The 110919-nt window shown below is 71.0% G+C and carries 111 protein-coding genes, 1 tRNA gene and 1 other RNA gene (2 of these 113 running past the window's edge); 49 read left to right on the plus strand and 64 right to left on the minus strand.

Annotated elements, in window-relative coordinates:
- The 3 genes from AOM00_RS02820 to AOM00_RS02830 all read right to left on the minus strand — a co-directional run.
- Nucleotides 1–576, minus strand: partial view of an MFS transporter gene (locus AOM00_RS02820; RefSeq protein ID WP_228373386.1) — the start only. It extends 687 nt beyond the left edge of the window; only the first 576 of its 1263 coding nucleotides appear in the window; it begins with the start codon at nucleotides 574–576; its stop codon lies beyond the left edge, outside the window.
- Nucleotides 577–624: 48 nt separating this feature from the next.
- Entirely contained in the window at nucleotides 625–2781 is a 2157-nt protein-coding gene (locus AOM00_RS02825; protein ID WP_062516363.1) for a DEAD/DEAH box helicase, read from the minus strand.
- A 249-nt stretch (nucleotides 2782–3030) separates the two neighbouring features.
- Nucleotides 3031–3486 carry an Lrp/AsnC family transcriptional regulator gene (locus tag AOM00_RS02830; RefSeq protein WP_062516364.1) on the minus strand — a complete coding sequence of 152 codons (456 nt, stop codon included), beginning with the start codon at nucleotides 3484–3486 and terminating at the stop codon, nucleotides 3031–3033.
- 154 nt (nucleotides 3487–3640) lie between these two features.
- Here AOM00_RS02830 and AOM00_RS02835 point away from each other — a divergent pair, with 154 nt between their 5' ends.
- Entirely contained in the window at nucleotides 3641–5056 is a 1416-nt protein-coding gene (locus AOM00_RS02835) for a DUF6421 family protein (RefSeq protein WP_062516365.1), read from the plus strand.
- A 2-nt stretch (nucleotides 5057–5058) separates the two neighbouring features.
- Nucleotides 5059–5736: an SDR family NAD(P)-dependent oxidoreductase gene (locus AOM00_RS02840; RefSeq protein ID WP_062516521.1), complete on the plus strand. Its 678-nt coding sequence runs from the start codon at nucleotides 5059–5061 to the stop codon at nucleotides 5734–5736.
- Nucleotides 5737–5751: 15 nt separating this feature from the next.
- On the opposite strand, the gene AOM00_RS02845 is transcribed toward AOM00_RS02840, so the two are convergent.
- The 5 genes from AOM00_RS02845 to AOM00_RS02865 all read right to left on the minus strand — a co-directional run bounded on the left by AOM00_RS02845 (nucleotide 5752) and on the right by AOM00_RS02865 (nucleotide 9035).
- The gene (locus tag AOM00_RS02845; RefSeq protein WP_062516366.1) at nucleotides 5752–6606 is read right to left on the minus strand and encodes an aldo/keto reductase; all 855 of its coding nucleotides are present in this window, start codon (nucleotides 6604–6606) and stop codon (nucleotides 5752–5754) included.
- A gap of 283 nt (nucleotides 6607–6889) precedes the next feature.
- Complete coding sequence (locus AOM00_RS02850) at nucleotides 6890–7174, minus strand: DUF2255 family protein (protein WP_228373387.1); 285 nt, start codon at nucleotides 7172–7174, stop codon at nucleotides 6890–6892.
- Nucleotides 7175–7199: 25 nt separating this feature from the next.
- Nucleotides 7200–8258: a zinc-binding dehydrogenase gene (locus AOM00_RS02855; RefSeq protein ID WP_062516367.1), complete on the minus strand. Its 1059-nt coding sequence runs from the start codon at nucleotides 8256–8258 to the stop codon at nucleotides 7200–7202.
- Nucleotides 8259–8311: 53 nt separating this feature from the next.
- Nucleotides 8312–8707 carry a cupin domain-containing protein gene (locus AOM00_RS02860; protein WP_062516368.1) on the minus strand — a complete coding sequence of 132 codons (396 nt, stop codon included), beginning with the start codon at nucleotides 8705–8707 and terminating at the stop codon, nucleotides 8312–8314.
- 1 nt (nucleotide 8708) lies between these two features.
- Nucleotides 8709–9035: a carboxymuconolactone decarboxylase family protein gene (locus AOM00_RS02865; protein ID WP_062516369.1), complete on the minus strand. Its 327-nt coding sequence runs from the start codon at nucleotides 9033–9035 to the stop codon at nucleotides 8709–8711.
- Nucleotides 9036–9186: 151 nt separating this feature from the next.
- On the opposite strand from AOM00_RS02865, the gene AOM00_RS02870 reads away from it, so the two are divergent.
- Nucleotides 9187–10071, plus strand: a complete 885-nt coding sequence (locus AOM00_RS02870) for a helix-turn-helix transcriptional regulator (protein WP_062516370.1) — start codon at nucleotides 9187–9189, stop codon at nucleotides 10069–10071.
- A 6-nt stretch (nucleotides 10072–10077) separates the two neighbouring features.
- Here the strand turns inward: AOM00_RS02870 and AOM00_RS02875 are convergent, their stop codons facing one another.
- Nucleotides 10078–10533, minus strand: a complete 456-nt coding sequence (locus tag AOM00_RS02875) for a MarR family winged helix-turn-helix transcriptional regulator (RefSeq protein ID WP_062516371.1) — start codon at nucleotides 10531–10533, stop codon at nucleotides 10078–10080.
- A 91-nt stretch (nucleotides 10534–10624) separates the two neighbouring features.
- On the opposite strand from AOM00_RS02875, the gene AOM00_RS02880 reads away from it, so the two are divergent.
- From AOM00_RS02880 to AOM00_RS02895, 4 genes are read left to right on the plus strand one after another with little or no spacing between them, the layout of a single operon-like run.
- On the plus strand, nucleotides 10625–11572 hold the full coding sequence (locus AOM00_RS02880; protein WP_062516372.1) for an SDR family oxidoreductase: 948 nt from the start codon (nucleotides 10625–10627) through the stop codon (nucleotides 11570–11572).
- Nucleotides 11573–11580: 8 nt separating this feature from the next.
- Complete coding sequence (locus tag AOM00_RS02885; protein ID WP_156159001.1) at nucleotides 11581–12465, plus strand: amidohydrolase family protein; 885 nt, start codon at nucleotides 11581–11583, stop codon at nucleotides 12463–12465.
- Nucleotides 12466–12520: 55 nt separating this feature from the next.
- Complete coding sequence (locus AOM00_RS02890; protein ID WP_062516373.1) at nucleotides 12521–12976, plus strand: MaoC family dehydratase; 456 nt, start codon at nucleotides 12521–12523, stop codon at nucleotides 12974–12976.
- Between the two features lie 44 nt (nucleotides 12977–13020).
- Entirely contained in the window at nucleotides 13021–14565 is a 1545-nt protein-coding gene (locus tag AOM00_RS02895) for an acyl-CoA synthetase (RefSeq protein ID WP_062516374.1), read from the plus strand.
- A gap of 109 nt (nucleotides 14566–14674) precedes the next feature.
- Here AOM00_RS02895 and fucO read toward each other — a convergent pair whose 3' ends face one another.
- The 8 genes from fucO to AOM00_RS02930 form a co-directional block, all read right to left on the minus strand.
- Nucleotides 14675–15841 carry a lactaldehyde reductase gene (fucO, locus tag AOM00_RS02900; RefSeq protein ID WP_062516375.1) on the minus strand — a complete coding sequence of 389 codons (1167 nt, stop codon included), beginning with the start codon at nucleotides 15839–15841 and terminating at the stop codon, nucleotides 14675–14677.
- A gap of 168 nt (nucleotides 15842–16009) precedes the next feature.
- A complete protein-coding gene (locus AOM00_RS02905) occupies nucleotides 16010–16468 on the minus strand; it encodes a DUF3237 domain-containing protein (RefSeq protein ID WP_062516376.1) in 459 nt (152 codons plus the stop codon).
- Between the two features lies 1 nt (nucleotide 16469).
- Nucleotides 16470–17900, minus strand: a complete 1431-nt coding sequence (locus tag AOM00_RS02910; protein WP_062516377.1) for an amidase — start codon at nucleotides 17898–17900, stop codon at nucleotides 16470–16472.
- Complete coding sequence (gene nikE / locus AOM00_RS02915) at nucleotides 17897–19552, minus strand: nickel ABC transporter ATP-binding protein NikE (protein ID WP_062516378.1); 1656 nt, start codon at nucleotides 19550–19552, stop codon at nucleotides 17897–17899. The genes AOM00_RS02910 and nikE overlap by 4 nt, the downstream gene beginning before the upstream one ends.
- Nucleotides 19549–20412 carry an ABC transporter permease gene (locus AOM00_RS02920; RefSeq protein WP_062516379.1) on the minus strand — a complete coding sequence of 288 codons (864 nt, stop codon included), beginning with the start codon at nucleotides 20410–20412 and terminating at the stop codon, nucleotides 19549–19551. The genes nikE and AOM00_RS02920 overlap by 4 nt, the downstream gene beginning before the upstream one ends.
- On the minus strand, nucleotides 20409–20579 hold the full coding sequence (locus AOM00_RS15745; protein WP_228373388.1) for a hypothetical protein: 171 nt from the start codon (nucleotides 20577–20579) through the stop codon (nucleotides 20409–20411). Before AOM00_RS15745 ends, AOM00_RS02920 begins: the two co-directional genes overlap by 4 nt.
- 12 nt (nucleotides 20580–20591) lie before the next feature.
- Nucleotides 20592–21368, minus strand: coding sequence for an ABC transporter permease (locus tag AOM00_RS02925; RefSeq protein WP_228373389.1), 777 nt, complete (start codon nucleotides 21366–21368; stop codon nucleotides 20592–20594).
- Nucleotides 21369–21399: 31 nt separating this feature from the next.
- A complete protein-coding gene (locus AOM00_RS02930; RefSeq protein ID WP_062516380.1) occupies nucleotides 21400–23070 on the minus strand; it encodes an ABC transporter substrate-binding protein in 1671 nt (556 codons plus the stop codon).
- Nucleotides 23071–23202: 132 nt separating this feature from the next.
- Here AOM00_RS02930 and AOM00_RS02935 point away from each other — a divergent pair, with 132 nt between their 5' ends.
- Nucleotides 23203–23775 (plus strand): TetR/AcrR family transcriptional regulator, encoded by a 573-nt coding sequence (locus AOM00_RS02935; protein ID WP_062516381.1) that lies wholly within the window; start codon nucleotides 23203–23205, stop codon nucleotides 23773–23775.
- Nucleotides 23776–23792: 17 nt separating this feature from the next.
- Here the strand turns inward: AOM00_RS02935 and AOM00_RS02940 are convergent, their stop codons facing one another.
- Together AOM00_RS02940 and AOM00_RS02945 are read right to left on the minus strand one after the other, a co-directional pair.
- The gene (locus tag AOM00_RS02940) at nucleotides 23793–24248 is read right to left on the minus strand and encodes a DUF3237 domain-containing protein (RefSeq protein WP_062516382.1); all 456 of its coding nucleotides are present in this window, start codon (nucleotides 24246–24248) and stop codon (nucleotides 23793–23795) included.
- On the minus strand, nucleotides 24245–25921 hold the full coding sequence (locus AOM00_RS02945) for a CocE/NonD family hydrolase (protein WP_062516383.1): 1677 nt from the start codon (nucleotides 25919–25921) through the stop codon (nucleotides 24245–24247). The genes AOM00_RS02940 and AOM00_RS02945 overlap by 4 nt, the downstream gene beginning before the upstream one ends.
- Before the next feature lie 120 nt (nucleotides 25922–26041).
- Here AOM00_RS02945 and AOM00_RS02950 point away from each other — a divergent pair, with 120 nt between their 5' ends.
- Nucleotides 26042–26620 (plus strand): TetR/AcrR family transcriptional regulator, encoded by a 579-nt coding sequence (locus AOM00_RS02950; RefSeq protein WP_062516384.1) that lies wholly within the window; start codon nucleotides 26042–26044, stop codon nucleotides 26618–26620.
- Nucleotides 26621–26630: 10 nt separating this feature from the next.
- On the opposite strand, the gene rnpB is transcribed toward AOM00_RS02950, so the two are convergent.
- The 3 genes from rnpB to AOM00_RS02965 form a co-directional block, all read right to left on the minus strand.
- Nucleotides 26631–27006: RNase P RNA component class A (gene rnpB / locus AOM00_RS02955), an RNA gene on the minus strand.
- Nucleotides 27007–27015: 9 nt separating this feature from the next.
- Nucleotides 27016–29748 (minus strand): HAD-IC family P-type ATPase, encoded by a 2733-nt coding sequence (locus AOM00_RS02960; protein WP_062516385.1) that lies wholly within the window; start codon nucleotides 29746–29748, stop codon nucleotides 27016–27018.
- Between the two features lie 24 nt (nucleotides 29749–29772).
- Nucleotides 29773–30423 (minus strand): universal stress protein, encoded by a 651-nt coding sequence (locus AOM00_RS02965; protein ID WP_062516386.1) that lies wholly within the window; start codon nucleotides 30421–30423, stop codon nucleotides 29773–29775.
- A gap of 111 nt (nucleotides 30424–30534) precedes the next feature.
- Here AOM00_RS02965 and AOM00_RS02970 point away from each other — a divergent pair, with 111 nt between their 5' ends.
- Complete coding sequence (locus AOM00_RS02970) at nucleotides 30535–31308, plus strand: YaaA family protein (protein ID WP_062516387.1); 774 nt, start codon at nucleotides 30535–30537, stop codon at nucleotides 31306–31308.
- Between the two features lie 25 nt (nucleotides 31309–31333).
- Complete coding sequence (locus AOM00_RS02975) at nucleotides 31334–32509, plus strand: aminotransferase class I/II-fold pyridoxal phosphate-dependent enzyme (protein ID WP_062516388.1); 1176 nt, start codon at nucleotides 31334–31336, stop codon at nucleotides 32507–32509.
- On the opposite strand, the gene AOM00_RS02980 is transcribed toward AOM00_RS02975, so the two are convergent.
- Nucleotides 32502–33287, minus strand: coding sequence for an SDR family NAD(P)-dependent oxidoreductase (locus tag AOM00_RS02980; protein ID WP_062516389.1), 786 nt, complete (start codon nucleotides 33285–33287; stop codon nucleotides 32502–32504). The genes AOM00_RS02975 and AOM00_RS02980 overlap by 8 nt on opposite strands.
- A gap of 125 nt (nucleotides 33288–33412) precedes the next feature.
- Between AOM00_RS02980 and AOM00_RS02985 the strand changes: the two genes are divergently transcribed.
- From AOM00_RS02985 to AOM00_RS03005, 5 genes are all read left to right on the plus strand, one after another.
- On the plus strand, nucleotides 33413–33994 hold the full coding sequence (locus AOM00_RS02985; RefSeq protein WP_062516390.1) for a TetR/AcrR family transcriptional regulator: 582 nt from the start codon (nucleotides 33413–33415) through the stop codon (nucleotides 33992–33994).
- Nucleotides 33991–35148 (plus strand): SGNH/GDSL hydrolase family protein, encoded by a 1158-nt coding sequence (locus tag AOM00_RS02990; protein ID WP_062516391.1) that lies wholly within the window; start codon nucleotides 33991–33993, stop codon nucleotides 35146–35148. The genes AOM00_RS02985 and AOM00_RS02990 overlap by 4 nt, the downstream gene beginning before the upstream one ends.
- Nucleotides 35149–35177: 29 nt before the next feature.
- A complete protein-coding gene (locus AOM00_RS02995) occupies nucleotides 35178–36029 on the plus strand; it encodes a formate/nitrite transporter family protein (RefSeq protein ID WP_062516392.1) in 852 nt (283 codons plus the stop codon).
- Nucleotides 36030–36167: 138 nt separating this feature from the next.
- The gene (locus AOM00_RS03000) at nucleotides 36168–37220 is read left to right on the plus strand and encodes an LLM class flavin-dependent oxidoreductase (RefSeq protein ID WP_062516393.1); all 1053 of its coding nucleotides are present in this window, start codon (nucleotides 36168–36170) and stop codon (nucleotides 37218–37220) included.
- Nucleotides 37217–37885, plus strand: a complete 669-nt coding sequence (locus tag AOM00_RS03005; RefSeq protein ID WP_062516394.1) for an NADPH-dependent F420 reductase — start codon at nucleotides 37217–37219, stop codon at nucleotides 37883–37885. The genes AOM00_RS03000 and AOM00_RS03005 overlap by 4 nt, the downstream gene beginning before the upstream one ends.
- 2 nt (nucleotides 37886–37887) lie before the next feature.
- On the opposite strand, the gene AOM00_RS03010 is transcribed toward AOM00_RS03005, so the two are convergent.
- The 6 genes from AOM00_RS03010 to AOM00_RS03035 all read right to left on the minus strand — a co-directional run bounded on the left by AOM00_RS03010 (nucleotide 37888) and on the right by AOM00_RS03035 (nucleotide 42414).
- The gene (locus AOM00_RS03010) at nucleotides 37888–38718 is read right to left on the minus strand and encodes a histidine phosphatase family protein (protein WP_062516395.1); all 831 of its coding nucleotides are present in this window, start codon (nucleotides 38716–38718) and stop codon (nucleotides 37888–37890) included.
- A complete protein-coding gene (locus AOM00_RS03015; protein ID WP_062516396.1) occupies nucleotides 38715–39452 on the minus strand; it encodes a zinc ribbon domain-containing protein in 738 nt (245 codons plus the stop codon). The genes AOM00_RS03010 and AOM00_RS03015 overlap by 4 nt, the downstream gene beginning before the upstream one ends.
- A gap of 16 nt (nucleotides 39453–39468) precedes the next feature.
- Entirely contained in the window at nucleotides 39469–40281 is an 813-nt protein-coding gene (locus tag AOM00_RS15335; RefSeq protein ID WP_062516397.1) for a Nif3-like dinuclear metal center hexameric protein, read from the minus strand.
- 10 nt (nucleotides 40282–40291) lie between these two features.
- Entirely contained in the window at nucleotides 40292–41143 is an 852-nt protein-coding gene (locus AOM00_RS03025; protein WP_062516398.1) for a potassium channel family protein, read from the minus strand.
- A 56-nt stretch (nucleotides 41144–41199) separates the two neighbouring features.
- The gene (locus tag AOM00_RS03030; RefSeq protein WP_062516399.1) at nucleotides 41200–41928 is read right to left on the minus strand and encodes a hypothetical protein; all 729 of its coding nucleotides are present in this window, start codon (nucleotides 41926–41928) and stop codon (nucleotides 41200–41202) included.
- 102 nt (nucleotides 41929–42030) lie between these two features.
- A complete protein-coding gene (locus AOM00_RS03035; protein ID WP_062516400.1) occupies nucleotides 42031–42414 on the minus strand; it encodes a TIR domain-containing protein in 384 nt (127 codons plus the stop codon).
- Between the two features lie 55 nt (nucleotides 42415–42469).
- Between AOM00_RS03035 and AOM00_RS03040 the strand changes: the two genes are divergently transcribed.
- Nucleotides 42470–43225 (plus strand): DeoR/GlpR family DNA-binding transcription regulator, encoded by a 756-nt coding sequence (locus AOM00_RS03040; protein WP_062516401.1) that lies wholly within the window; start codon nucleotides 42470–42472, stop codon nucleotides 43223–43225.
- A 14-nt stretch (nucleotides 43226–43239) separates the two neighbouring features.
- On the opposite strand, the gene AOM00_RS03045 is transcribed toward AOM00_RS03040, so the two are convergent.
- The 5 genes from AOM00_RS03045 to AOM00_RS03065 all read right to left on the minus strand — a co-directional run bounded on the left by AOM00_RS03045 (nucleotide 43240) and on the right by AOM00_RS03065 (nucleotide 45767).
- Nucleotides 43240–43316: transfer RNA gene (locus AOM00_RS03045), tRNA-Val, on the minus strand.
- Nucleotides 43317–43357: 41 nt separating this feature from the next.
- Entirely contained in the window at nucleotides 43358–44011 is a 654-nt protein-coding gene (locus AOM00_RS03050; RefSeq protein WP_062516402.1) for a hypothetical protein, read from the minus strand.
- On the minus strand, nucleotides 44008–44628 hold the full coding sequence (locus tag AOM00_RS03055; RefSeq protein ID WP_062516403.1) for a SatD family protein: 621 nt from the start codon (nucleotides 44626–44628) through the stop codon (nucleotides 44008–44010). Before AOM00_RS03055 ends, AOM00_RS03050 begins: the two co-directional genes overlap by 4 nt.
- A gap of 252 nt (nucleotides 44629–44880) precedes the next feature.
- A complete protein-coding gene (locus AOM00_RS03060; RefSeq protein ID WP_082096479.1) occupies nucleotides 44881–45345 on the minus strand; it encodes a redoxin domain-containing protein in 465 nt (154 codons plus the stop codon).
- Nucleotides 45342–45767 (minus strand): DUF3052 domain-containing protein, encoded by a 426-nt coding sequence (locus tag AOM00_RS03065; RefSeq protein WP_062516404.1) that lies wholly within the window; start codon nucleotides 45765–45767, stop codon nucleotides 45342–45344. The genes AOM00_RS03060 and AOM00_RS03065 overlap by 4 nt, the downstream gene beginning before the upstream one ends.
- A 243-nt stretch (nucleotides 45768–46010) precedes the next feature.
- On the opposite strand from AOM00_RS03065, the gene aceE reads away from it, so the two are divergent.
- A complete protein-coding gene (gene aceE / locus AOM00_RS03070; RefSeq protein WP_062516405.1) occupies nucleotides 46011–48725 on the plus strand; it encodes a pyruvate dehydrogenase (acetyl-transferring), homodimeric type in 2715 nt (904 codons plus the stop codon).
- Here aceE and AOM00_RS03075 read toward each other — a convergent pair.
- Nucleotides 48722–50140, minus strand: coding sequence for an ICP22 family protein (locus tag AOM00_RS03075; RefSeq protein ID WP_156159002.1), 1419 nt, complete (start codon nucleotides 50138–50140; stop codon nucleotides 48722–48724). The genes aceE and AOM00_RS03075 overlap by 4 nt on opposite strands.
- A gap of 171 nt (nucleotides 50141–50311) precedes the next feature.
- On the opposite strand from AOM00_RS03075, the gene AOM00_RS03080 reads away from it, so the two are divergent.
- The 6 genes from AOM00_RS03080 to AOM00_RS03105 all read left to right on the plus strand — a co-directional run bounded on the left by AOM00_RS03080 (nucleotide 50312) and on the right by AOM00_RS03105 (nucleotide 56515).
- The gene (locus AOM00_RS03080) at nucleotides 50312–51481 is read left to right on the plus strand and encodes a PucR family transcriptional regulator (protein ID WP_062516407.1); all 1170 of its coding nucleotides are present in this window, start codon (nucleotides 50312–50314) and stop codon (nucleotides 51479–51481) included.
- 78 nt (nucleotides 51482–51559) lie between these two features.
- On the plus strand, nucleotides 51560–52474 hold the full coding sequence (locus AOM00_RS03085; RefSeq protein ID WP_062516408.1) for an ACP S-malonyltransferase: 915 nt from the start codon (nucleotides 51560–51562) through the stop codon (nucleotides 52472–52474).
- Nucleotides 52471–53472: a beta-ketoacyl-ACP synthase III gene (locus tag AOM00_RS03090; RefSeq protein WP_062516409.1), complete on the plus strand. Its 1002-nt coding sequence runs from the start codon at nucleotides 52471–52473 to the stop codon at nucleotides 53470–53472. The genes AOM00_RS03085 and AOM00_RS03090 overlap by 4 nt, the downstream gene beginning before the upstream one ends.
- An 84-nt stretch (nucleotides 53473–53556) precedes the next feature.
- Nucleotides 53557–53799, plus strand: a complete 243-nt coding sequence (locus tag AOM00_RS03095; protein ID WP_062516410.1) for an acyl carrier protein — start codon at nucleotides 53557–53559, stop codon at nucleotides 53797–53799.
- Nucleotides 53800–53849: 50 nt separating this feature from the next.
- Nucleotides 53850–55085 carry a beta-ketoacyl-ACP synthase II gene (fabF, locus tag AOM00_RS03100; protein ID WP_062516411.1) on the plus strand — a complete coding sequence of 412 codons (1236 nt, stop codon included), beginning with the start codon at nucleotides 53850–53852 and terminating at the stop codon, nucleotides 55083–55085.
- A gap of 161 nt (nucleotides 55086–55246) precedes the next feature.
- Nucleotides 55247–56515: an aryl-sulfate sulfotransferase gene (locus AOM00_RS03105; protein ID WP_169746802.1), complete on the plus strand. Its 1269-nt coding sequence runs from the start codon at nucleotides 55247–55249 to the stop codon at nucleotides 56513–56515.
- Between the two features lie 30 nt (nucleotides 56516–56545).
- Here the strand turns inward: AOM00_RS03105 and AOM00_RS03110 are convergent, their stop codons facing one another.
- Genes AOM00_RS03110 through AOM00_RS03120 form a run of 3 tightly spaced genes read right to left on the minus strand, consistent with a single transcriptional unit; the run spans nucleotide 56546 to nucleotide 58022 of the window.
- The gene (locus AOM00_RS03110; protein WP_062516413.1) at nucleotides 56546–57127 is read right to left on the minus strand and encodes a TetR family transcriptional regulator; all 582 of its coding nucleotides are present in this window, start codon (nucleotides 57125–57127) and stop codon (nucleotides 56546–56548) included.
- A gap of 33 nt (nucleotides 57128–57160) precedes the next feature.
- Nucleotides 57161–57523 (minus strand): nuclear transport factor 2 family protein, encoded by a 363-nt coding sequence (locus tag AOM00_RS03115; RefSeq protein WP_062516414.1) that lies wholly within the window; start codon nucleotides 57521–57523, stop codon nucleotides 57161–57163.
- A gap of 1 nt (nucleotide 57524) precedes the next feature.
- Nucleotides 57525–58022, minus strand: coding sequence for a DUF3145 domain-containing protein (locus AOM00_RS03120; protein WP_062516415.1), 498 nt, complete (start codon nucleotides 58020–58022; stop codon nucleotides 57525–57527).
- A gap of 148 nt (nucleotides 58023–58170) precedes the next feature.
- On the opposite strand from AOM00_RS03120, the gene AOM00_RS03125 reads away from it, so the two are divergent.
- Nucleotides 58171–58848, plus strand: a complete 678-nt coding sequence (locus AOM00_RS03125; RefSeq protein WP_062516416.1) for an NAD(P)H-hydrate epimerase — start codon at nucleotides 58171–58173, stop codon at nucleotides 58846–58848.
- A 3-nt stretch (nucleotides 58849–58851) separates the two neighbouring features.
- Here AOM00_RS03125 and def read toward each other — a convergent pair whose 3' ends face one another.
- Nucleotides 58852–59352 (minus strand): peptide deformylase, encoded by a 501-nt coding sequence (gene def, locus AOM00_RS03130; RefSeq protein WP_062516417.1) that lies wholly within the window; start codon nucleotides 59350–59352, stop codon nucleotides 58852–58854.
- A 45-nt stretch (nucleotides 59353–59397) separates the two neighbouring features.
- Here def and AOM00_RS03135 point away from each other — a divergent pair, with 45 nt between their 5' ends.
- Entirely contained in the window at nucleotides 59398–59955 is a 558-nt protein-coding gene (locus AOM00_RS03135; RefSeq protein WP_062516418.1) for a GNAT family N-acetyltransferase, read from the plus strand.
- Between the two features lie 5 nt (nucleotides 59956–59960).
- On the plus strand, nucleotides 59961–60806 hold the full coding sequence (locus AOM00_RS03140) for an ADP-dependent NAD(P)H-hydrate dehydratase (protein ID WP_062516419.1): 846 nt from the start codon (nucleotides 59961–59963) through the stop codon (nucleotides 60804–60806).
- 3 nt (nucleotides 60807–60809) lie between these two features.
- Here the strand turns inward: AOM00_RS03140 and AOM00_RS03145 are convergent, their stop codons facing one another.
- From AOM00_RS03145 to AOM00_RS03155, 3 genes are read right to left on the minus strand one after another with little or no spacing between them, the layout of a single operon-like run.
- Nucleotides 60810–61382 (minus strand): hypothetical protein, encoded by a 573-nt coding sequence (locus AOM00_RS03145; protein WP_062516420.1) that lies wholly within the window; start codon nucleotides 61380–61382, stop codon nucleotides 60810–60812.
- A gap of 26 nt (nucleotides 61383–61408) precedes the next feature.
- On the minus strand, nucleotides 61409–61708 hold the full coding sequence (locus AOM00_RS03150; RefSeq protein WP_062516421.1) for a DUF1905 domain-containing protein: 300 nt from the start codon (nucleotides 61706–61708) through the stop codon (nucleotides 61409–61411).
- Nucleotides 61705–62190, minus strand: coding sequence for a gluconokinase (locus AOM00_RS03155; RefSeq protein WP_062516422.1), 486 nt, complete (start codon nucleotides 62188–62190; stop codon nucleotides 61705–61707). Before AOM00_RS03155 ends, AOM00_RS03150 begins: the two co-directional genes overlap by 4 nt.
- A gap of 153 nt (nucleotides 62191–62343) precedes the next feature.
- Here AOM00_RS03155 and AOM00_RS03160 point away from each other — a divergent pair, with 153 nt between their 5' ends.
- The 5 genes from AOM00_RS03160 (at nucleotide 62344) to AOM00_RS03180 (ending at nucleotide 68669) form a co-directional block, all read left to right on the plus strand.
- A complete protein-coding gene (locus tag AOM00_RS03160; RefSeq protein WP_062516423.1) occupies nucleotides 62344–64071 on the plus strand; it encodes a hypothetical protein in 1728 nt (575 codons plus the stop codon).
- Nucleotides 64072–64191: 120 nt separating this feature from the next.
- Nucleotides 64192–64806 carry a 2-oxoacid:acceptor oxidoreductase family protein gene (locus AOM00_RS03165; RefSeq protein ID WP_062516524.1) on the plus strand — a complete coding sequence of 205 codons (615 nt, stop codon included), beginning with the start codon at nucleotides 64192–64194 and terminating at the stop codon, nucleotides 64804–64806.
- Nucleotide 64807: 1 nt separating this feature from the next.
- Entirely contained in the window at nucleotides 64808–66037 is a 1230-nt protein-coding gene (locus AOM00_RS03170; RefSeq protein WP_062516424.1) for a transketolase C-terminal domain-containing protein, read from the plus strand.
- Nucleotides 66034–67029, plus strand: coding sequence for a thiamine pyrophosphate-dependent enzyme (locus tag AOM00_RS03175; RefSeq protein WP_062516425.1), 996 nt, complete (start codon nucleotides 66034–66036; stop codon nucleotides 67027–67029). Before AOM00_RS03170 ends, AOM00_RS03175 begins: the two co-directional genes overlap by 4 nt.
- On the plus strand, nucleotides 67026–68669 hold the full coding sequence (locus AOM00_RS03180) for an NAD(P)-binding protein (protein ID WP_062516426.1): 1644 nt from the start codon (nucleotides 67026–67028) through the stop codon (nucleotides 68667–68669). Before AOM00_RS03175 ends, AOM00_RS03180 begins: the two co-directional genes overlap by 4 nt.
- Before the next feature lie 61 nt (nucleotides 68670–68730).
- On the opposite strand, the gene AOM00_RS03185 is transcribed toward AOM00_RS03180, so the two are convergent.
- The 3 genes from AOM00_RS03185 to AOM00_RS03195 all read right to left on the minus strand — a co-directional run bounded on the left by AOM00_RS03185 (nucleotide 68731) and on the right by AOM00_RS03195 (nucleotide 71395).
- Nucleotides 68731–69840 (minus strand): acyltransferase family protein, encoded by a 1110-nt coding sequence (locus tag AOM00_RS03185; RefSeq protein ID WP_082096486.1) that lies wholly within the window; start codon nucleotides 69838–69840, stop codon nucleotides 68731–68733.
- A gap of 211 nt (nucleotides 69841–70051) precedes the next feature.
- The gene (locus AOM00_RS03190; RefSeq protein ID WP_062303802.1) at nucleotides 70052–70255 is read right to left on the minus strand and encodes a cold-shock protein; all 204 of its coding nucleotides are present in this window, start codon (nucleotides 70253–70255) and stop codon (nucleotides 70052–70054) included.
- Between the two features lie 303 nt (nucleotides 70256–70558).
- Complete coding sequence (locus tag AOM00_RS03195; protein ID WP_062516428.1) at nucleotides 70559–71395, minus strand: helix-turn-helix transcriptional regulator; 837 nt, start codon at nucleotides 71393–71395, stop codon at nucleotides 70559–70561.
- 122 nt (nucleotides 71396–71517) lie between these two features.
- Between AOM00_RS03195 and AOM00_RS03200 the strand changes: the two genes are divergently transcribed.
- Both AOM00_RS03200 and AOM00_RS03205 read left to right on the plus strand, forming a co-directional pair.
- A complete protein-coding gene (locus AOM00_RS03200; RefSeq protein WP_062516429.1) occupies nucleotides 71518–72300 on the plus strand; it encodes an SDR family NAD(P)-dependent oxidoreductase in 783 nt (260 codons plus the stop codon).
- A gap of 282 nt (nucleotides 72301–72582) precedes the next feature.
- Nucleotides 72583–73188, plus strand: coding sequence for a hypothetical protein (locus AOM00_RS03205; protein ID WP_062516430.1), 606 nt, complete (start codon nucleotides 72583–72585; stop codon nucleotides 73186–73188).
- A 345-nt stretch (nucleotides 73189–73533) separates the two neighbouring features.
- Here the strand turns inward: AOM00_RS03205 and dinB are convergent, their stop codons facing one another.
- Complete coding sequence (dinB, locus tag AOM00_RS03210; protein WP_062516431.1) at nucleotides 73534–74730, minus strand: DNA polymerase IV; 1197 nt, start codon at nucleotides 74728–74730, stop codon at nucleotides 73534–73536.
- Nucleotides 74731–75470: 740 nt separating this feature from the next.
- Here dinB and AOM00_RS03215 point away from each other — a divergent pair.
- On the plus strand, nucleotides 75471–76376 hold the full coding sequence (locus AOM00_RS03215; protein ID WP_156159007.1) for a hypothetical protein: 906 nt from the start codon (nucleotides 75471–75473) through the stop codon (nucleotides 76374–76376).
- A 106-nt stretch (nucleotides 76377–76482) separates the two neighbouring features.
- Here the strand turns inward: AOM00_RS03215 and AOM00_RS03220 are convergent, their stop codons facing one another.
- The 6 genes from AOM00_RS03220 to AOM00_RS03245 all read right to left on the minus strand — a co-directional run bounded on the left by AOM00_RS03220 (nucleotide 76483) and on the right by AOM00_RS03245 (nucleotide 83481).
- Nucleotides 76483–77916 carry a hypothetical protein gene (locus AOM00_RS03220; RefSeq protein ID WP_156159008.1) on the minus strand — a complete coding sequence of 478 codons (1434 nt, stop codon included), beginning with the start codon at nucleotides 77914–77916 and terminating at the stop codon, nucleotides 76483–76485.
- 277 nt (nucleotides 77917–78193) lie between these two features.
- A complete protein-coding gene (locus AOM00_RS03225; protein ID WP_062516433.1) occupies nucleotides 78194–79408 on the minus strand; it encodes a hypothetical protein in 1215 nt (404 codons plus the stop codon).
- Entirely contained in the window at nucleotides 79405–79944 is a 540-nt protein-coding gene (locus AOM00_RS03230; protein ID WP_082096489.1) for a DUF4365 domain-containing protein, read from the minus strand. The genes AOM00_RS03225 and AOM00_RS03230 overlap by 4 nt, the downstream gene beginning before the upstream one ends.
- 239 nt (nucleotides 79945–80183) lie before the next feature.
- A complete protein-coding gene (locus tag AOM00_RS03235) occupies nucleotides 80184–80840 on the minus strand; it encodes an AbiV family abortive infection protein (RefSeq protein WP_062516435.1) in 657 nt (218 codons plus the stop codon).
- Between the two features lie 60 nt (nucleotides 80841–80900).
- Nucleotides 80901–82310, minus strand: a complete 1410-nt coding sequence (locus AOM00_RS03240) for an SNIPE associated domain-containing protein (protein ID WP_228373390.1) — start codon at nucleotides 82308–82310, stop codon at nucleotides 80901–80903.
- A gap of 163 nt (nucleotides 82311–82473) precedes the next feature.
- The gene (locus AOM00_RS03245) at nucleotides 82474–83481 is read right to left on the minus strand and encodes a LacI family DNA-binding transcriptional regulator (protein ID WP_369345416.1); all 1008 of its coding nucleotides are present in this window, start codon (nucleotides 83479–83481) and stop codon (nucleotides 82474–82476) included.
- Between the two features lie 160 nt (nucleotides 83482–83641).
- Here AOM00_RS03245 and rhaI point away from each other — a divergent pair, with 160 nt between their 5' ends.
- From rhaI to AOM00_RS03265, 4 genes are all read left to right on the plus strand, one after another.
- The gene (rhaI, locus tag AOM00_RS03250) at nucleotides 83642–84808 is read left to right on the plus strand and encodes an L-rhamnose isomerase (RefSeq protein WP_062516436.1); all 1167 of its coding nucleotides are present in this window, start codon (nucleotides 83642–83644) and stop codon (nucleotides 84806–84808) included.
- A 100-nt stretch (nucleotides 84809–84908) separates the two neighbouring features.
- On the plus strand, nucleotides 84909–86954 hold the full coding sequence (locus AOM00_RS03255) for a bifunctional rhamnulose-1-phosphate aldolase/short-chain dehydrogenase (protein WP_062516437.1): 2046 nt from the start codon (nucleotides 84909–84911) through the stop codon (nucleotides 86952–86954).
- Nucleotides 86951–88372 (plus strand): rhamnulokinase, encoded by a 1422-nt coding sequence (locus tag AOM00_RS03260; protein ID WP_062516438.1) that lies wholly within the window; start codon nucleotides 86951–86953, stop codon nucleotides 88370–88372. The genes AOM00_RS03255 and AOM00_RS03260 overlap by 4 nt, the downstream gene beginning before the upstream one ends.
- Nucleotides 88373–88406: 34 nt before the next feature.
- Nucleotides 88407–89768 (plus strand): alpha-hydroxy acid oxidase, encoded by a 1362-nt coding sequence (locus tag AOM00_RS03265; protein ID WP_082096539.1) that lies wholly within the window; start codon nucleotides 88407–88409, stop codon nucleotides 89766–89768.
- 223 nt (nucleotides 89769–89991) lie between these two features.
- On the opposite strand, the gene AOM00_RS03270 is transcribed toward AOM00_RS03265, so the two are convergent.
- Both AOM00_RS03270 and AOM00_RS15890 read right to left on the minus strand, forming a co-directional pair.
- Nucleotides 89992–91233, minus strand: coding sequence for a multidrug effflux MFS transporter (locus tag AOM00_RS03270; protein WP_082096542.1), 1242 nt, complete (start codon nucleotides 91231–91233; stop codon nucleotides 89992–89994).
- Nucleotides 91227–91355 carry a hypothetical protein gene (locus AOM00_RS15890; protein WP_267127707.1) on the minus strand — a complete coding sequence of 43 codons (129 nt, stop codon included), beginning with the start codon at nucleotides 91353–91355 and terminating at the stop codon, nucleotides 91227–91229. The genes AOM00_RS03270 and AOM00_RS15890 overlap by 7 nt, the downstream gene beginning before the upstream one ends.
- A 100-nt stretch (nucleotides 91356–91455) precedes the next feature.
- Here AOM00_RS15890 and AOM00_RS03275 point away from each other — a divergent pair, with 100 nt between their 5' ends.
- Both AOM00_RS03275 and AOM00_RS03280 read left to right on the plus strand, forming a co-directional pair.
- Entirely contained in the window at nucleotides 91456–92325 is an 870-nt protein-coding gene (locus AOM00_RS03275) for a helix-turn-helix transcriptional regulator (protein ID WP_062316062.1), read from the plus strand.
- A 47-nt stretch (nucleotides 92326–92372) separates the two neighbouring features.
- The gene (locus AOM00_RS03280) at nucleotides 92373–93383 is read left to right on the plus strand and encodes a zinc-dependent alcohol dehydrogenase family protein (RefSeq protein WP_439644653.1); all 1011 of its coding nucleotides are present in this window, start codon (nucleotides 92373–92375) and stop codon (nucleotides 93381–93383) included.
- Between the two features lie 27 nt (nucleotides 93384–93410).
- Here AOM00_RS03280 and AOM00_RS03285 read toward each other — a convergent pair whose 3' ends face one another.
- Nucleotides 93411–94043, minus strand: a complete 633-nt coding sequence (locus AOM00_RS03285) for a TetR/AcrR family transcriptional regulator (protein ID WP_062316058.1) — start codon at nucleotides 94041–94043, stop codon at nucleotides 93411–93413.
- Between the two features lie 102 nt (nucleotides 94044–94145).
- On the opposite strand from AOM00_RS03285, the gene AOM00_RS03290 reads away from it, so the two are divergent.
- The 4 genes from AOM00_RS03290 to AOM00_RS03305 are packed head-to-tail and all read left to right on the plus strand — an operon-like array spanning nucleotide 94146 to nucleotide 97147.
- Nucleotides 94146–95078 (plus strand): NADP-dependent oxidoreductase, encoded by a 933-nt coding sequence (locus AOM00_RS03290; RefSeq protein ID WP_062516439.1) that lies wholly within the window; start codon nucleotides 94146–94148, stop codon nucleotides 95076–95078.
- A 3-nt stretch (nucleotides 95079–95081) separates the two neighbouring features.
- Nucleotides 95082–96101: an LLM class flavin-dependent oxidoreductase gene (locus AOM00_RS03295; protein WP_062516440.1), complete on the plus strand. Its 1020-nt coding sequence runs from the start codon at nucleotides 95082–95084 to the stop codon at nucleotides 96099–96101.
- Nucleotides 96098–96739 carry an NAD(P)-dependent oxidoreductase gene (locus AOM00_RS03300; RefSeq protein WP_062516441.1) on the plus strand — a complete coding sequence of 214 codons (642 nt, stop codon included), beginning with the start codon at nucleotides 96098–96100 and terminating at the stop codon, nucleotides 96737–96739. Before AOM00_RS03295 ends, AOM00_RS03300 begins: the two co-directional genes overlap by 4 nt.
- A gap of 42 nt (nucleotides 96740–96781) precedes the next feature.
- Nucleotides 96782–97147, plus strand: coding sequence for a DoxX family protein (locus AOM00_RS03305; RefSeq protein ID WP_062316050.1), 366 nt, complete (start codon nucleotides 96782–96784; stop codon nucleotides 97145–97147).
- Nucleotides 97148–97201: 54 nt separating this feature from the next.
- On the opposite strand, the gene AOM00_RS15750 is transcribed toward AOM00_RS03305, so the two are convergent.
- The 7 genes from AOM00_RS15750 to AOM00_RS03335 all read right to left on the minus strand — a co-directional run bounded on the left by AOM00_RS15750 (nucleotide 97202) and on the right by AOM00_RS03335 (nucleotide 101998).
- A complete protein-coding gene (locus AOM00_RS15750; RefSeq protein WP_228373391.1) occupies nucleotides 97202–97525 on the minus strand; it encodes an alpha/beta hydrolase family protein in 324 nt (107 codons plus the stop codon).
- Nucleotides 97491–98153: an alpha/beta hydrolase gene (locus tag AOM00_RS03310; protein WP_228373392.1), complete on the minus strand. Its 663-nt coding sequence runs from the start codon at nucleotides 98151–98153 to the stop codon at nucleotides 97491–97493. The genes AOM00_RS15750 and AOM00_RS03310 overlap by 35 nt, the downstream gene beginning before the upstream one ends.
- 94 nt (nucleotides 98154–98247) lie before the next feature.
- Entirely contained in the window at nucleotides 98248–98910 is a 663-nt protein-coding gene (locus AOM00_RS03315) for a TetR/AcrR family transcriptional regulator (RefSeq protein WP_062316048.1), read from the minus strand.
- Between the two features lie 71 nt (nucleotides 98911–98981).
- A complete protein-coding gene (locus AOM00_RS03320) occupies nucleotides 98982–99548 on the minus strand; it encodes a DapH/DapD/GlmU-related protein (protein WP_062516442.1) in 567 nt (188 codons plus the stop codon).
- 74 nt (nucleotides 99549–99622) lie between these two features.
- Nucleotides 99623–100510, minus strand: coding sequence for an aldo/keto reductase (locus tag AOM00_RS03325; protein WP_062516443.1), 888 nt, complete (start codon nucleotides 100508–100510; stop codon nucleotides 99623–99625).
- A gap of 43 nt (nucleotides 100511–100553) precedes the next feature.
- Nucleotides 100554–101411 (minus strand): aldo/keto reductase, encoded by an 858-nt coding sequence (locus AOM00_RS03330; RefSeq protein ID WP_062316041.1) that lies wholly within the window; start codon nucleotides 101409–101411, stop codon nucleotides 100554–100556.
- 143 nt (nucleotides 101412–101554) lie between these two features.
- Nucleotides 101555–101998, minus strand: coding sequence for a MerR family transcriptional regulator (locus tag AOM00_RS03335; protein ID WP_062316040.1), 444 nt, complete (start codon nucleotides 101996–101998; stop codon nucleotides 101555–101557).
- Nucleotides 101999–102222: 224 nt separating this feature from the next.
- Between AOM00_RS03335 and AOM00_RS03340 the strand changes: the two genes are divergently transcribed.
- Both AOM00_RS03340 and AOM00_RS03345 read left to right on the plus strand, forming a co-directional pair.
- Nucleotides 102223–103254, plus strand: coding sequence for a Gfo/Idh/MocA family protein (locus AOM00_RS03340; protein WP_062316039.1), 1032 nt, complete (start codon nucleotides 102223–102225; stop codon nucleotides 103252–103254).
- 44 nt (nucleotides 103255–103298) lie between these two features.
- The gene (locus tag AOM00_RS03345) at nucleotides 103299–104141 is read left to right on the plus strand and encodes a TolB family protein (protein WP_228373393.1); all 843 of its coding nucleotides are present in this window, start codon (nucleotides 103299–103301) and stop codon (nucleotides 104139–104141) included.
- Nucleotides 104142–104218: 77 nt separating this feature from the next.
- Here AOM00_RS03345 and AOM00_RS03350 read toward each other — a convergent pair whose 3' ends face one another.
- Entirely contained in the window at nucleotides 104219–106849 is a 2631-nt protein-coding gene (locus AOM00_RS03350) for an alpha-L-rhamnosidase (protein WP_062516445.1), read from the minus strand.
- 59 nt (nucleotides 106850–106908) lie between these two features.
- The gene (locus tag AOM00_RS03355; protein ID WP_082096498.1) at nucleotides 106909–108207 is read right to left on the minus strand and encodes an MFS transporter; all 1299 of its coding nucleotides are present in this window, start codon (nucleotides 108205–108207) and stop codon (nucleotides 106909–106911) included.
- A gap of 432 nt (nucleotides 108208–108639) precedes the next feature.
- Between AOM00_RS03355 and AOM00_RS03360 the strand changes: the two genes are divergently transcribed.
- Together AOM00_RS03360 and AOM00_RS03365 are read left to right on the plus strand one after the other, a co-directional pair.
- Entirely contained in the window at nucleotides 108640–109467 is an 828-nt protein-coding gene (locus tag AOM00_RS03360) for a class II aldolase/adducin family protein (protein ID WP_062516447.1), read from the plus strand.
- A 343-nt stretch (nucleotides 109468–109810) separates the two neighbouring features.
- Nucleotides 109811–110919, plus strand: the 5' portion of a protein-coding gene (locus AOM00_RS03365; protein WP_082096500.1) for a sugar ABC transporter ATP-binding protein. It continues 391 nt past the right edge of the window; 1109 of the gene's 1500 nt are visible here — the first part of the coding sequence; its start codon is at nucleotides 109811–109813; the stop codon falls past the right edge of the window.

A 110919-nucleotide genomic window follows, 5' to 3' on the forward strand; every position in this document is an offset into this window, starting at 1 on the left:
GGCGAGCGCGAGGCACACCGCGGCGATGAGGAAGGCGCTCGCGTAGACGGTGAGACCCGTCGCGTCGCTCACCACCTCTCCGGGCGCGCCCAGGTTGGGACCCAGGACCGAGCCCAAGGTGCCGATCCAGACGATGAGCGAGAGCGCACGGGCGCGATGGTGGGGCTCGGCGAGGTCGGTCGCCGCGAAGCGCGACTGCAGGCCCGCGGCCGAGCCCGCCCCGATGAGCAGGAGGCCGACGAACAGCGGCAGCACCGCGGAGAGCTGTGCCGCAGCGACCAGGATCGCGCTCCCGAGCGCCGCCGTCCACCAGCCGGCGGCGAGGGCGAAACGACGTCCGTGGCGGGCGGCGAGGATGCCGAGCGGGAGGCCCAGGAGCGCTGCGCCCAGCGTGCTCGCGGTCCGTGCGAGCCCGCCCCACGCCTCGCTGTTCGTGACGTCCCCGGCCAGGAGCACGCCGATGGACGGCGCCACGCCGACGCCGATCATGCCGACCACCTGTGTGACGGCGAGCACGCGCATGGTGCGTCGCTGCAGCGCGGCGGTGCCCGCCAGCTCGGTCCCCGTGTCAGCCACGGCCCGATCCTCTCGCGACTCGTCCACGGCGGCGCGGGACCTCTGGCGTCAGCCGATCCCCTCCGCCTCGAGCGCATCCAGGAGCAGCGCGATCAGCGCGTCGAGCTGGACGTCGGTCGACGTCGACCCCTCCTCGACGTCGACGCCGTCGAGCGCGGCGGCGGCAAGGCCCGCCTTCGAGTCGATGAGCTCGGCGATCTTCGCGTCGATGGTCTGCGCCGCGATGATGCGCCAGGCCGTCACTGGCTCGGACTGGCCGATGCGGTGGATGCGGTCGATCGCCTGCGTCTGCTCGGCATCGGTCCAGGACAGCTCCGCGAGAACCAGGTTGGACGCCACCTGGAGGTTGAGGCCCACGCCTGCGGCCATGAGCGAGCACACGACGACCTGCACGTCAGGGTCCTCGGTGAAGGCCTTGACGTTCTTGTCGCGCGCGGTGCGGGACTGGTCTCCACGGATCGAGGCGTACCGGATGCCGCGGTCGGCGAACAGCTGCTCGGCGGTGTCCATCACGTCGATGTGCTTGGCGAAGAAGACGACCTTGCCCACGTTCCGCGCGAGCTGCGCGGCGTAGTCGGCGGCGAGCGTCGCCTTCGCCTGGCCGATCCTCCGGACCATGGTGAAGACGTTCTCCCCGGTGGCCTTCTCATCGGAGTCCTTGAGCTCGGACGTCGCGATGCGCCGGGCGAGCTCGAGATCGATGCCCTCGACCGCATCGTCCCCACGCGCCGCGACGGCGCGGTGGTACTGCTCGACCATGCGGGCCGCGAGGGCGGCCTCCGCGGCACGGATGGAGCGGCCCACGGGGCCGTCGAGCTCGACCGGCAGATCCGCGACCCGGCGTGCGGGGATGTCCGCCGCGACATCGACCTTGCGCCGGCGCACGATGCCCCGCTCGATCACCGCGCCGCGCGCGGCGGCGCTGAAGCGACGGTCCGCCGGGGTCAGCCCGGTGTCCTCGAGCGCCTGCATGAGCGCGCCGATGGGGCGTTCGTCGTCGATCCAGCCGAGCAGCTCCCAGATCGCGCGGAAGTCCTCGATGTCGTTGATGAGCGGGGTGCCCGTGAGCGCCATGAGCAGCGGCCGTGCCTGACGCTCGCGGATGCGCTCCGACAGCGCGAGGACGTGCTGCGAGCGCTGCGAGCCCTTGTTCTTGATGAAGTGGGCCTCGTCGACCACCATGCCGCGGAAGCCCAGGTCCCCGAACCATCCCACGTGGCGGTCGAGGATCTCGTAGTTCACCACCACCACGTCGGCGAACGCGTCGACCTGGTCGCCGTCGCCGTGGACCACGGTCGCGCGACGATGCGGGATCCACAGGTCGACCTCGTGCGCCCAGTTGGTCTTGACCACGTTGGGCACCACCACGAGCAGCGGGAAGGCATCGGCGGCCTCCGCCGCGAGCAGCGCCTGCGCGGTCTTGCCCAGGCCCGGCTCGTCGGCGAGCAGGAAGGTCCGGTGCCCCTGCGCGGCGGCCGCGACCACCTGCGCCTGGTGCGGCATCAGGGTGCGACCGAGCGGCGGGCGCGCCCGCGACTGCGCGAGGGCGGCGGGCTCGGGCAGCTCCATGCACGCGCGCACCCCCGACGTGTCGTGCTCGAACGAGCGGAACAGCGGCTCGAGCAGCTCCCAGCCGGCCAGGCGACGCGGCTGCACGGCGCGCTCCTGCGCGGCCGCGAAGTCGGGCGCGAGGAAGGGGTTCGCAAGCTGGTAGGAGATCGCCGACTGCGGCACCACGCGCTTCTCCGCGCCCGGCGGCGGCGTGATGGGGGCCGGCGGCTCCGGCTCGTCGGGCACCTCGCGGCCCGCGGCCTTCAGCACGGTCGCCTTGTAGTTGCGTGCGGCGTCGGACACCCGCGCATCCTCGGCGAGCAGGGACAGCAGCGACGTGTCGCGGGCGGCGATCTTCGCGAGGATGGTCGCGAGGCCGTCGAGGCGCTTGAGCTCCTCCTCACGCTTCGAGGCCGACAGCGTGTCGTCGGTCTTGACGCTCGCACGCTCCTCGCGCACCAGCAGGGCGACCACCTGGTACTTGGTGCGGGTGGTGCCCTTGGTCGGCGGCTTCTGGACCGCGCGGTCCACCTCGCGCGCGATGCCCGCGAGGAGCGGGATCAGGCCCTTCTCGGTGGGCCGCGACGTGCGGCGTCGCTGGTTGGCCCCGGCGGTACGGGTGCGGCCGGTCCGGCGCTGCCCAGTTCCTGACACTACGGCTCCTACTCGACTCCGTGACGCGTACGCGGCACGCTCTCCCAGGCAGGGACGCCCGTCCTCTCGCGCGCCGGGACTCGATCTCTACGCGCGGCTGGCGGACGGTGCGCGCTCGATCGGCGGCTTCCCGGTCCATCCACGCGGACGGCGGCGTGCACCCGCGACGGCCCTGCGTGGTCGCGCGTGCGTGAGCATTCTACGGCGCGACGTCCCGGTTCGACGACAGCGACGCGGCCGCGTCGGACGCTACGACTCCTCCGCCGGGACCAGGGGCCTGTTCTCGTAGAAGGTCTGGAGCACCACCGTGGTGCGCGTGTTGACGGGCACCGCCTGCCGGATGTCACGGATGAGCGCCTCGAGGTCGGGCGGCGTGGGGACGCGGACGAACAGCATGTAGCTCGCATCCCCCGCGATCGAGTGGCAGGCCTCGACGGCGGTGAGGTGCTCGACCAGCTGCGGGACGTCGTCGGCCTGCGCGGGGTCGAGCGGAGTGATCTCGATGAACGCCGACAGCGGGCGGCCGAGCGCCTCGGGGCTCACCAGCGCGCGGTAGCCGGCGATGACGCCGCTCGCCTCGAGGCGCTTGAGGCGCGCCTGGACCGCGGAGGTCGACAGCCCCACGTGCGCCGCAAGCTGCGCCAGGGTGGCGCGCGCGTCGCGGGACACCTCTGCCACGAGCCTCGAGTCCACGGGATCCTGCATGACACGGAAGGTACCGCATCGGCGGCGCGCGCGCCTCGATGCGCGCGCGTGGCGACCGACGCATTCCTCGCGGATTTCAACTCTGGACGGAAGTTGTCCCGTCATGCATGCTCATCCTAGGAAGATTTCCTGCCCGACGATGAGGGAGGTCCCCATGCCCGTCTCCGTTGAAGCCCCTCGACCCGCGACCGCCACGGACGTCCGCACGGTCGAGCACAGCGCCGAGTGGCTGCGGCTCAAGGCCGCCGCGACCGCGCTGCAGGCGTTGCAGTCCAAGGACGGCTCCGTGCCGGATCCGGCCGACCACCCGGCCGCCGAGCGGCACGTCGAGAGCGTGGTCGAAGCGATCCGCGCGCTCGCACCGCTTTTCCCGCACGACGAGTCCTACCTCGCGGCGCTCCCGGCCGACTTCGCCCGCTGGGCCGCCGGCGGCTTCGGGCAGCCCGACTTCCTCGACTCGCTGGTGCAGTTCCAGCCGCAGCATCACCGGGTCGACGGGATCCGTCACCTCATCGTGTTCCCGATGTACACGCAGAACGGCTCCCCCGACCGCCACGTCGAGGCGCTGATCGCCGAGGCGATCTGGCCCGACTTCGTCGCGGGGCTCGAGGCCCATGACTTCGGCAACACGCTCTTCGTCTCGCTCCGCCTCATCGACTTCACCGCCGGCTACGACACGAACTCCGCGGTCCTCTTCCCGGAGACGATCGGCATGCGCGAGATCCCGCGCTTCACGTGGGGTGCGATCTTCCAGGACCGCGAGGCCGCGCGCTACCGCCGCGTCGTCGCCGCTGCGGCCGACACCACCCGGCTGACGATGCCCGACGAGGCAGCGGCCATGCTCGAGGACCAGGACCTGGCGGAGAAGACCTTCGTGATGTGGGACCTCATCCACGACCGCACCCACATGCGCGGGGACCTGCCGTTCGACCCGTTCATGATCAAGCAGAGGATGCCGTTCTTCCTCTACACGCTCGAGGAGCTGCGCTGCGACCTCACCGCCTTCCGTGAGGCGGTCGCGATCCAGCGTGCGCTCGACGCGCGCGTCGCCGCCGGTGAGGAGCTCGCCACCACGGAGGCGGACACGCTCAGGCATGCGGGGCTGGTCCAGTACGCGATCCTCTTCGACAGGATCTTCCGCTTCCCCATCACCGGGAGCCGCGTCAGGAACTACGACGGGTTGGGCGGGCAGCTCCTCTTCGCATGGCTGCACCGGAAGCATGTGATCGAGTGGCGCGACGTCGAGCTCAGCATCCGCTGGGAGCTGGTGGCCGATGCCGTGGTCGAGCTCGGCGACGCCATCAACGAGCTGTACTGGGAGTCCATCGACCGGCCCAAGACTGTGCACTGGCTCAAGGCGTACGAGCTCATCTCCTCCGTGCTCACACCCAACCCCGCCTCACGGTGGGCCGCGGGGCTCCCGCGCGAGGTGCTCGCGGGCCCACCCAAGGGGTACACCGACGCCGTGATGGACGACGAGTTCCCGCTGTCCATGTTCTTCGAGGCGCTCGACAGGAAGATGAGGCCGGTCATCGAGTCCACCGCGGGGATCCGGGCCACGGCCGCGTGACCGTGCCGGACCTGCACGGCCGGACGGTGCTGATCGCGGGGGCGACCAGCGCCGTGGGGCTCGCCGCGACGCGCGTGCTGGTGGGCGCTGGCGCCTCCGTGGTCGCCACGGGCCGCGACGCCGCTCGGCTCGGGCCGCTCGCGACGCTCGGAGCCCGGACCGAGGTAGTGGACCTCGGGGACGAGGCGACGGTGGCAGGTCTCGCGGCCCGGCTCCACGCGGGCGGGACGGCGGTCGACGGCGTGCTGCACCTGGTGGGCGGCTGGCGCGGCGGCGGTGGCCTCGCGGGCCAGACCGAGGAGGACTACCGGGCCCTCGAGGTCTCGTTCACGGCGCTGCGCCACGTCTCGCGGGCGTTCGAGGGGGATCTGCGCCGCTCCCCTGCCGGGCGCCTCGCCATCGTCTCCTCGACGTCGGTCGAGCGCCCCCTCGCGGGCGGCGCCAACTACGTGGCGGTCAAGGCCGCGAGCGAGGCCTGGGTGCGCGCGGCGGCCCAGGGATTCGCGAAGGCCGCGCGCGACGCCGGCGAGCCGCTGCGGGCCGCCGCCGTCATCCTCCGCGTCGCGAGCCTCGCCGGCCTCGAGGACGCCGTGGCGCAGGCGTACGTCGGGCTGTGGGAAGCGACAGCCGAGGACGCGAACGGCTCGGTCATCGAGATCCGTGACGACGGGGACCGATGACCGAGCCGGTGGCCGCTACTTCCCGGAGTAGACCGGGAAGAAGCTGACGTTGCCGTAGTCCTTGGCCTCGAGGTCGAGGAGCGCCTGCATGTCCTCCGCCGAGATCTCGAAGTCCACGTCCGCGTTCGCCTTCATGCGCGCCGGGTTCGCGGTCTTGGGCAGCGCGACGGTGCCCAGCTGGATGACGTAGCGGATCGCGAGCTGCGGGACGGAGACGCCGTACTTGGCGGCGAGGGCGCCGATGGTCTCGTTGCCGAGGATCTCGCCGTGACCCATAGGCGAGTAGCCCTGGACAACGATGCCGTGCTCGGCCGAGTAGGTGAGGATGTCCTGAGGTGTGTTGCCCGCATGCACCAGCACCTGGTTGACGTGGGGCACCACGGTCGCGCCGGCGACCAGAGCGTCGACGTCCTCGTTCTTGAAGTTCGAGACTCCGATCGCGCGGACCTTGCCCGCGGCGAGAGCCTCCTCCATCGCCTTCCACGCGGCACGGTTGCCGTCGGTGTAGTCGCCGCCGCGGAAGTCCGCCCACGGCTGCGGCGCGTGGATGAGGAACAGGTCGATGTAGTCCAGCCCCATCGTCTCGAGCGAGCCGTCGATGGCGGCCACAGCCTCGTCGTAGGTCTTGATCTCGGCGTGCAGCTTGGTGGAGACGAAGATCTCCTCGCGCGGGACGCTCGCGGTGCGCACGCCCTCGCCGACTCCGCGCTCGTTGCCGTAGGCCTGAGCGGTGTCGATGTTGCGGTAGCCGATCTCGATCGCGGCGCGCACGGCCTCGGCCGCGTCAGCGTCCTCGATGAACCAGGTGCCCAGGCCGAGCTTGGGGATCTCGACGCCGTTGGACAGCGTGTAGGTCTCGTTGAGGGTCATGGATGCTCCTTCTCGTGTGGGTCATCTCCCCGTCACGGCCAGGCCGGAGGGGATGCACCCACCACGTTCGGGCCAACCGGCGAGACGAGGAAGGTGCTGCGCAAGGGGGTTCCCGCAGGGCCTCCCACGCCTGCGCGGGAAGCCCTCGCGTCGGGGGCCGACGCGCATGAGGCGGGGCGACGACGCCTCCCGGTCAGCCCGCCGGGTCGATGCGGACGGTGGCCGCCTGCGGGCCCGCGTCCACCATGGGCGGCAGGTAGGGGCTGTCCGCGTACTTGGCGCGCTAGGCGGCGTCGATCGCCTCGTTCAACGACGGGTCCGCCGAGGCGAAGGTCACCTCGACCGTGTGGCCGCCGGCGGTGATCCGGCCGGCGCGCTGCGACATCGCGGACTGGTGCCAGCGTGAGCGCACGCCGTTCCAGGCGCGCACGTACAACGCATCGTCCACCACGACCGACCAGATCCAGGTCGGGGTGCCGTAGGTCACGCCGTCCGCGCGGAACGGCGAGATGTGCAGGTCGTCCGAGCCGGCGATGGCGGCGAGGGCTGCGGGGTCCCATGCGGTCACGGGGGTCTCCTTCCGAGGGAACGGTTCAGCGGGTCGGGTCGACCATCACCTTGAGCACGGACCGATCGTCCATGGCCTGGTATCCGGCCGGGACGTCGTCGAGACCGATGACGTGGTCGAAGACCTTGCCGGGGTTGATCTCGCCGTTCAGCACCTGCTGGATCGCGTCCTCGAGGTAGGCGCGCACCGGCGCGGGTCCGCCGGCGAGGCGTGCGTTCTTGCCGAACAGCGACATGAAGCCGATGGGCGCGTCCTCGTACTGGGGAACGCCCACGCGGGAGATGATCCCGCCGGGGCGGACCACACCCACCGCCTGCTCGTACGCCGGCATGTGCCCTACGGCCTCGAGCACGGCGTGCGAGCCGAGCCCACCGGTGAGCTCGAGGACCTTGGCGATGCCCTCCTGGCCACGCTCGGTCACCACCTCGGCGGCACCCCACTCACGGCCCAGGTCGGTACGCGCCTGGTGGCGGCCCATGAGGATGATCTGGCCCGCACCCATGCGCTTCGCCGCCAGCACCGCGGACAGGCCCACGGCCCCGTCGCCGATGACGGTGACGGACTGGCCGGGCTCGATCTCTGCCATGAAGGCCGCGTGATATCCGGTGAGGTAGACGTCGGACAGCGCGAGCAGCGAGGCGAGCAGCTCCTCCGACGCGGTCTCCGGGTCGATGTCCGGCACCACCACGAGCGAGCCGTCGGCCTGGGGGATCATCGCCCGCTCCGCCTGGAGGGCGCTGCGGTCGCCCGGGTTGCCGTAGAAGCCGCCGTGCGGGCACGCGGTCTGGAACCCGGCCTCGCAGATCTCGCACGTGTTGTCCGAGTAGGCGAACGGCACGATCACGAAGTCGCCCACCTTGATGCGGGAGACCTCGGACCCGATCTCCTCGACGACGCCGATGGCCTCGTGGCCCATCGGGTTGCCGCCCGGGATCTCGGGGAGTCCGTGGTACGGGTGCAGGTCCGATCCGCAGATGCAGACGCGCACGGTGCGGATGATCGCATCGGTGGGCTGCACGATGGTCGGCGCGGGGCGCTCCTCGACGCGGACGTCGCCGGCCTTGTACATGACGGTGGCACGCATGGGGGTGGTGATGCTCCTGATCTGTTCGGGGTGCGGTGGGGTCGAGCGCCTCGTCAGCGCCCGAGCTCCTCGTCGGTGACGTGCTCGCCCCAGACGGTGCTGGTCGCGGGGTCGGTGCCCTCGAGAAGGGCGAGGTGCTCCATGAAGAAGCCAGGCGCCGCGGCGTGCCAGTGCTCCTCTCCCGGGGGCGTGTAGACGGTCTGGCCGGCCTTGGCCTCGATGATGGTGCCGTCGCGGCTGCCGAACAGCGCGACGCCGTCGGTCACGTGGCAGTACTGGCCGTGCGCGTGGGAGTGCCATGCGGTGCGGGCGCCGGGGGCGAAGCGCACCTTGGCGAGGACGGCACGCTGCTCGGGGCCGTGCGGGATGGCGATCATGTCGACCCAGACGTCGCCGGCGAACTGCTCCGGCGGGTTCTTCATGGTCGGGATGGTGGGCTCGATGTTCATGTCATGCCTCCTTGGCGAAGAGCTTCTGGGCGAGCGTGAGGGCGGAGACCGCGGGCGGCCAGCCGGCGTAGAAGGCGACGTGGGTGATCGCCTCCTTGATCTCGTCCTCGGTGAGCCCGTTCGCGAGGCCCATGGGGATATGCGCGTTGAGCTGCTCGATGTTGCCCGCGGTGACGAGGCTCGCGATGGTGACGAGGCTGCGGTCACGGGGGGACAGCGCCTCCGTGCGCGCCCACACCTTCCCGAAGAGCACCTCGTCGGTGAGCTCGACGAACGTGGGTGCGAAGTCGCCCATCATCCGCTGCATCGGGGTCCGGTCGTCTGCCATGGGTGGTCCTCCTGGTTCTCGTTGGGCGCCGCAAGGTCCGCGCGCCGGGTCCTCTCCAGGAGAACCCCTCACGGGCGTCCGCGGGAGGTTCTGCGAGAGGTACCTCTGCCAGAACCTCTCTTGGACGTCCGGCCCCGCCTACCGTGGAGGCATGACCACACGTGACGAGGTACGCGAGTTCCTGGTCACCCGGCGCGCCCGGGTGACGCCCGAGATGGTGGGGCTCCCCCCGGGCGGAAGCCGACGCGTGCCGGGACTGCGCCGCGGCGAGGTCGCGATCCTCGCGGGCGTCAGCGTGGAGTACTACACGAAGCTCGAGCGCGGTGACCTGCGGGGCGTCTCCGACGAGGTGCTCGAGGCGATCGCCTCGGCGCTGCGCATGGACGAGGCCGAGCGCTCCCACCTCTTCGACCTCGCGCGCACGGCGAACGTCGGCACACGCCCGCGCCGTCGGCCTGCGCCCCGCGCCAGCGTGCGTCCCAGCCTGCTGCACCTGGTCGATGCGATCACCGAGGGCGCGGCGGTGCTCGGCAACCCGCGTGGCGACATCGTGGCGGCCAACGCTCTCGGGCGGGCGCTCTACGACCCCGTGTATCGATCGCAACCCGACGCGGTCGGCTACCCGCGCTTCATCTTCCTCGACCCGGCCTCCCGGGCCTTCTACCCCGACTGGGACGAGATCGCCGACTCCTCCGTCGCGAGCATGCGCACCGTCGCGGGCCGCAACCCGTTCGACAAGTCGATCACGGACCTGGTCGGCGAGCTCTCGACGCGCTCGGAGGAGTTCCGCACCCGCTGGGCACGGCATGATGTCCGCCTGCACATCGAGGGCATCAAGCGCGTCAACCACCCCGTGGTCGGGGTGCTCGAGCTCGAGTACAACGTGATGGCGCTCCCTGCGGACGAGGACCTCGGGCTCACGGTCTACACCGCGGCGCCGGATTCGGGCTCCGCCGAGAAGCTGGCCCTGCTCGCGAGCTGGTGGGCGTCGGAACGGGCCTCGCTCGCCCACGCCGAGACCGTCACCGAGCGCTGACGCGCCTCACCGCAGGTCCGCATACGCGAGCCTGCGCAGCAGGTCGCCCAGCGTCAGCTGCTCCTCCTCCGTGAGCGGCGCATGCGTCTCGCGCTGCGCCGCCGCGATGCCGTCGCGTGCCCGCGCGAACATCGCCCGGCCGTCGGGTGTGGCCACGACGATGCGGGCACGCCTGTCGGACGGATCGAGCCGGCGCTCCACCAGCCCGCGCTCCTCGAGCCCGTCGACCAGCGCGACCACCTGGCTGGGGTCGAGCCGCAGCCTCTCCGCCAGGTCGCGCTGCGACGGACCGACCTCCGCGGCGAGCGCGAGCACCGAGTAGGAGCGCACCTTCAGGCCGAGGCCGGCGAGCGCGCTGTTACCGGCCGCCGCCACGAGCGCGCTCGCCCGCGCGAGCAGGAAGCTCGTGTCCGCGTCGAGCGTCGGCGAGACGCGCGCACGCGCATCGTCATCGGAGGCCATGCCGCCATCCTGCCACGAGACATGAGAAATTCAATCATTGACATTCTCAATGACCGATGCTGTGCTGAGTCCTGAACAAAGGAGTTCTGCGATGTCCCCACAGCATGCCCCGCTCGCCGGCCGCGCCGCCATCGTCACCGGCTCCGGCCGCGGCCTCGGCCGCGCCTACGCCCTCGAGCTCGCCCGCCAGGGCGCATCGGTCGTGGTGAACGATGTGGATGACGCCGCCGCTCGCGACGCGGTCGCCGCGATCGAGGGCGCGGGAGGTGCCGCCGTCGCCGTGGTCGCACCCGTGGGGCCGACCTCCACGGCCGATGCCCTCGTCGCGGCGGCGCTCGACAGCTTCGGGCGCCTCGACATCCTGGTGACCAACGCGGGCGTGCTGCGCGACACCGTGCTGTGGAAGATGTCCGACGACGACTTCGACACGGTGATCTCCGTGCACCTCAGGGGCACGTTCACGTGCGTGCGCGCGGCCGCCACGTACTTCCGCGAGAACGGCGTGCCGGGACGCATCGTCTGCATCGGCTCCCCTACCGGCCAGCGAGGCAACTTCGGCCAGACCAACTACGCGGCCGCCAAGGCCGGGATCGTCGGCATGGTGCGCACGTGGGCGATGGAGCTGGGGCGCGCCGGCGTCTCCGTCAACGCGGTGATCCCGGTCGCCGCGACCGCGATGACCGCGACCGTGCCGTACTTCGCCGCCGCAGTCGAGGCCGATGCCGCGGGCGAGCCGATGCCGGAGTTCTTCCGTCACGATCTCGGCTTCGGCACGTCCGACGACGTCGCCGGGCTGGTCGCCTACCTGGCCTCGGACGCCGCCGCCGACATCACGGGACAGGCGCTCGGCATCGGCGGCGACCGGATCCAGGTGTGGTCGCACCCCGAACCCGTGGCGACCGCGTACCGCGACGGCGGGTGGAGCTTCGAGGCGCTCACCGCCGACGTCCCCGGGCTGCTCGACGGGAACCTCCAGTCGGTGGGCGAGCGCTTCCCCCCGCTGCCCGAGTCGCTGGTGCGGCCGGCGCCCACCGCCTGAGCGCCGCGATGACCCGCTACGAGCCAGCGATCGACCTCGATGCGATCGAGGCGATCGACGTCCACGTCCACATCGAGGTCGACGGTCACGGGCACACGTCCCTGCCGCCCGACCTGGTCGAGGCCGCCTCGCGGTACTTCCGCACCGACGGGCCACGTCCCGAGCTCGAGGCGATCGCGACGTACTACCGCGAGCGCCGCATGGCCGCCGTGATCTTCACCGTGGACGCCGAGACGCAGCTGGGCCACCCGACGCTCGACAGCGCCGTGATCGCGACGCAGGCCGCCGACCACGCGGACGTCCTCATCCCCTTCGGCTCGGTCGACCCGCATCGGCCCGACGCCGTGGACCGGGTCCGGAGCCTCATCGAGGACCACGGCGTGCGCGGCTTCAAGCTGCACCCGACCGTCCAGGGCTTCGACCCCTCGGACGAGCGCTGGTATCCGCTGTACGCGGCGATCGAGGACGCTCGCGTGCCTGCGCTGTTCCACACCGGGCAGACCGGGATCGGGGCCGGCCTTCCCGGGGGTCGCGGGCTGCGGCTCGGGCTCTCGAACCCGATGCTGCTCGACGGGGTCGCCGCGGACTTCCCCGACCTCGACATCGTGATGGCCCACCCGAGCGTGCCGTGGCAGGACGAGGCCCTCGCGGTCGCGACTCACAAGCACCGCACCTGGATCGACCTGTCCGGGTGGGGTCCGAAGTACTTCCCCGAGCAGCTGGTGCGCGCCGCCAACTCCTACCTCAAGGACCGGATCCTGTTCGGCACGGACTTCCCCCTGCTCACCCCCGACCGCTGGCTCGAGGACATCGGTCAGACGGCGCTCAAGCCCGAGCGCCTGCCCGCGATCCTCAAGGACAACGCCGCCCGACTGCTGAGGCTCGGCTCGTGACGCCGGCGGCCCGCCGCATCGTCCCCCTCCATCACACCCACGAAAGGCACCGCCCATGACCACCACCGTCCTCTACGCCGAGGTCCCTTCGCTTGTGGGCCGCGACCTCGGCTGGTCCGACTGGCTCGAGGTGACGCAGGAGCGCGTCAACGTGTTCGCCGACGCGGTCGACGACCACCAGTGGATCCACGTCGAGCCGGAGCGGGCGCGAGCAGAGAGCCCGTTCGGCGGCCCGATCGCGCACGGCTTCCTGTCGCTGTCGCTCACCACCAGGCTCTGGACCGAGCTGCTCGAGGTCGACGGCGTCACCACCAAGGTCAACTATGGGTTGGACAAGGTGCGCTTCATCTCCCCCGTGCAGGTGGGCGCGCGGGTCCGGATGAACGCCGTGATCGCGGAGGTGGCCGAGATCCCCGGCGGCTACCAGCTCACCGTCGACCAGACCATCGAGATCGAGGGCGGCACCAAGCCCGCGGTCGCGGCGCGGGGGCTCTATCGCTTCTACGCCTGAACGGAACGCACCACCCCACCCCCCACTGCATCAGCGAGGATGACATGAAGAACCAGGGGCTCGGCGACTGGATCGCGCGGCGGCGCATCAAGTCCGAAGGCGACACGGCGCTCATCTGGCCGGGCGGCAGCTACACCTACGACGAGTTCGCGGAGAGGGTGGCGCGGCTCACGCAGGCCCTCGCCGATCGCGGGCTCGCCAAGCGTGACCGGCTCGTGTACTTGGGCAACAACAATCCGGACTTCCTCACCACATTCTTCGCGTGCGGTGCGCTGGGCGCAGTCTTCGTGCCGCTCAACACCCGCCTCGCGCCGTGCGAGCTCGAGTACATGATCGAGGACTCGGGCGCGGTGTTCCTGGTGACGCACGAGTCGGTCCGCTCGCTCGCGCGGGCGGCCGCGTGGTCCAGCGGGATCCGCAAGCGCCTGGTGGTCGACGGGGAGGCCGACCTTCCGGCGGTGGAGAGCCTCGACGAGGTGGTCGCGGCGACGGAGCCCTGGACGCTCGACGTCGAGGTCACGCTCGACGACCCGGCGATGATCCTCTACACCTCCGGCACCACCGGACGCCCGAAGGGCGCGGTCCTCACCCACGGCAACCTCACGTGGAACGTCATCAACGCGATCGTCGACTACGACGTCACCCGGGACGAGGTCGCGATGATGATGTCGCCCATGTTCCACGTCGCGGCGCTCAGCATGGGCGCGCTGCCCACGCTGCTCAAGGGCGGCGCGGTGGTGCTCCACGAGCGCTTCGACGGCGGCGACGTGCTGCGCGCGGTCGCCGAGCACGGCATCACCAGCCTCTCGGGCGTCCCGACCACCTTCCAGTTCCTCTCGGAGCACCCCGACTGGGAGTCGACCGATCTGTCGAGCATCCGCAAGCTCACGTGCGGCGGCTCCGCGATGCCGTCGCGCGTGGTCGAGGCGTACGAGGCGCGCGGGCTCGCGTTCTCGAGCGGCTACGGGATGACCGAGGCCTCCCCCGGCGCGACGTCGCTGCCGGTGACCAAGACGCGGGACCACGTGGGCACGTCCGGCCTCGCGCACTTCTTCACCGACGTGCGCGTCGTCGGCCCCGAAGGCGACGTGCTGCCGCCCGGCGAGGCGGGCGAGATCCAGATCAGCGGCCCGAACGTGATCCGCGAGTACTGGCGTCGTCCCGAGGCGACCGCAGAGGCGCGCGACGGCGAGTGGCTGCGCACCGGCGACGTCGGCCGGCTCGACGAGGACGGCTACCTCACCGTCACCGACCGCCTCAAGGACATGATCATCTCGGGCGGCGAGAACGTGTACCCCGCGGAGATCGAGCAGCTGGTGATGGAGATGCCCGAGGTGCGCTCGGTGGCCGTCATCGGCGTGCCCGACGAGCGCTGGGGCGAGGTGCCGCTCGCGGTCGTGGCGCTCCACGAGGGCGCCGAGGTCACACCCGAGGACATCCTCGGGCACGTGCGCGGCCGGGTCGCGAAGTACAAGCTGCCGCGCGCGGCGATCCTGGTCGACGACCTCCCCCGCACCGCGAGCGGGAAGGTCCGCAAGGTCGAGCTGCGCGCGCAGTTCCCGGCGCTGCCGGACGACGCGCGGGCATGACATCGAGTCACGGCGAGCGCGAGGTGGACGCGGGCGCGGAGCCGGCGATGCCGTGACAAGCGGGAGCCCCGGGCCGCGCGGCCCGGGGCTCCGGTAGGAAGGCGCCTGCTCAGCCGACGGTCACGCCGAGCAGCGAGCGGTACAGCGTCTCGAACTGCGCGACGGAGGTCTCGCGCGGGTTTCCGCCCGCGCAGACGTCGTCGAACGCAGCCTGCGCGAGCGCGGGAATGTCCGCGTCCTTGGCGCCGATCTCGTCGATGGTGAGCGGGTTGCCCAGGTCCCGGGTGAGCTGCGCGACCGCGTCCACCGCGGCCTCGCGCGCCTCCTCCAGCGGCATCCCGTACGCGTTCTCGACACCGAAGGCCGCGGCGATGTCGCGGTACTTCTCCCCCGTCTCCGGGGCGTTGAACGCCATGACCGGGGCCAGCAGGATGCCGTTCGCGACGCCGTGCGGCGCGGAGTAGAACGCGCCCAGCGGGTGCGCCATCGCGTGCACGATGCCGAGGCCGACGTTCGAGTAGCCCATGCCGGCGATGTACTGCGCGAGCGCCATGCGCTCCATCGCCTCGCCGTCGCCGTCCGCGGCGGCCCGCAGCGACGCCGCGATCACCTGGATGGCCTTGAGGTGGAACAGGTCGGACAGCTCCCACGCGCCCTGCGTGGTGTAGCCCTCGATCGCGTGCGTGAGCGCGTCCAACCCCGTGGCGACCTTGAGCGAGCGAGGCGCGGTCGCCATCATGTCGGCGTCCACGACCGCGAGGATCGGGATGTCGTGGGGATCCACGCACACGAACTTGCGGTTCCGCTCGACGTCGGTGATGACGTAGTTGATGGTCGTCTCGGACGCGGTGCCGGCGGTGGTGGGCACCGCGATGATCGGGACCGACGGGTTCTTGGTCGGCGCGACGCCCTCGAGCGAGCGCACATCCGCGAACTCCGGGTTCGCGACGATGATGCCGATCGCCTTGCAGGTGTCCTGCGGCGAGCCGCCGCCCACCGCGATGAGCACGTCCGCGCCGGACTCCTGGAACGCCGCGACGCCCGCCTGCACGTTCTCGATGGGCGGGTTGGGCAGCACATCGCTGTAGACCTCGTACGGGAATCCGGCGGCATCCAGCAGACCGGTGACCTTGGCGGTCACGCCGGTCTCGATGAGGACGGCGTCGGAGACCACGAAAGCCTTCGCGAACCCTCGCGCCTCGAGCTCCCCCGGGATCACCTCGATCGACCCTGCGCCGAAGTACGCGGTCTGGTTCCAGACCATCCGATGTGCCACGTTGCACCTCCCGTGCGAGCCCGCGCGCGGCGCGTCACCGCTGTTGACGCGGACCTCTGCCTTGCACAGTTCCACCGCCGGGTCGCGCACACGTGGGGCCTTGGTCCCGGCGAGACGATGGCATCGCCGAGCGGGGCGTTCCTCTGGCGATGCCGGCGATCACCCGGCTCACGCGACGCGATGGACCCGGATGACCACATGTCCGGGCTCGGGCCTCGCGTACCCGACGAACTGCGCCTCGGTGAGCCAGCGGTGCGCCTCCGCGCCGGTCTGGAACTCGAAGGCCGTGCGGTAGTACAGCTGCTCCTCGGGCACGTCCTCCCCCGCGGCCAGACGTCGCTCGACGTCCACGTCCGCATGCCAGTACCCACGGTTGACCACATCGATCGCGGAGCCGTCCTCCGCCTCGACGACGTAGCGCGCATCGAGCTGCGTGGTCGCGCCGCGCGTGACCCACCAGTCCGCACCGACGCCGAGGACCCGCCCGCGCAGGCGCGGGCCCTCGACGGTGCCGCCGATGATCGGCGTGACGTTGAGGTCCTCGGAGTCGGTACGGCCCACGCGGATCGGCTCGTCCACCGCGACCCGCAGGTCGAAGACGTGCTCGAGCACCGCCACCATCGTCATGTCAGACCGCCGGCGCGGCCGCGACGGGCGGGACGCCGATCCCGCCGAGCACGGCCTCGACATCGCGGCCCGCCGCGAGCGCGACATGATCGCCGTTCCGCGGGCCGATCAGCTGGACGCCCGTCGGCAGCCCGTCCTCGTCGAGCCCTGCGGGGACCGCGACGGACGGGAGCCCCAGGAAGTTGACCGCGACGAGCAGCCGGTGCGCGCGCCACAGCTCGGTGGTCGCCGCAGGACCCGCGAGGTCGAAGCCGACCTCGGGCATCCTCCGGCAGGTCACGGGTCCCACCACGACCGGGTGCGCGACCTGGAACTCCTCCCACGCCGCGGCGATCGCGACCCGCCTCGCCCAGGCCAGGGCGTAGTCGTCGGCACCCGAGAAGGGCTCCGTCTCGGACGCGTTGTCGAGGAAGTACGTGGTGGAGCCCGCGCTCAGCGGCGCCGGAAGGCCGCCGGGCCGGAACGCGCCGACCATCTCCGCGACCGACAGCCGACGCCACAGCACGGCCGCCTCCTCGAGCAGCGGCGGCTCGACCTCGTCGACCTCCCACCCCTGCGCAACGAGCGCCTCGGCGGCGCGGTCGACCGCGTCGCCCACCTGGGTGTCGACGCCCCAGCCGAGGGGGTCGCGCACCACGGCGGCCCTCCGGGGGCCCTCGTAGGAGGCGGGATGCGGGTGCGTGCTCACCAGCGGATCGCGCCCGTCGGCGCCGTGCATGAGCGCGAACGCGGTGTCGAGATCGTCGACCGTGCGCGCGATGGGACCGTTGACGGCGAAGTGCTGGAGCGTGAGCGACACCGGCTCGGCGCTCTCCGCGGTGGGCGCCGGGATCCTTCCGGCCGAGGGCCGCAGCGCGCAGACTCCGGCGGCGTGGGCGGGCAGCCGCAGCGAGCCGCCGTAGTCGTTGCCGAGCCCGAGCGGGGTCATGCCCGTCGCGACCGCGACGGCGTCGCCTCCGCTGGAGCCGCCCGGCACCCGCGCGGCGTCCCACGGGTTGAGGGTGCGCCCGAACAGGTCGTTGTCGGTGTCCCAGCGCAGCCCGAAGTCGGGCATGTTGCCGCGGCCGATGGGGATCGCGCCCGCCGCGAGCAGCCGCGCCACCATGGTCGCGTCCTCGGCCGGCACGGCGTTCGCGAGGAAGGGCCAGCCGCTGGTCGAGGCGGACCACGTGAGGTCGATGTTCTCCTTGACCGTGAAGGGCACGCCGGCGAGCGAGCCCGCCTCGAGACCCGCCTCCAGGGCCGCGTCGACCTGATCGGCGAGCGCCCGAGCGCGGTCATGGAACACGACCGTGAGCGCGTTGACGGTCGGGTTGACGGCGTCGATCCGCGCGAGGTGCGCGTCGACGGCCTCGCGCGCGGTGATCCTGCGCTCGCGGATCGCCTGCGCGAGCTCGCGCATGGTCAGCTGCCAGGGTTGAGCGGTGGTCATCGGGTACCTCCTGAGGTGACGATGCGGGCCGGAAGCCGCCGCTGGGGCGTCCACCCGGGCCGGGGGATGGAGTCGAGAAGAGTGCGCGTGTAGTCCGAGCGTGGCGCATCGAGGACGTCGGCGATGGGGCCTTGCTCCACGATGCGCCCCGCCTGCATGACCGCGACGTGGTCGCACAGACGGCGGACGGTGGTGAGGTCGTGAGAGATCATCAGCAGCGCGACACCCGTCTCACGCCTGATGCTGTCGAGCAGCGTGAGGATCTCCACCTGCGTGGTGACGTCGAGCGCGGAGACCGCCTCGTCGAGCACCAGGATCTCCGGGTCGGCCGCGAGCGCTCGGGCGATGGCCACACGCTGCCGCTGTCCACCGGACAGCGCGCGGGGACGGGAGCCCGCCAGCGCGGGCGCGAGGCGGACCGCGTCGAGCAGCGCGTCGACACGCGCCGCGATCTCGGCACGCGAGGCGATGCGCCGGTGCACGGCGACGGCCTCCGCGAGGCAGCTGCGCACCGTCTGACGCGGGTCGAGCGACTGGTACGGGTCCTGGAAGACCATCTGGACCACCCTGGCACGTGCGCGCCGCGCGGGAGCGGACCTCGCGGGCGCGGTCCAGTCCTCATGCTTGACGGTGACCGTGCCGCCGTCGGCGGTCTCGAGGCCGCAGATCATCCGAGCGGTGGTCGACTTGCCCGAGCCGGACTCGCCGACGATCCCGAGGGCGCCTCCGGCCGCGAGCGCGAAGGAGACGTTGTCGACCGCGAGAAGCTCCTCGCGCCCGCGCCCGCGTCCGGCCGCCCGCACCTGGTACGCCTTGCGCAGGCCCGCGACCTCGAGCACCGTGTCGCTCCGCCGCGCCTGCCGGATGCCGGCCGCCTCGTCGGGAAGCGAGGCGGACAGCAGGCGGCGGGTGTACGGCTCGCGGGCGTCCTCGCGCATCGTCGCCGCGGCGAGCGTCTCGACGGTGCGGCCCGCCTGCATCACGGCGACACGGTCGCAGACGGCGCCCGCGAGCGCGAGGTCGTGGGTGATGAACAGCAGCGCAAGGTCGCGATGGCGCCGCAGGTCCGCGATGACCGCCATCACCTCCTCCTGGGTGGTGACGTCGAGCGCGGTGGTGATCTCGTCGGCGAGCAGCAGCGGTGGATCCATCGCGAGGGTCGCGGCGATCATCACGCGTTGGAGCAGCCCGCCCGAGAGCTCGCCCGGGCGCTGGCGCATGCGCCGGTCGGGGTCGCGGATGCCGACCTCCGCGAGCAGGTCCACCGCTCGGCGGTACGCCGCCTCGGGCGCCTCGCCCGCGAGCGCAACCAGCGCCTCGGTCATGAAGTCCCCGATGGTCCGGAGCGGGTTGAGGTGCGCGCGGGGCGTCTGGAACGCCATCCCCATGCGGGTCGCGCGGAGCTCGCGCAGCTCCGCGCCCGGCAGCGACGCGAGGTCGTGGCCGGCGAGCCGGATGGTGCCGCCGGTGGTGAAGCCCGCGGGCAGCAGCCCCGCGACCGCGCGGGTCGACAGGGTCTTGCCCGACCCGGACTCCCCGACGAGCCCCAGGGACTCGCCGGCGCTCACCGCGAGCGTGCAGTCGTGGACCAGCGTCCGGCCGTCGGGCGTCGCGACGGACAGGCCGTCGATCTCGAGCACGGTGGTGGTCATCGGTCCTTGGCCTCCGCCCAGGTGGTGGTGCGGGCGCCGACGATGTTGACGGCGAGCACGGTGAGCACGATCAGCGCCGCGGGGAACATCGACTGCTCCGGCGCACCCGTGAGCAGCGCGGGCTGCCCGCCCGCGATCATGACGCCCCAGTCGGAGGCCGGCGGCTGCGCGCCCAGGCCGAGGAAGGAGATCGCGGCGATGTCGAGCATCGCGTACCCGAAGCCAACCGTCGCCTGCGCGAGGATGGTGGGGAGCAGCGCGGGGAGAAGGTGGCGGAAGCAGATCGCGAGCGATCCGACGCCCTGGATCCGCAGCGCGGCGATGTAGGGCCGCCCCAGCTCGGCGCGTGCGCCCGCACGCACCAGCCGCACCACGATCGGCATGTAGGCGATCGACAGCGCGACCACCGGCGCGAGCAGCCCCTTGCCGAACATGGCGACGGCGAGCACGGCGAGCACCAGGCCCGGGATGGCGAAGATCACGTCGACGAGCCGGCTCGCGATGCCGTCGACCGCGCCGCCGAACCACGCCGATGCGACAGCGACGGCCACCCCGAGCATCGTCGACACGGCCACGACGATCACGGGCCCGGCGATGCTCGGACGTGCCCCCGCGAGCACCCGGGACAGGACGTCGCGACCGAGGTCGTCGGTGCCGAACGGATGCGCGAGGCTCGGCGGGGCCGACACCGCGCCGGCGTACAGCTGATCGGGGTCGTACGGTGAGCGCAGCGGGCCGAGCAGCGCGATCCCGATGACCGCCACGAGCACCAGGGCGGCGGCGATGAGGAGCGGATCGTGCGCCGCGGCGCGCCGCGCGGGTGCGGGCGTGCGTCCCCGTGCGAGCTGACCGATGCTCATGCGGACCTCCGGGACTTGACGGAATCGGGGTCGATGATCGCGATCACCACGTCGACCACGGCGTTGAGCACCACGAACACCGTGACCAGCAGCAGGGAGAGCACCTGCACCACCGGCAGGTCCTTCCGCGCGGCCGCCTCGGTAAGGAGGGAGCCGATGCCGCCCACCCCGAACGCCTGCTAGGCGACCGCGGAGACGGCGATGAGGCCCGCGATGGTCGCGCCGGAGACGGCGAGGATCTGGGGGGACGCGTTGAGCAGGACGTGCCTGCGGAAGATGCGCGATGGCGACAGCCCCCGCACCCGCGCGGTGTCGACGTGCTCCGCGTGCTGCTGGGCGACGATCGCTCCGCGGGTGATGCGGCTCATGTACGCGATGTAGAGGACCGCGAGCGAGATCGCGGGCAGCGTGAGGTGGTACAGGTTGTCGAGCAGGCCCTCGCCGGTGCCGTACACCGGGAACCAGCCGAGCACGCGCCCGAAGACCCAGATCAGCAGGATCGCCACCACGAACGTGGGCATCGCCACGCCGATCGACGTGCCGACGAGCACCGCGCGGTCTGCGCGCGGGCCGCGCACGGCCGCGAGGATCCCCGAGCCGATGCCGAACACCGTGATGAGGACCACCGCGTAGGCGACGAGCAGGAGGCTGATGCCGATCCGCGGCGCGATGAGCTCCGCGACCGGCGTCTTGTAGACGAAGGACGTGCCCAGGTCGCCCTGGAGCACCCCGCCGACCCAGCGCAGGTACTGCATCCACACCGGATCGTCGAGGTGGTGCTCGGCTCGGATCGCCTCGATCAGCTCCGGGGTGGGCCGCACCCCGCCCGCGAGCGCCGTGACCGGGTCGCCCGGGGTGAGCGCGACGGCGAAGAAGATCGCGATGCTGGCCAGGAGGAGGGTGAGGAGGAGCCCGCCGAGCTTCGCCGCCAGCTGGCGGATCGCGTTCGCGCTCATCTCACCCTCCCCCGGACCGGTGCCGCGTCGCTCACGCGCCGCCCAGGTGCTGCGCCCAGGGGCTCGCGTACGCCGCGACGGACGTGGTCGCACCGGTGAGATCCGAGCTGAGGAACGTGGTGTGGTACGCCCCGGCGAGGGTCACCTGGAGCATGTCGGGGGCGAAGATCTCCTGCGCCGCGACGTATGCCCCGGCGGCCTCCGTCGGGTCCGGGGTGGTCCGCGCCGCCTGCAACGCGCCGATCACGTCGGGATCCGCGTAGCCGCTCCAGTTGAAGATGCCGCCGAGCTCGGCGGGCAGCAGGAACAGCTGCGGGTAGGCCAGCACGCCGGGCGTCTCCGTGTAGCCGGTCGTGGCGACGAAGTCGATCGACTCGCGCGGTCCCGGGTCGGCGAGGAAGATCCCGGCGAAGTCGGCGGGCTGGCGCTCGTCGATCTCGATGGTGAGGCCGATCTGCCGTCCCGCGCTCTGGATGATCGCGGCGGTCTGCGACAGCTCCTTGCTGCCGGCGGGGATCGCGATGACGAGCGGAACCGACGTGTCCTCACCCGACTCCGCGACGAGCGCCTTGGCCGCCTCGAGGTCCACGGTCGGCTCGGCGAGCGCGTCGTAGCCGGCCTGGTAGACGTCCGCGGCCTCCATACTCGCGAAGGAGAACGGCGCCACGAAGGTCCGCTGAGGCTGGCCGAGCCCGTTGAGCACGGTCGCGATGTACTGATCACGGTCGATCGCCATGCTGAGCGCCTGGCGGACGAGCGGGTTGGCGCCGGCACCCGTGGCCTTGGTGGGACCGAAGGAGAACGATGCGGTGGACGGGCCCACGATGAGCCTTCCGGCCTCGGAGCCCTCGAAGACCGCACGGCTGGCCGGCGGCACGTTGAAGGCGCCGTCGATCTCACCCTCGACCAGGGCGTTGGTGAGCGTGGTGCCGTCCGCGATGAAGCGGTACGTGAGGGTCTTCACGTGCGGGGCGCCGCCCCAGTAGCCCTCGTTGGCAACGGTGACGATCTCCTTGCCGGGTGTCCACGACTCGAGCTCGAACGGGCCGGCGCAGAGCAGCCCGCCGCCGGAGGTGCCGAGCGCGTCGCCCGCCTCGTCGCCGTACGCCTTGCTCAGCACCGCGCCCGCGCCGCTGGCGAGAGCGTCGCGGAACGTCGAGTCCGGCGCGGTGAAGCGCACCGTCACCTGCTGGTCGCCTGTGGCCTCGATGGAGGCGACCAGGACGAAGGCGCCGAAGTACGCGGAGGTCACGTCCTGCCGGTGGCGCTCGAGGCTGTAGATCACATCGTCCGTGGTGACGGGTGTGCCGTCCCAGAAGGTCACGCCGTCGCGCAGGTCGATGACGAAGGTCACCGGATCGGCCCATTCCGCCGAGGCGGCGATGCCGGGCTCGATCGAGAAGTCGGGCTGGACCTGGAGGAGGCTGTCGCACAGGTTCGGCGCGACGAAGTTGTAGTCCGCGCCGGGGATCAGCGACCGCGGCTCACCCTCGACGAGCGCCCAGGTGACCTCGTCGACGTCCGCCGTCGCCGCGGGGAGCGCGGCGACCAGCGACGAGGCGTCGATGGGCGTGGCGCCCGCGCTCTCACCGCCGCTCGCTCCCTCGCTCGGCGATTCGACCGTGTCACGCGCCGTGCAGCCCGTCGCGAGGACGAGCATCGCGCCTGCCGCGACCGCGGCGCTGATGCCTGAGATTCTCATTGCTGTTCCTTCCTGGGGATTCGGGCCGTGCGCGTCCCGGCTTGCGCCGTGGACGATGGATCAGGTGTTACATAAAACAGTGTTGTACATCAATGTTGCACTAATGTTTCGGCGATGGCTAGGCTGTGCTGCATGCCTCGAGACGTCGATCCTCGCCAGCGCCTGGCGGACATCGCCGCCGCGACCATCCGCGTCGCACGCAGCGAGGGCACCCACGCGGTGACCATCCGCTCGGTCGCGCGCGAGCTCGGCGGCTCCACCACGCTGGTGACCAACTACCTGCCCTCGCGCGCGGCGCTGATCCTCAACGCCCTTGATCAGGGCCGCGACCGCTGGCAGCAGGAGCTCGCCGAGACGCTCGCGGACCTGGAGCCCTCCGCGCATCTGCGCGCGGTCACCGACTGGGCGCTCTCGTCGACCACGGACGACCCGGTGCTGCGGACGCTCATCCTCGAGATCGTGGCGAACGCCGCGATCGAGCCCGTGATGGCCGAGGCCCTGCGTCACGAGTCCACGGCCTTCGAGGCCCAGCTGCGCACCGCGGCCGCGGCCTCCGGCTTCGCCGACCCGGAGGCGGTGGCGGACCTCGCCTACCTCCTCATCCGCGGCGCGTACATCGCGAGCACCGAGGACCCCGAGCGCTGGAGCGACGCGCACGTGCGCGAGGTGATCCACTCCACCATCGCCGCGCAGCCGCGCGCGTGATCCCGGACGCGTGACGGTCATCGCACCACGAACACCCTGATGCGGACCTGACCGTCCTCGTCGCGGGCCAGTCCGAGGAACTGATGCTCGGCGAGCCATCGGTGCGCCGGTGCATCGGTCTGGAAAACCGGCGCGGTGCGGAAGTAGTACTCACCCTCCGCGACGGCCTCGCCCGCCGCGATCCGCTCCTCGACCTCGGCGCTCGCGCGGTAGTAGCCGCGATTGAGGATGTCGATGACGGCGCCGTCCTCGGCCCTCAGGAGGTAGCGCGCCTCGAGCTGGGCGGTCCCCGCGCGCTCCACGGCCCAGTCTCCCCCGCCCGCGAGCACCACGCCCGTGAGCAGCGGGCCGTCGACCGTGCCGCCGGCCACCGGGGTGAACGTGAGCTCCTCGTCCACGCCCCGACCGATCCTGAGGTACGGGTCGACGTCGACCCGGATCTCGAAGGCGTACTCGAGCCGAGGCTCGCTCATCGGGCGATCACCTCCCCGGCTCCGGCGGTGACGCTCACCGCGATCCGGAGCCCGTCGGCGCCTCCGACCACGAGCCGCTGACGATGCGCACGGAGCTCCACCGCGCCCCACGGCTCCTCCCCCGTCCCCGGCTGCACCAGGTACTCCGGGGAGTCGCTGCCGGTGACATGCACGCGAAGACGGTGGCCCTCACGGAGGCGGTAGCCGACCTGCCCGAGGTCCACCTCGACCGCGGCGCCCTCCTCGGCCCGCAGCACCTGCACCTGGCCCCGGGCGATCCTCAGCGCCGTCCCGTCCGGCGCGACGTCGAGCAGCCGGATGAACACGTCCGCGACCGGCCCGTCGGCCGCGACCCTCGCCGCAGCCGTGACCGGCCCGACCAGGTCGACGTCCGCCGCCATCGGCGTCGTCTCGAACGCCAGCACATCGGCGCGCGCCGACAGCGCCGACTCGTCCGGACGCTCGAGCAGGAACGCGAAGGCGTTCTCGGCGCTTGACGGGACCGGTGCAGCCGGATCGTGCACCCACTCGACGGTCTGCGCATCGTCCGGCCGGCGCGCCGAGAGCGAGCCGTCGGCTCCCGCGAAGAGGTCGCAGGTCTCTCCGCCCATAGGCGGCCACGAGTCGGCCGTCCGCATGCCGGCGGTGCCCGCGAGGTTCCAGCTCACCCGCGGGATGTCGGCGCCGGAGCCTTGCTCACGGACGAAGACCTCGAAGAACTCCAGCGCGGGGTCGAGCATGCGCGGCAGCTGTGCGCGGAGCTGCTCCTCGGTGCGCTCCTCGACCCTGTCGGCGTCAGGGTCATCGAGATAGTAGGACTCGTGGTCCATCGGCTCGATGCGCAGGAAGTGCTGGAGCGCCCACGCCGGTCGGCGCTGGATCTCGGCGACGTCGGCCCACGCGAGCGGGGCGCAGTTGTCCCACCAGCCGACGGTGTGGAGTGTCGGGACCGGTCGCGCGTCGAAGGGGCTCGCGCTCGGGAAGCGCGGGAGGTGCACGGCGCGCGGGTACCACTGGTCGTAGGACATCGAGCGGGAACCGAGCTGCGCCATCGCCTCCTCGGCCTGAGCGCTGAAGGGGCGCCGCTCGGAGTCGAGCTCCCAGTGGTACGCGTCCTGGGAATGGAACCACGTGAGGGGGTAGAGGTACGTGATGGCCCACTCGATGGGCCGCACGCGTTCGCCCGGGCGCACCGCCACCGGCTCGCCGAGACGGGTGCCGGTGACACGCGGCGCGATCGCCTTGAGGGCCGGATGCTGGGACGCCGCGGCGGCCCACTGGGTGTAGCCGTAGTAGCTGTCGCCCCACATCGCGACACGGCCGTTCGACCAGGCCTGATGGGTGATCCAGTCGATCGTGTCGTACCCGTCGTCCACCTCGTTGACGAACAGCAGCGCGGCACCCTCGGAGCGGAACTTGCCGCGGACGTCCTGCGCGACCACGCGGTATCCGCGCGCCATGAGGTACTCCGCGACGAGCGGGATGAACGTGTACGCACCGCTCTTGTCGTACGGCAGCCGGATCAGCACGGTGTCCCCCGGTTCGCGCTCACCGTGGGTCCCTGACGGGAGGTAGACGTCCGCCGCGAGCCGTGCCCCGTCCCTCATCCGCACGCGCTCCTCGAAGGCAAGAGGGCTCGTCGGCGCGGGCCCTTCGCGCAGGATCTCCACCACGTCCGCCTCCTCGGTCCTTCGATGAGGCGTCACGCTAGAGCCGATCTTGGTTTTTAGTCAAGTCCGACTAGACTAGAAAAGCGCGGCGGTTGCGCTATCGTGCTCGCGAGGAGGAACACCATGGCCCGCCCATCCGTCGCCGAGGAGCGCACCCGGCAGATCGTCGATGCCACCATCCGCACCATCGGCGAGCGAGGCATCACCGGCGCGAGCCTCGACCGCATCGCCGTGGCCGCCGGCATGACCCGCGGCCACGTGCGGCACTTCGCCGGCAACCGCGAGACGCTGCTGCGTGAGGCCGCGCGCCACTTCTACACCGACGGCTCGGAGCGCGGCTCGATCCTGCCCGCGGGCACGGCCACGGTCGCCGCCGCCCTCGATCACCTCTTCGGGGCGCCCTTCACCGACCCGGGCCAGGAGAACGCGGTGGTCCTGGGCTTCGTCGAGGCCGCGCGCACCGACCCCGAGCTCGCCGCCCTCCTGACCGGCGCCTACGCAAGCACGCACGCGGTGCTCGCAGACCTGCTTGCGGCGGAGCACCCGGACGCACCGCCGGACGCCTGCAACGAGGTCGCGTACGGCGTCGTGGGGATCGCCCTCCACCACGTGTTCCTGAACGACATCGCCTCGAGCAGCGAGGGCGCGGCACGCGCTCGACGCTCGGCGGAGCGCATGATCGTGGCCCTCGAAGTCGCCTGACGGCGCGGGACGGATGAGCTGGCCGATACGCCGGGTTCTGTCTCTCGCACCCGTTACCGGGGACGAGGGGCGGCCATCCATCTAGGCCCTGGATTGCTCCAGGGCTCAAGCAACCTACCCGCATGCTCGGGCGAGCAGCCCTCGAACGCATGCTGTCTGGTCTTGCTCCGGGTGGGGTTTACCTTGCCGCTCCTGTCACCAGTCGCGCGGTGAGCTCTTACCTCACCCTTTCACCCTTACCCCGCTCCCGAAGGAGCGAGGCGGTCTGCTCTCTGTGGCACTGTCCCGCGGGTCACCCCGGGTGGCCGTTAGCCATCACCCTGCTCTATGGAGCCCGGACGTTCCTCGGGACCCTTGTGGGGTCACGCGGCCGCCTGGCCAGCTCATCCGCGCTCCTAGGGTACCGGCGGCGCGGCCCGCCGCGCACGCGCCCTGATCCACTTCTCCGCGCCCACCACCAGGCTCGCGAGCGCCCCCACCGCGAGGATCCGGACCCACGCCTCCCCTCCGATCGGCACCGTCCCGAACACCCGGTTCATGACCGGAAGGTACGTGAACAGCGCCTGCGCGCACGCCTGAACCGCGATGCCGACCACCACCCACGGGTTCGACAGCAGGCCGATGCGCCACACGGACCCCTCAAGCGAGCGGCAGTTGAGCAGGTAGAAGGCCTCGACCGCGACGAACAGGTTGGCTGCCACGGTCCTCGCCTCCGCGAGGCTTGCACCGTTGGCCACCTCCCACTCGAACAGCCACCAGGAGCCGCCGACCAGGATGGCGGACACCAGGACGATGCGGGCCATCAGCGTGGGCGTGAGGAGCGCCTGGCGCGGGTCCCGCGGGGGACGCGTCATGATGCCGCGTTCCTTGGGCTCGAAGGCGAGCATGAGGCCGAGCGCGACGGCCGTGGTCATGTTGATCCAGAGGATCTGGGTGGGCTGGATCGGCAGCGCTGTCCCCAGCAGGATCGCGATGAGGATCACCAGCCCCTCGGCCAGGTTGGTGGGAAGCGTCCACGTGATGAACTTGGTGAGGTTGTCGAAGATCCCGCGCCCCTCCTCGACGGCCGCCTCGATGGTCGCGAAGTTGTCGTCCGTGAGGACCACGTCTGCGGCGTCCTTCGCGACCTCGGTGCCGATGCGCCCCATGGCGATGCCGATATCCGCATGGCGCAGGGCCGGCGCATCGTTGACGCCGTCGCCGGTCATCGCCACCACGTGTCCGCGGGCCTGGAGCGACTCGACCAGGCGCAGCTTCTGCTCCGGTGAGACGCGCGCGAGCACGGTGGCCCGCGCGACGGCGTCCCCGCGCGAGTCCGGGTCGAGCCGCGCGAGCTCCGGTCCGGTGAGCACGGCATCCCCGTCCTGCGCATCGTCCACCAGACCGACCCGCCTGGCGACCGCCCACGCGGTCTCCGCGTGGTCGCCCGTGATCATCTTGACGTCGATGCCGGCGGTACGGCACGCGCGCACGGCGTCGACCGCCGCGACGCGGGGCGGGTCCCACATGCCGTGCAGGCCGGTGAAGACCAGACTCCCCTCGAGCGCCTCCTCGCTGAAGCGCGAGGGCGCGACGTCCGTGAGCACCGCGGTGGCGAGCACGCGCAGGCCCCGCTGGCTGAGGCTCGCGACGGCCGCCTCGATCGCGTCGGTGTCCAGCGCGGCCAGCGTGCCGTCCGGCTCCAGCTGGGCTGCGCACAGCGAGACGATGCGCTCCGCGGCCCCCTTGGCGAGCACGACGTGACTCGCGTCGCGCTCCGCGGCCACGTGGAGGGTCGCCATGTACTGCCGGCGCGAGTCGAATGCGATGGTCGCCACCCGCGGATAGCGCTCCTTGACATGGCGCTGGTGAAGACCGGCCTTGGCCGCGACCACCAGCAGCGCGGCCTCCGTGGGGTCGCCCACCGCGCTCCACCGCCCCTCCTCCTCGTGGAGGCCGGCGTCGTTGCACGCGGCAGCCACCAGGATCGACCACCGCAGCGCGCCGTCCCTGCCCAGGTGCGCCTCGAGCCCTCCGGCGACCTCGATGGAGCCGCGGTCCGCGGCGTACCCCGCGCCGCTCACCGCGAGCTCTCCGATCTCCGGCACCCAGATCGCGTGGACCGTCATCTGGTTCTCGGTGAGGGTGCCCGTCTTGTCCGAGCAGATCACGGTGGTGCTGCCGAGCGTCTCCGCCGCGGGCAGCCGCCGGATGACCGCCCCGCGCCGGGCCATGCGCGTCACACCGATCGCCATGACGATGGTGATCGCCGCGGGCAGCCCTTCCGGGATGGCGCCGACCGCGAGCGCGACGGCCGCGGTGAAGGTGTCGCCCAGGTCCTGGCCATGCAGCCAACCCGCGCCGAACGTCGCGGCCGCGAGCGCGAGGATCACCACCGTGAGGTCGCGGCTGAAGCGGGCGAGCTTCCTGGTGAGCGGCGTCGCGAGCAGCTCGCCGGCGCCGACCAGCCGGTGGATCTCCCCCAGCTCGGTGTGCTCCCCGGTCGCGACCACCACGCCGGTGCCGGTGCCGGCGGTGACGAGCGTGCCCGCGAAGATCATGTTGCGGCGGTCCGCGACGATCGTCTCGACCGGCAGCGTGAGGTCCTCTTTCTGCGCGGGCACGGACTCGCCCGTCAACGCCGACTCGTCCATCGCGAGCTCGGCGCAGCGCACGATGCGCAGGTCCGCGGCCGCGCGATCCCCCGCCTCGAGCAGCACGAGGTCGCCGGGGACCACCTCCTCGGAGTCGATCAGCTCCGCAGCGCCGTCGCGCACCACCCGCGCGCGCGTGCGCACCATCGACCTGAGCCCCTGCAGCGCGGCCTCCGCCTTGCGCTCCTGCACGAACCCGACCGCCGCATTGACAAGCACCACCCCCATGATCACGGCGCAGTCGACGACCTCTCCCAGGAGCAGCGTGATCGCTGCGGCGGCCAGCAGCACGTAGACCAGCGGGTGGTGGAACTGCAGCAGGATGCGCATGACCACGCCGGGCCCGGGCGCGTCGGGCAGCGCGTTGCGTCCGAAGGCCCCGAGCCGACGCGCGGCCTCGTCCTCGCCGAGCCCGCGGTCGCGGTCCGCCTCGAGGAGCGCGAGCACGTCCTGCGCCGCGATCCCGTGGTGCGCCTCGCCCCACCCTGCCACCATGCCGGACCTCCGTGGGGACCCGGGCTACTGCTCGCGCGGCCCGGTTGCCGCGCGGCCCACGCCATGACGGGGCTCCACCACGAGCACCGGTGCGTCGCTGTGGTGCACCAGGTGATCGGAGACGGTCCCGAGCACGCGCCGGGAGAGCCCGTGCCCCCGCCGCCCGACCACCACCAGGTCGACGTCGTTGTCGGTCGCGCACCGCAGCAGCGCCTCGCCTGGCGGACCGGCGAGCACCTCCACGTTGACCGGGGCGCCCGGCGCGAGGCCCCGCGCGCGCTCGAGGTGCGCGGACGCCGTCTCCATCGCCTCGGGCTCCTCCGGTTCGGTGGCGTCGTATCCCACCACCTCGGCGAGGACCACCTGCCCGCATCGGTCGCCCATCACCGCCATCACGACCTCGAGGGCGCGCTCCGCCTCCGGGGATCCGTCGACGCCCACGAGCACCCGGAGCCCTGGGCTCGCATCGCGCGAGGCAGGCGGGCCGTCCGGTGACGCATCTGCGACGCGGGGCGTGCGCTCGACCCGCTCGAGCGCCATCGGCACGAACAGCGGCCCCAGCGCGATCGCGACGACGAACCAGCGTCGGTCGTGACCCCGGCGCACCATCCACGCACCGGTGATGAGCCCGGTGCCGACCCACACCGCGGCCGCGATCAGTGGCCATGCGTCCACCTCTCCACACTATGCCGATCCCTCCGACGCCGAGGGCCCGCGGCCGCCCGTACGCCCGACCCGCGACCTCCGTCGGGGGGACCGACGCCGCATACCCCCTACCCTTGTCCCGTGCTGATCCTGCTCCCGCCCTCCGAGGGCAAGACCGCTCCCCCGTCCGGTGCTCCCGTCGACCTGGACGCGCTCTCCCACCCGGGCCTCGCGGACCACCGCCGGCGCGTGGGCGACGCTCTCGCGAAGGTCAGCGGCCAGCGCAACGCGATGGACGTCCTCGGCGTGGGCGCGTCGCTCACCGCGGAGGTCGAGCGCAACCGCACCGTCTGGGACAACGCCAGCGCCCCCGCCGGCCAGGTGTACACCGGCGTCCTCTACGACGCCGCAGGCATGGCGGAGTGGGACGCCGCCACGCTCGACAAGGCCGCGGCCAGCGTGCGCATCGTCTCCGCGCTGTGGGGCGCCGTGTCCCCCGCCGACCGCATCCCTGCCTACCGCCTCAGCATGGGCACCACCCTGGGCCGCCTCGGCGGCCTCGCCACGTACTGGAAGAAGCACCTGCCCGCCGAGCTCGACGGCCTCGCCGACGGCGGGCTGGTGATCGACTGCCGCAGCGCGTCCTACGTCGCCGCGTACAAGCCCGCCGACGCCGCCTGGGTGAGCGTGAGCGTCCAGCGCGAGCTCGACGGCAGGCGTGCCGTGGTGAGCCATATGGCCAAGCACACGCGCGGCCTCCTCGCGGCCCACCTCGTGAGGGACGATGCGCGGCCCGGGTCCGCGCAGGACCTCGCCGACGCCGCGGCAGGGATGATCGGCGACGCGCTCGTCGACGTCGCCCTCACCCCCAAGACGAAGGGTCCGGACGAGGTCACGCTCGTGATCGCGGGCTAGCCTCGAACCCTGGAGAGGAGCCACCATGCAGCTCTCGCAGCGAGCCGAGGCCGTCGAGCCCTTCCACGCGATGGCGTTCGGCGACATCGCCGCCGGGCTCGAGCGGTCGGGCCATCGCGTGGTCCGCCTCAACCTCGGCGAGCCGGACTTCGGCGCTCCGGCGGCGGTGCGGCTTGCGATGGTCGACGCCATGGACGGGCGTCCGCTCCCCTACACGTCGGCGCTCGGCACACGGGCGCTGCGCGAGCGGCTGTCCTGGTTCTACCGGATGCGCCACGGGGTCGATGTCGATCCCGCGCGCATCGCGGTGACCATGGGCGGCTCCGCGGCGCTCGACCTCGCGGTCGCCGCGACCGTGGACCCCGGGACCGACGTGCTCATGGCCGACCCGTCCTACCCGTGCAACCGGCAGATCGTCACGACCTTCGGCGGCAACCCCGTCACCGTCCCGACGTCGCCGCAGACCCGGTTCCAGCTCACCGAGGACCTGGTGCGGGACGCCTGGACGCCGGGGACGCGCGCAGTGATGATCGCCTCGCCCTCGAACCCGACGGGGACGTCGCTGTCCGCGGAGACGCTCGCGGCCGTCTGCGCCGTCGCACGCGAGCGCGGCGCGTGGCGCATCGTCGACGAGATCTACCTGGACCTCGCGGACGTCGACAGGAAGGGCCGGCGGCCCCGCAGCGTGCTCGCGTGGGACCCCGACGCGATCGTGGTCAACTCGTTCTCCAAGTCCTTCGGCATGACGGGGTGGCGCCTGGGCTGGTGCGTGCTGCCCGAGGCGCTGGTCGACCCTGTCGAGCGGCTCGCGACGAACATGTTCCTCAGCCCGTCCGCTCCCGTGCAGCATGCCGCGCTCGCGTGCTTCACCCCGGGCTCGCTCGCCGAGGCCGAGGAGCGGCGCCTCGAGCTGCTCGAGCGGCGCACGCTCATGCTCGACGGCCTCGCGCGCATCGGCCTCCCCGTGGCTTGCCCTCCCGACGGCGCGTTCTACGCGTTCGCGGACGTCTCCTCGACGGGCCTCGACGCGTGGACCTTCGCGGACCGTGCCCTGCGCGAGGCCCGCGTCGCGATCACGCCGGGACGCGACTTCGGCGCGACTCATGCGGACACCCACGTGCGGCTGTCCTACGCCGTGTCGCGCGAGGCGATCATCGAGGGCATCGAGCGGCTCGGTCAGCTCATCGTGTCGCTCAGGTGAGCGAGTATCCGCCGTCCACCGCGATGGTCTGGCCCGTGATGAACGTGCTCGTCATGAGGAACAGGTAGGCGCGGGCGACCTCACGGATGTCCGCGGTGCGGCCCAGCGGGATGCGCGACTCCATCTCCGTGCGCATCGCGACCACGTCCGCGTCGGAGTGATGGCGCCACAACGGCGTCTGCGTCCACGTGGGCGCGACCGCGTTGACGCGCAGGCGCGGCGCGAGCAGCACCGCCTTCTCCCGCACCAGGTCCTCGATCTCCGCGTTGCCGGCCACCGCCGCGACACCGTCGTGCTCGCCGGGTCGCCGCGTCGACCCCGCCGTGAGCACGAACGACCCTCCGTCCCGGACGCTGTGCGACAGCACCTCCATGAGCAGGCGGTTCTCCTCGACCTTGCGCGCCGCCACCTGTCGGAACGCCTCGTCGTCGACCTCGGGGGTGTCATCGGCGAGCCTGCCGCCCAGGGTCGACACCACGTGGTCGACCATCCCGACGGCCTCGACCAGGGCGGTGCGGCCGCGCTCGTCACCGACGTCGATCGCCAACGCGCTCGCCTTGCCGTGCGCGAGCGCCCCGGCCTCCTGCGAGGTCGCATGCGCCTTGGCGCTGTCGCGACCGACCACGATGACGTCCGCACCGGAGATCGCCGCGTCGAGCGCCACCTGCCGGCCGAACCCCGAGGACCCGCCGACCACGAGCACGCGCTTCCCATCGAGCGAGTGGCGGGCCACGATGGGGTCCTCGTAGCTGGACGGCGGCTTGGGTGCGGCGGTCATCATCACTCCTCGTCTCAGGATCCTCCAGTGCAACGTCCGGCGCGACCCGCAGGCTTCCGCACCGCTGGCCCCTGCAACTTTTCTATAGGTCGTAGGTAAATGCGTATATGACGTAGACTGACACGATGCCACGCGCCCACCTGACCGCCGCCGCGGTGATCCATGAGGCCATGCTTCTCGCAGACCGCGAGTCGTACGACGCGGTCACCGTCTCCGCCGTCGCCCGATCTCTCGGCGTCCGCCCCGCCAGCCTGTACGCGCACGTGCGGGATCGGGACGCGCTCCTCGCGGGCGTGCACCAGAGCGCACTCGGCGAGCTCGGATCACGCCTCGCGACCGAGCTCGCCGGCCGGTCGGGGCGCGATGCGCTCGCGGCTCTCGCAGACACCCACCGCCGCTTTGCGACGGAGCACCCGGGCGCATGGACTGCACTGCAGCGCCCCTCCTCCGAGGCGACCGCTCGGTCGTCGGAGGCAGCGCTGGTCGCCGCGCTCATCTCGGGCGTGGTGCGCGGGTATCCGCTGCCGGCGAGCGCGGTGGTCGACGCCGTGCGCCTGGTGAGCGCGACCATCACCGGCTTCGTCGCGCTCACCGACGCGAAGGCCTTCGCGCATCGTCCCCAGGACGTCGGCTCCTCGTGGGCCGCTGCCATCGACGCGCTCGACCGCGCCCTCAGCACCTGGCCCCAGGAAGGACCATCCGCATGATCACCACCCCCCTGTCCGAGGCCATCGTCCGGGGCGTCGCCGAGCTCGAGCCGACGGACCGCGGCCTACGCCTGCACCGTCTCCCCGCATGGGCCAGGCGCCAGCTTCCCGATCCGCAGCTCCTGTCCATGGAGGCCCAGCCCGCGGGAGCGCGCGTCGTCTTCCGCACCTCGGCCACACGCGTCGAGCTCGAGACGCTCACCTCGCGCGCCGTCTACGTGGGCGCGGAGCGGCCGCGCGGACGCGTCGACGCCTACGTCGACGGCGTGCCGATCGCCAGCGACGCCCTCACCGAGGGCGATCGCGTCGAGGTCGACCTCGCCACAGGAGCCACCGCTGCATACGCAGGGCGGACCCACACCACCACCCTCACCGGACTGGCAGACGCCGACAAGCGGATCGAGCTCTGGCTCCCCCACAACGAGGCGGTGACGCTCGTGGCGCTGAGGACCGATGCGCCGGTCCAGCCGGCGCCCTCGGCGGCGCCCCTCTGGATCCACCACGGCAGCTCGATCAGCCAGGGCTCGGCCGCGCTCGCACCCAGCCGGACCTGGACGGCGGTGGCGGCACGGGCCGCAGGCCTCGACCTGCGCAACCTCGGCTTCGGTGGGGCGGCGATGGTGGACGCCGCCGTCGCGCGAGTGATCCGCGACTCCCCGGCCGACGTCATCAGCGTCAAGCTCGGCATCAACGTGGTCAACGCCGATGCGATGCGGATGCGCGCGTTCGTCCCTGCCGTCCACGGCTTCCTCGACACCATTCGCGACGGCCACCCCGACACGCCGCTCCTGCTGGTGACCCCGCTCCATTGCGGGATCCATGAGCGCACCCCCGGACCAGGCGCCTTCGATCCCCGCTCCCTCGGCACCGAGCAGGTGCGCTTCATCGCCACCGGCGACCCCGCGGACGTCGCGCAGGGTCGGCTCACGCTGGAGACCATCCGGGCCGCGCTCACCGACGTGGCCGCCCGCCGCGACGACGACCCCCACCTGCGATGGGTCGACGGGACCGCTCTGTACGGACCCGAGGACGAGGCGGCTCACCCGCTTCCCGATCGGCTGCACCCGGACGCACCGACGCACGAACTCATCGGCACGCGCTTCGCCGCCGAGGTCGGCGCTCTCGCAAGCGCACGGCGCGCGGGTCCCAGGTAGAACGCTGCTCGGCGTGGCAGGCTTGGCGCATGAGCGATCAGAGCGCACTGTTCCCAGGCAAGCAGTTCATCTCGACGGTCCTGGACGCGCTGGAGACCAAGACCACCATGAGCGGCGGACTCGCCCGCGTCTACCTCATGCGTGCCGCGATGGCCGGCGTGATCATCGGTCTGATGTACCTCACCAACTTCGCCGTGGTCGCGGCCTTCGCGAGCGCGAGCGACGGCACCCTCACCAGCATCGGCAAGATCCTGGGCGCTCTCATCTTCGGGTTCGCGCTCGTGTTCATCTACTACTCGAAGTCCGAGCTGCTGACCTCGAACATGATGGTCGTCACGGTCGGCTGGTACCACCGCCGTGTCAGCGCGCTCCGGGGGCTGCGCATCCTCGCGATGTGCTACCTGGGCAACTTCATCGGCGGCCTGGCGATCGCCGTGCTCGTGCACTTCTCGAGCATCCTCGACGGCGGTGCGGGCGAGCAGTTCGACGCGACCATCGAGCACAAGCTCGCCTACCTGTCCGAGGGGGCAGCCGGGTGGGGCGACCTCTTCGTGCGCGCGATCCTGTGCAACTTCATGATCAACCTCGCGATGATCCTGGTCTACAACGGCATGATCAAGGACGACCTCACCAAGGCGATCGCGATGATCATGAGCGTGTTCGTCTTCGCGTTCGTGGGCTTCGAGCACTCGGTGGCCAACACGGTGGCCTTCACGGTCGCCGCGCTCCAGGGCGGGCTCGACTGGGGGCCGGCGTTCGGGAACCTCGCGATCGCGCTGGTGGGCAACTTCGTCGGCGGCGGGCTGCTGATCGGCTGGTACTACGCCTACGCCAACGACGACCGCCGCTACCTGCGCAAGCAGCTCGCACGCGACGCCTGAGGGCCCGCGGGTCCCATCTCCGGGCCGCTCGCACGGGAGCGCGACCCCGGCGGGACCGTGGTGCCGCACGGGAATGCCAGGACGACCGGATACGCTCAGTAGTTGACGCCTCAACAACCCGCCTCTCAGGAGCCTCCCGTGAACCCCACCGACGTCCAGTTCGGCATCGAGACCTTCGGCGACCTGCCGCTGCACGACACCGGCGAGCCGATGTCCCATGCGGCCGCGCTGCGCCAGGTGGTGGACGAGGCAGCGCTCGCCGACCAGATCGGGATCGACGCCGTCGCGCTCGGTGAGCACCACCGCCCCGACTTCGCGATCTCCTCCCCCGAGATGGTGCTCGCGGCGATCGCTTCCCGCACCGAACGCCTCTCCCTCGGCTCCGCGGTCACGGTCCTGTCCTCGGACGACCCGGTGCGGGTGTTCCAGCGCTTCTCCACGCTCGACGCCGTCTCGAACGGACGCGCGGAGGTGATCCTGGGCCGGGGCTCGTTCACGGAGTCCTTCCCCCTGTTCGGCTTCGACCTCGCCGACTACGAGGTGCTGTTCGAGGAGAAGCTCGCGCTGTTCGCCCAGCTGCTCACCGAGCGACCCGTCACCTGGGAGGGCACCACGCGACCCGCGCTTCACCAGGCCGACGTGTACCCCAAGACCGACTCGGGCAGCCTCACCACGTGGGTCGGCGTCGGAGGTTCCCCGGAGTCCGTGATCCGCACCGCCCGCTACGGCCTCCGGCTCATGCTGGCGATCATCGGCGGGGACCCCGGCCGCTTCGCGCCGTACGTCGACCTGTACCGGCGTGCGGCCGCACAGCTCGGCACCACGGCGCACCCCGTCGGCATGCACAGCCACGGCTTCATCGCCCCCACCGACGAGGAGGCGCGCGAGTCCTACTTCCCCGGTTACAAGGCGATGCGCGACCGCATCGGCGCCGAGCGCGGCTGGCCCCCGATGACGCGCGCGCAGTACGACGACGAGATCGACTTCGGATCGCTCTACGTCGGCGCGCCCGAGACCGTCGCGGCGAAGATGGCGGCCGCGATCGGCGCGCTCGACGTCGGACGCTTCGACCTCGTCTACACCGGCGGCGGCGCCATGCCCGCGTCGTCGCGCCTGCGCGCCGTCGAGCTCCTCGGCACCGCGGTCATCCCGCGCGTGAGGGAGATCCTCGCGGACGGGGCGACCGCGTGAGCGGCCGGCGCACGGTCGGGATCCTCGGCGCCGGGAAGCTCGGCACCGTCCTCGCGCGGCTCGCGGTCGCGGCAGGTCACGATGCGGTGGTGGCGGGCTCGGGCGATCCGTCGCGCATCGCGCTCATCGTCGACGTGCTCGCGCCCGGCGCGCGCGTCGAGGCGGCGCCCGCGGTCGCGGCCCAGGCGGACATCGTGATCCTCGCCCTGCCCCTCGGCAAGCACGCCACGCTCGATGCGGCGAGCCTCGACGGCAGGATCGTGGTCGACGCGATGAACTACTGGTGGGAGGTCGACGGCGTCCGCGACGACCTCACGGACCCGGCCACCACCTCCTCGGAGATCGTCGCCCGCCACCTCGCAGGCGCTCGCGTCGTCAAGGCGTTCAACCACATGGGCTACCACGACCTCGACGAGCGCCCGCGGCCCGCGGGCGCCCCCGACCGCCGCGCGATCGCGCTCGCCGGCGACGACGATGCGGCGGCGGCCGAGGTCGCCGCGCTCATCGACTCGCTCGGCTTCGACCCGGTCACGATCGGCGGGCTCGGCGAGGGCCGTCACCTTCAGCCGGGCACGCCGGCGTTCGGTGCGCACACCTCCGCCACCGAGCTCGCCGAGATGGTCGAGGCATCCCGCGCCGACCAGACCGCTGCGGCCCAGGCGTAGCGCTACTCGACCGGGACGCCCAGGCAGAGCAGGTGGGTCTCCGCGATCGATCCGTCCTTGCGCGGACGCACCTGGAGGATGGTGGTCGAGGCCGGCGACGGCCAGATCGCGCCCCAGTGGGATGCGGGCATGCCCAGCGCCACCCCGACGGTCGACTTGATGGCGACCGCGTGCGACACCATCGCGACGGCACGGGGGACGTCCCGGCCGCCCATGCAGTCCGAGGCATGCGCCCGCGCCAGGTCCGCGACCGCGGAGAACGCCCGCTCACCTACCTGGGGGATCGACTCGCCGCCCGGCGCGACACCGTCGGCACGCCGCCACGCGTGGATCGCATCGCCGTCCCGCTCGACGATCTCTGCGACCGTCAGCCCCTCCCACGCGCCGAAGTCGACCTCGCGCAGCCTGTCCTCGGTCTCGACGTGCGCACCGATGCGGCGGCCGATCGCCGTCGCGGTCTCCTGCGTCCGGACGATGGGCGAGGCCAGCACCCGCGTCACGTGCGGCAGGTGCGTCCACGTGCGACGGCCGATGCCGTAGACCAGGTCCGCCGCCTTGGCGGCCTGGACGCGTCCCGCGGAGCTCAGCCGCGGCCCCGGCACCCCCCCGCCGGACATGCGACGGGAGGTGGTCATCTCGGTGACGCCGTGACGGACCAGCACCACGAACAGCGGTGCGACCAGGTCCTCCTCGTCCGGCGAGAACGGGGACTGGACGCGCGCGTTCGGGGCGGGGGCCGGGGTGGCGGACCCCGCATCGGCGCCCAGGTCGGTGCCGTCGTCGTAGCGGTGGCCGTGGTGCGGCACCGCGGGCTCGACCTGGGCGTCGCTCACTTCTTCGCGCCCCGCACCAGGATGCGGCCGCACTCCTCGCAACGCACGATCGCATCGGCCGGGCGGCCCTCGATCGCACGCAGGTCACCGGGGTTGAGCTGGGTGCGGCACCCGAGGCACTGGCCGTGCGCGAGCGCCGCCGCACCGATGCCGCCCTGGGCGTCGCGCAGCTTCTCGTAGAGCGCGATCAGGCCCGCGTCGAGGCCCGCGACCGTCGCCGCACGCTCCTCGGCGATGGTCGCGAGCTCTGCGTCGACCTCGCCCCACGCCACGTCGCGCTCGGCCGTGAGCTCCTCGATCTGCGCGCCGATGGCGTCGACCTGCTCCTTGGCGGAGGCGAGCTCCTGCTCGGCGGTCTCGAGCGCGTCCATGGCCTCGAGCTCGATGTCCTCGAGCGCCTCCTTGCGGCGCGTGAGCACCTCGAGCTCCGACTGCAGCGCCTGAAGGTCCTTCGCGGAGCCCTGGCCGGACTCGAGGCGGGCGGTGTCGCGCGCGGCGCGGTCGCGCACCGTCTGGACGTCGTCCTCCGCCTTCTGGACCGCCCGCTTGAGGTCGTTGACCTTGGTGTTCGAGGCGACGCGCGCCTCGTCGAGGTCCGTGAGGCGCCCCGTGAGCTCCTGGATCTGCACGATCACGGGAAGGTGACCGCGGCGGTGACGGGCCTGCTGCGCACGGAGGTCGAGGTCCTGCACGTCGAGAAGTCGGATCTGGTCGGCTGCGGGTGCGTCGGGCACGTGTTCTCCTTGCGCGTCAGAAACGCGCGGTCCAGGGGTCGGTGGTGAGGGTCGAGACGAGGGTGTCGATTCCGGTCGCGTCGCCGAGGTACTCGGCGGCGGCCTCGAGCCACGTCCACTCGGATGCGTAGTGTGCCACGTCCACGAGGTACGGCCTGCCATCGCCCAGGAGGGCGGCCTCCCGAGCATCCGACGTCGGGTGGTGGCGAAGGTCGGCCGTGAGGTAGACGTCGGCGCCCGCCTCGCGCGCCGCGGCCAGGAACGAGTCGCCCGATCCGCCCACCACGGCGACCGTCTGCACCACGCCGTCGAGGTCGCCGGCGACGCGGACGCCGTGCGCGGTGGCCGGGAGCACCTCGGCCGCGCGCTCGGCGAAGGCGCGCAGCGTCAACGGGGCGTCGAGGCGGCCGATGCGACCGGTGCCCTGCTCCGCATCGTCCCGGAGCGGGACGAGCGGCAGCGCGCCGGAGACACCGAGCACCGTCGCGAGCGCCTCCGCGACTCCGCTTCCCGCGTGGTCCGCGTTGGTGTGCGCGTTGTAGAGGGCGATGCCGTTCTCGATGAGCGCGTGGATGACGGCACCCTTGGGCGTCGCGGCGTTGACCGTGGTCACGCCGCGCAGGAGCAGCGGGTGATGGGTGACGACGAGGTCGCAGCCCGCCTCGATCGCCTCCTGGACCACGGCCATGGTCGGATCGACCGCGAACAGCGCGCGCGTGACGGCCGCATCGGGCCGGCCCACGGTGAGCCCGTTGACGTCCCAGTCCTCCGCGAGGTCCGGGGGGAAGCGCCTCTCGAGCGCGTCCATCACATCGGCCACAGAGGTCATGGGAGACAGGCTACTCGTTGGGAGGTCGCTCGGACCGCTCACGTCGGCGCCCCGCATCGGATGCCGGCGGCGCGGTCTGATGAGGCAGCCCGGACACCCCCTGCGACGGCTGGACCAGCCCGTCGAGCTTGGCCTCGAGCGCGTCGATCCGCTCGAGCAGCTGGGTGCGCGTCACCTCCTCACGCTCCTGCTCGCGGGCCTCCTCGGCGCCCTGCGTCAGGCTCACGAACCACGCCGCGACGGTCGCGGTCACGATTCCGATGAGGGCGATGCCGATGAGCATGAGCAGCGTGGCGATGATGCGTCCCTCGACCGTCACGGGCGCGTAGTCGCCGTAGCCCACCGTGGTGACCGTCACCAGCGACCACCAGATCGAGTCGCCGAAGTTCACGATCTGCGCGCCCTCGTGGCCCCGTTCGGCGTCGAGCATCGCCACCGAGGAGATCCACAGGAGCAGCAGGACGGCGATGACCACCGCCTGGGTCGACTTCACCACGCCCTTGCGGCTCGCGAGCATCGTGCCCGAGGCGAAGACCGACAGGATCTTCAGCGGCCGCGCCGCGGGGATGATCACGGCGACCACGTCGAGCGGGTGTGTGAGCAGGAACCGCCACCGCTGCTCGTGGAGCGCGACCCGGATGAGCAGGTCCACGAGGAAGATCAGCCAGACCAGGCCCTGGATCGTGAGCAGCGTCGCGCGGACGCTGCCGGGCAGGTGCTCGCGGAACGCGATGCGCGCCGACCACACGACCAGGAAGACGAAGGCGAGCACTGCCATCGCGCCATCGGCGCGCCTGGCGAAGGCCTCGTACCTCTGGCCCTTCTTCAGACCGCCCTCGTGCTCATCGAGCTCGAACGACACGTGCGGCTCCCCTCGTCAGGTGTCACGGCTGGTTCGAGGCTAGCGCGCGGCAGTGCCTACGACGCGAAGTCCATCCCGTCGATGCCCGTGATGAGGGCGTCGGAGTGCTCGGGGCACACGGTGAACGCCAGCATCGTGCCCATGAGCTGCGACGTGGCCACGCCCACCTGCGCCTCGACCTCGGCGTCCGTGGCGTCCTCGTCGAGGCCGCTGAAGGCCGCGCCCATCATGAGGTCGGTGAAGGCCTCCTCGAGCACGTCCTCGACCGGCGTGCCCTCCTCGATGGTCCGGCACGTGTCCCATGCCCCGGTCAGCGCCGCGGCCTCCATCTCGGGCGTCGCGGCGATCCCCAGGTCGAGGCCCTCGAGGGATGCCAGCAGCAGCACCTCGCGCTGCAGGCGCGTCAGGTCGCCCCCTTCGGCCACGAGGAACGCGGTGAGGGCATCCTCTGCCGCGGTTGCCGCCTCGCCCTCGACCGAGTCCGCAAGGGCGCCTTCGAAGCGCGCGTAGAGATCCGGGTCGATCAGCGCCTCGCGCTCGTCGGCGGTCATCGCGAGCACCGGCGAGTCCTCGCCGGCCCAGTCCTCGTCGCCCGCGGGTGCGGGGCTCGCGCCGTCATCCGTCCCGGAGGCGTCCGCGGTGGCCATGCCGGTCGGCTCGACGGTCGCGACGACCTCGGTGGCAGCGCCCGTGGGCGTTGCCGCGGCGTCCGCGTCCTCGGCGTTGGTCGAGCATCCCGCGACCAGCAGCAGCGCCGCGACGGCGACCGGCATCTTCGCACGCATGTGGTGAATCCCCCCTCGGATCAGGACGCCGCCGCGCGGCGGCTGGCCGTAGCGTATCGCCTGGTCCGCCGGACGCAGCGCAGCGGCGCGGCGACGGTGCGGTCACGCGTGGGGCGGCGCGGCGCAGCCGGGGACCTCGTCGAGCGAGAAGTACACCGGGATGCCACGTTCGCGCGCGAGCGCGACGTCCTGATCCGCCCCGCGCGACTCCCCCGGAAGCCTGAGGACCGCGTCGCAGTGCGCGATGAGACGGGCGGCCGTCGGGTACATCACCTCGGCCGCGAGCGGATGGTCCGGACCGGAGGCGCCGGCGCTGCGCAGCACAGGCAGCGCCACCCACTCGCCGATCATCGGGACATGCCCCGCCTCGAAGAGCGGCCATGCGGCCTCCTCGAGACGGGCGAGGTTGCGCGCCATGAGCGCGGGGTCGCCGCCGGTGCCTGAAGCATAGGGACCGGCGATGAGGATGAGCTTCGGTGTGTTCATGACGGCAGAGTAGGCACAAACATGCAAGAATGGGAAGAAGTCGGAAGGAATCGGAATGCTGGCAGCGGCACGTAGGCACCTCCTGCTCGATCGCCTCGCGCGCGACGGGCGTGTGGTCGCGAAGGATCTCGCGGCCGAGCTCGAGGTCTCGGAGGACACCATCCGACGCGATCTGCGCGAGCTCGACGCCGAGGGCCTCGCGGTCCGCGTCTACGGCGGCGCGCTCCCGGCCTCCCCTGCGGTGGTCGACTACGCCGCGCGGGCGAGCGTCGCCCCCGACAGCAAGAGCCGCGTCGCCGCGGCCGCCGCGCGGCTCATCGTCCCCGGCATGACCGCGATCCTCGACGGCGGCACCACGGCGCTCGCCGTGACCGCGGCGCTGCCGCGGGACCTCGACTGCACGATCATCACCCACTCCGTCACGGTCGCCGCATCGCTCCTCGAGCACCGCGCCGACGTCATCGTCATCGGCGGCACGCTGTTCAAGCACTCGGCCGTCGCATGCGGCGCACGTGCCGCGGAGGGCGCGCTCGAGGTGAGCGCCGACGTGTTCCTGCTGGGCGTCACGGGCGTCCATGCCGACGCCGGGCTCACCACGGGCGACGCCGACGAGGCGGCGATGAAGCGCACCCTCGCCTCGCGCAGCGCGGACACCTATGTGCTCGCGAGCGAGGAGAAGATCGGCGCGGCGTCGAGGTTCGGGGTGCTGCCCCTGACCGAGGTCACGGGGATCATCACGGACGCCGACGCAGACTCGGCGGCGATGCGCGCGCTCGACGCGGCCGGAGCGGCGCTGATGCGGGCCGGATAGCCGACAGACGATGCTGGTGGGCCCTGCCGGACTCGAACCGACGACACCTGCGGTGTAAACGCAGTGCTCTAACCAACTGAGCTAAGGGCCCGAGGACCATTGTGGCAGGTGCACCGTACCTGCCCGGACGGCTCAGGGACGCAGCACCGCGACGAGCAGCGCCGCCGCGCCGGCGAGCGCCCAGCTCACCAGCGAGCCGACCAGGAACTCCTCCGCGGTGGACCCACGCCCGCGGTCGCCCGAGATCTCCGGGAACCGGCCGATGCCCTTGGCCGCCATGAGGCCCACCACCACACCCTCCGCCCCGACGAGCGCGAGCGCCGCGATGAGCAGCCGCTCGAGCGGACCGATGAACCGTCCGCCCCGCAGATGGGACGCCACGCCGGGCGGGTCCTCCTCCGCCTCCTCGGGCGCGGTGCGCGCCCGCGCGAGCACGTCACGGCAGACCTCGTTGCCCGTGCGCGTGAGCAGCACCGCCGAGCCGAGGCCTGCGATGATCGCGGCGCTGCGGTCCGGGCCGCCGTCGGCGAGCACCAGGAGACCCGCGGCCACCACCAGGAAGCCCATCGCGACGTCCGCGCCGTAGCGCCACCGCAGGATCAGCCACGCCGCCGAGCCCGCGCCCAGCGCGAACGCGCCCCACGCGCCCACGGCCTCAGCGATCCCGGCCGCCACCAGCACGATGAGCAGCCACGCCGCGGACGATGCGAGCAGCGTGCGCCCGCGGAGGAACCACCGGAGCGCCTCGCTGCCGGCGATCATCGCGATCAGCACCGCGGCGGTCATCGCGCGCCTCCCGCAAGCTGCTCCAGCGCCTCGCGCAGCGCAACCGCACCCGAGCGATGCGCCGACTGGGACACCGCGGCCTGGCTGATCGACTCGCGCGTGGCGATGGCCTCCTGCCGCTCCCCTCGGATCACGCCCGCGGCGATGCGCCGCTCGCGCGCCTTCATACGGCCGAGCACGTGGTCGCGGAGCAGGAGGACGGAGGACGTCATGCCTGCATCGTCCCCCGGACCACCGACACACCACGCGCGCACCGCCGTCTGACCCGCATCCTCGCGCCGATGCGCCTCCTCGATCGCCTCGCGCGCACGCCACCACGCGCTGCCGTCGGAGATGTCGCCCTCGACCTCGACCACCTCGCCGAGGCCGATCCCCGCGCGCACCTCGACACCGTCCGGGAGCGCGAGCGAGGCGAGCGTGGTGACGCGGACCGCGTCCGCAAGCGTGCGGTACACCCCCTGGAACTCGTCGCCCACCGTCGCGCCGAGCGGCCGCAGCACCACGGCGTCCTCCTCGGCGGCGGCGAAGGCCTCGAGCACGGACGCCTGACCCGCGGCGCGGTCCTCGAGCTCGCGCGAGCGCACGATGTCCACGATCACGGCGACCACGTGTTCCATGCGATCGATGCTAACACTTATATCTCTGAAATATAAGAGATTTCGTGGAAGCCGCACCGGCGCGCGCCGCACGCCGGCGGGCGCGCGCGATCCTGCTTATATCGAGCCGATATCAGCGCTTCGCCGCCGTCCCGACGCCAACGCCCCCACCCGCCGCCCGGCGCCCGGCTCGCACCCGGAACGGGCAGCAGGCACCGATCGCGACGTCTGCAGGGGGACGATGCGGTACGCCGAGCACACGGGCGCAGCAGCTCAGCCGAGCAGCTGCTGCACCGCTCCGCGGTACTCCGCGACGTCCCGCGCCTCCCCCTCGGGGTTGACGATCGCCCAGCGCACCACGCCATCGGCGTCCACGAGGAACGAGCCGCGACCGGCCAGGCCCTTGTGCGGGTTGAACACGCCGTACTGGCGCGACACCTCGCCATGCGGCCAGAAGTCGGACAGCAGGTCCGCCTTGTAGCTGTGCGTGTCCGCCCACGCCTTGAGCGTGTAGATGGAGTCGCAGCTCACCACGATGACCCGCAGGCCGTCGCGCGTGAGCAGGTCCTCCGCGGCTCGCAGCTCGATGAGCTCGTTGGTGCACGTGTCGGAGAAGGCGAATGGGACGAAGACCAGCAGGTACGCGGTGCCGCGCAGGTCCTCGGTGCTCACCACCCTGCCGTGCGTGTCCGTCATGCGGAAGTCGGGGGCCTCGTGGCCCACCAGAGGATGGCTCACTTGGAGCGGCCCTTCTCGACCAGATAGGTCGCGGTCCAGCGGGTGCCGATGACGAACGTCGACGTCGCGTGCAGGCCCGCCACGGACGCGGCCTCCTGCACCTCGCGCGGCTGCACGTGGCCGGACTGACCCGCCTTGGGTGTGCACAGGCACACCGCGGCACCGTCGTCGAGCAGGGTCTGCGCGTCCATGAGGAGGTCGGCGAGGTCGTCCTCGCCCTCACGGAACCACACGATGACGCCGTCGGTGACGTCCCCGTAGTCCTCGTCGACCAGCGCCTCGCCTGTCGCCGCCTCGACAGCGTCGCGGAAGTCCGCGTCGGTGTCGTCGTCGTAGCCGTATTCCTGGATGATCTGGCCCGTCTTCAGCGCGAGCCGCGCGACGACGGCGTCTACCGCCTTCGCGTCCTCCTGTGTCGCCACGGTGGCGGGACCCCCTTCGTCGGTTCCTCGTGCGCGGGAGCGCACGCTTGGCGTCCACACTAGAGGCACCCCGCGTCGGTGGGCAATCGCCCGCGCCGCGCATCGTGCCAGGCGCCGTGCACAGCACGGTGCGCGTGACAGTAACCTGGTGCGTGGAAACTATGTGGAGCGCGCCTGCGTACACGCGTGGCGCGCCCTCCCCACACCCGGCGCGCCACCGCGCGCCCGAACGGAAGGTCACCTGTGGCACATCACGGCGAGGTTGACAAGGACCCGGGCGAGACCCAGGAGTGGCTCGAGTCCCTGGACGGCCTGATCGAGGCCGGCGGCGAGAGCCGCGCCGAGTACATCGTGGACCAGCTGGTCGAGCACGCGGCCAAGAAGCAGCTGAGCGTGCCGCTCAGCCTCAACACGCCGTATGTCAACACCATCCACAAGGACGACGAGCCCGAGTTCCCCGGCGATGAGGAGCTCGAGCGCCGCTACCGCGGCTGGATCCGCTGGAACGCGGCCGTCATGGTGACGCGTGCCCAGGCCGGCGGCAAGGGCATCGGCGGCCACATCTCCTCCTACGCGTCCGTCGCGACGCTCTACGAGGTGGGCCTCAACCACTTCTTCCGTGGCAAGGACCACCCGGGCGGCGGCGACCAGGTGTACTTCCAGGGCCACGCGGCGCCCGGCGTCTACGCGCGCGGCTTCGTCGAGGGCCGCTTCGGGGAGCAGGACCTCGACTCCTTCCGCCAGGAGAAGTCGGGCGAGGGCCGCGGCCTCTCCTCCTACCCGCACCCGCGCCTCATGGACGATGTGTGGGAGTTCCCCACCGTGTCGATGGGCCTGGGCCCCGCCTCCGCGATCTACCAGGCGTGGACCAACCGCTACCTGCACCTGCGCGGCATCAAGGACACCTCCGACCAGCACGTCTGGGCGTTCCTGGGCGACGGCGAGATGGACGAGCCGGAGAGCCGCGGCATGCTGCAGCTCGCGGCGAACCAGAACCTCGACAACCTCACCTTCGTGGTCAACTGCAACCTCCAGCGCCTCGACGGCCCGGTGCGCGGCAACGGCAAGATCATCCAGGAGCTGGAGGCGTTCTTCCGCGGCGCCGGCTGGAACGTCATCAAGGTGGTGTGGGGTCGCGGCTGGGACCCGCTGCTCCAGCGCGACGACGACGGTGCGCTGGTCAACCTCATGAACACCGTCCCCGACGGCGACTTCCAGACGTTCCGTGCCGAGTCCGGCGCCTTCATCCGCGACCAGTTCTTCGGCGGCGACCCGCGCGCCAAGGAGCTCGTCAAGGACATGACGGACGATGAGATCTGGGCGCTCAAGCGCGGCGGCCACGACTACCGCAAGCTCTACGCGGCGTATGCGAAGGCCACCACCGAGAAGAACGGCAAGCCCACCGTCATCCTCGCGAAGACGGTCAAGGGCTACGGCCTCGGCTCGAACTTCGCGGCCCGCAACTCGACCCACCAGATGAAGAAGCTCGCCGCAGCCGACCTCAAGGTCCTGCGCGACACCTTCGACATCCCGTTCACGGACGAGCAGCTCGAGGCCGACCCGTACCACCCGCCGTACTTCCACCCCGGCTTCGACGACCCGGCGATCCAGTACATGCTCGACCGTCGCAAGCAGCTCGGCGGCTTCGTGCCCGAGCGCCGGGGCGACCGCAAGGAGATCGCGCTTCCCGAGGCGAAGGCGTACGACCTCCTCGCGAAGGGCTCGGGCAAGCAGGAGGTCGCCACCACCATGGCGCTCGTGCGCCTGTTCAAGGACCTGGTGCGCGACAAGGAGTTCGGCCACCGCCTGGTGCCGATCATCCCGGACGAGGCCCGCACGTTCGGCCTCGACTCGATCTTCCCCAGCGCGAAGATCTTCAACACGCAGGGGCAGAACTACCTGCCGGTGGACCGCGAGCTCATGCTCTCCTACAAGGAGTCCGAGTCCGGCCAGATCATGCACACGGGCATCAACGAGGCCGGCTCCGCCGCCGCGTTCCAGGCCGTGGGCACGTCCTACGCCACGCACGGCGAGCCGCTGATCCCGTTCTACATCTTCTACTCGATGTTCGGCTTCCAGCGCACGGGCGACCAGTTCTGGGCGGCGGGCGACCAGCTCACGCGCGGCTTCATCGTCGGCGCCACCGCGGGCCGCACCACGCTCGCCGGCGAGGGCCTCCAGCACGGCGACGGCCACTCCCCGATCCTCGCGGGCACCAACACGTCGATCGTCCAGTACGACGCGGCGTACGGCTACGAGCTGCGCCACATCGTCAGGGACGGCATCGAGCGCTGGTACGGCCCCGACACCGGCCGCGACCGCAACGTCATGTACTACCTCACGGTCTACAACGAGCCGTACGTCCAGCCGGCCGAGCCGGAGGACGTCGACGTCGAGGGCATCCTCAAGGGCATCCACCGCGTGTCGGCGGCGCCCGAGGGCCCCGGCCCCGAGGCCCAGATCCTCGCCTCGGGCGTGGGCGTGCCGTGGGCGTACGAGGCCCAGGAGATGCTGCTCCGCGACTACGGCGTGCGCGCCGCGGTCTGGTCCGTGACCTCGTGGAACGAGCTGCGCCGCGACGCCCTCGAGGCCGAGCGCCAGGCGTTCCTGCACCCCGAGGACGGCATCCGCGTGCCGTTCGTCACCCAGAAGCTCCAGGGTGCCGCGGGTCCGTTCATCGCGACCTCGGACTACGACCACCTGGTCGCGGACCAGATCCGTGCCTGGGTCCCCGGCGAGTACGCGACGCTCGGCGCGGACGGCTTCGGCTTCTCCGACACCCGTGCCGCCGCGCGCCGCTTCTTCAACATCGACGGCGCGTCGACCGCGGTCCGCGTGCTGCAGATGCTCGAGAAGCGCGGCGAAGTGCCCGCCGGCACCTACGCGCAGGCCATCCAGCGCTACGAGCTGCTCGACCCCCGCAAGGGCACGTCGGGCGGCGGTGGCGGCGAGGGCTAAGCAGACCTCACCGGCTCAGGGCCGGAGCCCTCGTCCTCGGACGTGGGCTCCGGCCCTTCGTCGTCTCCGGACGCGTCCTCAGGGACGATGCGGTCCTCGCCTTCCGAGGCAGGCTCGCCTTCGACCTCGGCAGGCTCCTCGTCGGAGCGCTCGGCCTCCCCCACCTCGTCCTCGGGTGCGGCCTCGGCCTGCTCCTCCCGCTCCTCGTCGAGGGGCGTCTCCTCGGCCTCCGCGGCCTGGTCCTCGGGCTCCTCATCGAGGGGCGTCTCCCCGGCACCCGCGTCCGAATCCGAGGCGAGCTCGTCGTCGACCATCGCCCCTTCACCCGGCGCATCGTCCGCCACCGCATCGTCCGCCGCCCACGCGCCGGAACCGGCACCAGGGGTGGACCGGGCCGCTCGCGTGCTCGTCGCGGTGTCCTCGGAACCGCCTCGGGCGGGGCCGCCGGAGGCCTCTCGCTCATCGCGCGCCGCAGCAGGCGGCGCCGCGATCTCCTCGGCCGGCACCACGGGCTGGCCCGTGCCGGGAGTCCACGCGGGCGCCGGCGCGACGTGCTCGATGGGGCGCGTGTCCTGCTCGTCGAACCCGGTCGGCTCCGCCGGCGCTCGGTCGGCCGCCGCGCTGTCCACGGGGCGACGCTCGTCGCCCTGGGCGGGCCGCTCGCCGCGGAAGGAACGCCACACCGCGATCGCGGCCCAGCCGATGAGGACCACCAGCACCACCAGCACGGCCCACAGGATCACCAGCGTGTTGGTGGCGAACGCCCCCGCGGGCGCGACCGCGACGTAGCCCTCGACCAGGCACGTCACGGAGCCGCCGGACATCTCACCGTACGCGTGGTAGACGCCCGTGGGCTCGAGCCAGGTGCGGTCCGCGATCCAGTCGACGCCGGCGGCGACGTCCACCTGACCGGAGACCTCCTGGCCCTCCACCGCGCCCTGGCTGGTCACCGTCCGGATGGGGATGGCGAAGCCGCCGATCATCACCCCGGCCACCCGCTGCTCGACCGAGACGGGCGTCGCGGACGTGGCCGTCCAGTCGACCACCGCATCGGCGGGGACGTCGAGAGGCGTGAGCGCGGCCGTGCCGGCAGGCGTGTAGGTGGTGCCGTCGACCGTGGCCTCGAGCGTGCAGCCGTCGGAGATCGAGCCCGTGCTCACCAGCTCCGGGATCCCCGTGAGCGCGACGCCGCCGAGCAGCCCCGCGAGCACCGCCGCCGTGGTGACGCGACCGCGTGCCGCCGTCGCGTCGCGCGTGAGGAGGAGCGTCACCAGGATCATCGCGATCGCGACCGTGCCGAACAGCACGGTGCGTCCCGGGTCGATCACCCCGAGCTGCCAGAGCAGCCCCACCACGACCAGCCCGAGCACCAGGCCGAGCACCATCCCTGTCAACGGTCGCGGCCGTGGTGTCATCTCTCCTCCTGAGGTCTCACCTGTGGCCGACGCTACCGGGGACATCTCGGACAAGCGCGACGACACACACAAGTCCGACAATGCGCGTCGCCGCGGTATTCCGTGGACGGGTTGTGCGCCACCCACAACGACGTTGTCGTCATTCGACAACGGCGCACTACGCTGACCCCCATGGTCAGCCCCGACATGCGCGCCGAGACGCTGCGCCGCCTCCGCGCCGGCACCGGCCGCCTGGCCACGATCGCGCTCAAGACGCTCGACGCGGACTACCCGTGGTTCCGCGAGCTGCCCGCGCAGGAGCGCTCGTGGGTCGGGTCCGTCGCGCAGGCGGGCATCGCGTCGTTCGTCGCCTACTTCGCGGACCCGCACGCCGGCCACCGCGGCACCGTCGAGATGTTCGCCTCCGCTCCCCCGGAGCTCACCCGCTCGATCTCGCTGCAGCACACCCTCACGATCGTCCGCACGTTCGTGTCCATCGTCGAGGAGCACTCCGACGAGTTCGCATCCCCCGGCGCGGAGGCCCACCTGCGGGAGTCGATCCTGCGGTACTCGCGCGAGATCGCCTTCTCCGCCGCCGAGGTCTACGCGCGTGCCGCGGAGTCCCGCGGCGCATGGGACGCGCGGCTCGAGGCGCTCGTGGTGGACGCGCTCGTGCGCGGCGAGGTGGACGACGACCTCCCGTCCCGCGCTGCGGCCCTCGGGTGGAAGCCCGGCCCCACGCTCGTGCTGGTGGGCCAGACGGACGGCCCGCTCGGCGAGCTCCAGTCGGCCGAGCTGCGCCGGGCGATCCGCCGGGCGGCTCACGGCGCGCTCGTGGGCATCCACGGCGAGGACCTGGTGGTGATCGCACGGACCGACGGCGACCGGGAGGAGCTCGCGCAGACGCTCCTGCCCAGCTTCGGCCCCGGACCCGTGGTGGTCGGCCCTCCGGCCATCACGCTGGTCGAGGTCGCACGCGGCACCCGCGCCGCGATGTACGGCGCGACCGCCGCACCCGCCTGGGCCCTCGCGCCGCGGCCCGTGAGCGCGGACGACCTCCTGCCCGAGCGCGTGCTCGTGGGCGACGCGGCCGCCAGGGAGCGCCTGATCGCGGTGGCGTACGACCCGATCGCGGCCGCCGGCGGCTCGCTCAAGGAGACGGTGGCGACCTTCCTCGACTGCGGACGCTCGCTCGAGCTCGCGAGCAGGACGATGTTCGTGCACGCCAACACCGTCCGGTACCGCCTGCGCAAGGTCGCCGAGATCACCGGATGGGACGTGCTCGCGACGCGGGACGCTCACGTCCTCCAGATCGCGTTCGCGCTGGGCCGCTTGCGCGACGCAGCCGCCACACCTTTGTAGGTTTCATACAAGAACCGCGGCCCGAATCGGTATCCTGATGCCGCAGGGGGCCCTCCGATGTGAGGCAGGCTATAACCCGTGATCGCCATTCTCTGTCCCGGCCAGGGTGCCCAGACGCCCGGGATGCTCGCCCCGTGGCTCGAGCTCCCCGAGGTCGCCGCGTCCCTGTCCGCCCTCTCCGAGGCCGCGGGCGTCGACGTGGTCCGACACGGCACGCAGTCCGACGCCGACACCATCCGCGACACCGCGGTCGCGCAGCCGCTTCTGGTGGCGACCGCGATCGCGACGGGCCGCGCGCTTCTCGGCGACGCCGTCCCCGCAGTGGCCGCCGGCCACTCGGTGGGAGAGCTCGGCGCCGCCGCCCTCGCGGGCGTGCTCACCGACGCCGACGCGATGCGGCTCGTCGCGGTGCGCGGCTCCTCGATGGCCGCCGCGGCCTCCGCGGCCGAGCCGACGTCCATGGCGGCGGTCCTGGGTGGCGATCCTGCCGATGTGGCCGCCGCGCTCGAGCAGCACGGCCTCACCCCTGCGAACGTGAACGGGGGCGGCCAGGTGGTCGCTGCAGGCACCAAGGCTGCGATCGAGGCGCTCGTCGCCGCTCCCCCTGCGCGCACCCGCGTCATCGAGCTCCAGGTGGCCGGCGCGTTCCACACGACCTTCATGGTCCCGGCCGTCGCGGACCTCCACGACGCCGCCTCCACCGTCACCCCCGCCAACCCGCGTCGGGTGCTGCTGTCCAACGCCGACGGCGCCCCGGTCGCCGACGGCGCGGACGCGCTCGCCCGCATCGTCCGCCAGGTCGCCAACCCGGTCCGATGGGACCTGTGCATGGAGGCGATGCTGCAGCTGGGCGTCACGGGCCTCATCGAGGTCGCGCCCGGAGGCGTCCTCACCGGCCTCGCGAAGCGCGCCATGAAGGGCGTGCCTGCCGTCGCCCTCAAGACGCCCGATGACCTGTCCGCCGCCCGCGAGCTCCTGGAGGCCGCCGCATGACCACCCTCAACGTCCGCCGCGGAGCGGAGTTCACGCGCATCCTGGGCCTCGGCGTCGCACGCGGTGAGAACCTCGTGCCGAACGACGACCTGATCGAGCCGATCAACTCCTCGGACGAGTGGATCCGCAAGATGACCGGCATCGCCACGCGTGTCCGTGCCGGCAAGGACACGAGCGTCATCGACCTGTCCGAGCGTGCCGCCCGTGACGCCATCGCGCAGGCGGGCCTCGAGCCGTCCGACATCGATGCGGTGATCCTCTCGACCATCACGTTCCCGCACATCACCCCCGGCGGTGCACCCGTGCTCGCCGACCGCATCGGCGCCACGCCTGCCGCGGCCTTCGACATCTCCGCCGCGTGCGCGGGCTACTGCTACGGCATCGGCCAGGCCGATGCGCTGGTGCGCTCGGGCGCGGCCCGCCACGTGCTCGTGGTCGGCGCGGAGAAGATGAGCGACTTCGTCGACCCCGCGGACCGCTCGATCTCCTACCTGCTGGGCGACGCCGCGGGCGCGGTGGTCATCGGAGCCTCGGAGACCGCGGGCATCGGCCCCACGGTGTGGGGCTCCGACGGCGGCGGCGCCGAGCTGATCGGCCAGACGAGCTCGTGGCTGGACGTGCGCGACAACCCCGGCACGCCCTTCCCGACCCTCCGCCAGGAGGGCCCCAGCGTGTTCAAGTGGGCGTCCTTCAAGATGGCCCCGGTCGCGCTCCAGGCGATCGAGGCCGCGGGCGTCGCTCCGGACGACATCCAGGTGTTCATCCCGCACCAGGCGAACGTCCGCATCATCGACCAGATGGTCAAGCAGATCGGCCTGCCCGAGCACGTGGTGGTCGCCAAGGACATCGTCGACTCGGGCAACACGTCCGCGGCGTCGATCCCTCTGGCGACCGAGCGCGTGCTCCGCGACGGCGACGCCAGGAGCGGCGACCTCGCGCTCCAGATCGGCTTCGGCGCCGGGCTGGTCTACGCCGCCCAGGTGGTGGTCCTCCCGTAGCGGGAGGGCCCCCCCAGTAGAGTTCACAAGCGTTCATACGAACACGGCGCCCCGCGCCATCCATCCCCAACGAAGGAGCAGCACATGGCACTGTCCAAGGACGAGGTCCTCGCCGGCCTGGCCGAGATCGTCAACGAGGAGACGGACATCGACGTCGCCGAGGTGACGGCCGAGAAGTCGTTCACCGACGACCTCGACATCGACTCGCTGTCGATGATGACCATCGTCACCCTCGCGGAGGAGAAGTTCGACGTCCGCATCCCCGACGAGAAGGTCAAGGACCTCGTCACCGTCGGCGACGCCGTCGACTACATCGCGAACGCGTAAGACCCCCTCTTCACCGTCCACCCCTCATCTCACCCTCGGGAGACAAGCCCATGAACGTCGTGGTCACCGGACTCGGCACCACCTCGCCGCTCGGCGGGGACGTCGCCAGCACCTGGGAGGGCGCCCTCGCTGCGCGCTCCGGCGTGCGCACCCTGGAGAACGACTGGGCCGAGAAGTACGGCGTGCCCGTGACCTTCGCGGGTCAGCTCGCCGTGCGTCCCGAGGAGGTCCTCTCCCGTCCCGAGACCAAGCGCATGGACCCGTCCGCGCAGATGGCCATCGTGGCCGCGCGCGAGGCGTGGGCCGATGCGGGTCTCTCCGAGGACGCTGTGGACCCCGAGCGCCTGGGGAGCATCGTGTCCTCGGGCATCGGCGGAGTGTGGACCCTGCTGACGGCGTGGGACACGGTGAAGGAGCGGGGCGCCTCGCGCGTCCTGCCCCTCACCGTGCCCATGCTGATGCCCAACTCCCCCACGGCCTACGTCTCGCTCGAGTTCAAGGCACGCGCCGGCGCCCACGCCCCGGTCTCCGCGTGCGCCTCCGGCGCCGAGGCGATCGGCATGGGCTTCGAGATGATCCAGTCCGGACGCGCCGACGTGGTGATCTGCGGCGGCACCGAGGCCGCGATCCACCCGCTCCCCATCTCCGCCTTCGCGTCGATGCAGGCCCTGTCCAAGCGCAACGACGACCCCCAGGGTGCTTCGCGCCCCTACGACGTCAGCCGCGACGGCTTCGTGCTCGGCGAGGGCGCGGGCGTGGTGGTCCTCGAGTCCGAGAGCCACGCCAAGGCCCGCGGCGCACGCATCTACGCGAGCGTGCTCGGCCTGGGCATGACCGCCGACGCCCACCACATCGCTGCGCCCGAGCCGAACGGCGCCGGCCAGACGAGGGCCATGGAGCTCGCCCTCGAGCGCGCGGGCCTCACCGCCGCGGATGTCGCGCATGTCAACGCGCACGCCACCTCCACGCCTGTGGGAGACATGATCGAGGCGCGCGGCATCCGCGCCCTGCTGGGCTCGCACGCCGATCAGGTGCTGCTGTCCGCGACCAAGTCGATGACGGGCCACCTGCTGGGCGGCGCCGGCGCGCTCGAGTCCGTCTTCACCATCAAGGCGCTCGAGACCCGCACGGCTCCCCCGACCATCAACGTCACCGAGCCCGACCCCGAGCTCCAGGTGGACCTGGTGCGCGACACCCCGCGTGCGCTCCCCCAGGGCCAGATCGCCGCGATCAACAACTCGTTCGGCTTCGGCGGCCACAACGTCGCGCTCGTCTTCGGAGCCTGATCCCAGCCTGACCCGCGCCCGCGGCTCCGCCACACCAGGCGGACCGCGGGCGTGGTGCTTCCGCCGATACTGACGCGGCTCGCCGACGACTCACCCGCATGCGTGCGCCGGAGCCCTGCCGCCGTGTGGCGGAGCCGCGCGCGGGGCGGTTGAATCAGGGCATGAGACGCCCCCAGGCGATCGGCATGGTCCTCGCGTGCGCCGCCGCGCTCACGGCGTGCTCCCAGGCACGGAGCGTACCCGCCGAGGAGCTCCTCGCGCCCTACGCGCTCGAGCGCGAGACCGTCGACGGCGAGCTCGCTCAGCAGGCTGCCGCGACGGGCGCGTCGATCTACATCGCCGCGCCGATGCTCACCTCGGGGACCCAGGCCGTGATCGAGCTGTCCGGAGACCTCGAGCCGCTCACCCTGGTGGATGTCTCGGGCGCCTCCGTGGGCGCTCTCACCGAGACGGCCGGCGAGCTGGCGTTCATCGACCGCTCCTGCATCTCCGACAACGGCGGGTACACCTTCTGCAGCCGCACGGGCGTGGTCACCACCGACGGCGCGACGGTCGACGAGGCCACGGGCGAGCTCGATCTGGACTCGCACGCGCTCGCCTACGACGCCGACGGCCAGGGGTTCTGGGGCGTGCGGTACGCCTCGACGCCCTGCGACGACTCCGTGCACGCGTGCACGCTCGCCCCCGAGGACGAGCCTCTCGACTTCGTCTACGACTGCCACGTGGTGCACGTGCGCGACGGCGAGGCGGTCTGGGAGTGGTCGGCGCTCGAGCACACGGATCCCTCGCTGCTCGACACCGCCGCGACCACCGAGATCTACAACGCTGTCGATCCGTTCCACTGCAACTCGGTGCAGCCCGACGAGGACGCCGGGGCGGTCTACGTGTCGATGCGGCACCCGAGCTCGGTCCTCGCGGTGGACATCGGCTCGGGCGACGTGCGATGGACGTTCGGCGTCGACCGCTCCCCCGCGGCGCTGGCCGTCGACGACCCCGACGGCCTCCTGGGCGAGCGGCAGGTCCTGAGCGGCAACCACGACTTCCGGTGGCTCGGAGGCACCCGCTACTCGGTGTTCGACAACGGGTCAGGGGGCGTGGGACCCGCGCGCGCGATCGTCTTCTCCGTCGCGGACGGCACCGCGACCATCGAGAACGTGATCGAGGACCCGGCCGGGGTGAGCTCACGATGCACGGGCTCGGCCCGTCCGCTCGACGAGGACGAGGCCTTCTGGGTGATCGACTGGGGATGCAGCGCATCCGGCGTGTCGGTCATGACCGCCGAGGGCGTGCCGGTCGCGCATCTCAGCCTCGACTACGAGCGCGCCGTCGAGATGGACCTGCTCATGGACACCGCCGCCGACCAGCCCGATGTGGGCAGCACCGTGACCTATCACGCGCTGGTCGCCGCGCCGGGGCTGCTGGCGCCCTGAGCGCAGCGCAGGACGGGCGGCGCGGAGCGGCTACGCGATGCCCTGCTCGAGGCGGGCGAGCGCCTGGTCGAGCACGTCGACCAGGGCATCGTCGGAATGCTGGGCCCACCACACCGAGGCCGCCAGGATGCAGCCGGTCACGGCCTGCCCCACCGCTTGGGCCTCCACGCCGCCCTCGTCGAGGAGCCCGCCGCGCGAGAGCTGGTGCGCGAAGCCCGCAGTCATGACGCCGAGGCCTCGGATACCGGCCGCGAACACCTCGTCCGACTCGCCGATGATGCGGAAGCGCACGCGGTCCAGGTCCGTGCCCGAGGGCTGCTCGGTGAGCACCTCGCGTACGGCGACCCGGAGCCCGCCCATGCCCGGCCCGGTGCCCTCCCTCGCGAGGAGCGCGTCGAGCCGTCCGTAGGCAGCGAAGAAGTCGTGCCACACCAGGTCGGCCTTGTTCGCGAAGTGGCGGAACAGGGTGCGGCGCGACACACCGCTGCGGGCCGCGACGTCGTCCATCGACACGGCCGCGTAGCCATGCTCGGCGAACAGCGCGACGGCCTCGCGGCCGATCTTCTCCGGGTCGGCGATCTGCGGGCGCCCAGGACGTCGATGCTCAGTCACATCGCCCACCCTAGCGTGCGATGTTATGCGTGCTCAGATGGCGGTCGGTGTGGCCTGGTGGAACACCAGCCGCCAGCGGTCCGAGCGGACCCAGATCGAGGACCGCAGCGCGGCGCCCCGCGAGCCGTGCAACGGCTCGGAGGTGTAGCGGACGTGCGCGACACCGGGCGCGAGCTCGTAGGCGCTGAAGCCGGTGAGCGGCAGGCGCACGTCGATCTCGACGGGCTCGAGCCCTACCTCGTCGTCGCGGCTCCACACCCGCCCCGACTGGCCGATCTCCACATACCCGGGCGCGAGGATCGCGTCCATGTACGCATGGTCGAACCGTGTCTCCGGGCGCCACATCGACTCCTCCAGCGCCTGGAGGGTCAGCTCGTCCAGGTGGTCGAGCGCCATGTCATCCCACGCGGTGCAGCCAGCGCACGGGCGCGCCGTGGCCGGCGTACCTGAACGGCTCGAGCTCCTCGTCCCACGCGGTGCCGAGCGCGAGGTCCATGGTGCGCTTGACGTCCGCGAGGTTGCCGGCGTTGTCGATCGCCGCGCGGATACGGTCCTCCGGGACCACCGTGTTGCCGTGAGAGTCGATCACCGCGTGGAAGATCCCGAGCGACGGGGTGTGCGACCAGCGTCCGCCGTCCGAGCCGAACGACGGCTCCTCGGTGACCTCGTAGCGGACGTGCTCCCAGCCGCGCAGGGCCGAGGCGAGACGCGCTCCCGTGCCCTGCTGGCCCTGCCACGACACCTCGGCGCGCAGCAGACCCGAGCCGGCGGGCTGGTCGGTCCAGTCGAAGGAGGCGCGCGAGCCCAGCACCCCCTGCGCCGCCCATTCGATGTGCGGAGTCATCGCGCGGGTCGCGGAGTGCACGAAAAGAACACCACGGGTGATTGCGGCCATGTCCTTTCCCTTCCTGTGAGGTGCGTCTTCCCCTACGACCTCGATGGAACCGTCCATGGCACCGGGTGTGCCACGATTCTGCCTCACCCGCGCCCATATCGCCAGCGACGCGCCCCGAGTGTCGGCGCCCTGTGCGAGGGTGGCCCTCATGAGCACCAGCGAGAACGTCGTCACCGTGGAGGCGCTGCGCGAGGCCGAGCGGCGGACCATGCTGAGGATCCCGGAGGACGCGCTCATGGATCGGGCGGCGACCGCGGTGGCGGATGCGGCGCAGGCCCTCGCGGCGGAGCGCGGGCTCGGCATCGAGGGCATGGAGGTCTGCGTCGTCGCCGGTTCCGGAAGCAACGGCGGTGACGCGCTGCTCGCGGGGGCGCTGCTCGCGCGCCGCGGCGCCCACGTGGTCGCCGTGGTCGCCGCCGACCGCGCGCACGAGCGCGGCGTGCACATGCTCGAGGAGGCCGCGGGCGTGGGCGCCGTCTCCGGGGTCGACTTCCCGCTGGGCCGTGAACGGGTGCTCGACGCGCAGCTGGTGATCGACGGCTTCGCCGGCCTGGGCGGGCGCGCGGGGCTGCCCGACGACGCCTGGTCGCTCCTGGGGCGCGCGGTCGAGGCGGGGCGGCTCATCGTCGCCGTGGATGTGCCGTCAGGTGTCGCCGCGGACTCCGCCTCGCTGCCCGCCCCCGGCGAGGACGGGATCTCCCGCCACGTGGTCGCCGACGTCACCGTCACCTTCACCGCGCTCAAGCGGTGCCTGGTCGAGCGCCCCGCCGCCCTGAGCGCCGGGCGTGTGATCCTGGCGGACGTCGGCGTCGGGCTCGACGGCTGACGGCTACCGGGAGGACTCGAGCGACTCGCGCAGCTCGCGCATCGCCTTGCGGCGCACGTCCTTGCGCAGGCGGTCGAGGTAGAGCTTGCCGTCGAGGTGGTCGACCTCGTGGTTGATGAGGCGCGCCCAGATCTCCTCGCCGTCGATCTCGACCTTGTCGCCGTTGAGGTCCGTGCCCACCGCCCGTGCATATGCGGGGCGCTCGCACTCGTACCAGAGCCCGGGGACGGAGAGGCAGCCCTCCTCGCCGAGCTCCTGGAACTCGTCGCTGACCTCGATGATCTCGGGGTTGAGGATGTAGCCGATGTCCCCGTCGATGTTCCACGAGAAGGCGCGCAGGCTCACACCGATCTGGTTCGCGGCGAGCCCGGCGCGGCCTTCGTAGTCCACGGTCTCGAGCAGGTCCTCCACCAGCTGGCGCACCCGCTCGTCGATCTCGGAGACCGGTTCGCAGGGAGTACGGAGGACGGGGTCGCCGATGACTCGGATGTCGCGCATTGCCATGGCGCCTATCCTCCCATGCCACGGACGCGGGCGTATCGTCGGGATATGACGCTCGAGACCGCGAGACTCCTGCTACGACCGTTCAGCGCGGACGACGCCGCGGACGTCCACGTCTACGCGTCCGACCCCGCGGTGTGCCGCTTCACCGACTGGGGGCCGAACTCCGAGGAGGAGACGCGGTCCTGGATCGCGCAAGCGGTCGAGGCGGGCATCCCCGCGCATTGGGCCATCACGCTGCGGGAGGATGCGGTCGGCGGCGCGGGCCGCATCCCGGCCGGGACGGTGGTCGGGGGCATCGGCGTGTACGGCCAGGATCGCGGCCCGCTGGACTCGACGCCTGGCGTGCGCGAGCTCGGCTGGGTGGTGCGGCGCGACCTCTGGGGCCGCGGCATCGCGACGGAGGCGGTGCACGCGGTGATCGAGGCGCTGCGCGAGGACGATGCGCTCGAGCAGGTCCACGCGCGCTGCCGGCCCGAGCACAAGGCGTCGGCGAAGGTCATGGCCCATCTGGGGCTGGCGCGCTCGCACCGCATCGAGAACGACATCCAGCGCGACGGGCAGTGGATGCACTCCGACCTGTACATCCTCACCCTCGCTCCGTGAGGCCGATGCGCGTGTGGGAGCGTGATGACGTCGCGTCCGCGTGGCCCGTGCCGGGCGTGGCCGACGACAAGTACTCGCGCGGCGTCGTCGGCGTGATCGCAGGCTCGGAGGCGTATCCGGGTGCCGCCGCGCTCGTGGTGTCGGGCGCGGTGCGCGCGGGCGCCGGCATGGTGCGGTACGTGGGTCCCACGCGGGCGCAGGACCTGGTGCTCGTGCATCGTCCGGAGGCGGTGGTGCACCATCCGGTCGACGCCGCCGAACGCCTCCCCCGCGCCCAGGCCTGGGTGGTGGGCGCGGGAGTCGCCGACTATCCCGAGCAGGATGCGGCGATCGGCGCCGTGATCGCCGAGTCGGCGCCCATGGTGGTCGACGCGGGCGCCCTCGAGACGGTGGCGCGCGCACGCGCGGCCGGGGCGCGCGCGATCGGTGCGGAGCGGGTGCTGCTGACGCCGCATGCGGGCGAGCTGGTGCGGACGCTCGGCGCGCTGCGCCACGATGTCACGTCGGCGGACGTCGAGCGTGACCGGGTGGGCCATGCGCGCCTCCTTGCGGAGACCGCGCGTGCGACGGTGCTGCTCAAGGGCGCGCTCACGCTCGTGGTGTCCCCCGGCGGCGGCGCGATCGAGCTTCCGCTGGCGCCGGCATGGCTCGCCACGGCCGGCGCGGGCGACGTGCTCGCCGGGATCGCAGGCGCGCTCCTCGCGGCAGGGCTGCCCGCCGATGCCGCGGGTGCGAACGCGGCGTGGGTGCACGCGCGAGCCGCCGAGCGGGCATCGGCCGGCGGACCCGTCGCGGCGCTCGAGGTGGCGACGGCCGTGCCCGGGGTCATCGCCGAGCTCCTCGCGGGCTGAGGGTCAGAATGCTCGATCGACGTCGGGCCACGTGACCCAGACCATCGCGAGCAGGGCGCACGCGAGCAGGACGCACAGGACCGCGGCGATCGCGAAGCCCGTGACGGCGGTCTCGGACGCCGCGATCCGCGGCAGCATCATGCGCGTGAGGGCGGCGACGGAGGCGCATGGCAGCACGATCGCGATCGCGACGAACGCGAGCGCCGCAGGGTCGTCGCTGCCCGCCGCGACCATGCCTGCCGGGATGAGCCCGAGCGTCCCACCCATGAGCGCGAAGGCCCCCGCGGCTCGTGCCGGGCTTGCCTCGGCCGTGCGCGCATGCAGGTGCCGTCCGATGGTGTGCGCGACCGCCGCGATCCCGACCGCGATGATGAGCGCGGTGACCGTGAGCACGGCCGCCTCCGTGTCGTCGACCCCCACGCGGGCCTCGCCCTCGACCCCGGTGAGCATCTCCCACACCTGCGCCCCCAGGTACGCGCATGCCCCGCCGATCACGGTGTAGAGGGGGACGTCGACCACGGTCGCGACCCACGCCGCGACGAACGGGTCGCGCGGGCCGGCGGTAGCGTCGTTCACGTCCTCAGCGTCCCACGCGCCGGCGGTCAGCCGACCGTCGTGAGCGCGAATGTCGCGGAGGCCCCGGGTGCGAGACCCTCGGCGTCCAGCACCGCGCGCTTGACAGGCAGGATGAAGGTGCGGCGCTCCTTCGACGGGAAGATGCTGGTGCGCCAGGTCGTGGCGCCGACGGCGACCTCGACCCGGACCGCGCCGAAGCCTCGCCGGGGCCCGGTCTGCGCGTCCTCGATCTCGTCGGCGACGTCGAACGGGAGGTCGGTGAAGACCCAGGCCGCCTGGGTGCTCTCCCAGAGGTAGAGCGATGCCTCGAACCGGTACGTGGTCACCGAAGCGACGCTAGCGCCGCCTCCACGATCCGCGCTACGGGTGCCGTCGCATCGGCCTGCAGCCCGGGCTCGTCGGGCTCGAGCGGCTCGAGCGTGGCGAACTGCGAGGCGACGAGCGACGGCGGCATGAAGTGCCCGTCGCGCGCGGCGCAGCGGCGCAGCGCCTCGGCCTCCGCGAGCGAGAGCTCGAGGAACCACGCGTCGGGGGCGGAGGCGCGGATCCGGTCGCGGTACGCGCGCCTGAGCGCGCTGCAGGCGACCACCGCACCGCCCGGAGCATCGCGCAGGATCGTGCCGACCGCGTCGAGCCACGGCCAGCGGTCGTCATCGGTCAGCGCGACCCCGGCCGACATCTTGGCGAGGTTCGCGGCGGGGTGGAGATCGTCGCCGTCGACGAACGGCGCGTTGATCGCGGCCGCGAGCGCGACACCCACCGTGGACTTGCCCGTCGACGTGGGCCCCATCACCACCATCGCCACCATGCGCACCCCTCTCGACGCCGTGTGTTTCCTGGGCGTTAAATCTTCACATTTCGGACACTCGGCCTGCCGTGCCGGAACTACCATCGCCCCAGGGGATCCCGGGACACGTCGCGCCGCGCCGCGCTTCCGCGATCAGGGGGAAAGGATCCGCGCATGGTGCGACCTGCGTGGGTACCGGCGACGCGCATGGGCGCACGCCGCATCGGGGCGCTCGCCCTCGCGACCATCGTCATCGGCTTCATCCTGAGCCTCGTCGGCGCGCCGAGCCTAGCGGCGCCGCTCCCGGGCGCCGCGGACCCGGACTATCCGGCCGCGCCGCCGCGGACGGTCGGGATCCTGTGGGCCTTCGCGCTCGAGGGCCCCGACGGGGCCGCCGCGGCCGGCGGGGCCCTCCATCGAGGCGACAGCCTCACGCTTCGCGCGTCCGGGCTGCCACCCGGCGCGCAGGTCTCGGTCGAGCTCCACTCGACACCGCTGCCCATGGGAGCCGCGGCGGTCGACGCGGCCGGAGACCTCACGCTCGTCGCAGTGGTGCCGGAGGCGGCGGAGTCGGGCTCGCACGAGGTGGTGGCGACGCTCACTGGCGACGGCATCGAACCCTCGACCGCCTCGATGGCGGTCGTGGTGGCGGACCTCCTCCCGGAGGTCGTGGCAGCTCCCATCCTGATCGACGTCATCGACCCGGCGCCCCTCACCGAGCTCGAGCCCGCGCCGGAGCCGGAGGCGAGCGCTCCCGCCGCACCGGAGCCCGTCGCTGCGCCCGCCGCGGTGCCCGACCCCGTCGCCGTCGCCGACGAGCCCGCGCCCGCGCCGACCGACGGCTACGGCTGGCTCGCACCCACCGTCCCGACGCTCGGCGACCTCCACCTGTCCCCCCTGCGGGTCGCGGCTGCGGTGACCCTCGCCTCGGCGTTCCTGCTGCTCGCGGGCATCCCCGCCGAGCTGCTCCAGTCGACGCTCACCGAGAACTACTCGCGGGCCTTCGGGTGGCTCACACCCCGACGCACTGGCCGTCGGCGCTCGTGGGCGCGACGCACGCTCTCGCGGCCATGGCTCGCGTGCGGCATCACCGTCGCCCTCGCGACAGCCATCCTCGGGCTGGGGCAGACGGGGTTCCGGTTCGGCCCCGAGGAGGCGATCACCTACGTCAGCCTGTGGCTGTCCCTGACGGTGCTGAACCTTGGGCTGAACGCCGGCCGGCTCCTCGCCTCCCGGCGCGGGCTGCGCGTCCCGGGCAGGCTCATGCCGCTGCCCGGCGCGCTCATCGTGGTCACCATCTCCGTCGTGGTCTCGCAGACCCTGCACATCGAGCCCGCGCTGCTGTTCGGAGTGGTGGTGAGCGTCCAGTACGGCCGCGCCGTGTCCACGCGGCACGAGGGCAGGCTCGCGCTGCTCGGGGTCGCGACCGCCTTCGTGGTCGGGCTGGCGTCATGGATCCTCCTCAGCGTGCTCGAGAGCGTGTTCGCCGGATCGGAGGGTGTGGCCGTGACGCTGGCCGAGGAGACGCTCGCGGGCGTGGTGCTCGAGACGCTCGCCGCGCTCGTCGTGGGCCTGCTTCCGTTCACCTACCTCGATGGCAAGGCGATCCACGACTGGAGCAGGCGCGCGTGGGCGGGGGCGTACTTCGTCGCCGCGGTGGCGTTCGTGCTCATCGCGGTGCCGACCGGCGACGACTGGCAGTCGTCGCAGACCCCTCTGCTCACGTGGCTGCTCATCGTCACCGGCTTCGGCGCGATCGCGCTCGCGGCGTGGGCCGCGTTCCGGCTGGTCCCGGCCCGCCCGCAAGCCCGCTCGCAGCACGCCGGAGCGGCCGTCGAGGAGGGCGAGGCTCGAGGCGAGGAACCCGCGTCCGCCACCGCCGCATCGTCCTCCGGCCCCTAGGACCTCGGTCCCGGGTGGGACACCCCTCCGGGCATAGCGTGAAGGGGTGGAGGTCGTCGGCGACCACCCGTGCCGGGCCGCGCATCCGCGCCGCCGCCGCTCCTCCAGGAGGACGCGCGCATGAGGCAGATCAGGATTCACGGCCGCGGCGGACAGGGCGTGGTCACCGCCGCGGAGATGCTCGCACGTGCGGGGTTCCTCGCCGGGCACGAGGTCCAGGCGATCCCTTCGTTCGGCTCCGAACGCACCGGGGCACCCGTGGTCTCGTACTGCCGGTTCGACGACGCGCCGCTGCGGACGCGCGAACCCGTCCTGGTGCCCGACGTGGTGCTGGTGCAGGACCCGACGCTGCTCGCTACCGGCGGGGTCTTCGCGGGCCTCGCGACCGGGGGCCTCGTCATCGTCGACACCACCACGTCCGCGGTCGAGGTGCGTGAGGCCGCGGGCGCCCAGGAGGTCGAGGCGACCGTGGTCACCATCCCGGCGACCTCCATCACGCTGCGCCACCTGGGACGCCCCAAGCCCGCCGCGGCGATGCTCGCGGCCTATGCCGCGAGCGCCGGGGACGTGACGCTCGATGCCGTCACGCAGGTGTTCCGCGAGCGCTTCCCTGGCGCGGTGGGCGAGGCGAACGCCGCCGCGGCGGACGAGGCGTTCGCGTTCGTGCGGGAGGAGCTCACCGGGTCGACCGAGAGCGAGACCGACGCCGCGGCGCTCGAGGCGAGGGAGGTCTGACATGCGCGAGGTGCTCGAAGGCTCGCAGGCGGTCGCACGCACGGTCGCACGATGCCGGCCGGGCGTGGTGTGCGCCTATCCGATCTCCCCGCAGACGCACATCGTCGAGGCGCTGTCCGCGATGGCGCGCACGGGCGAGCTCGCGGACTGCGAGTACGTCAACGTGGAGTCCGAGTTCTCGGCCATGTCGGTGTCGATCGGCGCCTCCGCTGCGGGCTCGCGGGCGTACACCGCGACCGCCTCGCAAGGCCTGCTCTACATGGCGGAGGCGGTGTTCAACGCGGCGGGCATGGGCCTGCCGATCGTGATGACCGTCGCGAACCGCGCGATCGGCGCGCCCATCAACATCTGGAACGACCACTCCGACGCGATGGCGCTGCGGGACTCCGGATGGCTCCAGCTCTACGCCGCCGACAACCAGGAGGCCGCGGACCTCCATGTCATCGCCTTCGCGGCCGCGGAGGAGCTCGAGATCCCTGCGATGGTGTGCATGGACGGGTTCGTGCTCACCCACGCCACCGACGTCCTCGAGCTCCCTACCGCCGCTCAGATCGACGCGTTCCTGCCACGCTTCGCGCCGCGGCAGGCGCTGGACATCGACCATCCCACGACCATCGGCACCATGGCGGGGCCGGAGTCCTTCACCGAGACCAAGTACCTCCAGCATCGTCGCTTCCTCGATGCGGCTGGGGTGCTCGCCGCATGGTCGGAGCGGTTCCACGAGGCGTTCGGACGGGAGGCCGGCGGCCTGGTGTCGCGCTACACGCCCGACACCCTCGACAGAGCCCGCGACGCGGCACCTGCCGACGACGGCGACGTCACGGTGATCGCGATGGGCTCGGTGCTCGGCACGCTCCAGGCCGCGTTGCCCGCGCTGCGCGCCGAGGGCGTCCCGGTGAGGCTCGTGGGGATCGGCTCGTACCGCCCCTTCCCGGCCGAGGCGCTGCGCGCCGCCCTGGGCGGTTCGCGGCACGTGGTCGTGATCGACAGGGCGCTCGAGCTCGGCTCGGGCGGGGTCCTCACGGGCGACGTAGGCCGCGCGCTCGCCGGCACCCGCTCACGCGTGCACTCCGTGGTGGCGGGCCTGGGGGGTCGGCCCATCCTCGAGGAGTCGCTGCGCGCCGTGGTGCGGCGCGCCCACGCCGGGCAGCTCGGCCCGCTCGAGCTCCTGGATCTCAAGGAGGGCGGCGTCCCCGTACCCCACGAAGGCGCGACGGAGGTGCACCGATGAGCGTGGTCCACATCCCCTTCCTCCAGACCGGCACCCTCGCCGTGGGCGGGCGCCTGCTGTCCGAGGACGAACGCTCCCTGCAGTCGCAGGCCGACCGTCCCTCCTCGCTCACCAAGGGCCACCGGGCCTGCCAGGGCTGCGCGGAGGCCCTCGCCGCGCGCTGGGTCATGGACACCGCGGTCGAGGCCTCCGGCGGGAGGCTCATCGTCGCCAACGCCACCGGCTGCCTCGAGGTGTTCTCGACGCTGTACCCCGAGAGCGCGTGGAAGCCGCCGTGGATCCATTCGCTCTTCGCCAACGCCGCGGCCGTGGCGACCGGCATCGCCTCCGCGCTCCACGCGCAGGGCCGCGACGACGTCCGCGTGCTCGCGCAGGGCGGCGACGGCGGGACCGTGGACATCGGGCTCGCGGCCGTGTCGGGGATGTTCGAGCGCAACGACGACGTGCTCTACGTCTGCTACGACAACCAGGGCTACATGAACACGGGCGTCCAGCGGTCCTCGGCCACACCCGCGGCCGCGCGCACGGCCACCACCCCGGCGGTGGGCCGCTCCCCCGGCCAGGCGTTCGGCCAGGGCAAGTCCATGGTCAAGATCGCGATGGCGCACGAGATCCCGTACGTCGCGAGCGCGACACCCGCGGACCTGCGCGACCTCGAGGCCAAGGTGCGCACCGCGATGGCGATGCACGGCGCGCGCTACCTGCACGTGCTGGTGCCGTGCCCGGTGGGATGGGGCTCCGAGTCCTCGCAGTCGATCGCGCTCGCGCGCGCGGCGGTCCAGTCAGGGATCTTCCCCGTCATCGAGGCGCGCGCGGGCGAGCTCACCGAGGTGCAGCGCATCCGCGAGCGCGCGGACGTCGAGGAGTACCTGCGGCCGCAGGCGCGCTTCGCCCACCTCTTCAAGCCCGGCGGCGACGATGCGCTCGCACGCTGGCGCGCGCTCGCCGAGGCGAACATCCGGCGCTACGACCTCCTGGGAGAACGCTCATGAACGACCACGACGCCCCTCCCACCGTGGGCCTGTCCACGGGCCCCGCGACCTCGCTCGCGTATCACACGGGTACCTGGCGCACGGAGCGGCCGGTCTACGTCGAGCTGGCGCCGCCGTGCTCGCTCGGCTGCCCGTCGGGCGAGGACATCCGCGGGTGGCTCGGCTCGACCCAGGAGGGAGAGGCAGGCTTCGAGACGGCGTGGCGACGGCTCGTCGCAGCCAACCCCTTCCCCGCCGTCATGGGCCGCATCTGCTACCACCCCTGCCAGGAGGCCTGCAACCGCGCCGAGGTCGACGAGGAGGTCGGGATCAACGCCGTCGAGCGCTTCCTGGGCGACACCGCGCTCGAGAAGGGATGGGCGCTCCCGGCACCCGCCGCATCGTCCGGGCGGCGCGTCCTGGTCGTGGGGTCGGGACCGGCGGGGTTGTCCGCGGCGTACCACCTGCGCCAGCTGGGCCACGAGGTGACGGTACGCGAGGCCGCCGCGGAGCCGGGCGGGATGATGCGGTACGGCATCCCCGCGTACCGGCTGCCGCGCGAGGTGCTCGCGGCGGAGATCCGCCGCATCGAGGCGACCGGGGTCGCGATCGAGTGCTCGACACCGGTCCTGTCCCTCGACGAGGCGCAGGCCCGGTTCGACGCCGTGGTCCTCACCATGGGCGCCGGGGTCGCGCACCACGTGGACATCCCCGCGGGCGCCGCGTCGCACATCGTCGACGCGATCGACGTGCTGCGCGATGTCGCATCGGGCCACGCCCCGCTGGTGGGGCGCCGGGTGGCGGTCTACGGCGGCGGCAACACCGCGATGGATGCCGCGCGGACCGCACGGCGGCTCGGAGCGTCCGATGCGGTGGTGGTCTACCGCCGCACGCGGGAGCAGATGCCAGCGCACCCGACCGAGCTGGACGATGCGGTGGGCGAGGGCGTGCGCGTGCAGTGGCTGTCGACCATCGCGGCCGTCGAGGGTCCGCACGTGACCATCGAGAAGATGTCCCTCGACGAGGAGGGACGGCCGCACGGCACGGGCGAGTTCGAGGAGCTCGATGCGGACACCGTCATGCTGGCCGTGGGCCAGGACGCGGACCTCTCGCTGCTCGCGGAGGTGCCGGATGTGACGGTGGCGTCCGGCGTGATCGCGGTCGACCCGGTGACGCTGATGACCGGCCGCGAGGGGGTGTTCGCGGCGGGCGACGTGTCGCCGGGCTCGCGCACCGCGACCTACGCGATCGGGCGCGGGGCGCGCGCCGCTCGCGCCGTCGATGCGTGGCTGGCCGCGCGCGTGCTGCCCGCCGAGCCTGTCTCACGCGAGGCCTCAGCGGACCGGCTGAACACCTGGTACTACTCCGACGCCCCCAAGCAGCACCGCGCGGAGCTCGCGGCCGCGCGCAGGGTCACCGGGTTCGAGGAGGTGCTCACGGGCCTCGACGCGGAGCACGCGGTGTTCGAGGCGCGACGGTGCATGTCCTGCGGATCCTGCTTCGAATGCGACAACTGCTTCGGGATGTGCCCGGACGACGCGATCAGGAAGCTGGGCCCGGGCATGCGGTACGAGGTCGACTACGACTACTGCAAGGGCTGCGGCATCTGCGCCGCGGAATGCCCGTGCGGCGCGATCGACATGATCCCCGAGGTGCGCTGACGCACCCGCCCCGTGCTTTCCGCTGACACATGGGTGCCCGCACAGCGCGCTGTGCTGACGCTCATGTGTCAGCGGGATGGCGCCGCACGCGCGCGGGGACGGGTTCACGCCCACGAAGGCGCCGCTCGAGCGGCTTCTCAACCCACGTGTACGCCGCTCCTGCCGCAGCGACGGAGGCCACGAGCGCGCCGACGATCGCGAGCAGCGACGGCGCGAGGTCCGTGCCCACCCCGCCAGGCAGCGCCTTGTCGACGACGCCGCTCACGCTCACCAGGATCAGCGAGTGGGCGAGGTAGAAGCTGTACGACCAGTCGCCGAGCACTACCAGGCCCCGCGACCGGTAGGGGGACGATGCGCCGTCCAGGTCGGCCGCGGCAGCTGCGGCGATGAGGAGCACCAGCGGGGCGAGCGTCACGGAGACGTCGCCGAAGGCCTCCGGCACCGCGCCCGCCGCGAGGTACGCCGCGACGGAGAGGATGCTCGCGGCGCGCAGCCCGACCGGCGGGCGCCATCCCCGCAGCATCGCGTGCGCGAGCGCCATGCCGATGACGAACTCGGCGATGCGCTGGAGCGGCAGGATGTACACGGCCCAGCTGCCCACGGGTCCGCTGCCGAGCGCGACCACAACCGCCGGCACCGCGACGATCGCCGCGACCGAGACCACCAGCAGCGCACGCCGCGGCCGCGCCCGCGGCACGACCACCGCGAGCACGGGGAACATGAGGTAGAAGAAGAGCTCGTCGGCCACGGACCACGAGACCTGGTTGCCCGCGTGGTAGATCGCGGCGTCGGGGAACCACGACTGGATGCCGAGCATCGCGGGGGTGGCACGGAGCACGATGTCGGAGATGGCCACTCCCCCGCTGATCGCGAAGGCGACCGGGAACGAGGCGAGCTGGGAGAGCCAGTAGACCGGCAAGATGCGCGCCGCGCGCTTGCGGTAGAACGCGCGCGGCGCATCGTCGGGACGGCGCGACCACATGAGGACGAAGCCGCTCAGGATGAAGAAGAACGAGACGCCTACGCGGCCCTGCGTGAGCCAGTCCTGAGCGAGGCGCCCAACCGGGTTGTCGGCGGGGAGCCGCGGCAGGGCGTGGGTGAGGAACACCGCGAGGGCCGCGACGAAGCGCAGACCCGTCAACGAGTCCAGCCGAATCCCCCCGGTCCGCATGCCGCCACCGTAGCGATCGTCTCCACAAATGACCAGGAAATCGCCCAAACCGGGCACCCGGAGGCATGCAAGCGTCTACCCCGACGCTCAGTGCGCGGTTCGAAGCCGGAACGTGCACTCGGCGACGGGATAGGCGATGGCCTGGACGCGACGGAGGCCCGCCGCGGCCGCCGTGTGGCGGACCGCGACGGGCCTCCGTCGAGATGCTGGGTTACAGCGGGCGGATGTTCGCCGCCTGCATGCCCTTGGGGCCCTGCTCGGCGTCGAACTCGACACGCTGGTTCTCCTCGAGCGTGCGGTAGCCCGAGGAGTTGATCGCGCTGAAGTGCGCGAAGACGTCGGCGGAGCCGTCGTCGGGAGCGATGAAGCCGAAGCCCTTCTCGGCGTTGAACCACTTGACGATGCCAGTAGCCATGATGCTGTTCCTTCTGTGTTGCTTGACCGCGGTGCGGCCGATGATACGTCGCCGGCGACGCCGACGTGCGGTGATCCCCGACGGCGGTAGCCGACGGAAGTCTGTGTGGATCCGGTCACGCCGATCAGCGTGGGTGACGCTGGCGTGGTGGGACGCGCGATCCTGGCGGAGATGTACACGCCTGGGCGCTGACGGTGCTCGGAGTCCGGGTCCGCCGGGCTCGACGAGCATGCGAGCGGTTGCTCGCGGTTGTTCAGTGTACGGCATCGCCGGCGCTGGGCCCAGGGCCGACGCGCCCGGGGTCTACGACATCGTCTGGACCCCGACCACGCCCAGCAGCGCGAGCCGCTCCGCGCTGTCCGAGCCCTCGCGCGCGGTGAACCACAGCAGGTGCTGGGATCCGTCGCCCGTGTAGAGGTTGTGGCAGAGCAGGTCGAGCGGCCCCACCGTCGGGTGCAGGAACGTCTTCGCATCCACACGGCGGAGCTTGACGGCGCGCTCCTCCCACAGCCGGGCGAACTCGTCCGAGGCCTCCGCGCATCGTCCCACCAGCTCCGCGAGGCGGGCGTCGCCCGCGGGACGGCGGCCTGCGGCCATCCGCAGGTCCGCCACGAGCGACTCCGACAGGCGGTCGTGGTCGGGTCCAGGATGCACGCCGCGGCTGTCGGGCTCGGCGAACCAGCGGTACACCTGGCTGGAGCGGGGCCACGGGAGGCCCTGGCGCTCACCCAGGAGCGCCCGCGCAAGGTCGTTCGCGGCGAGGGTCTCCGCGAGGTCGGAGATGATCAGCGCCGGGGTGTCGTCCAGCCGGTCGAGCAGCGCCAGCATGGCCGGCTCGACGTGGGTGTCCCCCGCGCGGGCAGGAACGGGCCGGCCCGCGAGGCGGTACAGATGATCGCGCTCGTCGGCGGAGAGCCGCAGGGCCCTCGCGAGCGCCCCGAGCATCGAGGGCGAGGGCTGCACCTTCGAGCCCTGCTCGAGCTCCGTGTAGTACTCGACCGAGGCGCCCGCGAGCACCGCGACCTCATCGCGGCGCAGCCCGGGGACGCGGCGGCGCGGTCCGGGGACGATGCCCACGTCGGCCGGGGTGATCCGGTCGCGGCGGGAGCGCAGGAAGGCGCCGAGCTCGGGAAGGTCCATCGCCCCAGTATCCGCGCGAGCGCGATCCCGAGGGTAGGGGCGCCGCCCCCAGGGTGAGCCTCCCCTTCTCCCCCGGCCCGGCTCCACGGAGGCTGGTGCCGCAACGATCCCCAGGAGGAACCATGAACGACGCACCCCGCACCCCCCTCGCCCTCGTCACGGGCGCCAACCGCGGCATCGGCCGCGCGACCGCCGAGGAGCTCGCCCGCCGTGGGCACGATGTGGTGGTCACCTATCGCGGCCACGCCGACGAGGCGGACGATGCGGTCGCCGCCATCGAGGCGCTCGGACGCCGGGCAGCCGCGCTCCGCCTCGACATCGCCGACCCCGCGGACATCGAGCGGTTCGTGCGCGAGCTGCGGCCCGGCCTCTCCTCGACCTGGGGCCGCGACACCATCGATGTCCTGGTCAACAACGCCGGGGCCGGTGCCGACACCCAGCTGGGTGCGACCTCCGCCGAGGTGCTCGACCACCTCTACGCGACGCACGTCCGCGGCGTCTACCTACTCACCCAGGCGCTGGCCACCCCGTCCTCCGACGACCCCATGCTCGCCGACGGCGGCAGCATCGTGAACCTGGGCACGGGTCTCACGCGGTTCGTCCACGTCGGCCGCGACGCGTACGCCGCGATGAAGGGCGCGGTCGGCGTCCTCACCGGCTACTGGGCCGAGCAGCTGGGACCGCGGGGCATCCGTGTCAACACGGTGGCGCCCGGGCCGGTCGAGACCCAGTTCTCCGGGTGGGTGGGCAACGACGCGGTGCGGCAGGTCTTCGCGGAAGGGACGGCGCTCGGGCGTTCCGCGGTCGCCGCCGACATCGCCGGGGTGATCGCGTCGCTCGTCTCTCCGGGGTCCGCCTGGGTCACGGCGCAGCGGATCGAGGCCTCGGGCGGGTACCGGCTCTAGGCGCCACGGCGCCACGGCGCCACGGCTCCCCGGCGCGGGCATCGGCCTCGCGGGCTAGCCTGGACGGGTCGCCGTGCCCTCGTCCTCGCGCGCGCCGCGCAGGTCGATCCCCTCGAGGGTCCGCGCGATGCGAAGGGAGCGGGCCCTGTGACTCTGCACCGCCGGATCGCGACAACCGTGGTGTGCGCCGCGCTCCTCGCCGGGTGCTCGGAGTCGGATCCGGCGGCTCCAACCGAGCCCCCGCCGCTCTCGGCGAGCGCCTCACCCCTACCGTCGGCGCCCGTGGTCGGCGCCGGGGATCAGCCGCTCGAGGCCGGCACCTACCGGTTCGAGCCCTCGCGGGTGCTCGGCGGGGACCCCTATCCGGATCTGCTGGTCACGGTGCCTGCCGGTTGGGCATCCGGCGACGGGTGGGCGCTCGGGAAGGAGTCGGTCGCGATCCTGCTGTGGAACGTCGACGAGGTGTTCCGCGACCCGTGCCGCTGGGAGGGTACGGCATACGACCCGGGCGACTCGGTCGACGAGCTTGCAGCGGCCCTCAAGGAGGTGCCCCTGCGGGACCCGTCAGACCCCGTGCCGACCGAGATCGACGGCAGGACGGGCGTGTACCTCGAGTGGAGCGTCCCGGAGGACATCGCGTACGACGGCGAGGGCTTCCCCGACTGCGATGCCAAGCCGGGCGAGCCGCACGACTTCGTCAGCTGGACCGGCATCGGGAAGCCATCCGTCCGCTACCACCAGGGACCCGGCCAGGTCGATCGCCTGTGGATCATCGACGCCGACGGCCAGCGGCTGGTGATCGACGCCTTCTCGATGCCCGAGGCGACCGACGCGGACATCGCGGAGATCGAGGCCATCGTCGGCTCGATGCGCTTCGTCGGACCGTGACGCCGACAGGCCTCGCGGCTGCGGCCCCGCACGGACTGCGTCGTGGAACGCACGGACTGTCGCGCGCCGCCACCGGGGCGCGCGATGCGCCTTTCGAGGGCCGTCGCCTGAGACCGCAGCGCCGTTCCCCGACCTCGCCGGGCCGCTGCCCGCGCCCCGCGGCGTGAGCCCGGACAACCCTCCGCCACAGATCCAGCTCTCCGCGCAGGCATGGACCTCGGACACCATCGTCGACGGCGACCACCTGGCCGACCGTCCCCTTGGCGGGATCACGCCCCCACGCGACCCTCGCGATCCGAGGAGCGCATGACGGAGTCGCGCTCACCACTCGGGTCCTGGGCGTGCCTACTCGTGCTCAGGCAGCCGCGGCGCCGACAAACCCGGGTCGCGACCGAGAAGCGCGGCGCGCGTGACCGCGGCGGAGCCGAATCGATCGCGGACCGCGTCGAGGGCGGTGTCGATGCGCGCCCCGTCGTTCCAGTCGATCGGAAGCTCGAGCTGAACCGTCCCGGCGCTGGTCAGTTGCGCGAGCGAGACGCCGATGAGGGTGACGCCCCGGCCGGAGATGTCGGGACCCGCCTCGGCGAGCAGGCGCTGGGCGACGCCGAGCAGCACCTCGGTGCGATCGGTAGGCGCGCCGAGCGTGCGCGATCGGGTCGCCTTCACGAAGTCGCCGTAGCGAAGCCTCAGGATCACGGTGGCGCACGACGAACCGCGATCGCGCAGACGCTTCGCGAGGCCGTCGACGATCTGGGTGAGGATCAGCCCGAGCTCACCACCCGTGTAGGACCGGTTGCCAAGCGCGCGCTGCGAGCCGATGGATCCGTGGCGCTTGGTCTTCTCGACCGGCCGAGGGTCCCGGAGCCGGGCCAGCGCATGCAGATGCGCACCGGCCGCCTTGCCCAGCCACTGCTCCGCGGTCGCCGCCTCGAGCTCGGCCAGCTGCCCGGCCGTGTAGATGCCGTTGCGGTGCAGCTTCTCCGCGGTCACCGCGCCGACGCCCCAGAGCCGCTCGACCGGAAGTGGATGAAGGAACGCCTCCTCGCGGTCGGGCGCGACCACGAGGAGCCCGTCGGGCTTGCTGACCGCGCTCGCCACCTTCGCGAGGAACTTTGTTCTCGCGACGCCCACCGAGATCGGGAGCCCGACCTCGGCACGCACGCGCTGCCGCAGGCGCACGGCGATCTCCTCGGGAGTCCCCGCAAGGCGGCGAAGGCCCCCGACCTCGAGGAACGCCTCATCGATCGAGACGCCCTCCACGTACGGCGTGGTGTCGTGGAAGATCGCGAACACCGCACGGCTCGCCGCCGAGTAGGCCTCCATACGGGGAGGGACGATGATGGCGTCGGGACAGAACGCACGCGCGCGCTGCACCCCCATCGCGGTGCGAACGCCCCGCGCCTTCGCCTCATAGCTCGCGGCCACCACCACGCCGCCGCCCACGATCACGGGCCGTCCGCGAAGAGCGGGCTCGTCCCGCTGCTCGACCGAGGCGTAGAACGCGTCGAGGTCGGCGTGGAGCACCGTCGCCTCGCCGCGCATCCCACACCTCCCGTCGCCACACGCTCTTCCAGGAATGGTCTCACCGGCGCCCGACACCGCATCGGTGCGACCCAGTATCGGGTGACGTCGGTCAACACCGGTGCAGACCCCACAGCCGACATCGAAGATGATCCGCCATCGCGGCCCACCGCGGTGCCGGGCGTCCACAGTCCATGGCTGATCTGCGTACAGTCCAGTCCCGGCGGCGCCGACGACCGACGCATGCCCCGAGTCCGCGATAACCGCTCATGCTCCGGGGCGATGCCCCGCATCACCCAGGGAAGGCCTGACAACCACGCAGGAGCGACCCGCGAGACGACGCCGCGCGTGGCGAAGACTCGGAATTGACTGACCAGGGGGTATGCCCTGCCGCGGGGGTCCCCAGTCCATGCCAGTTCTGAGTACAGTCCATTCTAGCAAGACATGTCGCGGCCACTGGCTGTTTACCAGGAGCGATGTCCACCTTGAGCTGAGCCCGCGTCGGACCCGCGCAGGGCGGCCGAACGGCCCCTCAGTGCAGTCCATCGGCCCGAGCGGGCACCTACCAGCGCCAACGACCCAGGCGAGCCGCGCGACGGCGAGAACTGATTGCGGCGTCGCGCGCCAACGCGGCGCGGGCATCATCCGCGGACAGCGACACGGGTCCCATGCCGGGCGCCGACGCGCCAGCACCATGCAGGAGTCGCCGCCCACGCCCCGTCACCGACTGCAGCGTCGCACCCTCGCCCTACTCTCGAACCATGACCGCGTCGCCACGCTTCGAGATTGCTCCTGACGAAGGCCAACGTTGGACCGAGCTTGGCCATCACATCCGCATGGCAGGCTTCATGCTCAATGCCTGCCCAACGCCCACGGAGGCGTCGCCCCTCAAGGCGGCCGACGACTTGTTCCCCCTACGACCACTCAGCATGACGCTGCGGCGGATGCTGGTCGCTTCATACGACCACGTCGCCCAGTGGCCCGACCTCGTGACACCGACCCAGGTCTTCGAGGGCCAACAGGCGCTTGTATCGCCACGCCCCGTGTTCTCGTACGCACGCTCGGGCATGGAAGCCGCCGGGGTCGTCGCGTGGGTCCTGGAGAGCGCGGACATCCGAGAAGGCGTCGCGCGACATCAGAGCCTGACCCATCAGGATCTCGGCGAGCAGCTCAAGGCGTACAACAGCGCAGGCGATTCGGCTACTGCCGCAGACGTCGCGCAACGCATCGAGCTGCTTGAGCAGCACGCATTCGGCGGCAAGGCCCCGGCCAAGGTCCCCTATGTGGAGCGGGTCAAGGCAGGAGCGCGTCTCGCCGGCCTTGATGAGGGCCGGGCGGACTATTTGTGGCGGCTAGCAAGCGCCGCCTCACACGGTCAGGAGTGGTTCTATGACGACGCCTTCGAACCAATCGCGGAGCCGGACGGCCGCGGCCACCGGCCGCGGGGCGAGCAGATGGTTGAGGTTCTCGAGTACGCGGCGGGCATCCTAACGAGCGCGACGTTCCGCTTCGTCGAGAACTGCGGGTACGAGCCGGGCGACGCGCTCGCGCAGTCGTGGATCGAGCTGACTGAGACGATGCCGCTCAAGGCAGGCGCGACACCTTCGTCGGTCCGAGCGAACTCGAAGATCCTTGCAGCCCTGAAACCACGTGCCGGCACGGCGTAGTCCAGCGCGACCAGCAATTGATCGCACCGCCGGAATGCCAGCCGCGCATCGGTCACTGAACACCACTGGCGTGAGATTCATCTGGCACGACAGTGAGGCTGGCGATCTACGGCTTGACCCCCGCGAGCCCCTTGATCCGGGCGTCGTGCCTCAGTTTGTCCGCAGTGCCGGGGAAGGCGCGTACTGCAGCCATGAGGTCGCGGTCTGTCGTACTGGTGAGCTTGGGCTCGAGAATCTCAAGCAGTGCCACCCACTGAGCACGGCCAACCTTGTGCCCGAGCAGTGAGGAGTACACCGGATCAAGGAAGAGCCGCAACGCCAACGCCGCGTCGGCTGACGAGAACCGGGCGAGCATCGCCTCGTACGAGGTGACGGCTGCATCGCTGACGCCGTACCCGTTACCCAAGAAGCAATCGACGATCACACGAACATAGCGCTCACGCACTTGCTCGGGCACATCGCCTTGCTCTCCGGCAAGCGCTAGGACTCGACGTGCCGGTCCCGGCTCGTTGTAGAAGTTGTTGAATCCATGGTGGGCACCGCTGAGGCTATCGAGCGCGTCGCTCATGTCGATTGCTCGGACTTCGGTCGTGAGATAGGCCGTACCGCCCACGAGCTCAATGAGTTCCCGCGCGGCAGCGGCGAACTCGGTCTCCGCGCTAGCGCTAGCCCGCCCATGGCGGATCCCGAAGTTCTTCCGGGCAGCTTCCTGCACGAAGGGCCACAGACGCGGCCAAAGCAGCCGCACATTGTCGGCAACCATCGGGATGCGGGACGCCGCCGTATATAGACCGAACAGACCGTTGGCGAGAGTGTCTGCACGGTCGGCGGGCAGCTGGTCGAAGAACGCTGCAGCTGTATCTACAGCGCCCGGTTCGAGGAGCTCCTTCTTCACATTGGCGAGAAGGCGCCCGGTGTGAGCGGTGACCGTGTCGGTAGGAGTGTTGATCACCTCGCGGATACAGACCTGGAGGAACGTGACCAGCTCGAGACCGGCTAGATCGTTTTGGTTCGGATGTGCGGCGCTGGCGTGGTTCCGCATCCACCGAACGTGGTCCAACCGGTGGAAGCCTGCGTCGCTGATGAGGCCGATTTCGAGCGACGCGCGGAGTAGACGTGCGTCGTCGACCGCCGGAAGGTCATCCTCGGTCTTGAGGCCTCTGCGCAGGTCTGTGTTGTTTCCTGCGGCGATGTCAAAGAAGTAAGCGAGATCGAAGCCAACGACACGGGAACGAAGCGCCGACACGAGCTCATCCCACAGGTAGTTGAGCGCGGCATCGAAGAGCCCAACCGTAGCGGCAGCCACCATCTTGGAGACATAGTGCGCCTCTGCCCGAATGCCCGGTTCGAGTTCCTCAAGCACGCCGCCGACGTTGTTCACCATCAGCGCGCGCTCCGGAACGGGCACGAACAACTGCTGCGTGGGAAGTCCGAACTGCTCCAGCATGCTTCGCACGCCCGTCTCGAATCGCGCGAGCTCCGTGCCCGGCGTCTCGACCTCTACTACTGCTGAACTCGCCATTGCATCGACCTCTGTCATGACGGTCAAGTTACCCGAGCATTCGACCACGCGCGGCAGCGCTTTGCCTCGTACGTTGGCGTGTCGCCCTGTGCTGCGCGAACGCCCATGTCGGACGCGAGGCCCGACTGCACCAAGGCACCAGAACGCCGCGCGGCGCCACCGCACGCGACGACTGCTCTAGTCGGCCCTAAGCGCCGGCTCGGTCGCTGCGAAGGGCCGAGGTCGGGCTCGGCGCAGGAGTCTGCGCCAAGATTGACTGGCTTCGGTGACCTGAGTCTGAGGCTTGCCCGAAGCGTTAGCCGTCAGTTTGTGAGCTCTCGGTGTTCAGGTCGAACTCGCCCTGGACCTGCTTCGCCCGAGACGGACGGACGGCCTCGACGACGGCGATGCTCGTTGGATTGTAGAGCCAGAAGCTGTGGCCTTCCTTTTCCAGAGTCCCGGTAACAACCAGAGGTTTGTCGGCGCGATGTGCATCGAGAGCGATCTCGTATTGCTCATCGTCTAGCCGCACTCGCGCCTTACGCGTTTCGCGACCATCCACCGCGTGAATCCTCACCACCTGCTCATCGGTATCCGGGTCGCGACTCAGAAGTGTGACGGGGCCAATGAGGGTGACTTCGCGGGGCTGGGCCGCGGATGCGAGGAAGGTTGCGGCGCGGGAGAGTTCGGATGCATCCGCTGGATCGAACTCGTGTGTCCGCGTTGCGGCTCTGCTCACACGACCCGGACTCCTATCGATTTCGATAGTCACGCCGCTGCCCGCGGCCACCTCGGTAACCGCGCGAACCAGTTCGTGCGACACCCCATCGTCCACGGCGTCTAGCAGTTCTTCGATCGCAGCACCCGCGCGCATTCGCTCGACGCTTTCGGAGAGCGTGCTGAGCGCGCGATCGAACACCGCCATTACGTCGCTGCCCGAGATTTGGACCATATCGGGCAGCATGTCTCCTGGCTTCTCGACGGCCAACCTGGCGGCTTTGTCCGATGAGAAGAACTGCGCGTGGCTCGGCACGTGAGCATTCACGATGAAACTGCCCACGTCCGTCTGGCCCATTAGGGCTCGCTTCATGAACTCGTTCGCAACGTAGTAGCTCGAGCCGCCGTGGTACCGCTTCGGCTTCACTGCGGATTTGGCGGAGGCGACTAGTTGAGCGCGTGCACTCTCGAACAACGCCTGACCGTCGTCCCAAGCGATGACGCCCGCACCATCCGGCGTCTCCTTGCGCCAGCGAGCCAGTTCAAGTGCGGCTTCGAGCACAAGGCTCGCCTCGTCAAGCGCGCGCCTCGCGGCTACGCCATGGAGTCGCATGAACTGCGCAGTTGCTCGCTCAAGCGCAGCGCTGAATCCCATGGAGTTCGCGTCTTCAGGAACAAGGATGCGCTCCCATGACCCGCCCGGCGCATCCCAGAGCGAGTATCGATCACTTGACGCCTCGACCTTGCTCCAACCCAAATCGGCGAGCGCGGCTAGCATCGCACGGACATCGGGAACCTCGGAACCGCCCATCATGGTGCGCCCCCGGCGCGGATCTTAGCCATCATTTTGCAGACAGCCACGTCATCGAAAACGTTCGCCCTAGGTGCAGTAACGATCGGCCTACTCGAGCTCGCGGCGGGCTCACCAGCTATGTTCACCCAGTACGCACAATGGCGAAGTTCGAACGCGTCGTGCGTTGCGAAAGCCCACTCTCCCTGGTCGTCCGGTAGCGCCATTACAACGACTATCCTCGGCTCATAGGGGTCGGGGTCGCGAAACTCGTCCCACCTCTTCTCGCTCATGTAGGCCGAGACGCTCGTCGACGTAATCATCTTTTCCGACGACGTGGCCTTGAGCTGGAGCTGAATTCTGCACTCCTTCTGGCCGGGACGCTTGTGCTCCAGGAGCATGTCTACACCGTCGTCGAAGGAACTCGTCCACACATTGCATCCTGCGGCTGCGGCAACAGCGGTCACAAGTCCTTCTTGGAGTTGCTCCATTAGGTTCGTGCGTCGCGTGGGCGCGCCTCGCACAATGGTGGACACGCCGCCACCCCCCTCACTAGGCATGCCCGGAGCCTAGCGTGTAGGCAATCTGGCGACCACGGACTCGGGGCCTTGAGTTCGTCGAGGGGTCGTTCCGCCCAGCTACGTGCCCGGAAGGCTCTCCCCCAGAAGCGCGCCCTAGGTTCAAAGACCTTCAGCAATCGTGGACGCCACTGCATTTTGCTTTAGTGTCCGCGAGTGCTGCGGGTGACCACGAGCGCCCCATCCCCCAACAGACGCCACACATCGCCTCGCCGCGCGGGCTATGCGTAGTCCTCATCGCGAGCATGCGCTTCCGCGCGCACGAGTAGCGCTTGCGCGGCGCCCTCGGTATCGCGGTCATGAAGCACGAGAAATGCGTAGGAGTAGATCAACGTCACGATGCTCGCTGCGACATGCCCCCGATGCGCCACCAAGTCGATGACCTCCGCGTCCTTGGGCGCGCGGACGACGCCTTCGCGGTCAAGATCCACGTACAGCCCTCGCTGCTTGGCCTCGTTCGCGCGAGCGGCAATCTTCGACGGGAGATCAGGCGGCTCCCCAATTGCCTCGATGACCTCACCATTGCCCACAGCCATCGGCCCGAGTTGGATCATCTCGTCCGGCGAATGCCAAAGGTATGGAATGGGTAGATGCATGCTGAACTCCCGGCCGCCAAGATACTTGGCACCGTGGTGCCGTGAACCCGCGGAAAGCTCCTTGACGTCACGGACGTCATCAGAGTCGTCTTCCCACGCGCGCCAGAATGCGTCGAGAACCCAGCTCGCCTTCCCCACTTCTTCGTATGCAAGGACGAGCAGGGACTGCGCGCGCGCAGGAGATTGACTCTCCAGTAGCGCAGCGTCCTCCACGAGAGCGATCGCGTTCTCCACCAGCGCCCAGAAGAACTCGCGCGCCCGCTTAGGCGTCATCGCCGTCATGTGCGACCTCCGATCCAGTGAGCGCACACCAACTCCCTAGCGCGACTGCCGCTGGTCCGACTAGGCACTCGCCCGGTACTCCTCCGCTGCCGGCTCGAGGGTGAACTCGAGGACCTCGACGTGCTGTTCCTTGAGTGCGTCGAGGACTTCCTGGGGTGTGGCGCGGAAGTACTCGCGGCGCAGGTTGATCTTGTTCAGGCGCCGGTCGGCGAAGCGCTGGTGGAGGTTGGCCTCGAGGGTGACGGCGTCGTCGGCGAAGAACAGGGCGTGGACGTCGAAGCGGAACGGTACCGATGCGTCGCCGAGCTCGTTGACACGGTCCATCGGCTCAAGGCGGCGTGTCAGGCCGATCTTGACGACATCAGGGCCGAACGCGCCGATGTTCGAGATGACGTACACGTAGCCGGCGCGGGCGTTCGCGGCACGGTAGTCGACGTCGGCGATGGCCTTGTCGGTGTCCGCCAGCTTCTCCCGCAGTCTCGCGGCTCCTTCGAGGTCGCCCTTGGCCTCGAGCGCAGCAAGGGCGTTCTCGTAGTGGGAGCGTTCCTTCTCGAGCTTCTCGCGTGCCGCCTTGAGCTCGGCCTCGACCTTGCGCTGCTCGCGCAGCTCCTCCCGATGCGCCCGCTCGGCCTCCTTCTCGGCCTGGAGTGCCTGCATGTGGCGAGCCGCGAGCTCCAGCTCCTTGAGACGGAGCCGGTGGTAGGGAGAAGTGATGGACAGGTTGATCATCGTGCCGAGCTTCTCGACCTGCTCCATCGACTTCGTCAGCCGCTTCTGCGCGGCGGCCAGGTTGCCGGCCTTGACGGTCTTGACGCAGTTCTCCGCCTCCGCGTTGTACGAGCGGAGCATGAGCTTGGACATTTCGTTTACGAACTTCTCACCCTGCTTGGCGGAGTTGTTGAACGTGAAGTTCGCCGACGCCGACGTGGCCCTCCTCGCGGCGACGAGCTGCTTGATCTGCACGCGAACCCCCGCGAGCTCGGTGGCGAGCGTCACCGACGATTCGGCGGGGTGCTCGTAGTCGTAGATGCCGAATTCCTGCATGGACGCGGCCTGACGCAGGTTGACGAGGTCTTGCTCCGCGGCGCGCCTCTGCGCATCGGCGAGTTGCTGGGCCGCTTGCGCGCCCGCGAGGTCGGCGCGCGCCTGCGAGATCTGGGCGATGACTTCCGAACGTGTGGCGTCGAGGTCTGCGATCTCCCCCAGCCCGTGCTTGTCGATCAATCCCTGCAGGCGGTCGTTCTCCTCCTGGAGGTTCTTGGCGTGCTTGCGGGCACCGAACAACGGCACCTTTCGCTGTCGATCGGACGCCATCGTCGCCGCCTGACCCACGACGGGTTCGGCGACGTACGAGTCGGAACCCTGCTTGCCGTTCGTGAAGACGTGATCGGTCCACGCGGACCCGTTCCAGAATCGCTGCTCGTGCCGTGTGGTCGGATCGGCGTACCAACCCTCCTGCATCTGCGCCATCGCTCATTCCCCTCAGTATCAGCAGTGATGGTTCGCATCGTATGGGAACCCTCGGACAGCGACACGACTCCCAGACTTGCCGTCGAACTCACCCGGGGTACACCGTGCGCGCTGCTCGAATCACCTCCACCGACCGACGGGCAGCGGATGGGCGGCGGGTTACCTATCGCGCGGTCGAGGCGCGCACCACGAGCTCCGGCGCAAAGACGACGTTGCGCACGGGCGCGCCATCGACAGCCTGCTCGAGGGCGAGCTCGACGGCTGTGGCGCCGATGAGTTCGCGGGGTTGGCGGATCGATGTGACGGGCACCACCGCGGAGGCGGCGAAGTCGATGTCGTCGTAGCCGACCAGGCCCACATCCTCGGGGATCCTCACGGGCTCCTCGGCGAAGAGCAGCGCGCGCTGGACGCCGATGGCGAGAAGGTCGTTCGCGGCGACGATGCCGTCGATGCGGCCCTGCTTGATGAGCGGCACGAGCGCCTCGCCGATGCGGCGCCCCTCGTCGAGCGTCATCTCGTCCGCGCCGAGGAGCCGCAGCGTCGCGGTCGGCTCGGCGGTCACGGCGGCGGAGGCGCCCTGGAAGCGGTCGGCGACCTGCCGGATGCGCAGCGGGCCGCCGACGAACGCGAGCTGGCGGCGCCCCGTCTCGAGCAGGTGGCGGGCCGCGAGGGCGCCGCCCGCGACGTCGTCGACGGCGACCGACGAGAACCCGGAGCCGGCCGCCTCGCGGTCGACCAGCACCACCGGGATGCCGTGCCCGCGCATCGTCTCGAGCCGTGAGAGATCGTCGCCCGCGGGCGAGATCAGGACGCCGCCGATCCGTTGCTGCTCGAACACGTCGAGGTGGCGCTCCTCGCGCTCGGTCGAGTCGCTCGAATTGGCGAGGAAGACGCTGAGACCGTCCTGGGCCGCGCGGTCCTCGGCGCCACGCGCGACATCCGTGAAGAACGGGTTGCCCGAGTCGAGGACCACGAGCGCGAGCGAGCGGCTGCGCCCCTCGCGCAGCTGGCGGGCCGCGCTGTTGGGGACGTAGCCGAGGACGCGGATCGCGTCGCGGACGCGCACCACCGTCTCCGGCTTGACCTGGTCAGGACGGTTGAGGACGTTGGAGACGGTCCCGACGGAGACGCCGGCGTGCGCCGCCACCTCCTTGACGCTGACCGCCATCATGCCTCCCGATCCCAGGTTGCGCTCAGGATACTGAAACCTTCCAGAAGCCCGTGGAGGCGGTGGCGATTTGACCACCGTGACCCGCTGGACGTAAGTTTTGAAACGATTCATTCACGGGCGCCTCACGCGCCCCCGCACGTCCCCTCAAAGGAGAGTCACGATGGCCTTCAGCAGCCACGTCGCCAGCCGACTCGAGGAGCAGGCCATCGAGCTTCCCTCGTGGGCCTTCGGCAACTCAGGCACGCGCTTCCGCGTGTTCGGCACCCCCGGCACCCCGCGCGACCCGTTCGAGAAGATCGCCGACGCCGCGCAGGTGAACAAGTTCACCGGCCTGTCCCCCTCGGTCGCGCTGCACATCCCGTGGGACAAGGTGGAGGACTACGCGGTGCTGCGCAAGCACGCGGAGGACCTGGGCGTCGCGCTCGGCACCATCAACTCGAACACGTTCCAGGACGACGTCTACAAGCTCGGCTCGCTCACGCACCGCGATGACAAGATCCGCCGCCAGGCGATCGACCACCACCTCGAGTGCATCGACATCATGGACGAGACCGGCTCGCGCGACCTCAAGATCTGGCTCGCGGACGGCACCAACTACGGCGGCCAGGACGACATGCGCGGCCGTCAGGACCGCCTCGCGGAGTCGCTGCGCGAGATCTACGCGAGGATCGGCGAGCAGCAGCGCCTGGTGCTCGAGTACAAGATCTTCGAGCCGGCGTTCTATCACATGGACGTGCCGGACTGGGGCACCTCGTACGCCCAGGTGGCGGCGCTCGGCGAGCGCGCGACCGTGTGCCTCGACACCGGCCACCACGCCCCCAGCACCAACATCGAGTTCATCGTCATGCAACTGCTGCGCCTGGGCAAGCTCGGCTCGTTCGACTTCAACTCGCGCAACTACGCGGACGACGACCTCATCGTCGGCGCCGCCGACCCGTTCCAGCTGTTCCGCATCATCGTCGAGGTGCTGCGCGGCGGCGGCTACGGCAAGGATGGCGACACGGCGTTCATGCTCGACCAGTGCCACAACATCGAGGACAAGATCCCGGGCCAGATCCGCTCGGTGCTCAACGTCCAGGAGATGACGGCGCGTGCGCTGCTGCTCGACCGCGGCGCCCTCGACGCGGCCCAGGCCTCCGGTGACGTCCTCGGGGCGCACTCGGTGTTCATGGACGCGTTCTACACCGACGTGCGCGCCGACCTCGAGGAGTTCCGCGTGGAGCGCGGCCTCCCCGCCGACCCGATGAAGGCCTTCGCCGAGTCGGGCTACCTCGCCCAGATCGCCGCGGAGCGCGTCGGCGGCGTCCAGGCCGGCTGGGGCGCCTGACCCCTCCCCCGTCGCCGGGCGGCGCGGCCCACCGTCGCGCCGCCCGGCACCCCCACATCGTCCACCTGAAGGTCCCCCCGTCCACACGAAAGGCTTCACCGTGACCGTCCCCACCACCACCGCCTCCGAGGAGCTCATCGCGCGCTCCAACCGCCTCGGCTCCGATCCCAAGAACACCAACTACGCCGGCGGCAACACGTCGTCCAAGGGCACCGACCTCGACCCCGCCACCGGCGAGCAGGTCGAGCTCGTGTGGGTCAAGGGCTCCGGCGGCGACCTCGGCACGCTGGGCACCAACGGCCTCGCCGTGCTCCGCCTCGACCGCCTCAAGGGCCTGGTCGACACCTACCCGGGCGTCGAGCGCGAGGACGAGATGGTTGCCGCGTTCGACTACTGCCTCCACGGCCGCGGCGGCGCCGCGCCGTCGATCGACACCGCGATGCACGGCCTCGTCGACGCCGCGCACGTGGACCACCTCCACCCCGACGCCGGCATCGCGATCGCGACCGCGGTCGACGGCGAGGAGCTGACGGCCGCGATCTTCGGCGACTCCGTGGTGTGGGTCCCATGGCGCCGCCCCGGCTTCCAGCTGGGCCTCGACATCGCCGCCATCAAGGAGGCCAACCCGCAGGCGATCGGCTGCATCCTGGGCGGCCACGGCATCACCGCGTGGGGCGACACCTCGGACGAGTGCGAGGCGCGCTCGCTGCAGATCATCGACACCGCCGCGCGCTACATCGCGGAGCACGGCAAGCCGCAGCCGTTCGGCCCGGCGCTCGAGGGCTACGGCGCGCTCGAGACGGAGGCCCGCAAGGCCAAGGCCGTCGCGCTCGCCCCGGTGATCCGCGGCCTCGCGTCGTACGACCGCCCGATGGTGGGCCACTTCACCGACGACGCGGTGGTGCTCGACTTCCTCGCCTCGGCGGAGCACCCGCGCCTGGCAGCGCTCGGCACGTCCTGCCCCGACCACTTCCTGCGCACCAAGGTCAAGCCGATGGTCCTCGACCTGCCCGCGGACGCCCCGGTCGAGGACGCGATCGCGCGCCTGCACGAGCTCCACGAGGACTACCGCAAGGACTACCAGGCGTACTACGACGCGCACGCGACCGCGGACTCCCCCGCGATCCGCGGCGCGGACCCGGCCATCGTCCTGGTGCCCGGCGTCGGCATGTTCTCCTTCGGCCCGAACAAGCAGACCGCACGCGTCGCCGGCGAGTTCTACATCAACGCGATCAACGTGATGCGCGGCGCCGAGTCGCTCAGCACGTACACGCCCATCTCCGACGCCGAGAAGTTCAACATCGAGTACTGGGCGCTCGAGGAGGCCAAGCTCCAGCGGATGCCCAAGCCGAAGTCTCACGCCACCCGCGTCGCGCTCGTCACCGGCGCCGCCTCGGGCATCGGCAAGGCCATCGCCACCCGCCTCGCGGCGGAGGGCGCCTGCGTGGTCATCGCGGACCTCGACCTCGAGAAGGCGCAGGCCGCGGCCGCCGAGCTCGGCTCGACGGACGTCGCCATCGGCGTGGCCGCGAACGTCGCGGACCCCGAGGCCATCGCCGCCGCCATGGGCGAGGCCGTCCTCGCGTTCGGTGGTGTCGACCTCATCGTCAACAACGCCGGCCTGTCGCTGTCCAAGCCCCTGCTCGAGACCACCGAGAAGGACTGGGACCTGCAGCACGACGTCATGGCCAAGGGCTCGTTCCTGGTCTCCCAGGCGGCGGCGCGCGTCATGATCGCGCAGCGCATGGGCGGTGACATCGTCTACATCGCGTCGAAGAACTCCGTGTTCGCCGGCCCGAACAACATCGCCTACTCCGCCACCAAGGCGGACCAGGCACACCAGGTGCGCCTGCTCGCGGTCGAGCTGGGCGAGCACGGCATCAAGGTCAACGGGATCAACCCCGATGGCGTGGTGCGCGGCTCCGGCATCTTCGCCGGCGGCTGGGGCGCGAACCGCGCCAAGACCTACGGAATCGAGGAGGAAGAGTTGGGCAAGTTCTACGCTCAGCGCACGATCCTGAAGCGCGAGGTGCTCCCCGAGCACGTCGCCAACGCCGCGGCCATCATCACCGGCCCCGACATGTCGCACACCACCGGCCTCCACATCCCCGTGGACGCAGGCGTGGCGGCAGCCTTCCTCCGATGACCGCGGCGGTCGCCGCGGTCGACCTCGGCGCGACCTCGGGTCGCGTCATGGTCGGGCAGGTCGGTCCCGACACGCTCGAGCTGCGCCAGATGGGACGGTTCCCGAACGGCCCTGTCCGCACCCCGGACGGCCTTCACTGGAACCTCCAGCAGCTCTACGCCCACGTCCTCGACGGGCTGGGCGCGGCAGCGCGCTGGGATGAGCGGATCCAGTCGATCGGCATCGACTCGTGGGCCGTCGACTACGCCCTCCTCCGCGGCGGCCGCGTCCTCGGCGAGCCGTTCCACTACCGGGACGAGCGCACCGCGCACGGCGTCGAGCTGGTCCACTCGGACGAGCCCTTCTCCCTGCTCTACGCGCGCAACGGGCTCCAGTTCCTGCCCTTCAACACCCTGTACCAGCTCGCGGTCGAGCGCGAGGCCGGCATGCTCGGCGTCGCCGACCGCCTCCTGCTGGTGCCGGACCTCATGGCCTACTACCTCACCGGCGCCACGGTGGCCGAGGCGACGAACGCCTCCACCACCGGCCTGGTCGATGTCGCCACCAGGTGCTGGGACGGCGAGCTCATGGACCGTCTGCGCCTGCCGCGCGGGCTCTTCCCGCGCATCGTGCAGCCGGGCGAGCGCATCGGCACCGTCCTGCCGTCGGTCGCGGAGACCACCGGGCTGCTCGGCGACACCCCCGTGGTGGCTGTCGGCTCGCACGACACCGCCTCCGCCGTGGTGGCGACCCCCATGACCGAGCCCGGCGGCGCGTACATCTCGTGCGGCACCTGGGGCCTGGTGGGCGTCGAGACGGAGGCCCCGGTGCTGAGCCAGGCCGCGCGCGAGGCGAACTTCACCAACGAGGGAGGCGTCGACGGACGCACCCGCTTCCTGCACAACGTCATGGGCCTGTGGATCCTCTCCGAGACCATCCGCATGTGGGAGCGCGACGGCGTCAAGGTGGACCTGCAGCGCCTGCTCGCGGAGGCCGCCGCGGTGGACGGCACCGTGGACATCTTCGACGCGAACGACGCGGTCTTCAGCCCCCCGGGCGACATGCCGGGCCGCATCTCCGCGTGGCTGGTCGCGCGCGGCTTCCGTGTCCCGCAGTCGCGGGGCGAGATGGCCCGCTGCATCATCGAGAGCCTCGCTCAGGCTTTCGCGGATGCCGTGCACGAGGCGGGCTCGCTCGCGAGCCAGGACATCCGCCGGATCCACATCACCGGCGGCGGCTCGCTCAACGAGCTGCTGTGCCAGCGGACCGCCGACCGTGCGGGCCTCCCCGTGGTGGCCGGCCCCGTCGAGGCCACCGCGCTGGGCAACGTCCTGATCCAGGGCCGCGCCCTCGGCGCGGTCACCGGCTCCCTCGAGTCGCTGCGCGACCTGGTCGCGCGCACCTTCACGCCCCGCGTCCACGAGCCCCGGGCTCGCTGACACCATCCCAGGAAGGCACACTGACCAGATGAAGATGGAGCGCCGGATCCCCCGGCCGGCGGACCTCGCGCCGCTCATGCGCTTCAAGCCTCTCGAGCTCGACGCCCGCAAGCGCCGTCTCGCGAAGGCGCACACCATCGCGGACCTGCGTGCCATCGCGAAGCGCCGCACCCCCAAGGGCGCGTTCGACTACACCGACGGCGCCGCAGAGGAGGAGCTGTCGCTGGCCCGCGCGCGCCGGGCCTTCCGCGAGATCGAGTTCCACCCCGCGATCCTGCGCGACGTGTCGACCGTCGACACGTCCGTCGAGATCTTCGGCGGCCGCTCGGCGATGCCCTTCGGCATCGCGCCCACGGGCTTCACGCGGATGATGCAGGCCGAGGGCGAGCGCGCGGGATCCTCCGCTGCGGGCGCCGCCGGCATCCCGTTCTCGCTGTCGACCCTGGGCACCACCTCCCCGGAGGGCGTGCGCGAGGCCAACCCCGATGGTCGCAACTGGTTCCAGCTGTACATGCAGAAGGACCGCGACAAGTCGATGCAGCTGATGCAGCGCGCGGCCGATGCGGGCTTCGACACGCTGCTGGTGACCGTCGACGTGCCCGCCGCGGGCGCGCGCCTTCGCGACAGCTACAACGGCTTCACCATCCCGCCGCAGCTCACCCCCACGACGGTGCTCAACGCGATCCCGCGGCCCGAGTGGTGGTGGAACTTCCTCACCACCGAGCCGCTCACGTTCGCCTCGCTCAGCGAGTGGAACGGCACCATCGGCGAGCTGCTCGACAGCCTGTTCGACCCGACGGTCGACTTCGACGACCTCGAGTGGATCCGCGACCAGTGGCCCGGCAAGGTCGCGGTCAAGGGCATCCAGACGCTCGACGACGCGAAGGCCGTGGTCGACCGCGGTGTCGACGGCATCGTGCTGTCGAACCATGGCGGCCGCCAGCTCGACCGTGCCCCGATCCCCTTCCGGCTGCTGCCCTCGGTGGCGGCGGAGCTCAAGGGCAAGACCGAGATCGTGGTCGACACGGGCATCATGGCGGGCGCCGACATCGTCGCCGCGCTCGCGTGCGGCGCCGACTTCACGCTGGTGGGCCGCGCGTACCTGTACGGCCTCATGGCCGGCGGTCGCGAGGGCGTCGACCGCACCATCGAGATCCTCTCGAAGGAGATCGTGCGGACCATGAAGCTCCTGGGCGTGTCCTCGGTGGCCGAGCTCAACCCCGACCACGTGACGCAGCTCCAGAGGATGGTGCCGATCCCCCGGCCCGCGGCCGCTGCTCCCCCGGCGGCGTCGACGCCGACCCCGGCCAAGCGCACGGCGGCGAAGCCGCGCGCCAAGGCCGCGAGCAAGCCCGCCGAGGGCCTCGTCGCGAGCCCGAACCGCACCAAGAACTGACGTGCGTTGATTGCGGGCCCCGTCCCACGGAGGGGCCCGCAATCAACGGCCCCACCCGGCGGCGCGACGATGCGCAACGCCGTCGCCCTGTTGCGACGCATGCCTCAAGCCGGATGTCCTTGCGGCGTCTCGCATCAAGCAGGCTGCCGATGGAGTCGGGACGACGTCGCGTCGGCCCACGAGGCCGCTCCGCACGTGGTGGCCCTGGGCACCTGCGACTTGGTCATGACGACCGCGCAGTGCGCCGATGCACCAGTGCGCGGTACACCACCGTTCCGCCGAGGGATGCTGCGAGCACCGTGATCGCGGTCGGTGCGGCCGTGTGAGGTCCGAGGATGCCGGCGAGGGGTGCGGCGGCCGCGCCTGCGGCGAAGCGTGTCATGCCGAGGATGGACGATGCGGTGCCCGCGAAGTGCGGGTAGTCGACGAGGGCAAGAGTGGTGGATGGCGGCGACACCACGGCTGCGCCCGCTGCAATGAGGACGAACGCCGTGATCGTCAGCGCCAGGGATGGCATCCACAACGCGGTGACGAGGAGCGTCGCGCCTCCGGCGATCATGATCGCGAGACCCACCGCGAACACGGTGCGCTCCCCCGCGCGTTCGGCGAGGCGACCCGCGGAGAACCCAGCCGCGGCGAAGGCGGCGGCATTGAGCCCGAACACCAGCGCGAAGGTGGACGGTGCGAGTCCGTAGATGCCTTGGAGGATGAAGGGCGCGCCGGCGAGGTACGCGAAGTAGGCGGCGGAGGTGAGGGAGCTCGACACGGTCGCGCCGACGTAGAGGCGGTCGCGGACAAGCACACCCAACTGCTCACGGACTCGGTGCAGGCCGCCACTGGTGCGACGGTCGGGCGGCAGGGTATCGGGGAAGGACGCCGCGATGGCGGCGGTGACGAGGACGCCGATGGCGGTGAGGATGACGAAGAACCCCCGCCACGACAGGTGCTCGGCGAGGAAGCCTCCGAGCACGGGTGCAACGATCGCCGCGAGTCCGGAGATGACGATGATGCGTGCGTAGTAGCGCGTGAGGCGGGTGCCTTCGTAGATGTCGCGCCCGACGGTCTGGGCGATGACGAGCCCGGTACCGCCGGCCAGTCCCTGGACGAACCTGGCCGCGACGAGGACGGCGATGGTCAGGCTCATGGCGCACAGAGCCGAGGCGATCGTGTAGACGACCAGCCCGACCAGCAGCGGGGTGCGTCGGCCGAAGCGGTCGGACATCGGGCCGGCGATCACCTGCCCGGCAGCGAGGCCGATCAGGCAGGCGGTCATAGTCAGCTGCGCGGACGAGGCGGTGCCGTCGAGGTCGATCGCCAGAGACGGCAGGACCGGCAGGTAGAGGTCCATCGACAGTGGGCCGAACACCGTCAGCGTGCCCAGGATCACGGCGATCCACGCCCCGGACTCGCGTCGGCGCGTCGCCTTCTGCTGCGCGCCTGTCGCACGCGTCGTGGCATTCACCATGCCCACCATGCGGGCTCGGATCCCGCGCTTTCGAGGGTCTCCCGTGCGGGCTCGAGGCGCGCCGTCGCGCCGAAGGGCCACGCACCCATCAGGACCAGCGCGGCGGCGGACAGATCGTTCATGACCCCAGGGAAGCCCGGGCTCGGTGATGGCGGGAGTCCCGCTCCTGACGTGCCCTCGCAGGGCATCCCACGCGCGCATCGCGGTCCCTATCCTGACGGGATGGACAACCACGGCGAGGTGCGCGAGTTCCTCATGTCGCGCCGCGCACGCATCGAGCCCGAGGATGTCGGGCTGCCGCGCGGCGGCGCCCGCCGCGTGCCCGGGCTGCGCCGCGGCGAGGTCGCGGCGCTCGCCGGTGTCAGCGTCGAGTACTACTCCCGCCTCGAGCGCGGCGCGATCGCCGGCGCATCCGAGGCCGTCCTCGACGGTCTCGCAAGGGCGCTCCAGCTCGAGCCCGCCGAACGAGAGCACCTCTACCGTCTCGCGCACCATGGCGGGCAGACATCCGGCCGCACCCGCGCCCGACGAACAGGCGAGCGACCCTGGACCCCGGAGCCGAGCATGCGCTGGCTGCTGGACTCCATGACCGACGCCGCCGCGCTGATCGGCAACGGACGCACCGACCTGCTCGCCTGGAACGCCCTCGGCGGGGCGCTCATGTCGGACATGATCGCCGCCGCCACCACCCAGCCGCCGAACTTCGCGCGCTACCTCTTCCTCGAACCCAGCGCACGCCGCTTCTACGCCGACTGGGACGCCGTTGCCGCGGTCAACGTCGCGCAGCTGCGCACCGAGGCCGGGCGGGATCCCCACAGCAAGCCCTTGCATGATCTGGTGGGCGAGCTGTCGACCCGAAACGACCACTTCCGGGAGCTCTGGGGACGCCACGACGTCTGGCAGCACGATGCAGGCGTCAAGCGCTTCCGCCACCACGATGTCGGCGACCTCGAGCTCGCGTTCAACGGCCTCGACCTCGTCGGACACGACGCCATCCAGATGACCGTGTTCACCGCCGCACCCGGATCCGCATCCCACGAGGCGCTGACCCTGCTCGGCGCCCTCGCCTCCACCCACGACCACGCTCGCTGACACGAGCCACCGCCCCACCTGAGGAGAATCCATTGCGCGGCGCATTCATGTACGGCCCCGGCGACGTCCGGGTCGAGGACCGCGACGACCCGATCATCGAGAAGCCCACCGACGCGATCGTGCGGCTGGCCGCATCGTGCGTCTGCGGCTCAGACCTGTGGGCCTACCGCGGCCTCGAACCGCTGTCCGCTGTGCCCACCCCCATGGGCCACGAGTACGCCGGCACCGTCATCGCCGTCGGCGACCAGGTGACGCATGTGAAGGTCGGCGACTTCGTCGTCGGCTCGTTCTTCGCCTCCGACAACACCTGCGAGATCTGCCTCTCGGGCTACCAGACCCACTGCCCCCACCGCGAGGCGGCCGCACCGGGCGGCGCGCAATCCGAGCTGCTGCGCGTCCCGCTGGCCGACGGCACCCTCGTCGCCACCCCCACCACGCCCGAACCAGACCTCCTCCCCTCGCTGCTGGCCGCATCGGACGTGCTCGGCACCGGCTGGTTCGGCGCCGTCGCGGCCCAGGCAGGACCGGGCAGGACCGTGGCCGTCGTCGGCGACGGCGCGGTCGGGCTCCTCGCCGTCCTCGCGGCACGCGAGCTCGGCGCCACCCGCATCATCGCGATGAGCCGCCACGCCGACCGCCAAGCCCTCGCACGCGAGTTCGGAGCGACCGACATCGTCGCCGAACGTGGCGACGCCGGCGTCGCCCGCATCAAGGACCTCACCGACGGTCTCGGAGCGCACTCCACCATCGAAGCGGTCGGCACCCAGGAATCCATGGACCAGGCCATCAAAGCCACCCGCGCAGGTGGACACGTCGGCTACGTCGGCGTCTCACACGACGTCACGCTCGACGGTCTCGGCCTGTTCTTCTCCGGTGTCCACCTCCACGGCGGCCCCGCCCCCGTACGCCACTACCTCCCCGACCTCATCGGTCGGATCATGCGCCGCGAGATCGAGCCCGGCAAGGTCTTCGACCTCGTCCTCCCCCTCGACGACACCGCAGAGGCATACAAGGCGATGGACGAGCGCCGCGCCATCAAGGCCATGCTCACCATGTGACCGACCGCGCGACATCCCAGGCGCGGGCTATTCGATCTGCGCCTGCAGCGCCGCGAACATGTCGCTTCCGGACGGCGCCGGAGGCAGCGGCCCCGAGGCCGGCGCGCGGAGCGACTGCAGCGCCATCTCGGCGAAGCGGCGCCATGCCCGCTCGTTCCCGTGCGTGGCGCGGACCACGCCAGCGTTGGCCATGAGGAGCATCACGAGGTCTTGGTGGACGAAGTCCGCGCGCAGCTGCCCGCTCGCCTGAGCACGCCGGACAAGCGCGGTGAAGGCCTTGAACGCCCGTGAACGCTGCTCCTCGAACTCCGGCCGTGGAGCGAGCGCGAGGATATCCGCGAAACCCGCGTCCTGAGCCTGCATGGCGAATGACGCGCGGACGTATGCACTGAACCCCGCCCAGGCATCGTCGGCTACCAGCCCTGCCTCCGCCGCATCGGCGTACGCGGCCATCTTGGACGCGAACACCTCGGCCACGAGGTCGTCCGTGCTCGCGAAGCGGCGGTAGAGCGTCGCGATGCCGACGCCGGCCCGGCGCGCGATCTCGGTCATAGGCACGTCAAGGCCGCGCTCTGCGAACGCGGTGGCCGCGGCATCGACGATGCGCGCACGGTTGCGTTCGGCGTCGGCACGCAGCGGCTCGTCGGTGACTGAGGTCATGGGACCAGCATATCCGACAAGTGGAACTTAGCCTCCGTTTGTCGTGCTAACCTCGTCGCGAAACGGAGGTCACCCTCCACTTCTATCAATCAGGAGTTCACCATGCGTGCCATCGCCTTCGCCGATTTCGGCGTAGCCCCCCGGATCCACGACCTCGCCATCCCCGTCCCCGCCGCCGGCGAGGTGCGGGTGCGCGTGCACGCGGCCTCGGTGAACGGTTTCGACGTCGCCGTCGCGTCCGGCTATCTCGACGGCATGATGGAGCACCGCTTCCCTGTGGTGCTGGGCAAGGACTTCTCCGGCGTCGTTGACGCTCTCGGCGAGGACGTCGACGGATTCGCGATCGGCGACCGCGTGTTCGGCGTCGTCACCAAGGAGTTCTTGGGCGACGGCTCCTTCGGCGAGTACGTGACGGTCCCCGCGGCAGTAGGCCTCGCCCCGCTACCCGAGCAGGTGAGCTTCACCGAGGGCGCCAGCCTGGGGCTCGCGGGGACCGCCGCGCTCGACGCCGTCGCCGCCGCCGAGGTCACGGACGGTCAGGTCGTCCTGGTCGCCGGCGCAACCGGCGGCGTGGGCAACCAGGCCGTGCAGCTCGCCGCCCGTGCGGGCGCGACCGTCGTCGCGACCGCACACACGGCCGACGAGCGCGAACTCGTCACGCGCCTCGGCGCGTCGGCCGTGGTCGACTACCGCGACGACATCGCGGCACAGGTGCTGGCCGCCTACCCCGCCGGCGTCGACGCCGTGATCCACCTTGCCGGCGACGCGACCGCGCTGCTCCCGGCGGTGCGCCACGGCGGCCGATTCTCGTCGACCCTGATCGGCTCGCCGGAGCAGCTGCCGACCGACGCCGCGACGGTAACCCCCGTGCACGCGCACCCGAGCGCCGCAACCCTCGACACGCTCGCCGAGAACGAAGCCAGCTCCCACACGGCCGTCCAGGTCGCGCGGACGTATCCGCTGGAGCAGGTCGCGCAAGCGTTCGCCGACTTCGGCGCGGGCACGCAGGGCAAGCTCGTCATCACGATCGCCTGAACCATGGAACTCGGGGTCTTCTCCCTCTCTGACATCTTCGCCGGGTCAGACGACACAGCCGAGTCCCGCACGGCGGACATCACCGCGTACGGGATCGCGGCCGAACGGGCAGGGCTCGACGTGTTCGGGTTAGGTGAGCATCACTCGCGCCACTTCGCCGTCTCCTCGCCCGCGGTCAACCTTGCCGCGATCGCGCAGGCGACGTCCCGTATCCTCCTGACCAGCACCGCGACAGTGCTGTCCACCCTGGATCCGGTACGCGTCTACCAGGACTTCTCTTCGCTCGACCTGATCAGCCACGGCCGGGCAGAGATCTACGCCGGCCGCAGCGCCTTCGTCGAACCCTTCGCGCTCTTCGGCCACGACGTCCATGACCTTGACAGCCTGTTCAGCGAGAAGCTCGACCTCCTGCTACGCCTGCGCGACGAGGACGCCGTGACGTGGGCGGGCGCGCACCGTCCGCCATTGCGCGCAGCTGCGGTGAACCCGCCGATGCGACCCGACCTGCCCATCTGGGCCGCGGTGGGCGGCACCCCCGCCAGCGCGCAACGCGCCGGCGCGCTCGGCCTGCCCATGGCGCTCGGCTTCATCGGCGGCACCCTCGACCACGCCAAGCGACTGATCTCCCTGTACCGCGCCGCAGGGCGCGCGGCAGGTCACCCCGAGGACCAGCTGCGCGTCGGCATCACCAGCCACTTCTATGTCGGCGAATCCCACGACGCCGCCATCGAGGAGTTCTTCCCCTACTACCAGCGCTACCTCTCCCCCGACACCAACGATGGTCGCGGTTGGCACGTCGACCTGGCAGGCACCCGCGCCCTGGCCGAACGTCGCGGCGCGCTCATGGTCGGCGGACCACGCGAGATCGCCACCAAGATCCTCGACCTCAAGGCCGAGCTCGGCGTGGACCGCTTCCTGGGACAGGTCGACCTCGGCGGCCTCCCCCGCGCGATGGTCAACGACTCCATCCGCCGCTTCGGCGAGATTGTCGCCCCCGCCGTACGAAAGGCTCTCGACTCATGAACGTCACCGTCTTCGGCGCCACCGGCGCCATCGGCACCCTCACCGTCGCCGCGCTCCTCGAACGTGGAGACCACGTCACCGCGTACGTGCGCAACCCCGCCAAGGTGCCCGCGAGTTGGGCGGACCGCGTCCGGGTCGTCGTGGGCGAGATGAACGATGCGGCGCGCATCGACGATGCCGTCGCCGGCAGCGACGCCGTCATCAGCGCACTCGGTCCTAGCATGGACCGCCACGCGGTCGGCCTGCCCTTGGTCGACGGCACGGCGCACACCGTCGCCGCGATGCACGGGCACGGCGTCGCACGGTTCATCGGCCACGGCACTCCGAGCATCGTCGACACCCGCGACAAGCCCACCGCCCAGTCCCGCCTCACCGGCCTCATGGGACGCATGCTCCTACCGCGCGCGTACCAGGAGCTGCTCGGCATGTCCCGCCACATCATGGACTCCGACCTGGAGTGGACCATCATTCGCTTCACCGCCCCCAAGGACGGCCCCGCGAAGGGCATCAACCGGGCCGGGTTCTACGGCACCGACCGGATCGGGTTCGCCGTCACCCGCGCCGACATCGCGGCGTTCACCGTCGCGCAGCTCACCGACACCACGTACCTGCGCGCCGCACCGGCCATCTCCAACTGATCCCGCGCCCTGGCGCACCCCACCACCACGATAGGAAGTCCCTTGTCCCTCGCCATCTGGATCGTCTCCGGCGTACTCGCCGCCATGTACCTCACCGCCGGCCTCATGAAGTCCTTCACCCCGCGTGAGCACCTCCTGACCAAGCTGCCCTGGGTCGAGGACTACAGCGCCAGCACCGTCAAGCTCATCGGCTGGTCCGAACTGCTCGGCGCGCTCGGACTCGTCCTACCCTGGGCCCTCGACATCGCCCCCGCCCTCACGCCCATCGCGGCCACCGGACTCGTCCTCATCCAGGCCCTCGCCATCCGCGCACACATCCGCCGCGGCGAGACCAACGTGATCGCCTTCAACGCCGTCCTCCTGATCGCCGCCGCATTCGTCGCCGTCACCCGCTTCATGGGGCTGTAAGGGCGGCATCACGACGGGTGTGGCCCCGGACTCATGTCCGGGGCCACGGCCGGTTTACGAGAGATGACCCGCGAGGAAGGTCTCGATCGCGTCGAACGGGATCAGATCCACGTCGTCGTACAGGTCGATATGGCGCGCGCCGGACACGACGAAGACCTCGCCGTTCTCACCGCGCTGCTCGGCGACCTTGTCGTTGAACCACCGGGAGTGCGCCCGGTTTCCGGTCACGAGCAGGACGTGGCGAGGGGTGATGTCCTCGAGGTTCCGCAGCGGGCCGAAGTTGACGGGTGCAGCCTCGCTGCACACAGTGAAGCCACCGATCGAACGCGGGTGGCGGCCACGGTCAGGCACGTAGAACTCGAGGAACTCGGCCGTCATCGGGTCGAAGTCGGCAAGGTTGTACTCGTCCGGGAACACCGGGTTGAGCGCAGACTCGCCCGCGTCGACGTCGGCCCAGCGCGCGGCGGCCAGCTGCTCCAGCTTGGCGGGACGCCGCTCCTCGGTGCCCGCGTGGAGCCAGCTGTCTCGCTGCGCTGATGTCGTATATCGCCGAGGTCACCACGGTCTTGATCCGAAGGTCGACCTGCGCCGCGCTGAGAGCGAACCCTCCCGAGCCGCAGACGCCGATCGCTCCGATCCGCTCGCGGTCGACGCAACCCAGAGTGCCCAGGAAGTCCACGCCGGCGCTGAAGTCCTCGGCGAAGAGCTCCGGCGACGTGATGTGGCGCGGAGCGCCACCGCTCTCGCCGTTGTACGAGGGGTCGCTCGCGAGCGCGACGAATCCACGCTGCGCGAGCTGGTTCGCGTAGACGCCGGGCGCCTGCTCCTTGACGCCGCCATGAGGCGCGTCGATCACGAGCGCCGGGATCGTTCCCACCTCGTCCAGGTTCTTCGCGGTGTAGAGGTTCGCAGCGATCTCGACGCCGTAGCGGGTGGTGAAGCGCACGGGCGTGCGGGAGAACGCGGGCGAGATCTCGAAGATGAGGCCGTCAGCCTGAAGTGCCATGGGGCACCCTCCTTCGTGGTGGGCGAATAGGTTCCCCACCAGTACAGCCCGTGCAGCGGAGCTCAGTCAGGCGACGGGTCTTGCCAGACCCCCTCTAAGCGGGGCGGTCCCCTGCCGTCTCGCGGCCGACGCTCGGGAAGCGCCCGGACGGAGGACCGTCCTCTGCCGCCGTCAGCACTCCTGCGAAGAACTGGCGCAAGAGATCGACGCGCGTGGTCGATCCGAGGCCGTAGAGGCGCAGCACGTTGGATCCGTCCGCGATCGAGACGTACCCCTGAGCGGCGGACTCGGCGGAGACCCCTGGTCGCAGCTGGCCCTGCGCGTCCAGTTCCTCGAACGCCTCTCGCACCACGTCGACGATCGCGGCGTACCGCTGCATCAGGTACAGGTGGGCCGGGTGATCCGGCGAGGCCGCCTCGGCCGCAAGGATGCCGAAGAACTGCGCGAAGTCACGGTGGTCCTCATCTCGCGCCGCGACCTCGAGCAGACCGTGCAGCAGATCGGCCCCCGACCGACCCTCGAGGATGTCCTGCGCCTCGCCGTCCCACCTCGCGAGCACCGCGAGCAGCAGGTCAGCGCGATCGGGGAAGTGCGCCTTGACGCCGGTCAACGTCATCCCGGTGGCGCGCGCGATCTCTGTCAGAGTGCTACCGATGTAGCCCTTCCGACAGAAGATGCCGAAGGCCGCATCGAGGATCGCCTCACGCGTCTGAGCGGTCTTCGCATACGGCCCTCGTCCGGAACGCGTTGACGTCATCCCGCGATCGTAGCGACCATCGAGGTCCCACGATGGAGCGCCCTGCCGCGCGGGCAGCCACCCTCGTATGGCTACACGGAGTCTCGAACCACACGTGCCGGCACTCCCGCCACGACCGAGCGTGTCGGCACATCCCGGGTGACGACCGCGCCTGCGGCGACCACAGCATCGTCCCCGATGGTGACCCCCGGCACGATGGTGACGTTCGAGCCGAGCCACACCCGTCGACCGATGACTACCGGGGCAGGCTCCATGTCGCCACGCCGATCGGGGTCCAGTGCGTGGTTGAGCGTCGCGATCACGGCGTTGTGCCCGATGAGGGACCCATCGCCGATGCGGACCCCTCCCTGGTCCTGGAACGTGCACCCGGCGTTGAGGAAGACGCCGTCGCCGAGCGCGATGTTCTTGCCGAAGTCGGTGTGGAACGGCGGGAAGACCGTCACCGAGTCCGCGATCCGCCGCCCGGTGATGCGCTCCATCAAGGCGCGGACCTCGGACGGTTCGTGGTAGCGCCCATTCAGCTCGGCGGTCAGGCGCTGCGCCTCCTGGCTGGCGCGATGCATCGTCTCGTGCAACGGCGATCCAGCCGGGATGGTGCGGCCGGAGTTCAGCTCGTCGAGGAGATCGTCGATGTCCATCTGGTCATTCTCCGTCCCGATGCGTCGGCTGGGCGTGTCTGCACGTACGCAGACACGCCCAGCCAGGCGACTTCTCAGGCCTCGGGGATCTCGAGGCCCCACATCAGCGGGTCGACCGCGTCCGGGTCCGGGCCCCGACGCACCCCGTTGTGGAGCGCGTCGATCTGCGCGAGTTCGCCGTCGGAGAGCACGAAGTCGAAAACGTCGAAGTTCTCCCGGATGCGCTCGACCTTCGTGGACTTCGGGATGGCGGAGCGGCCCTGGTGCAGGTGCCACCGGAGCATGACCTGCGCGGCGGACTTGCCGTGCGCCGCGCCGATCGCGAGCAGGGTCTCGTCCTCCAGCGTGCTCGTCCGGCCCTCGCCTGGTCCCTGGTAGAAGGTGATGCCGCCGATCGGTGACCATGCCTGGGTGAGGACGCTGAGCGCAGCATTCGCGGCCTGCACCTCGGGCTGCGCGAAGTAGGGGTAGAGCTCGACCTGGTTGACCGCGGGCGCCACTGTCGCCGCCTCCATGAGCGCGTCGAGATGGTGAGGCATGAAGTTGCTCACGCCGATCGCGCGAACCTTGCCGTCCGCGAGCAGGGTCTCGAGCGCGCGGTACGCCTCCCGGGTGCGCTCGAAATGCTGCGGCATCGGCTGGTGAAGGATCAGCAGGTCGAGCGTGTCGACGCCGAGCTTGCCGGCGCTCTTCTCGAACGCGTGAAGCGTCTCGTCGTATCCGTAGTCGGAGACCCAGATCTTGGTCTCGAGGAACACCTCGGAGCGAGCGACACCCGAGCGGCGAAGCCCATCGCCGACTCCGACCTCGTTGAAATAGCCTGCGGCGGTGTCGATATGCCGGTATCCGGCGTGCAGCGCCGCCTCGACGACCCGTGCCGTCTCGTCCGCGGGTGTCTGGAATACGCCCAGGCCCAGGGCGGGCATGACCACGCCGTTGTTCAGTGTCAAGGTCTCAGTCATGAGAGCACTCCTTCGTTGGTGGAGGGAAGGTGGGGGCGCGCCGTCACGGCAGCTGGCGCGGGCTGAAGCTGCGCAGCAGCGGACCCATCAGCCAACGCGGGATGCGGGTGTTCGGCGTTCCCTTGTCGAGCGACCGGAATCGATCCATGTCGTCCGTGGTGAGCTCGAAGTCGAACACGTCGAGGTTGGCGGCGATATGGGACGGGTTGGTGGATTTCGGGATCGCGACGAAGCCCTGCTGCAGGTGCCAGCGCAGCAGCACCTGGTGCACGGTCTTGCCGTGCTTGCGTGCGAGCTCGGCCAGCAGCGGCTCGGCGAGCAGATGCTGCTTCCCCTGGCCGAGCGGGGCCCACGATTCGATGGTGATGCCTTGCGACCTGAGGTAGGCGACCAGCTCGGGGCGCTGATAGTAGGGATGCATCTCGATCTGGTCCACGACCGGCTTGATCCGCGCGAAGCCGAGCAGCTTCGTCATGTCATCGATCCCAAAATTGCTGACGCCGATCGCGCGCAGCTTGCCCGCGTCGACGGCCTCCTCGAGCGCCTTCCACGCGCCGCGGAAGTCGGCGTGGGGCTGGTGGAGCAGCATCAGGTCGATCGCATCGACGCCGAGCCGCTCGAGGGACGCATCGATAGAGGTCTTCGCGGCCTCGTACTTGTAGTCCTTGAGCCAGAGCTTCGTGGTGACGAAGATGTCCTCACGGGCCACGCCTGATGCGACGATGCCGCGCCCTACCGCGCGCTCGTTGCCGTACGCGACAGCCGTGTCGACAGACCGATAGCCGGCCCTCAACGCCGTCTCCACGCTCTGCTGGCACTCTGCCGGGTCGTTGATCAGGTACACGCCCAGGCCGATGGACGGCATCGCCAGTCCGTTCTGCAGGGTGACGGTATCGGTCATGGAGTTCTCCTTCTTCAGTGTGGCCGCGCGCCTCATCGAGGAGCACGGCTCGCAAGGGCGTGCTGCACGCCCTGAATCAAGCGCGGCATAGACGACGCGAAGCCTCATCGGAGAGGCGTCGGGAGTCGTGCCGCTCCGATGGCTCAGTTCGCGCGCATGCGGGTGCCCGCAAGCCTCATCTCGTCCGTGAGGCCCTCGGCCGCCGCATCGTCGCCGCGCCGGATGGCCGCCCAGTACTCCAGCTTGAGGGCGACGTACTCCTGACGGCGGCGCACGCGCTCAGCCTCGCGCTCGAGCGCCTGCTGCTGTCGTAGCATCAGCGCGATCTCATCGTCGGCGCGCGCCGCACCCTCAGGGAAGTTGGCGATGTACTCGCGCATCTCGGGGATGCCCATGCCGGTCGCCGCGAGGCAGGCGACACCCTCGATCACGTCCAGGTCCTGCTGGCTGTAGGTGCGATGCCCACTCGCGTCCCTGGCAATCGGCTGGATCAACCCGATGGTTTCGTAGTAGCGGAGCGTGCTCGCAGGCAGACCGCTGATCACAACGGCCTCACGGATGCTGTAGCGCTTGGTTTGGACGGGCATGGTTCGAGTCTCACAACTTCAAGTACTTGAAGTCAAAGGCACGGCCGGTCAGCGCGCGCCCGTGCTCCGTAGGGGGCGCCTGCGGTTCACGAAGGTCCGAAATGCGTCACCTCGACGAGGGTTCGCGGGCAGCTCTCGATCTAAAATCTCAGGGGACCAATATATTGGTGCTACCGTGTCGAAGCGCGACCACGCGCCCGCCCCTTCACCCGCCGGAGCCACACATGCCGCCTCGCTCGCTGCCCCCGTCCGACCCGTTCTTTCCCCGCGCGAATGGCCCTCGGTTGCGCTGGGGCATCATCGGCGGCGGTTGGATCGCAGGTCGATTCATCGAGGCTTTGCGCGCCCACACGGACCAGGTCGTGGCAGCCGTGGCGACGCGATCCTCGTTGACGGCGAACGTCTTCGCACAGCAGTTCGATGTGCCGCGTGCCTTCCCGAGCGTCGATGAGATGCTGAACGCACCGGAGATCGACGCGGTCTACATCGCAGCACCGGCCGACCAGCACCTCGCGCTAGGACTGCAGGCGATCGACGCTGGGAAGCACGTGCTTGTCGAGAAGCCGTTCGCAACGAGCGCCGAGGAGGCACTCCGCCTCACCGCCGCAGGTCACGATCGCGGCGTCCTCGTCATGGAGGCCATGTGGACTCGGTACCTTCCGCAGACCCAGGTCCTGCGCACGCTCCTCGCGGACGGCGCCCTCGGAGACTTGAGAACCGTCACGGTCGACCACGGCCAGGCCATGCCGCTCGACAGCCCGATGCGCAAGGGCGGACCCGGCGGCGGGGCCCTGCTCGACCTCGGGATCTACTCCGTGCAACTCGCGTCGCTCGCGCTGGGGCCGGCACTCGACGTGACCGCCGTGGGCCGGCTGACCCCCGACGGCACCGACGAGACGTCGACCGTCGTGCTCGCGCACCAAGCGGGTGGACTGTCCACCCTGACCACGACGCTCGACACCTTCACTCCCAGCACCGCATCGATCAACGGCTCGCTGGGCCGGATCGAGTTCGCGAGCCCCTTCTACATGCCGTTCGGCTTTGCCCTTCGCCCGGCCGGCTGGGCCGAGGCCCCGCTCGAGTGGACCGACGAGAGCGGCGTGGCACTGTTCGATGCCCTCTCCTGGCAGGCCACGGCCTTCGCCGAGTTCGCCGCCGAAGGACGCACCGAGTCACCGCTCCACACTCACGCCGAGACGATCGCCATCCTCGACGTGCTTGATCGCGCGCGGGATCAGTTGGGCGCGAAGGGATGAACCCAGTCCGCGCACTCCGACAGGGACAGCGGTGCCGCGTCCGCGTGTTCGACGTCGACACACTCACCGCCACGACCGTCCACGAGACGACTCGCCGACTCTACGAAGCACCCAATTGGACGCCGGACGATCACCTGCTGGTCAACGGCGACGGCGCTCTGTGGCGCCTCCCGGTCACCGGCGGCGAACCCCGACACGTGCCGCTGCGCGAGGTCCCACCCATCAACAACGACCACGTCCTGGGCCACGACGGACGCACCGCCTACGTGTCGGCGAACGACTGGCGTGTCTACTCGGCCTCCTTCGACGATGGCACCACTCAAGCTCTGACCGCGGAGTCCGGCGCCGCCTTCCTCCACGGAATCAGTCCGGACGGATCTCGCCTCGCCTACGTCGCGATTCGTGACGACGAGAACGGTCGGCGAACCGGACCACACGTCCGCACGATCGCGATAGACGGCTCCGACGACCGGGCGGTGACGGCGGCCGACAACGTGGACGACGGGTGCGAATATTCGCCCGATGGGGAGTGGATCTACTTCAACACAGAACGGTTCAGCTCGTCCGCCGGGCATGCGCAGGTTGCGCGGGTCCGTATCGACGGCTCGTCCCTCGAGCAGCTCACCAGGGACGACCGGGTCAACTGGTTCCCTCACCCTTCACCCACGCGGGGCCGCTTCGTCTACCTCAGCTATCCGCCGGGCACGCAGGGCCATCCCGCCGACCTGCTGGTCCAGCTCCGGCTGGTGGAGGGTGACCGCTGGGACCTCTCAACCGTCCTGGCAGAGACGATCGGAGGCCAGGGCACCGTCAACGTCGGGAGCTGGTCGCCGGATGGCGCACGCTTCGCCTTCGTCGACTACCCGTTCGCGCCGCGCCGTCGGTAGCGAGCTCCGCACCGTCGGTTCATCGCGCGACCATCCTCGCCCCGAGAAGGAATTCTCTGCCCAGGGCGAGGGATCGCCTAGGCCGGCAACGGCACGCTCGACTCGTGGCCAGCGCGGTCGAAGTCCTCTCGGGCCACGACGACCTCGTGGTAGCCGGGACCAGCCACGGCACGGGGAGCCCCCGGGATGTCCACGTCGGCCGAGGTGCCGGCCGGGACCTCGAACGCGACGGTGAGCGTTGCATCGTCCAGCGTCCATGCAACCTCGGCGGGACCGAAGGGCGTGAGGTGACGGACCGTGGCGCGCGTGAGCGTGCCGCCGGGTCGGGGCGCGATCCGCAGCCGACGGTAGCCGGGCTCGGCGGGCGCGAGGCCACCGATGACGCGGTGCATCCAGTCCGCGACCGAGCCGAGCGCGTAGTGGTTGAAGGACGTCATGTCGCCGGGGTTGACGTCGCCCGACTCGAGCATCGAGTCCCAGCGTTCCCAGATGGTAGTCGCGCCGCGGTCGATGGTCGACAGCCAGGACGGGGCCTCGTGGCTCTGAAGCAGGCCGTAGGCCACGTCGACGTGCCCCGTGGCGCTGAGCGCCCAGGTCACCAGCGGCGTGCCCGCGAAGCCCGTCGCGACCGTGTAGCCCGAGTCGCGGACCAGCTGCGCGAGGCGGTCGCCGATGCGCGCGCGGGCGTCGGCATCCGTGACGATGTCGAAGGCGATCGCGAGCGCATACGCGGTCTGCGTGTCGGCGCTCGCGTCCTGCGCGCCCGCCTCGTCGACGCGGTAGCGGGCGATGAACGCCGCTCGGACCTCGGCGGCGAGCGCCGCGTACCGCTCGGCGTCCTCGGTCAGCCCCAGGACGGTCGCCATCTCCGCCAGCGCGGCAGCCGAGCGCGCGAAGTACGCGGTCGCGACCAGGTGCGGGTCGGTGACCGCCTCCATCGGGTTCTCCGGGGGCGCGGTGGGGTCCAGCCAGTCTCCCAGCTGCAGACCCTCGTCCCAGACGCGGCTCTCGCCCGCGAGGCCCTCGACGTGGTCGACCCAGCCCTTGGCGGAGGGGTACTGGCGCGCGAGGATGCCGGCGTCGCCGGAGGCCTGGTACAGCGCGAGCGGCACGAGCGTCGCCGCGTCGCCCCACCCCGCGATGTCCTGCCACGGTCGCCAGAACGCGCCGCCGGGGATCCACGGGACGTAGACCGGGACGTGGCCGAACCGCTCCTGCTCGGAGCTGAGCGTGCGCAGCCAGTCGACCAGCATGCCCTGGACGTCGTAGAGGAACGCCGCGGTGGGCGCGAAGGCCTGGATGTCGCCGGTCCACCCGAGGCGCTCGTCGCGCTGCGGGCAGTCGGTGGGGATGTCGACGAAATTGGACCTGAGGCTCCAGCGCACGTTCTCGTGCAGGCGGTTGAGCTCGGGGTCCGAGCACTCGAACCAGCCGATGCGGCGCATGTCGGTGTGGAGCACGCGCGAGACGATCGTGCCGGGCTCGGGCTTGGCCGGGATGCCGCTGAGGTGGGCGTAGCGGTAGCCGTGGATGGTGAAGTCGGGCTCCCACACGAGCGGCTCGCCCGCGCTCACCACCTGGTCGACCGAGGGGGCCTCGCGCAGCGGCCGGACGCACAGCGTGCCGTCCTGGAGGACCTCCGCGTGGCGCACGGTCACCACCGTTCCGGCGGGCAGGGCGGGAAGGCTCAGTCGCGGGCGGCCCGCGTGGTTCTGGCCGTAGTCGATGAGCCAGCCATCGCCGTCCGCGGTGACGCTGACGGGATGCAGCTCCTCGGTGCATCGCACCGGCGCGCCGTCGGGCGCGGACAGGGCGGCCTTGTCGAGGTCGTGGACGACCACGGCGTCCCACGACTCGTCGTCGAAACCGGGATCGCTCCAGCCCTTCGGCCGGAATCGCGCGTCGTAGCGCTCGCCGTCGTACAGGCTGGCGTGGTCGAGCGGGCCGGGTGCGGTGCGCCACCCACCGTCGGAGGCCACGACGACGCTGCCCTGGTCCGTCTCGATCTCGAGCTGGACGAGCGCGCCGATGTGGCTGCCGTAGATGTCTGAGGTGCCGCCCTCGAAGCCGAAACGGCCGCGGTACCAACCGTCGGCCAGGGCGATGCCGATGGCGTTCGCGCCGGTGCGGACCAGGTCGGTGACATCGTGGACGTGCACGCGCAGGCGGTCCTGATACGGCGTCCAGCCCGGGAGGAGCGTGTCCTCCGTCGTGCGGGCGCCGTTGACCTCCGCGCGGACCAGGCCGTGCGCGGTCAGGTGCAGCCGCGCGGACTTCACGGCACCCGGCACGGTGAAGTCGGCCCGCAGGAGCGGAGGGCGACGGTCGCCGTCCTCCGACTCGACGGCAGGTCCGATCAGGAGCGCCTCCCAGTCGGCCGCATCGAGCGCACGCTCGGCGACCGCGTCTTCACTCCACTCTCCCCAGACACCCTCGGCGTCGCGGAGGCGGACGCGGACCGCCGCGCGCGCCCGGGAGGGCAAGGGCGCGGCGGGCCACGGCACGAGCACCCGCGCATCGTCCTCGACGACCGCAGCCCCCTGGTCGACGACGATGCCGTCGGGAGAGGTGATGTGCCAGGCGAGTTCGTACGCCACCTGGACGGCCCCCGTGGGGGCCGACCAGCTCAGGCGCGGCCGCGCCTCCCCGATGCCGAGCGCGACGCCGTCGCGGTGCTCGAACCTCACGAATGGCGCGCTAGTGCTCATGGGTGGTACTCCTCGGATGCTGCGGGTGGTGCAGGGTGGTACTCAGTGGTGCTGCGGGATCAGCGGACGTCGAGTGCCTCGACTTTGACGGCGCCCTCGGCCGCATCCACGTCGTCCTCGGTGTCGGCGACCCTCGGGAACTTGTTGATGTAGAACACGCCGAGCAGTCCGCCCACCGCGATGCACGCGGCGACGAACACGAAGAGCACGTTCGGGCTGATCTCGAGCAGCGTCGGGGTCCACAGCGCCACGAAGGCCGCCACCACGCGGGTGAAGAAGATCATGAAGCCCTGCGCGGTCGAGCGGTACGTGGTGGGGATCAGCTCCTGCGCCCATACCTTGAACATGGGCTCGCCAGCGACGGCGCCGGCGATGTTGCCGATCGCGGCCATGAGGACCAGCGGAAGCACGTTCACGCCGAAGACCACGGGGATCAGATAGCCGGCCGAGTACAGCACCGCCATGCCGGCGAACCACTTCATGCGGTTGGCTCCGTCGACGATGCGCATCAGGAAATAGGTCGCGGCGAACGCGATGAGAAAGGTGACGAAGCCGACCATCGAGGCGAAGGACACGGTCGAGCCCGCGAGCTCCACGTACATGTAAGTCGAGAACTGACCACCCGTGTTGGCACCGATGTTGACGAGCGCATAGAAGACCGCGACCGCGACCATGGGGCGCAGGTACGGGCCGGAGACGAGGCGCTTGATCGTGCCCATGTCCATGTCGGACGAGGCGCTCACCCCGGCAGCATCGTGCTGCGCCTGCCACTTCTTCGACTCGGGCATGCTCGCGCGGAGCACCAGAGTGACGACGGCGAGGATCAGGACGTGCGCATAGACGATGCGCCCGCCTGTCTCGCCCATGCCTCCGATGACCATGCCGAGCAGCTGGGAAGCCAACACACCGACGAGCCACAGGATGTGCGAGAAGGAGATGAGCTTGCCGCGATGCTGAGGGGGTGCCTCCTCGGCGATCATCGCGAGAGACGCAGGCAGATCGGCCCCGACAGCGAAACCGAGCAGAATCATGCCGATGTAGAGGAACGTCACCGACGGCGCGAGCGCGAGAATCGCTGCGCCGACGATGTAGAGGCTCATCGTCGCGAGGAACACCCGCTTGCGTCCGTAACGGTCCGCCAGGCGGCCGCCGAACAACGCGCCGAAGGCCATGAGGAACGTCAGGATGAACGAGAGCTGGCCGATCTGGCCCGCGCTCAGCCCGAACACGTCCGTATACAGGACCAAGGCGGTGCCGGTCGAGACGATCGCGGCGGCATCGAGGTAGGACGCCATGCCCGCGACGGCGGTGCGATACCAGATTCGTCCAGGGATGCGGTCGGTTGAGGTGAGACTCATCGTTGATTCCTCTTCTCATGGGCTCGCGGCTTCGCGTTGGCCCCGCGCTCCGATTTGAAGCGCTTCAAGTTCGACTGATTGTGGGAGCCGCAGACAAATGTTGTCAAATCGCGACCGGCACCCCTGGCTCCCGAGCGAAGCTCGAGGGCTCGCGCCGGGCGCCGCGACGCCGCCGACCGCGGCGCATCGTCCCCGGACGGAGCCCGGCTGGCGAGGCTCTCCCCCACGATTGTCCCCCGGCGCATGCGTGGGGCAGTACGCAGAAGTCCCGAAAAGTGACGATGCGAACGCTGCCGTGGGCTCCCCGGCACTGTTCCCCGAGAGCTGGGACCTAAGGCGCAATCCGTGCGGCGAAACCATGGTTGAATCGTTTCATCCGGTCCAGCTACGGCGCAACGCAGCAGTCGCGTCCCAACAACCAGGAGGATCCCCGTGTCCGTTGACCACCCGAAGCCCACGCTCGATGAGATCATCGAGCAGATCGGCGAGTGCGGCGCCCGCATCTGCGAGATCGACGCATCGGAGGCAGGCGCCGGCAACATCTCGGTCTACATGGGCTGGGACGTCGAGGTGCGCCGCCACTTCCCCAACGCCGAGGAGATCGCCCTCCCCGTTCCCGCACCGGCCCTCGCCGGCGGCACGGTGCTCGCGACCGGCTCCGGCCGCCGCCTGCGCCAGATCGAGCAGGAGCCCCTCGCCGCGATCGGCGCCGTCAAGATCCACGCCGACGGCCTCACCGGCACGCTCTACACGTCGAACACCCGCAAGTTCGCGCGCCTCACCTCCGAGTTCAACTCCCACCTCGCGGTCCACCAGGACCAGGTGTCGCGTCGCGGCATCGACTTCCAGGCCGTGGTGCACGCGCAGCCGCCGCACCTCACCTACCTGTCGCACATCCCCGCGTACCGCGACACCGCACGCATGAACAGCGCGATCCTGCGCTGGGAGCCGGAGAGCATCGTCTCCCTCTCGCAGGGCATCGCCGTGCTGCCGTTCTTCATCCCGGGCTCCGAGGAGATGGGCACCGCGAACGTCGAGGGCCTGCGCGAGTTCGAGATCACGCTGTGGTCCAAGCACGGCACCATGTCCCGCTCGGACATCTCGGTCTACCGTGCCGTGGACCGCGTCGAGTACGCCGAGACCGGCGCCAAGTACGAGTACATGGACATCGTCGCGGGCGGCCGCGCCGAGGGCCTGACCAAGCAGGAGATCAAGGACGTCGCCACGACGTTCGACATCGACTCCCCCTGGCTCTCGTAGCTCCCCCCGCCGCGGATCGGAAGGCCCGCACCCCCTCGAGGGGTGCGGGCCTTCTGCATGCCCAGGGCCTGGCGCTCACGAGGCGGGAAGGGCGCACCATGAGGCCTTCGCCAGGCACGATCACAAGGAAAGGAGCAGGTCGCGGCCGTACCTCATTTTCTTCATATGCCGCTCCGGTGCGGGGTGCAACTTATTACTCAATCCTCACTCTGAGCACCCCGCAAGGCGGGTTCCGCCAGCAATTCATCCCGTCGAATGCCTTACCGATGCTCGTTGAGGGCGGCCGTAACCCGCACGTAACTTCGTGGTCGATAGCTCTACATGACAGCAGAGAGGCTGCACAGTGACGAACGACGTCGTACTCACGGTGACGGATATGTCGAAGAGCTTCGGCGTGGTTCGCGCGCTGAAGAACGTCGACTTCGAGCTCCGCGACGGCGAGATCCACGGCCTGATCGGCGAGAACGGGTCGGGCAAGTCGACCCTCACGTCGATCATCGCCGGGAGCCAGCCTGCCGACAGCGGGACCATGATCTTCGAGGGCGGCCCGTGGGCCCCCGCCACGGTCAACGAGTCCCTCGCGAACGGCATCGGCATGGTCGTGCAGGAGAGCGGGACCGTGCCGGGCATCACCGTCGCCGAGAACCTCTTCCTCGGCGAGACCGGCCAGTTCAGCCGCCTCGGCATCGTGAACCGCCGCGCCATGTACGCGAAGGCGGCCGCAGCGCTCGAGGCGATCGGCGTGGAGGGCGTCAACCCCGCGATCCCCGCGGGCGCGTGCGACTTCCAGACGCGCAAGCTCGTGGAGCTGGCTCGCGTCATGATGTACGAGCCCAAGGTGGTGGTGATCGACGAGACAACGACCGCGCTCGCCCAGGACGGACGCGACCTCCTCTACAAGGCGATGGACGCGCACAAGACGCGCGGCGCCGTGGTCTTCATCTCCCACGACCTCGACGAGATCATGTCCGTCTGCGACCGCCTCACGGTACTGCGCGACGGCGACATCATCTGCACGTTCGACAAGGAAGACTTCGACGAGGGCGCGATCCGCGCCGCGATGATCGGCCGCTCGATGGAGGGCCACTACTACCGCGAGGACAACAAGGCCACGTCCAACGACGAGGTCTGGCTGTCGGCGACGGGCCTCAACCTCGAGGACAAGCTCAAGGACGTGAGCATCGAGGTCCGCAGCGGCGAGATCATCGGCATCGGCGGTCTCAGCCACTGCGGCATGCACGAGCTCGGCAAGGCGCTGTTCGGCGCCGCTCCGCTCGAGTCGGGCGAGGTCGTCTCCCGCGGCGTCAAGATCACCAACGAGCGCCGCGCCGTGCGCCACTCGCTCGGCTACGTCTCGAAGGACCGCGACACCGAGTCGCTCAGCCTCGCCGCGTCGATCCGCGACAACATCGCGAGCGCCGGCCTGCGCCTCATCGGCAAGGGCCGTGGCGG

The sequence above is a fragment of the Demequina gelatinilytica genome (assembly GCF_000971115.1).
Classification (GTDB): Bacteria; Actinomycetota; Actinomycetes; order Actinomycetales; family Demequinaceae; genus Demequina; species Demequina gelatinilytica.

What these genes read in the sequence shown, in the direction of transcription:
- AOM00_RS03170 (WP_062516424.1), top strand. Translation starts at nt 64,808, where the DNA reads ATGCGCGAGGTGCTCGAAGGCTCGCAGGCGGTCGCACGCACGGTCGCA.
- AOM00_RS02875 (WP_062516371.1), bottom strand. Translation starts at nt 10,533, where the DNA reads ATGGCCTCCGATGACGATGCGCGTGCGCGCGTCTCGCCGACGCTCGAC.
- AOM00_RS02960 (WP_062516385.1), bottom strand. Translation starts at nt 29,748, where the DNA reads ATGGTGGCAGGGTGGGGCGAGGCGCACCACGGGATCGCGGCGCAGGAC.
- AOM00_RS03325 (WP_062516443.1), bottom strand. Translation starts at nt 100,510, where the DNA reads ATGACTGAGACCTTGACACTGAACAACGGCGTGGTCATGCCCGCCCTG.
- AOM00_RS02885 (WP_156159001.1), top strand. Translation starts at nt 11,581, where the DNA reads ATGACCCGCTACGAGCCAGCGATCGACCTCGATGCGATCGAGGCGATC.
- AOM00_RS03095 (WP_062516410.1), top strand. Translation starts at nt 53,557, where the DNA reads ATGGCACTGTCCAAGGACGAGGTCCTCGCCGGCCTGGCCGAGATCGTC.
- AOM00_RS02930 (WP_062516380.1), bottom strand. Translation starts at nt 23,070, where the DNA reads ATGAGAATCTCAGGCATCAGCGCCGCGGTCGCGGCAGGCGCGATGCTC.
- AOM00_RS03350 (WP_062516445.1), bottom strand. Translation starts at nt 106,849, where the DNA reads ATGAGCACTAGCGCGCCATTCGTGAGGTTCGAGCACCGCGACGGCGTC.
- AOM00_RS02950 (WP_062516384.1), top strand. Translation starts at nt 26,042, where the DNA reads ATGGCCCGCCCATCCGTCGCCGAGGAGCGCACCCGGCAGATCGTCGAT.
- AOM00_RS03340 (WP_062316039.1), top strand. Translation starts at nt 102,223, where the DNA reads ATGCCGCCTCGCTCGCTGCCCCCGTCCGACCCGTTCTTTCCCCGCGCG.
- AOM00_RS03040 (WP_062516401.1), top strand. Translation starts at nt 42,470, where the DNA reads ATGCTGGCAGCGGCACGTAGGCACCTCCTGCTCGATCGCCTCGCGCGC.
- AOM00_RS02845 (WP_062516366.1), bottom strand. Translation starts at nt 6,606, where the DNA reads ATGACCCTCAACGAGACCTACACGCTGTCCAACGGCGTCGAGATCCCC.
- AOM00_RS03080 (WP_062516407.1), top strand. Translation starts at nt 50,312, where the DNA reads ATGGTCAGCCCCGACATGCGCGCCGAGACGCTGCGCCGCCTCCGCGCC.
- AOM00_RS03230 (WP_082096489.1), bottom strand. Translation starts at nt 79,944, where the DNA reads ATGCCTAGTGAGGGGGGTGGCGGCGTGTCCACCATTGTGCGAGGCGCG.
- AOM00_RS03140 (WP_062516419.1), top strand. Translation starts at nt 59,961, where the DNA reads ATGCGCGTGTGGGAGCGTGATGACGTCGCGTCCGCGTGGCCCGTGCCG.
- AOM00_RS02940 (WP_062516382.1), bottom strand. Translation starts at nt 24,248, where the DNA reads ATGAGCGAGCCTCGGCTCGAGTACGCCTTCGAGATCCGGGTCGACGTC.
- AOM00_RS02975 (WP_062516388.1), top strand. Translation starts at nt 31,334, where the DNA reads ATGCAGCTCTCGCAGCGAGCCGAGGCCGTCGAGCCCTTCCACGCGATG.
- AOM00_RS02995 (WP_062516392.1), top strand. Translation starts at nt 35,178, where the DNA reads ATGAGCGATCAGAGCGCACTGTTCCCAGGCAAGCAGTTCATCTCGACG.
- AOM00_RS03175 (WP_062516425.1), top strand. Translation starts at nt 66,034, where the DNA reads ATGAGCGTGGTCCACATCCCCTTCCTCCAGACCGGCACCCTCGCCGTG.
- AOM00_RS03180 (WP_062516426.1), top strand. Translation starts at nt 67,026, where the DNA reads ATGAACGACCACGACGCCCCTCCCACCGTGGGCCTGTCCACGGGCCCC.
- AOM00_RS03220 (WP_156159008.1), bottom strand. Translation starts at nt 77,916, where the DNA reads ATGACAGAGGTCGATGCAATGGCGAGTTCAGCAGTAGTAGAGGTCGAG.
- AOM00_RS03275 (WP_062316062.1), top strand. Translation starts at nt 91,456, where the DNA reads ATGGACAACCACGGCGAGGTGCGCGAGTTCCTCATGTCGCGCCGCGCA.
- AOM00_RS03165 (WP_062516524.1), top strand. Translation starts at nt 64,192, where the DNA reads ATGAGGCAGATCAGGATTCACGGCCGCGGCGGACAGGGCGTGGTCACC.
- AOM00_RS03035 (WP_062516400.1), bottom strand. Translation starts at nt 42,414, where the DNA reads ATGAACACACCGAAGCTCATCCTCATCGCCGGTCCCTATGCTTCAGGC.
- AOM00_RS03090 (WP_062516409.1), top strand. Translation starts at nt 52,471, where the DNA reads ATGACCACCCTCAACGTCCGCCGCGGAGCGGAGTTCACGCGCATCCTG.
- AOM00_RS03075 (WP_156159002.1), bottom strand. Translation starts at nt 50,140, where the DNA reads ATGACACCACGGCCGCGACCGTTGACAGGGATGGTGCTCGGCCTGGTG.
- def (WP_062516417.1), bottom strand. Translation starts at nt 59,352, where the DNA reads ATGGCAATGCGCGACATCCGAGTCATCGGCGACCCCGTCCTCCGTACT.
- AOM00_RS03240 (WP_228373390.1), bottom strand. Translation starts at nt 82,310, where the DNA reads ATGGCGCAGATGCAGGAGGGTTGGTACGCCGATCCGACCACACGGCAC.
- rhaI (WP_062516436.1), top strand. Translation starts at nt 83,642, where the DNA reads ATGGCCTTCAGCAGCCACGTCGCCAGCCGACTCGAGGAGCAGGCCATC.
- AOM00_RS03265 (WP_082096539.1), top strand. Translation starts at nt 88,407, where the DNA reads ATGGAGCGCCGGATCCCCCGGCCGGCGGACCTCGCGCCGCTCATGCGC.
- AOM00_RS03105 (WP_169746802.1), top strand. Translation starts at nt 55,247, where the DNA reads ATGAGACGCCCCCAGGCGATCGGCATGGTCCTCGCGTGCGCCGCCGCG.
- AOM00_RS03285 (WP_062316058.1), bottom strand. Translation starts at nt 94,043, where the DNA reads ATGACCTCAGTCACCGACGAGCCGCTGCGTGCCGACGCCGAACGCAAC.
- AOM00_RS03115 (WP_062516414.1), bottom strand. Translation starts at nt 57,523, where the DNA reads ATGGCGCTCGACCACCTGGACGAGCTGACCCTCCAGGCGCTGGAGGAG.
- AOM00_RS02855 (WP_062516367.1), bottom strand. Translation starts at nt 8,258, where the DNA reads ATGCGTGCCACCGTCATGTACAAGGCCGGCGACGTCCGCGTCGAGGAG.
- dinB (WP_062516431.1), bottom strand. Translation starts at nt 74,730, where the DNA reads ATGCGCGGCGAGGCGACGGTGCTCCACGCCGACCTCGACGCGTTCTAC.
- AOM00_RS02985 (WP_062516390.1), top strand. Translation starts at nt 33,413, where the DNA reads ATGCCACGCGCCCACCTGACCGCCGCCGCGGTGATCCATGAGGCCATG.
- AOM00_RS03330 (WP_062316041.1), bottom strand. Translation starts at nt 101,411, where the DNA reads ATGACCGATACCGTCACCCTGCAGAACGGACTGGCGATGCCGTCCATC.
- AOM00_RS03225 (WP_062516433.1), bottom strand. Translation starts at nt 79,408, where the DNA reads ATGATGGGCGGTTCCGAGGTTCCCGATGTCCGTGCGATGCTAGCCGCG.
- nikE (WP_062516378.1), bottom strand. Translation starts at nt 19,552, where the DNA reads ATGACCACCACCGTGCTCGAGATCGACGGCCTGTCCGTCGCGACGCCC.
- AOM00_RS02925 (WP_228373389.1), bottom strand. Translation starts at nt 21,368, where the DNA reads ATGAGCGCGAACGCGATCCGCCAGCTGGCGGCGAAGCTCGGCGGGCTC.
- AOM00_RS03270 (WP_082096542.1), bottom strand. Translation starts at nt 91,233, where the DNA reads ATGGTGAATGCCACGACGCGTGCGACAGGCGCGCAGCAGAAGGCGACG.
- AOM00_RS03200 (WP_062516429.1), top strand. Translation starts at nt 71,518, where the DNA reads ATGAACGACGCACCCCGCACCCCCCTCGCCCTCGTCACGGGCGCCAAC.
- AOM00_RS03155 (WP_062516422.1), bottom strand. Translation starts at nt 62,190, where the DNA reads ATGGTGGCGATGGTGGTGATGGGGCCCACGTCGACGGGCAAGTCCACG.
- AOM00_RS02870 (WP_062516370.1), top strand. Translation starts at nt 9,187, where the DNA reads ATGACCACACGTGACGAGGTACGCGAGTTCCTGGTCACCCGGCGCGCC.
- AOM00_RS03260 (WP_062516438.1), top strand. Translation starts at nt 86,951, where the DNA reads ATGACCGCGGCGGTCGCCGCGGTCGACCTCGGCGCGACCTCGGGTCGC.
- AOM00_RS02910 (WP_062516377.1), bottom strand. Translation starts at nt 17,900, where the DNA reads ATGACCACCGCTCAACCCTGGCAGCTGACCATGCGCGAGCTCGCGCAG.
- AOM00_RS02920 (WP_062516379.1), bottom strand. Translation starts at nt 20,412, where the DNA reads ATGAGCATCGGTCAGCTCGCACGGGGACGCACGCCCGCACCCGCGCGG.
- AOM00_RS03125 (WP_062516416.1), top strand. Translation starts at nt 58,171, where the DNA reads ATGAGCACCAGCGAGAACGTCGTCACCGTGGAGGCGCTGCGCGAGGCC.
- AOM00_RS15890 (WP_267127707.1), bottom strand. Translation starts at nt 91,355, where the DNA reads ATGAACGATCTGTCCGCCGCCGCGCTGGTCCTGATGGGTGCGTGGCCC.
- AOM00_RS15335 (WP_062516397.1), bottom strand. Translation starts at nt 40,281, where the DNA reads ATGACCTCTGTGGCCGATGTGATGGACGCGCTCGAGAGGCGCTTCCCC.
- AOM00_RS03300 (WP_062516441.1), top strand. Translation starts at nt 96,098, where the DNA reads ATGAACGTCACCGTCTTCGGCGCCACCGGCGCCATCGGCACCCTCACC.
- AOM00_RS03295 (WP_062516440.1), top strand. Translation starts at nt 95,082, where the DNA reads ATGGAACTCGGGGTCTTCTCCCTCTCTGACATCTTCGCCGGGTCAGAC.
- AOM00_RS02880 (WP_062516372.1), top strand. Translation starts at nt 10,625, where the DNA reads ATGTCCCCACAGCATGCCCCGCTCGCCGGCCGCGCCGCCATCGTCACC.
- AOM00_RS15750 (WP_228373391.1), bottom strand. Translation starts at nt 97,525, where the DNA reads ATGACGGCCGAGTTCCTCGAGTTCTACGTGCCTGACCGTGGCCGCCAC.
- AOM00_RS03190 (WP_062303802.1), bottom strand. Translation starts at nt 70,255, where the DNA reads ATGGCTACTGGCATCGTCAAGTGGTTCAACGCCGAGAAGGGCTTCGGC.
- AOM00_RS03355 (WP_082096498.1), bottom strand. Translation starts at nt 108,207, where the DNA reads ATGAGTCTCACCTCAACCGACCGCATCCCTGGACGAATCTGGTATCGC.
- AOM00_RS03135 (WP_062516418.1), top strand. Translation starts at nt 59,398, where the DNA reads ATGACGCTCGAGACCGCGAGACTCCTGCTACGACCGTTCAGCGCGGAC.
- AOM00_RS02860 (WP_062516368.1), bottom strand. Translation starts at nt 8,707, where the DNA reads ATGAACATCGAGCCCACCATCCCGACCATGAAGAACCCGCCGGAGCAG.
- AOM00_RS03185 (WP_082096486.1), bottom strand. Translation starts at nt 69,840, where the DNA reads ATGCGGACCGGGGGGATTCGGCTGGACTCGTTGACGGGTCTGCGCTTC.
- AOM00_RS03320 (WP_062516442.1), bottom strand. Translation starts at nt 99,548, where the DNA reads ATGGACATCGACGATCTCCTCGACGAGCTGAACTCCGGCCGCACCATC.
- AOM00_RS02905 (WP_062516376.1), bottom strand. Translation starts at nt 16,468, where the DNA reads ATGACGATGGTGGCGGTGCTCGAGCACGTCTTCGACCTGCGGGTCGCG.
- AOM00_RS02990 (WP_062516391.1), top strand. Translation starts at nt 33,991, where the DNA reads ATGATCACCACCCCCCTGTCCGAGGCCATCGTCCGGGGCGTCGCCGAG.
- AOM00_RS03245 (WP_369345416.1), bottom strand. Translation starts at nt 83,481, where the DNA reads ATGATGGCGGTCAGCGTCAAGGAGGTGGCGGCGCACGCCGGCGTCTCC.
- AOM00_RS02980 (WP_062516389.1), bottom strand. Translation starts at nt 33,287, where the DNA reads ATGACCGCCGCACCCAAGCCGCCGTCCAGCTACGAGGACCCCATCGTG.
- AOM00_RS03055 (WP_062516403.1), bottom strand. Translation starts at nt 44,628, where the DNA reads ATGGAACACGTGGTCGCCGTGATCGTGGACATCGTGCGCTCGCGCGAG.
- AOM00_RS02835 (WP_062516365.1), top strand. Translation starts at nt 3,641, where the DNA reads ATGCCCGTCTCCGTTGAAGCCCCTCGACCCGCGACCGCCACGGACGTC.
- AOM00_RS03050 (WP_062516402.1), bottom strand. Translation starts at nt 44,011, where the DNA reads ATGACCGCCGCGGTGCTGATCGCGATGATCGCCGGCAGCGAGGCGCTC.
- AOM00_RS03160 (WP_062516423.1), top strand. Translation starts at nt 62,344, where the DNA reads ATGGTGCGACCTGCGTGGGTACCGGCGACGCGCATGGGCGCACGCCGC.
- AOM00_RS02890 (WP_062516373.1), top strand. Translation starts at nt 12,521, where the DNA reads ATGACCACCACCGTCCTCTACGCCGAGGTCCCTTCGCTTGTGGGCCGC.
- AOM00_RS02830 (WP_062516364.1), bottom strand. Translation starts at nt 3,486, where the DNA reads ATGCAGGATCCCGTGGACTCGAGGCTCGTGGCAGAGGTGTCCCGCGAC.
- AOM00_RS03335 (WP_062316040.1), bottom strand. Translation starts at nt 101,998, where the DNA reads ATGCCCGTCCAAACCAAGCGCTACAGCATCCGTGAGGCCGTTGTGATC.
- AOM00_RS03290 (WP_062516439.1), top strand. Translation starts at nt 94,146, where the DNA reads ATGCGTGCCATCGCCTTCGCCGATTTCGGCGTAGCCCCCCGGATCCAC.
- AOM00_RS03030 (WP_062516399.1), bottom strand. Translation starts at nt 41,928, where the DNA reads ATGCGTGCGAAGATGCCGGTCGCCGTCGCGGCGCTGCTGCTGGTCGCG.
- AOM00_RS03310 (WP_228373392.1), bottom strand. Translation starts at nt 98,153, where the DNA reads ATGGCACTTCAGGCTGACGGCCTCATCTTCGAGATCTCGCCCGCGTTC.
- AOM00_RS02895 (WP_062516374.1), top strand. Translation starts at nt 13,021, where the DNA reads ATGAAGAACCAGGGGCTCGGCGACTGGATCGCGCGGCGGCGCATCAAG.
- AOM00_RS03315 (WP_062316048.1), bottom strand. Translation starts at nt 98,910, where the DNA reads ATGACGTCAACGCGTTCCGGACGAGGGCCGTATGCGAAGACCGCTCAG.
- AOM00_RS03120 (WP_062516415.1), bottom strand. Translation starts at nt 58,022, where the DNA reads ATGGCCGCAATCACCCGTGGTGTTCTTTTCGTGCACTCCGCGACCCGC.
- fabF (WP_062516411.1), top strand. Translation starts at nt 53,850, where the DNA reads ATGAACGTCGTGGTCACCGGACTCGGCACCACCTCGCCGCTCGGCGGG.
- AOM00_RS03235 (WP_062516435.1), bottom strand. Translation starts at nt 80,840, where the DNA reads ATGACGGCGATGACGCCTAAGCGGGCGCGCGAGTTCTTCTGGGCGCTG.
- AOM00_RS03215 (WP_156159007.1), top strand. Translation starts at nt 75,471, where the DNA reads ATGACCGCGTCGCCACGCTTCGAGATTGCTCCTGACGAAGGCCAACGT.
- AOM00_RS03280 (WP_439644653.1), top strand. Translation starts at nt 92,373, where the DNA reads ATGTACGGCCCCGGCGACGTCCGGGTCGAGGACCGCGACGACCCGATC.
- AOM00_RS03195 (WP_062516428.1), bottom strand. Translation starts at nt 71,395, where the DNA reads ATGGACCTTCCCGAGCTCGGCGCCTTCCTGCGCTCCCGCCGCGACCGG.
- AOM00_RS02935 (WP_062516381.1), top strand. Translation starts at nt 23,203, where the DNA reads ATGCCTCGAGACGTCGATCCTCGCCAGCGCCTGGCGGACATCGCCGCC.
- AOM00_RS02865 (WP_062516369.1), bottom strand. Translation starts at nt 9,035, where the DNA reads ATGGCAGACGACCGGACCCCGATGCAGCGGATGATGGGCGACTTCGCA.